Origin of the sequence: Streptomyces sp. NPDC048436 (genome assembly GCF_043200355.1) — a bacterium.
Lineage (GTDB): Bacteria > Actinomycetota > Actinomycetes > Streptomycetales > Streptomycetaceae > Streptomyces.
In genome coordinates, this window is the sequence record NZ_JBICXP010000003.1 from 317,019 (window position 1) to 428,103 (window position 111,085).

111 protein-coding genes (2 of these 111 only partly in view) are annotated in these 111,085 nt (G+C 70.3%); 58 read left to right on the top strand and 53 right to left on the bottom strand.

Annotated elements, in window-relative coordinates; translation table 11 throughout:
* The 7 genes from ACGFX9_RS12395 to ACGFX9_RS12425 form a co-directional block, all read left to right on the top strand.
* Window positions 1-194 carry the 3' portion of a helix-turn-helix domain-containing protein gene (locus ACGFX9_RS12395; protein WP_393469083.1) on the top strand. The gene continues 175 nt to the left of window position 1, outside the view, so the window shows 194 of its 369 coding nt (coding positions 176-369); its start codon lies off the left edge, out of view; the stop codon is at window positions 192-194.
* Between the two features lie 169 nt (window positions 195-363).
* Window positions 364-876 carry a 2-oxo-4-hydroxy-4-carboxy-5-ureidoimidazoline decarboxylase gene (uraD, locus tag ACGFX9_RS12400; protein WP_393469086.1) on the top strand — a complete coding sequence of 171 codons (513 nt, stop codon included), beginning with the start codon at window positions 364-366 and terminating at the stop codon, window positions 874-876.
* Complete coding sequence (uraH, locus tag ACGFX9_RS12405; protein WP_393469089.1) at window positions 876-1,283, top strand: hydroxyisourate hydrolase; 408 nt, start codon at window positions 876-878, stop codon at window positions 1,281-1,283. Before uraD ends, uraH begins: the two co-directional genes overlap by 1 nt.
* A 5-nt stretch (window positions 1,284-1,288) precedes the next feature.
* Window positions 1,289-2,212, top strand: a complete 924-nt coding sequence (gene pucL, locus ACGFX9_RS12410; RefSeq protein ID WP_393469093.1) for a factor-independent urate hydroxylase — start codon at window positions 1,289-1,291, stop codon at window positions 2,210-2,212.
* A 67-nt stretch (window positions 2,213-2,279) separates the two neighbouring features.
* The gene (locus ACGFX9_RS12415) at window positions 2,280-3,692 is read left to right on the top strand and encodes a nucleobase:cation symporter-2 family protein (RefSeq protein ID WP_393469096.1); all 1,413 of its coding nucleotides are present in this window, start codon (window positions 2,280-2,282) and stop codon (window positions 3,690-3,692) included.
* A 48-nt stretch (window positions 3,693-3,740) separates the two neighbouring features.
* Window positions 3,741-5,129, top strand: coding sequence for an 8-oxoguanine deaminase (locus tag ACGFX9_RS12420; protein ID WP_393469099.1), 1,389 nt, complete (start codon window positions 3,741-3,743; stop codon window positions 5,127-5,129).
* A gap of 362 nt (window positions 5,130-5,491) precedes the next feature.
* Complete coding sequence (locus ACGFX9_RS12425; RefSeq protein ID WP_393470430.1) at window positions 5,492-6,850, top strand: nucleobase:cation symporter-2 family protein; 1,359 nt, start codon at window positions 5,492-5,494, stop codon at window positions 6,848-6,850.
* Between the two features lie 88 nt (window positions 6,851-6,938).
* On the opposite strand, the gene ACGFX9_RS12430 is transcribed toward ACGFX9_RS12425, so the two are convergent.
* The 3 genes from ACGFX9_RS12430 to ACGFX9_RS12440 form a co-directional block, all read right to left on the bottom strand.
* Entirely contained in the window at window positions 6,939-7,583 is a 645-nt protein-coding gene (locus tag ACGFX9_RS12430; protein ID WP_393469102.1) for a LysE family translocator, read from the bottom strand.
* Window positions 7,584-7,676: 93 nt separating this feature from the next.
* The gene (locus ACGFX9_RS12435; RefSeq protein WP_393470433.1) at window positions 7,677-8,492 is read right to left on the bottom strand and encodes a chitosanase; all 816 of its coding nucleotides are present in this window, start codon (window positions 8,490-8,492) and stop codon (window positions 7,677-7,679) included.
* Between the two features lie 182 nt (window positions 8,493-8,674).
* Window positions 8,675-10,888, bottom strand: a complete 2,214-nt coding sequence (locus ACGFX9_RS12440) for an alpha-N-acetylglucosaminidase (RefSeq protein WP_393469105.1) — start codon at window positions 10,886-10,888, stop codon at window positions 8,675-8,677.
* 169 nt (window positions 10,889-11,057) lie between these two features.
* Between ACGFX9_RS12440 and ACGFX9_RS12445 the strand changes: the two genes are divergently transcribed.
* A complete protein-coding gene (locus ACGFX9_RS12445) occupies window positions 11,058-11,411 on the top strand; it encodes a winged helix-turn-helix transcriptional regulator (protein ID WP_393469107.1) in 354 nt (117 codons plus the stop codon).
* On the opposite strand, the gene ACGFX9_RS12450 is transcribed toward ACGFX9_RS12445, so the two are convergent.
* Window positions 11,380-11,769, bottom strand: a complete 390-nt coding sequence (locus ACGFX9_RS12450) for a hypothetical protein (RefSeq protein ID WP_393469110.1) — start codon at window positions 11,767-11,769, stop codon at window positions 11,380-11,382. The genes ACGFX9_RS12445 and ACGFX9_RS12450 overlap by 32 nt on opposite strands.
* Window positions 11,770-12,031: 262 nt before the next feature.
* Here ACGFX9_RS12450 and ACGFX9_RS12455 point away from each other — a divergent pair, with 262 nt between their 5' ends.
* Window positions 12,032-13,900 carry an alpha-L-fucosidase gene (locus ACGFX9_RS12455; RefSeq protein ID WP_393469113.1) on the top strand — a complete coding sequence of 623 codons (1,869 nt, stop codon included), beginning with the start codon at window positions 12,032-12,034 and terminating at the stop codon, window positions 13,898-13,900.
* A gap of 3 nt (window positions 13,901-13,903) precedes the next feature.
* Here ACGFX9_RS12455 and ACGFX9_RS12460 read toward each other — a convergent pair whose 3' ends face one another.
* Window positions 13,904-14,152, bottom strand: coding sequence for a DUF397 domain-containing protein (locus tag ACGFX9_RS12460; RefSeq protein ID WP_393469116.1), 249 nt, complete (start codon window positions 14,150-14,152; stop codon window positions 13,904-13,906).
* Window positions 14,149-14,982: a helix-turn-helix domain-containing protein gene (locus ACGFX9_RS12465; RefSeq protein ID WP_393469119.1), complete on the bottom strand. Its 834-nt coding sequence runs from the start codon at window positions 14,980-14,982 to the stop codon at window positions 14,149-14,151. Before ACGFX9_RS12465 ends, ACGFX9_RS12460 begins: the two co-directional genes overlap by 4 nt.
* Before the next feature lie 156 nt (window positions 14,983-15,138).
* Here ACGFX9_RS12465 and ACGFX9_RS12470 point away from each other — a divergent pair, with 156 nt between their 5' ends.
* Window positions 15,139-15,573 (top strand): ATP-binding protein, encoded by a 435-nt coding sequence (locus ACGFX9_RS12470; RefSeq protein ID WP_393469122.1) that lies wholly within the window; start codon window positions 15,139-15,141, stop codon window positions 15,571-15,573.
* On the opposite strand, the gene ACGFX9_RS12475 is transcribed toward ACGFX9_RS12470, so the two are convergent.
* Window positions 15,554-16,078, bottom strand: a complete 525-nt coding sequence (locus ACGFX9_RS12475; protein ID WP_393469125.1) for a PadR family transcriptional regulator — start codon at window positions 16,076-16,078, stop codon at window positions 15,554-15,556. The two genes, ACGFX9_RS12470 and ACGFX9_RS12475, sit on opposite strands and share 20 nt — an antisense overlap.
* Before the next feature lie 101 nt (window positions 16,079-16,179).
* Between ACGFX9_RS12475 and ACGFX9_RS12480 the strand changes: the two genes are divergently transcribed.
* Window positions 16,180-17,607 carry an MATE family efflux transporter gene (locus ACGFX9_RS12480; protein WP_393469128.1) on the top strand — a complete coding sequence of 476 codons (1,428 nt, stop codon included), beginning with the start codon at window positions 16,180-16,182 and terminating at the stop codon, window positions 17,605-17,607.
* Here ACGFX9_RS12480 and ACGFX9_RS12485 read toward each other — a convergent pair.
* Both ACGFX9_RS12485 and ACGFX9_RS12490 read right to left on the bottom strand, forming a co-directional pair.
* The gene (locus tag ACGFX9_RS12485) at window positions 17,582-18,526 is read right to left on the bottom strand and encodes a hypothetical protein (RefSeq protein WP_393469131.1); all 945 of its coding nucleotides are present in this window, start codon (window positions 18,524-18,526) and stop codon (window positions 17,582-17,584) included. The two genes, ACGFX9_RS12480 and ACGFX9_RS12485, sit on opposite strands and share 26 nt — an antisense overlap.
* Before the next feature lie 39 nt (window positions 18,527-18,565).
* Window positions 18,566-20,095, bottom strand: coding sequence for an MFS transporter (locus tag ACGFX9_RS12490; protein ID WP_393469134.1), 1,530 nt, complete (start codon window positions 20,093-20,095; stop codon window positions 18,566-18,568).
* A gap of 75 nt (window positions 20,096-20,170) precedes the next feature.
* Here ACGFX9_RS12490 and ACGFX9_RS12495 point away from each other — a divergent pair, with 75 nt between their 5' ends.
* Entirely contained in the window at window positions 20,171-20,566 is a 396-nt protein-coding gene (locus ACGFX9_RS12495) for a winged helix-turn-helix transcriptional regulator (protein WP_393469137.1), read from the top strand.
* A 50-nt stretch (window positions 20,567-20,616) separates the two neighbouring features.
* Here ACGFX9_RS12495 and ACGFX9_RS12500 read toward each other — a convergent pair whose 3' ends face one another.
* From ACGFX9_RS12500 to ACGFX9_RS12525, 6 genes are all read right to left on the bottom strand, one after another.
* Window positions 20,617-21,429 (bottom strand): SAM-dependent methyltransferase, encoded by an 813-nt coding sequence (locus ACGFX9_RS12500; RefSeq protein ID WP_393469140.1) that lies wholly within the window; start codon window positions 21,427-21,429, stop codon window positions 20,617-20,619.
* A 135-nt stretch (window positions 21,430-21,564) separates the two neighbouring features.
* A complete protein-coding gene (locus ACGFX9_RS12505; protein WP_393469143.1) occupies window positions 21,565-21,987 on the bottom strand; it encodes an acyl-CoA thioesterase in 423 nt (140 codons plus the stop codon).
* A 61-nt stretch (window positions 21,988-22,048) separates the two neighbouring features.
* Window positions 22,049-22,693, bottom strand: a complete 645-nt coding sequence (locus tag ACGFX9_RS12510) for a hypothetical protein (protein ID WP_393469146.1) — start codon at window positions 22,691-22,693, stop codon at window positions 22,049-22,051.
* A gap of 98 nt (window positions 22,694-22,791) precedes the next feature.
* Window positions 22,792-23,697, bottom strand: a complete 906-nt coding sequence (locus ACGFX9_RS12515; RefSeq protein WP_393469149.1) for a TIGR03619 family F420-dependent LLM class oxidoreductase — start codon at window positions 23,695-23,697, stop codon at window positions 22,792-22,794.
* 134 nt (window positions 23,698-23,831) lie between these two features.
* Window positions 23,832-24,416 carry a TerD family protein gene (locus ACGFX9_RS12520; protein WP_393469151.1) on the bottom strand — a complete coding sequence of 195 codons (585 nt, stop codon included), beginning with the start codon at window positions 24,414-24,416 and terminating at the stop codon, window positions 23,832-23,834.
* Between the two features lie 105 nt (window positions 24,417-24,521).
* A complete protein-coding gene (locus ACGFX9_RS12525; protein WP_393469154.1) occupies window positions 24,522-25,115 on the bottom strand; it encodes a histidine phosphatase family protein in 594 nt (197 codons plus the stop codon).
* Window positions 25,116-25,257: 142 nt separating this feature from the next.
* Between ACGFX9_RS12525 and ACGFX9_RS12530 the strand changes: the two genes are divergently transcribed.
* Window positions 25,258-25,902 carry a dihydrofolate reductase family protein gene (locus ACGFX9_RS12530; RefSeq protein ID WP_393469157.1) on the top strand — a complete coding sequence of 215 codons (645 nt, stop codon included), beginning with the start codon at window positions 25,258-25,260 and terminating at the stop codon, window positions 25,900-25,902.
* 72 nt (window positions 25,903-25,974) lie between these two features.
* On the opposite strand, the gene ACGFX9_RS12535 is transcribed toward ACGFX9_RS12530, so the two are convergent.
* The 5 genes from ACGFX9_RS12535 to ACGFX9_RS12555 all read right to left on the bottom strand — a co-directional run bounded on the left by ACGFX9_RS12535 (window position 25,975) and on the right by ACGFX9_RS12555 (window position 31,289).
* Window positions 25,975-26,775 carry a hypothetical protein gene (locus ACGFX9_RS12535; RefSeq protein ID WP_393469160.1) on the bottom strand — a complete coding sequence of 267 codons (801 nt, stop codon included), beginning with the start codon at window positions 26,773-26,775 and terminating at the stop codon, window positions 25,975-25,977.
* Window positions 26,775-28,082 carry a VWA domain-containing protein gene (locus ACGFX9_RS12540; protein ID WP_393469163.1) on the bottom strand — a complete coding sequence of 436 codons (1,308 nt, stop codon included), beginning with the start codon at window positions 28,080-28,082 and terminating at the stop codon, window positions 26,775-26,777. The genes ACGFX9_RS12535 and ACGFX9_RS12540 overlap by 1 nt, the downstream gene beginning before the upstream one ends.
* Window positions 28,083-28,180: 98 nt before the next feature.
* Window positions 28,181-29,410: an FAD-dependent monooxygenase gene (locus ACGFX9_RS12545; RefSeq protein ID WP_393470436.1), complete on the bottom strand. Its 1,230-nt coding sequence runs from the start codon at window positions 29,408-29,410 to the stop codon at window positions 28,181-28,183.
* A gap of 35 nt (window positions 29,411-29,445) precedes the next feature.
* Complete coding sequence (locus tag ACGFX9_RS12550; RefSeq protein ID WP_393469166.1) at window positions 29,446-30,054, bottom strand: peptidase; 609 nt, start codon at window positions 30,052-30,054, stop codon at window positions 29,446-29,448.
* Window positions 30,055-30,077: 23 nt separating this feature from the next.
* Window positions 30,078-31,289 (bottom strand): pyridoxal phosphate-dependent aminotransferase, encoded by a 1,212-nt coding sequence (locus ACGFX9_RS12555; protein ID WP_393469169.1) that lies wholly within the window; start codon window positions 31,287-31,289, stop codon window positions 30,078-30,080.
* A gap of 93 nt (window positions 31,290-31,382) precedes the next feature.
* Between ACGFX9_RS12555 and ACGFX9_RS12560 the strand changes: the two genes are divergently transcribed.
* The 3 genes from ACGFX9_RS12560 to ACGFX9_RS12570 all read left to right on the top strand — a co-directional run bounded on the left by ACGFX9_RS12560 (window position 31,383) and on the right by ACGFX9_RS12570 (window position 33,477).
* Window positions 31,383-32,027: a winged helix-turn-helix transcriptional regulator gene (locus tag ACGFX9_RS12560; RefSeq protein WP_393470439.1), complete on the top strand. Its 645-nt coding sequence runs from the start codon at window positions 31,383-31,385 to the stop codon at window positions 32,025-32,027.
* Between the two features lie 104 nt (window positions 32,028-32,131).
* A complete protein-coding gene (locus ACGFX9_RS12565) occupies window positions 32,132-32,497 on the top strand; it encodes a hypothetical protein (RefSeq protein ID WP_393469172.1) in 366 nt (121 codons plus the stop codon).
* Window positions 32,498-32,571: 74 nt separating this feature from the next.
* A complete protein-coding gene (locus tag ACGFX9_RS12570; protein ID WP_393469175.1) occupies window positions 32,572-33,477 on the top strand; it encodes a HipA family kinase in 906 nt (301 codons plus the stop codon).
* A 123-nt stretch (window positions 33,478-33,600) separates the two neighbouring features.
* Here ACGFX9_RS12570 and aceB read toward each other — a convergent pair whose 3' ends face one another.
* Window positions 33,601-35,220 (bottom strand): malate synthase A, encoded by a 1,620-nt coding sequence (gene aceB / locus ACGFX9_RS12575; RefSeq protein WP_393469178.1) that lies wholly within the window; start codon window positions 35,218-35,220, stop codon window positions 33,601-33,603.
* Window positions 35,221-35,446: 226 nt separating this feature from the next.
* Window positions 35,447-36,040 (bottom strand): NTP transferase domain-containing protein, encoded by a 594-nt coding sequence (locus ACGFX9_RS12580; protein ID WP_393469181.1) that lies wholly within the window; start codon window positions 36,038-36,040, stop codon window positions 35,447-35,449.
* 242 nt (window positions 36,041-36,282) lie between these two features.
* Between ACGFX9_RS12580 and ACGFX9_RS12585 the strand changes: the two genes are divergently transcribed.
* On the top strand, window positions 36,283-36,591 hold the full coding sequence (locus ACGFX9_RS12585; protein ID WP_393469183.1) for a DUF5955 family protein: 309 nt from the start codon (window positions 36,283-36,285) through the stop codon (window positions 36,589-36,591).
* A gap of 97 nt (window positions 36,592-36,688) precedes the next feature.
* Here ACGFX9_RS12585 and ACGFX9_RS12590 read toward each other — a convergent pair whose 3' ends face one another.
* Together ACGFX9_RS12590 and ACGFX9_RS12595 are read right to left on the bottom strand one after the other, a co-directional pair.
* Window positions 36,689-37,393, bottom strand: a complete 705-nt coding sequence (locus ACGFX9_RS12590) for an ABC transporter ATP-binding protein (RefSeq protein ID WP_393469186.1) — start codon at window positions 37,391-37,393, stop codon at window positions 36,689-36,691.
* Window positions 37,390-38,475, bottom strand: a complete 1,086-nt coding sequence (locus tag ACGFX9_RS12595) for an ABC transporter permease (protein ID WP_393469188.1) — start codon at window positions 38,473-38,475, stop codon at window positions 37,390-37,392. The genes ACGFX9_RS12590 and ACGFX9_RS12595 overlap by 4 nt, the downstream gene beginning before the upstream one ends.
* Window positions 38,476-38,631: 156 nt before the next feature.
* Here ACGFX9_RS12595 and ACGFX9_RS12600 point away from each other — a divergent pair, with 156 nt between their 5' ends.
* A complete protein-coding gene (locus ACGFX9_RS12600; RefSeq protein ID WP_393470442.1) occupies window positions 38,632-39,882 on the top strand; it encodes a sensor histidine kinase in 1,251 nt (416 codons plus the stop codon).
* Window positions 39,879-40,532: a response regulator gene (locus ACGFX9_RS12605; protein WP_393469191.1), complete on the top strand. Its 654-nt coding sequence runs from the start codon at window positions 39,879-39,881 to the stop codon at window positions 40,530-40,532. The genes ACGFX9_RS12600 and ACGFX9_RS12605 overlap by 4 nt, the downstream gene beginning before the upstream one ends.
* Before the next feature lie 30 nt (window positions 40,533-40,562).
* Here ACGFX9_RS12605 and ACGFX9_RS12610 read toward each other — a convergent pair whose 3' ends face one another.
* Window positions 40,563-41,786 carry a low temperature requirement protein A gene (locus ACGFX9_RS12610; RefSeq protein ID WP_393470445.1) on the bottom strand — a complete coding sequence of 408 codons (1,224 nt, stop codon included), beginning with the start codon at window positions 41,784-41,786 and terminating at the stop codon, window positions 40,563-40,565.
* A gap of 194 nt (window positions 41,787-41,980) precedes the next feature.
* The gene (locus ACGFX9_RS12615; RefSeq protein WP_363308903.1) at window positions 41,981-42,796 is read right to left on the bottom strand and encodes an IclR family transcriptional regulator; all 816 of its coding nucleotides are present in this window, start codon (window positions 42,794-42,796) and stop codon (window positions 41,981-41,983) included.
* Window positions 42,797-43,180: 384 nt separating this feature from the next.
* On the opposite strand from ACGFX9_RS12615, the gene allB reads away from it, so the two are divergent.
* Together allB and alc are read left to right on the top strand one after the other, a co-directional pair.
* A complete protein-coding gene (gene allB, locus ACGFX9_RS12620) occupies window positions 43,181-44,515 on the top strand; it encodes an allantoinase AllB (RefSeq protein ID WP_393469194.1) in 1,335 nt (444 codons plus the stop codon).
* Window positions 44,516-44,520: 5 nt separating this feature from the next.
* Window positions 44,521-45,651, top strand: coding sequence for an allantoicase (gene alc, locus ACGFX9_RS12625; RefSeq protein ID WP_393469197.1), 1,131 nt, complete (start codon window positions 44,521-44,523; stop codon window positions 45,649-45,651).
* A 69-nt stretch (window positions 45,652-45,720) separates the two neighbouring features.
* Here alc and ACGFX9_RS12630 read toward each other — a convergent pair whose 3' ends face one another.
* Window positions 45,721-46,461, bottom strand: a complete 741-nt coding sequence (locus tag ACGFX9_RS12630) for an SDR family NAD(P)-dependent oxidoreductase (protein WP_393469200.1) — start codon at window positions 46,459-46,461, stop codon at window positions 45,721-45,723.
* A gap of 268 nt (window positions 46,462-46,729) precedes the next feature.
* Here ACGFX9_RS12630 and ACGFX9_RS12635 point away from each other — a divergent pair, with 268 nt between their 5' ends.
* From ACGFX9_RS12635 to ACGFX9_RS12645, 3 genes are all read left to right on the top strand, one after another.
* A complete protein-coding gene (locus tag ACGFX9_RS12635) occupies window positions 46,730-47,635 on the top strand; it encodes a DMT family transporter (RefSeq protein ID WP_393469204.1) in 906 nt (301 codons plus the stop codon).
* A 33-nt stretch (window positions 47,636-47,668) separates the two neighbouring features.
* Window positions 47,669-48,073 carry a hypothetical protein gene (locus ACGFX9_RS12640; protein ID WP_393469207.1) on the top strand — a complete coding sequence of 135 codons (405 nt, stop codon included), beginning with the start codon at window positions 47,669-47,671 and terminating at the stop codon, window positions 48,071-48,073.
* A gap of 64 nt (window positions 48,074-48,137) precedes the next feature.
* The gene (locus ACGFX9_RS12645) at window positions 48,138-48,557 is read left to right on the top strand and encodes a ribonuclease domain-containing protein (protein ID WP_393469210.1); all 420 of its coding nucleotides are present in this window, start codon (window positions 48,138-48,140) and stop codon (window positions 48,555-48,557) included.
* A 9-nt stretch (window positions 48,558-48,566) separates the two neighbouring features.
* Here the strand turns inward: ACGFX9_RS12645 and ACGFX9_RS12650 are convergent, their stop codons facing one another.
* On the bottom strand, window positions 48,567-48,791 hold the full coding sequence (locus tag ACGFX9_RS12650) for a hypothetical protein (RefSeq protein ID WP_393469213.1): 225 nt from the start codon (window positions 48,789-48,791) through the stop codon (window positions 48,567-48,569).
* Between the two features lie 159 nt (window positions 48,792-48,950).
* Here ACGFX9_RS12650 and ACGFX9_RS12655 point away from each other — a divergent pair, with 159 nt between their 5' ends.
* Both ACGFX9_RS12655 and ACGFX9_RS12660 read left to right on the top strand, forming a co-directional pair.
* A complete protein-coding gene (locus tag ACGFX9_RS12655) occupies window positions 48,951-50,198 on the top strand; it encodes a sensor histidine kinase (RefSeq protein ID WP_393469216.1) in 1,248 nt (415 codons plus the stop codon).
* Window positions 50,199-50,250: 52 nt separating this feature from the next.
* A complete protein-coding gene (locus ACGFX9_RS12660; RefSeq protein WP_393469219.1) occupies window positions 50,251-50,922 on the top strand; it encodes a response regulator in 672 nt (223 codons plus the stop codon).
* A 39-nt stretch (window positions 50,923-50,961) separates the two neighbouring features.
* On the opposite strand, the gene ACGFX9_RS12665 is transcribed toward ACGFX9_RS12660, so the two are convergent.
* Window positions 50,962-52,038, bottom strand: coding sequence for a Gfo/Idh/MocA family oxidoreductase (locus ACGFX9_RS12665; RefSeq protein WP_393469222.1), 1,077 nt, complete (start codon window positions 52,036-52,038; stop codon window positions 50,962-50,964).
* A 128-nt stretch (window positions 52,039-52,166) separates the two neighbouring features.
* On the opposite strand from ACGFX9_RS12665, the gene ACGFX9_RS12670 reads away from it, so the two are divergent.
* The 7 genes from ACGFX9_RS12670 to ACGFX9_RS12700 all read left to right on the top strand — a co-directional run bounded on the left by ACGFX9_RS12670 (window position 52,167) and on the right by ACGFX9_RS12700 (window position 59,029).
* Window positions 52,167-52,916: a GntR family transcriptional regulator gene (locus tag ACGFX9_RS12670; protein ID WP_393470448.1), complete on the top strand. Its 750-nt coding sequence runs from the start codon at window positions 52,167-52,169 to the stop codon at window positions 52,914-52,916.
* A 166-nt stretch (window positions 52,917-53,082) separates the two neighbouring features.
* Complete coding sequence (locus ACGFX9_RS12675; RefSeq protein ID WP_393469225.1) at window positions 53,083-54,075, top strand: sugar ABC transporter substrate-binding protein; 993 nt, start codon at window positions 53,083-53,085, stop codon at window positions 54,073-54,075.
* 94 nt (window positions 54,076-54,169) lie between these two features.
* Complete coding sequence (locus ACGFX9_RS12680) at window positions 54,170-55,189, top strand: sugar ABC transporter substrate-binding protein (protein WP_393469228.1); 1,020 nt, start codon at window positions 54,170-54,172, stop codon at window positions 55,187-55,189.
* Window positions 55,186-56,247, top strand: coding sequence for an ABC transporter permease (locus tag ACGFX9_RS12685; protein WP_393469231.1), 1,062 nt, complete (start codon window positions 55,186-55,188; stop codon window positions 56,245-56,247). Before ACGFX9_RS12680 ends, ACGFX9_RS12685 begins: the two co-directional genes overlap by 4 nt.
* Window positions 56,244-57,065 (top strand): ATP-binding cassette domain-containing protein, encoded by an 822-nt coding sequence (locus tag ACGFX9_RS12690; RefSeq protein WP_393469234.1) that lies wholly within the window; start codon window positions 56,244-56,246, stop codon window positions 57,063-57,065. Before ACGFX9_RS12685 ends, ACGFX9_RS12690 begins: the two co-directional genes overlap by 4 nt.
* A 172-nt stretch (window positions 57,066-57,237) precedes the next feature.
* Entirely contained in the window at window positions 57,238-58,395 is a 1,158-nt protein-coding gene (locus tag ACGFX9_RS12695) for an ROK family glucokinase (RefSeq protein WP_393469236.1), read from the top strand.
* Window positions 58,396-58,399: 4 nt separating this feature from the next.
* On the top strand, window positions 58,400-59,029 hold the full coding sequence (locus ACGFX9_RS12700) for a sugar kinase (RefSeq protein ID WP_393469239.1): 630 nt from the start codon (window positions 58,400-58,402) through the stop codon (window positions 59,027-59,029).
* A gap of 74 nt (window positions 59,030-59,103) precedes the next feature.
* On the opposite strand, the gene ACGFX9_RS12705 is transcribed toward ACGFX9_RS12700, so the two are convergent.
* On the bottom strand, window positions 59,104-60,042 hold the full coding sequence (locus ACGFX9_RS12705; RefSeq protein ID WP_393469242.1) for an ornithine cyclodeaminase family protein: 939 nt from the start codon (window positions 60,040-60,042) through the stop codon (window positions 59,104-59,106).
* Window positions 60,043-60,223: 181 nt separating this feature from the next.
* On the opposite strand from ACGFX9_RS12705, the gene pcaC reads away from it, so the two are divergent.
* From pcaC to ACGFX9_RS12720, 3 genes are all read left to right on the top strand, one after another.
* Complete coding sequence (gene pcaC / locus ACGFX9_RS12710) at window positions 60,224-61,549, top strand: 4-carboxymuconolactone decarboxylase (protein WP_393469245.1); 1,326 nt, start codon at window positions 60,224-60,226, stop codon at window positions 61,547-61,549.
* Between the two features lie 33 nt (window positions 61,550-61,582).
* Window positions 61,583-62,215, top strand: a complete 633-nt coding sequence (locus ACGFX9_RS12715) for an MBL fold metallo-hydrolase (protein WP_393470452.1) — start codon at window positions 61,583-61,585, stop codon at window positions 62,213-62,215.
* A 75-nt stretch (window positions 62,216-62,290) separates the two neighbouring features.
* On the top strand, window positions 62,291-63,070 hold the full coding sequence (locus tag ACGFX9_RS12720) for an exodeoxyribonuclease III (RefSeq protein ID WP_393469249.1): 780 nt from the start codon (window positions 62,291-62,293) through the stop codon (window positions 63,068-63,070).
* Between the two features lie 15 nt (window positions 63,071-63,085).
* Here the strand turns inward: ACGFX9_RS12720 and ACGFX9_RS12725 are convergent, their stop codons facing one another.
* The 11 genes from ACGFX9_RS12725 to ACGFX9_RS12775 form a co-directional block, all read right to left on the bottom strand.
* Window positions 63,086-64,867, bottom strand: a complete 1,782-nt coding sequence (locus ACGFX9_RS12725) for an SGNH/GDSL hydrolase family protein (RefSeq protein WP_393469253.1) — start codon at window positions 64,865-64,867, stop codon at window positions 63,086-63,088.
* A 126-nt stretch (window positions 64,868-64,993) separates the two neighbouring features.
* Window positions 64,994-65,875 (bottom strand): M23 family metallopeptidase, encoded by an 882-nt coding sequence (locus tag ACGFX9_RS12730; RefSeq protein WP_393469256.1) that lies wholly within the window; start codon window positions 65,873-65,875, stop codon window positions 64,994-64,996.
* Window positions 65,872-67,329 carry a phytoene desaturase family protein gene (locus ACGFX9_RS12735; RefSeq protein WP_393469259.1) on the bottom strand — a complete coding sequence of 486 codons (1,458 nt, stop codon included), beginning with the start codon at window positions 67,327-67,329 and terminating at the stop codon, window positions 65,872-65,874. Before ACGFX9_RS12735 ends, ACGFX9_RS12730 begins: the two co-directional genes overlap by 4 nt.
* Entirely contained in the window at window positions 67,329-69,062 is a 1,734-nt protein-coding gene (locus tag ACGFX9_RS12740) for an ABC transporter ATP-binding protein (RefSeq protein ID WP_393469262.1), read from the bottom strand. Before ACGFX9_RS12740 ends, ACGFX9_RS12735 begins: the two co-directional genes overlap by 1 nt.
* On the bottom strand, window positions 69,059-69,238 hold the full coding sequence (locus ACGFX9_RS12745) for a hypothetical protein (protein ID WP_393469266.1): 180 nt from the start codon (window positions 69,236-69,238) through the stop codon (window positions 69,059-69,061). Before ACGFX9_RS12745 ends, ACGFX9_RS12740 begins: the two co-directional genes overlap by 4 nt.
* Before the next feature lie 58 nt (window positions 69,239-69,296).
* Window positions 69,297-70,058, bottom strand: a complete 762-nt coding sequence (locus tag ACGFX9_RS12750) for a class I SAM-dependent DNA methyltransferase (protein WP_393469269.1) — start codon at window positions 70,056-70,058, stop codon at window positions 69,297-69,299.
* Window positions 70,059-70,115: 57 nt separating this feature from the next.
* The gene (locus tag ACGFX9_RS12755) at window positions 70,116-70,940 is read right to left on the bottom strand and encodes a nuclear transport factor 2 family protein (protein WP_393469272.1); all 825 of its coding nucleotides are present in this window, start codon (window positions 70,938-70,940) and stop codon (window positions 70,116-70,118) included.
* Window positions 70,937-71,539: a hypothetical protein gene (locus ACGFX9_RS12760; protein ID WP_393469275.1), complete on the bottom strand. Its 603-nt coding sequence runs from the start codon at window positions 71,537-71,539 to the stop codon at window positions 70,937-70,939. The genes ACGFX9_RS12755 and ACGFX9_RS12760 overlap by 4 nt, the downstream gene beginning before the upstream one ends.
* Entirely contained in the window at window positions 71,536-73,281 is a 1,746-nt protein-coding gene (locus ACGFX9_RS12765) for an alpha/beta fold hydrolase (RefSeq protein WP_393469278.1), read from the bottom strand. The genes ACGFX9_RS12760 and ACGFX9_RS12765 overlap by 4 nt, the downstream gene beginning before the upstream one ends.
* A gap of 301 nt (window positions 73,282-73,582) precedes the next feature.
* Entirely contained in the window at window positions 73,583-73,786 is a 204-nt protein-coding gene (locus ACGFX9_RS12770) for a hypothetical protein (protein ID WP_393469281.1), read from the bottom strand.
* Window positions 73,787-73,832: 46 nt separating this feature from the next.
* Window positions 73,833-74,024 carry a hypothetical protein gene (locus tag ACGFX9_RS12775; RefSeq protein WP_393469284.1) on the bottom strand — a complete coding sequence of 64 codons (192 nt, stop codon included), beginning with the start codon at window positions 74,022-74,024 and terminating at the stop codon, window positions 73,833-73,835.
* Window positions 74,025-74,627: 603 nt separating this feature from the next.
* Between ACGFX9_RS12775 and ACGFX9_RS12780 the strand changes: the two genes are divergently transcribed.
* The 5 genes from ACGFX9_RS12780 to ACGFX9_RS12800 all read left to right on the top strand — a co-directional run bounded on the left by ACGFX9_RS12780 (window position 74,628) and on the right by ACGFX9_RS12800 (window position 78,411).
* Window positions 74,628-75,071 (top strand): DUF6278 family protein, encoded by a 444-nt coding sequence (locus ACGFX9_RS12780; protein WP_393469287.1) that lies wholly within the window; start codon window positions 74,628-74,630, stop codon window positions 75,069-75,071.
* Between the two features lie 155 nt (window positions 75,072-75,226).
* Entirely contained in the window at window positions 75,227-75,970 is a 744-nt protein-coding gene (locus ACGFX9_RS12785) for an amino acid ABC transporter ATP-binding protein (RefSeq protein WP_393470455.1), read from the top strand.
* A gap of 15 nt (window positions 75,971-75,985) precedes the next feature.
* Window positions 75,986-76,891: a glutamate ABC transporter substrate-binding protein gene (locus ACGFX9_RS12790; RefSeq protein WP_393470460.1), complete on the top strand. Its 906-nt coding sequence runs from the start codon at window positions 75,986-75,988 to the stop codon at window positions 76,889-76,891.
* A 9-nt stretch (window positions 76,892-76,900) separates the two neighbouring features.
* On the top strand, window positions 76,901-77,545 hold the full coding sequence (locus ACGFX9_RS12795; protein WP_393469290.1) for an amino acid ABC transporter permease: 645 nt from the start codon (window positions 76,901-76,903) through the stop codon (window positions 77,543-77,545).
* Window positions 77,542-78,411, top strand: a complete 870-nt coding sequence (locus ACGFX9_RS12800) for an amino acid ABC transporter permease (protein ID WP_393469294.1) — start codon at window positions 77,542-77,544, stop codon at window positions 78,409-78,411. Before ACGFX9_RS12795 ends, ACGFX9_RS12800 begins: the two co-directional genes overlap by 4 nt.
* Window positions 78,412-78,448: 37 nt before the next feature.
* Here ACGFX9_RS12800 and ACGFX9_RS12805 read toward each other — a convergent pair whose 3' ends face one another.
* The 3 genes from ACGFX9_RS12805 to ACGFX9_RS12815 all read right to left on the bottom strand — a co-directional run bounded on the left by ACGFX9_RS12805 (window position 78,449) and on the right by ACGFX9_RS12815 (window position 82,289).
* The gene (locus tag ACGFX9_RS12805; protein ID WP_393469298.1) at window positions 78,449-80,044 is read right to left on the bottom strand and encodes a CocE/NonD family hydrolase; all 1,596 of its coding nucleotides are present in this window, start codon (window positions 80,042-80,044) and stop codon (window positions 78,449-78,451) included.
* A 141-nt stretch (window positions 80,045-80,185) separates the two neighbouring features.
* Window positions 80,186-81,385: an Ig-like domain-containing protein gene (locus tag ACGFX9_RS12810; protein ID WP_393469301.1), complete on the bottom strand. Its 1,200-nt coding sequence runs from the start codon at window positions 81,383-81,385 to the stop codon at window positions 80,186-80,188.
* Window positions 81,386-81,530: 145 nt separating this feature from the next.
* Window positions 81,531-82,289 (bottom strand): hypothetical protein, encoded by a 759-nt coding sequence (locus ACGFX9_RS12815; protein ID WP_393469303.1) that lies wholly within the window; start codon window positions 82,287-82,289, stop codon window positions 81,531-81,533.
* Window positions 82,290-82,393: 104 nt separating this feature from the next.
* Between ACGFX9_RS12815 and ggt the strand changes: the two genes are divergently transcribed.
* A complete protein-coding gene (ggt, locus tag ACGFX9_RS12820) occupies window positions 82,394-84,205 on the top strand; it encodes a gamma-glutamyltransferase (RefSeq protein WP_393469306.1) in 1,812 nt (603 codons plus the stop codon).
* A 122-nt stretch (window positions 84,206-84,327) separates the two neighbouring features.
* Here the strand turns inward: ggt and map are convergent, their stop codons facing one another.
* The gene (gene map / locus ACGFX9_RS12825; protein WP_393469308.1) at window positions 84,328-85,095 is read right to left on the bottom strand and encodes a type I methionyl aminopeptidase; all 768 of its coding nucleotides are present in this window, start codon (window positions 85,093-85,095) and stop codon (window positions 84,328-84,330) included.
* A gap of 50 nt (window positions 85,096-85,145) precedes the next feature.
* On the opposite strand from map, the gene ACGFX9_RS12830 reads away from it, so the two are divergent.
* Window positions 85,146-85,406, top strand: a complete 261-nt coding sequence (locus tag ACGFX9_RS12830) for a helix-turn-helix domain-containing protein (protein ID WP_393469311.1) — start codon at window positions 85,146-85,148, stop codon at window positions 85,404-85,406.
* Between the two features lie 27 nt (window positions 85,407-85,433).
* Here ACGFX9_RS12830 and ACGFX9_RS12835 read toward each other — a convergent pair whose 3' ends face one another.
* Window positions 85,434-86,288 carry an NAD(P)H-binding protein gene (locus tag ACGFX9_RS12835; RefSeq protein WP_393469314.1) on the bottom strand — a complete coding sequence of 285 codons (855 nt, stop codon included), beginning with the start codon at window positions 86,286-86,288 and terminating at the stop codon, window positions 85,434-85,436.
* Entirely contained in the window at window positions 86,285-86,764 is a 480-nt protein-coding gene (locus tag ACGFX9_RS12840; protein ID WP_393469317.1) for a nuclear transport factor 2 family protein, read from the bottom strand. The genes ACGFX9_RS12835 and ACGFX9_RS12840 overlap by 4 nt, the downstream gene beginning before the upstream one ends.
* Before the next feature lie 82 nt (window positions 86,765-86,846).
* Here ACGFX9_RS12840 and ACGFX9_RS12845 point away from each other — a divergent pair, with 82 nt between their 5' ends.
* The 7 genes from ACGFX9_RS12845 (at window position 86,847) to ACGFX9_RS12875 (ending at window position 94,723) form a co-directional block, all read left to right on the top strand.
* Window positions 86,847-87,476, top strand: a complete 630-nt coding sequence (locus tag ACGFX9_RS12845) for a TetR/AcrR family transcriptional regulator (RefSeq protein WP_393469320.1) — start codon at window positions 86,847-86,849, stop codon at window positions 87,474-87,476.
* A gap of 107 nt (window positions 87,477-87,583) precedes the next feature.
* The gene (locus ACGFX9_RS12850; protein WP_393469322.1) at window positions 87,584-89,140 is read left to right on the top strand and encodes a hypothetical protein; all 1,557 of its coding nucleotides are present in this window, start codon (window positions 87,584-87,586) and stop codon (window positions 89,138-89,140) included.
* A gap of 175 nt (window positions 89,141-89,315) precedes the next feature.
* Window positions 89,316-90,158, top strand: coding sequence for a nitrilase-related carbon-nitrogen hydrolase (locus ACGFX9_RS12855; protein ID WP_393469325.1), 843 nt, complete (start codon window positions 89,316-89,318; stop codon window positions 90,156-90,158).
* Window positions 90,155-91,438 carry an aspartate aminotransferase family protein gene (locus tag ACGFX9_RS12860; RefSeq protein WP_393469328.1) on the top strand — a complete coding sequence of 428 codons (1,284 nt, stop codon included), beginning with the start codon at window positions 90,155-90,157 and terminating at the stop codon, window positions 91,436-91,438. The genes ACGFX9_RS12855 and ACGFX9_RS12860 overlap by 4 nt, the downstream gene beginning before the upstream one ends.
* A 59-nt stretch (window positions 91,439-91,497) precedes the next feature.
* The gene (gene hydA, locus ACGFX9_RS12865; protein ID WP_393469331.1) at window positions 91,498-92,889 is read left to right on the top strand and encodes a dihydropyrimidinase; all 1,392 of its coding nucleotides are present in this window, start codon (window positions 91,498-91,500) and stop codon (window positions 92,887-92,889) included.
* 40 nt (window positions 92,890-92,929) lie between these two features.
* Window positions 92,930-93,952, top strand: a complete 1,023-nt coding sequence (locus tag ACGFX9_RS12870; RefSeq protein ID WP_393469334.1) for a TIGR03842 family LLM class F420-dependent oxidoreductase — start codon at window positions 92,930-92,932, stop codon at window positions 93,950-93,952.
* A gap of 48 nt (window positions 93,953-94,000) precedes the next feature.
* On the top strand, window positions 94,001-94,723 hold the full coding sequence (locus ACGFX9_RS12875) for a DUF4232 domain-containing protein (RefSeq protein ID WP_393469337.1): 723 nt from the start codon (window positions 94,001-94,003) through the stop codon (window positions 94,721-94,723).
* On the opposite strand, the gene ACGFX9_RS12880 is transcribed toward ACGFX9_RS12875, so the two are convergent.
* Window positions 94,689-95,744, bottom strand: coding sequence for a lipoate--protein ligase family protein (locus ACGFX9_RS12880; protein ID WP_393469341.1), 1,056 nt, complete (start codon window positions 95,742-95,744; stop codon window positions 94,689-94,691). The two genes, ACGFX9_RS12875 and ACGFX9_RS12880, sit on opposite strands and share 35 nt — an antisense overlap.
* Before the next feature lie 92 nt (window positions 95,745-95,836).
* Between ACGFX9_RS12880 and ACGFX9_RS12885 the strand changes: the two genes are divergently transcribed.
* Together ACGFX9_RS12885 and ACGFX9_RS12890 are read left to right on the top strand one after the other, a co-directional pair.
* Entirely contained in the window at window positions 95,837-97,294 is a 1,458-nt protein-coding gene (locus ACGFX9_RS12885; RefSeq protein ID WP_393469343.1) for a basic amino acid/polyamine antiporter, read from the top strand.
* Window positions 97,295-97,339: 45 nt separating this feature from the next.
* Entirely contained in the window at window positions 97,340-98,602 is a 1,263-nt protein-coding gene (locus ACGFX9_RS12890; protein ID WP_393469346.1) for an arginine deiminase, read from the top strand.
* A 19-nt stretch (window positions 98,603-98,621) separates the two neighbouring features.
* Here ACGFX9_RS12890 and ACGFX9_RS12895 read toward each other — a convergent pair whose 3' ends face one another.
* The 3 genes from ACGFX9_RS12895 to ACGFX9_RS12905 all read right to left on the bottom strand — a co-directional run bounded on the left by ACGFX9_RS12895 (window position 98,622) and on the right by ACGFX9_RS12905 (window position 101,343).
* Window positions 98,622-99,278 (bottom strand): hypothetical protein, encoded by a 657-nt coding sequence (locus ACGFX9_RS12895; RefSeq protein WP_393469349.1) that lies wholly within the window; start codon window positions 99,276-99,278, stop codon window positions 98,622-98,624.
* A gap of 58 nt (window positions 99,279-99,336) precedes the next feature.
* Window positions 99,337-100,431, bottom strand: coding sequence for a chemotaxis protein (locus tag ACGFX9_RS12900; protein ID WP_393469352.1), 1,095 nt, complete (start codon window positions 100,429-100,431; stop codon window positions 99,337-99,339).
* A gap of 162 nt (window positions 100,432-100,593) precedes the next feature.
* Window positions 100,594-101,343, bottom strand: coding sequence for a CPBP family intramembrane glutamic endopeptidase (locus tag ACGFX9_RS12905; protein ID WP_393469355.1), 750 nt, complete (start codon window positions 101,341-101,343; stop codon window positions 100,594-100,596).
* Between the two features lie 297 nt (window positions 101,344-101,640).
* Here ACGFX9_RS12905 and ACGFX9_RS12910 point away from each other — a divergent pair, with 297 nt between their 5' ends.
* The 5 genes from ACGFX9_RS12910 (at window position 101,641) to ACGFX9_RS12930 (ending at window position 108,311) form a co-directional block, all read left to right on the top strand.
* Complete coding sequence (locus tag ACGFX9_RS12910) at window positions 101,641-103,362, top strand: alpha/beta hydrolase (RefSeq protein ID WP_393470463.1); 1,722 nt, start codon at window positions 101,641-101,643, stop codon at window positions 103,360-103,362.
* Window positions 103,363-103,504: 142 nt separating this feature from the next.
* Entirely contained in the window at window positions 103,505-104,335 is an 831-nt protein-coding gene (locus ACGFX9_RS12915; protein WP_393469358.1) for an inositol monophosphatase family protein, read from the top strand.
* Window positions 104,336-104,457: 122 nt separating this feature from the next.
* Window positions 104,458-105,876, top strand: a complete 1,419-nt coding sequence (locus tag ACGFX9_RS12920) for a phytoene desaturase family protein (RefSeq protein WP_393469361.1) — start codon at window positions 104,458-104,460, stop codon at window positions 105,874-105,876.
* Window positions 105,877-106,275: 399 nt separating this feature from the next.
* On the top strand, window positions 106,276-107,745 hold the full coding sequence (locus tag ACGFX9_RS12925; protein WP_393470466.1) for an AlkA N-terminal domain-containing protein: 1,470 nt from the start codon (window positions 106,276-106,278) through the stop codon (window positions 107,743-107,745).
* A 50-nt stretch (window positions 107,746-107,795) separates the two neighbouring features.
* Window positions 107,796-108,311 (top strand): methylated-DNA--[protein]-cysteine S-methyltransferase, encoded by a 516-nt coding sequence (locus ACGFX9_RS12930; protein WP_393469364.1) that lies wholly within the window; start codon window positions 107,796-107,798, stop codon window positions 108,309-108,311.
* Between the two features lie 25 nt (window positions 108,312-108,336).
* Here the strand turns inward: ACGFX9_RS12930 and ACGFX9_RS12935 are convergent, their stop codons facing one another.
* Together ACGFX9_RS12935 and ACGFX9_RS12940 are read right to left on the bottom strand one after the other, a co-directional pair.
* On the bottom strand, window positions 108,337-108,828 hold the full coding sequence (locus tag ACGFX9_RS12935; protein WP_393469367.1) for an NUDIX domain-containing protein: 492 nt from the start codon (window positions 108,826-108,828) through the stop codon (window positions 108,337-108,339).
* Window positions 108,829-108,845: 17 nt separating this feature from the next.
* The gene (locus ACGFX9_RS12940; RefSeq protein ID WP_393469370.1) at window positions 108,846-109,913 is read right to left on the bottom strand and encodes an ADP-ribosylglycohydrolase family protein; all 1,068 of its coding nucleotides are present in this window, start codon (window positions 109,911-109,913) and stop codon (window positions 108,846-108,848) included.
* Between the two features lie 388 nt (window positions 109,914-110,301).
* On the opposite strand from ACGFX9_RS12940, the gene ACGFX9_RS12945 reads away from it, so the two are divergent.
* Window positions 110,302-111,085 carry the 5' portion of a glycerate kinase gene (locus ACGFX9_RS12945; RefSeq protein ID WP_393469373.1) on the top strand. 404 nt of this gene lie beyond the right edge of the window, so the window shows 784 of its 1,188 coding nt (coding positions 1-784); the start codon lies at window positions 110,302-110,304; the stop codon falls past the right edge of the window.

Genomic DNA, 111,085 nt, shown 5'->3' on the forward strand with positions numbered 1-111,085 from the left:
ATCACATCCTGCTGGCCCTTGAGCGCAAGCGCGGTGTGCCCCTGTCCGAGCTGGACCGCAAGGCCAAGCAGGAGGTCGTACGGATACTTGAGGCGCGAGGCGCCTTCGCCGTGCGGCATGGTGTGGAGACGGTCGCCGGCGCGCTCGGCGTATCGCGCTTCACCGTCTACAACTATCTCAACCGCTCCACTTGATCTTGCCTGACCTCGCCTGATCTCCAGGTCAGCGCCCCGTGGGAGGCCGTCGTCCGTTAACCGGGCGGCGGTCTTTTGTTACCCGAAGTTTTCAACAAAGTGTTGACGTGGTGTTTCGGCTGGCGTTAGCTATCGGCAGCCCGATCAGCACAAGGCCACGGAGGTACCCGTGACGTCGAGTACGACCCTGGGCCTCGCCCGGTTCAACGCGGCAACGGAGTCCGCGGCCACCGCCGCGCTCCACGAGGCCTGCGCCTCATCGGCGTGGGGGAGCAAGATTCTCGCCCAGCGCCCCTTCTCCACCGTCGAAGCCCTCTTCGCCGCAAGTGACGCCGCCACGGCCGAACTGACCGACGAGGATCTGGCCGAGGCGATGGCGGGGCACCCGCCGATCGGCCGCCCGAAGCCCGGGGATCCCACGTCGTCACGCGAACAGCGCGGCATGGCGGGGGCGTCCGAGGAGCTCAAGGCCGAGATGCTCGAACTGAACCTGGCCTACCAGGAGAAGTTCGGTCATGTCTTTCTGATCTGCGCCACCGGGGCGACCGGTGAGCAGATGCGCGATGCGGTCAAGACCCGGATCGGCAACACCGCCGAGCAGGAGCGCGGAAACGTGCGCACCGAACTCGGGAAGATCAACCGAATCCGGCTGACCCGTCTCGTGGAAGAGGACAAGGACTGATGAGCACTGACACCACCGCCTCGGTGTCCACGCACATCCTGGACACCAGCATCGGCCGCCCCGCCGAGGGCGTCGCCATCTCGCTCACGGCCCGCGGTGGCCGTGACGCCGAGTGGGTGGCGCTCGGCGGCTCCGCGACCGACGCGGACGGGCGCTGCAAGGACCTGCCGGCGCTGCCGGAAGGCACCACACACGTACGGCTCGACTTCGAGGTCGAGGCGTACTTCTCCAAAAACCAGCACAGCGACAAGAAGCAAGCCGAGGCGCAGCAGGACGCCCCCCGCGTAAGGGACAGCGGTGCGTTCTTCCCGGAGGTGGCGATCACTTTCGCCGTCAACCCGGGCGAGCACTATCACGTACCGCTGCTGCTCAACCCGTTCGGCTACTCCGTTTACCGAGGGAGCTAGCAGACATGCCCACGATTCTCGGCCAGAACCAGTACGGCAAAGCAGAGAACCGCGTCGTCAAGATCACGCGGGACGGCGACACGCACCACATCAAGGACCTGAACGTCTCGGTCGCCCTCTCCGGCGACATGGACGACGTCCACTACTCCGGCTCGAACGCGAACGTCCTGCCGACGGACACCACCAAGAACACGGTGTTCGCGTTCGCCAAGGAGCACGGCATCGAGTCCGCCGAGCAGTTCGGCATCCACCTGGCCCGCCACTTCGTGACGTCCCAGGAGCCGATCAAGGTCGCGCGGATCCGCATCCAGGAGTACACCTGGGAGCGCATCGCGACCTCGGACAACAACTCGAAGTTCATCGGCTCGGACGAGGTCAACCACTCCTTCGCCCGCAAGGGCCAGGAGCTGCGCACCACGCAGATCACCTTCGACGGTGAGAACTGGGAGATCATCTCCGGGCTCAAGGACCTCACGGTCATGAACTCCACCAACTCGGAGTTCTGGGGCTACGTCAAGGACAAGTACACGACGCTGAAGGAGGCGTACGACCGCATCCTGTGCACCGACGTCTCCGCCGCCTGGCGTTACAACTGGACCAGCGACGCGGACCGGATGCCCAACTGGGAGAAGTCGTACGCGCAGGCCAAGAAGCACATCCTGCAAGCCTTCGCCGAGACGTACTCCCTCTCGCTGCAGCAGACCCTCTACCAAATGGGTTCGCGCGTCATCAACAGCCGGAGCGAGATCGACGAGATCCGCTTCTCGCTGCCGAACAACCACCACTTCCTGGTGGACCTCGAGCCCTTCGGGCTGAAGAACGACAACGAGGTCTACTTCGCGGCGGACCGCCCCTACGGCCTGATCGAGGCCACGGTTCTCAGGGACGGGGTCCAGCCGAAGATCCCGGTCGACATGACCAACCTCTGATACGGGACGCGTGCCCCCGCCCGTCCGCAGCGGACGGGGGCGCGCCACACCGGAGGGAACAGCAGCAATGGCACAGCCTGCATCGGGGCCGGCGAAAGGCCCGTGTTCCACCCCATCGGACATAGCCGACGGCGACCCAACTGCCGCCTGCCATCCGGTGGATGAGAAGCTTCACCCCTCGCGGCTCGTCCCCGCCGCGCTCCAGCACATCGCAGCCATGTACGCGGGAGTCGTCACCCCACCGCTGATCATCGGCCAGGCCGTAGGCCTGGACACGGTCGCGCAGACCCGACTCATCGCCGCGAGCCTGCTGATCGCCGGACTCGCCACGATCCTCCAGACGCTCGGCGTCAAGGGCTTCGTCGGCAACCGGCTCCCCTTCGTGAACGCCGCCTCGTCCGCGGGCATCGCACCCATCCTCGCCATCGCCGAGAACAGCGCCACAGGCCATCAACTCCCCGCCATCTACGGCGCGGTGATGGTCGCGGGTGTCTTCTGTCTCGCGGTCGGCCCCTTCTTCGGGCGCCTCCTCCGCTTCTTCCCGCCGCTCGTCACCGGCGTCGTCATCACCCTCATCGGTGTGACGCTCATGCCCGTGCCGGTCACCTGGGCGCAGGGCGGCGACAAGACGGCAGCCGACTTCGGCGCGATGAAGTACCTGGCGCTCGCCGCCTTCACACTCGTCGTGATCCTCATCTTCCAGCGCTTCGGGCGCGGCTTCCTCAAGCAAGTCGCCCTGCTGCTCGGCCTGTTCGTCGGAACGCTCGCCGCGATCCCGTTCGGTATGGCCGACTTCGGCGCCATCAAGTCCGCGCCGGTGGCGGCACTCCCGACGCCGTTCGCCTTCGGCGCCCCGGAGTTCCAGCCCGCCGCGATCCTCTCGCTCTGCATCGTGATGCTGGTCCTGATGACCGAGTCGTCGGCCGGCATGCTCGCCCTCGGCGAGATCTGCGAGCGCAAGAGCGACGGCAGGACCATCACCCGCGGTCTGCGCACGGACGGCATCGCCACACTCATCGGCCCCGTCTTCGGCGGCTTCCCGACCTCCGCCTTCGCGCAGAACGTCGGCGTCGTCTCGCTGACCCGGGTCCGCAGCCGCTACGTCGTGGCCGTCGCGGGCGGCGCCCTCATCGTGCTCGGCACCTTCCCGATGCTCGGCGCGGTCGTCAGCCTCGTACCGATGCCGGTCCTCGGCGGCGCGGGCATCGTCCTCTTCGGCTCCATCGCGGTCAGCGGCATCCGTACGCTCTCCGAGGCGGGCCTGGACGACAGCTCCAACATCATCCTGGTGGCCGTCGCGCTCGGAGCGGGCATCATCCCGCTCGCCGCGCCCACCTTCTACGCCGAATTCCCGGCCTGGGCGCAGACCGTCCTCGGCTCCGGAATCAGTGCGGGAGCGCTGACCGCGGTCCTGCTCAACCTGTTCTTCAACCATCTCGGCACCCGCAGCCCCGCGGCCGCGGCACTCAAATCTTCCTAGGGTCATGCCGTGCCCACATCGCCACTCACCACAGAAGGAAGAAGCACCATGGCAGCACCGGCAGACCTGCAGCGCATCGTCATCGAGAACTGTGCCATCGCGACCGTCGACGCCGACGACACCGAGTACGCGTCGGGATACGTCGTCGTCGCGGGGAACAAGATCGAGTCCATCGGCGCGGGAAAGGCCCCCGAGGGCCTGGAAAACGTCGTACGCCGTGTGGACGGGACCGGTCACCTCGTGACCCCCGGCCTGGTCAACACGCACCACCACTTCTACCAGTGGATCACCCGCGGCCTGGCCACCGACCACAACCTCTTCAACTGGCTGACGGCGCTGTACCCGACGTGGGCCCGCATCGACGAGCAGATGGTGAAGGCGGCGGCCCAGGGCTCGCTCGGCATGATGGCCCGCGGCGGTGTCACCACCGCGATGGACCACCACTACGTCTTCCCGAAGAACTCCGGTGACCTGTCCGGCGCCATCATCGGCGCTGCCAGCGACATGGGCGTGCGCTTCACCCTCGCCCGCGGCTCCATGGACCGCAGCAAGAAGGACGGCGGCCTGCCGCCGGACTTCGCCGTCGAGACCCTCGAAGGCGCGCTCGCCGCGACCGCCGAGACCGTCGACAAGCACCACGACGCCTCCTTCGACGCGATGACGCAGGTCGCCGTCGCCCCCTGCTCCCCGTTCTCGGTCTCCACCGAACTCATGAAGCAGGGCGCCGAGTTGGCGCGCGCCAAGGGCGTACGACTGCACACCCACGGCAGCGAGACCGTGGAGGAGGAGCAGTTCTGCAAGGAACTGTTCGGCATGGGCCCCACCGACTACTTCGAGTCGACCGGCTGGCTCGGTGACGACGTGTGGATGGCGCACTGCGTCCACATGAACGACTCCGACATCGCGGCATTCGCCCGCACCGGTACGGGAGTTGCGCACTGCCCGTCCTCCAACGCACGTCTGGCGGCAGGCATCGCCCGCGTACCGGACATGCTGAAGGCCGGTGTCCCGGTCGGCCTCGGCGTCGACGGCACCGCCTCCAACGAGTCCGGCGAACTCCACACCGAGCTGCGCAACGCGCTCCTCATCAACCGCCTCGGCGCACACCGCGAGGCCGCCCTGAACGCCCGCCAGGCCCTGCGCCTCGGCACGTTCGGCGGCGCCCAAGTCCTGGGCCGCTCCACACAGATCGGCTCCCTCGAGGCCGGCAAGCTCGCCGACCTCGTCCTCTGGAAGATCGACGGCATCGGGCACTCCTCGATCGCCGACCCGGTGACCGCCATCGTCTTCGGCGCGGCGGCCCCGGTCACGCTCTCCCTCGTCAACGGCAAGCCGGTCGTCGAGAACGGCCGTCTCCTGCACGTCGACGAGGACGCCATCGCCCGCTCCGCACGGGACGAGGCGCAGCGCCTCGCGCGGATCGCCGCGGAGGCCTGACCCAAGAACTCCGGTCAGGGGGGACGGCCCCTGACCGGACTTGAGCAGCCGAGCGGGCTGCTCAAGTGCCGCCCCGGAACGTGGCCCAAAGCTTCACGTTCCCGGGGCGGTCAGTACTACCTGGGCGCACCACCCACAACTTCATACCGAGCAAGCCCTTGCACCACGCACCACCTCCCAGAAGCGAAAAGTGCCGGCAGAGCCCGCCGTACTGGAAAACAACCGGAGGAGCCACAGTGGCCACTCAGCCCAGGTTCACCAAGCAAGGCACCACCCCAGACCCATCCGAAGCCGACGGCGAAAGCGCCATATCCGGCGCGAGCGCAGTACATCCCGTCGACCAGAAGCTCCCCCCGCTCAAGATGGCGACCACCGGCCTCCAGCACGTGGCGGCCATGTACGCGGGCGTCGTCGCCCCACCGCTCATCGTCGGCGCGGCGATAGGCCTCTCCGCGAAGGAACTCACCTTCCTGACCGGCGCCTGTCTGTTCACCGCGGGCCTCGCCACGTTCCTCCAGACCCTCGGCGTCTGGAAGATCGGCGCCCGACTCCCCTTCGTCAACGGCGTCACCTTCGCCGGTGTCGCCCCCATGCTCGCGGTCGTCGACTCGACCAAGGACAAGGACGACGCGCTTCCGATCATCTTCGGCGCGGTGATCGTCGCCGGTGTGCTCGGCTTCATCGCGGCACCGTTCTTCTCCAAGCTGGTCCGCTTCTTCCCGCCGGTGGTGACGGGCACGGTCATCACCCTCATCGGCATCTCGCTGATGCCCGTGGCCTTCGGCTGGGCGCAGGGACCTGTGCCGGGCGCGGATGACTACGGCTCGATGAAGAACCTCGGACTCGCGGGCCTCACCCTCGTCATAGTCCTGCTCCTCCGCCGCTTCACCACCGGCTTCGTCAAGCAGATCGCCGTACTGCTCGGCCTTGTCGTCGGCACGGTCATCGCGATCCCGTTCGGCGTCACGGACTTCAGCCCGATCGGGGACGCGGACATCGTCGGCTTCCCGACACCGTTCCACTTCGGCGCCCCGCAGTTCGCGGCGGCGGCGATCGTCTCCCTCTGCGTCGTCATGGTGGTCTCGATGACGGAGTCCACGGCCGACATGCTCGCCCTCGGCGAGATCGTCGACCGCCCCGCCGACGAGAAGACCATCGCCGCGGGTCTGCGCGCCGACACCCTCGGCTCGGCGATCAGCCCGCTCTTCAACGGTTTCATGTGCAGCGCCTTCGCACAGAACATCGGCCTCGTCGCGATGACGAAGATCCGCAGCCGGTACGTCGTCGCCGCGGGCGGCGGCTTCCTGGTCCTGATGGGCCTGTGCCCGATGGCCGCCTCGCTCATCGCCGTCGTACCGCGTCCGGTGCTCGGCGGCGCGGGTGTCGTCCTCTTCGGTTCGGTCGCGGCGAGCGGCATCCAGACCCTGGTCAAGGCGAACCTGGAGCGGGACAACAACGTCCTGATCGTGGCCGTCTCGCTGGCGGTGGGCCTCATCCCCATCGCGGCGCCGGAGTTCTACCACGCATTCCCGGAGACCGCGAAGATCATCCTCGACTCGGGCATCTCCACGGGCTGCGTCGCGGCGGTCGTGCTCAACCTCGTCTTCAACCACATCGGCAAGCGCGGTGAGGACGACGACGTGACCAACCCGATGGAGCCCGGGGGAGAGATCGCTGAACAGAGGGTGCACGAAGGGTCTTCGGTGGCGGGCGCCCACTGACTCCCCTCCGCACCCCCAACTGCAGGAAAGTTCCACTTTCGGCCCCTCCAAGGGGCCGAAAGTGGAACTTTCCTGCAACTCGGAAGGCTCACGCGGCAGCCGTAGGCGCCCGGTCCGTCGCGAGCTTGATGGCCAAGGCGCCGAGCACCGTGCCCATCACGTACCGCTGGACGCGGAGCCACGTCGGGCGGCCCGCCAGGAAGAGTGCGATGGTGCCCGCGGCCATGACGATGGCGAGGTTCACGCCGAGGCTGATCGCTATCTGTACGCCGCCAAGGACGAAGCCCTGGAGGAGCGTGTGGCCCGCGGCCGGGTCGATGAACTGCGGGATCAGGGAGATGTACATGATGGCGACCTTCGGGTTCAGAAGGTTGGTGAGGAGCCCCATGGAGAACAGCCGCCGCGGGGAGTCCGGCGCCAGCTCCTGCTGGGTGAAGACCGAGGTGCCGCCCGGCTTCAGCGCCTTCCACGCCAGCCACCCCAAGTAGCCAGCTCCCGCCAGCTTCACGGCCAGGTACAGCTCCGGCACCGCGAGGAAGATGAGGGAGAGGCCGAGGTTCGCCGCCGTGAGGTAGACGAGGAAGCCGACGGCGACCCCGGCCAGGGAGACGGTTCCGGCCCGGCGGCCCTGGGTGATGCTCCGGGAGACGAGGTACATCATGTTGGGGCCGGGCGTGAGCACCATGCCGAAGGAGACCACTGTGACGCCGAGGAGCGCGTTCGTTCCGATCATTCGACAAGGATCGGACGTCGGCGCCCCTCCGCACCAGCGATGATTCCTTCACCTATCGCGTAAGAGTTGCTACATCCCGGGGGATCTGGTGGCTCAGTCGATCCGGTACGGGTCCCCGTAGACCTTCCACTCCAGCGGAGTCCGCAGGTCCAGGTTGCCCTTCCTCAGGAACACCCGCTGGGCCGTGTCGACCCGGCTGGTGTCCTCGTGCGCCTCCTCCTGCTTCATCGCCCAGACCCGCGCGTCCAGGAAGGCGTCGAGGTAGTCCGTCTCGTCGCCGCCCTGGGACGGCGGCTTCGCCGAATTCAGGGCGCGCTTGCGGATGTTGCGGAAGCTGGTGTCGTCGCCGCCGTTGCCGTGCATGACGATCGCGTCGTAGTACGCGAACTGCCCGAGGACGCCGATGCCGTCCGCCTTGCCCTGCTTGACGGCGGGGTTGAAGTAGACGCGGTCACGCTCGTCGTTCTGCGCCTTCTGGAACTCCGGGTCCTGGGCGGCCTTCTCCCAGTCGCCCTGGTACGTCGGGTCGAGACCGTCGTGTGAGTCGGTGCCGTCCACCTCGCGCAGCGCGGGCAGATACTTGGCGAGGACGTTGTTCGGCTTGCGGTCGGTGTAGAGCTCGACGAGGTCGAGCATGTCGCCGGTGCCGGAACAGAAGCCGATGATCCCGGCCGTGTAGCCGCGGCCGTCGTCGATGTCCTCGCAGTAGCGGTAGTACTTCTTCCAGTTCAGGCTCGAGTTCTCCGCGCTGCACACGAGCTTCATGGCGATCTCCTTCTTCGCCGGGTCGTCGAGCCCGCCCGCCTTGCCGGTGGGAGCGGCGCCCGCCGTCTGGGAGGCGATCACCGGGCCCGCCACGAGAGCGGCGCCCATGAAGGCGAGGAGCGTGCGGCGTGAGGTGGGGTGCATACGGGGCGCCGGGGCGCGATGGGGGGTGGGCACGGGACCTCCAAGTGGGGGGAGTTCGTCGTTCCGAAGGGTGTTCCGCTGTTCCACGTACTGTTAGGAAGGTTTCCTACCAGAGATTCGGAGTGACGTATACCCGTCAAGTGGCGGTCAGTTGGGGGCGCCGGAGGCCGCGTGCCCGCCGGTCAGCGCTTCCCGATCAGCCGTTCGCGCACCTGAACAGCGACTTTGTACGTGTCTCCGGTCGGGTGGGTGGCCAGTGGCCCCGGGTCACGAATCCAACCGTCTTCGAGGGCGAACCAGTCGATGGCCTTCGGCGCCCGGTCTTCGTCGAGCGCCGACCGCAGCTCCTTGAAGTACGTTTCCCAGCGCAGCCGGTAGAGCCCGCCGACGAGCCCCGCCCACTCCCGGTTGGCGTAGTCACGCAGCCCCGCGTCCGCCCCGGAACGCGTGCCCCACACGGTGAGCAGCGACAGCTGGTCGTACGCGAGCCTCTCCCGTTCCGTCGCGTCGGCTCCCCACGCGCGGGCGTCGGCGACCCAACGCCCCAGCAGGTGACGGGAGTCGGTGGACATCAGCGTGTCGAGGAGGTCCATGTGGCCGAGCCAGTCGCGGGTCAGGCGGTCGAAGTCCCCGGTGTTCTTGGCGTCGTACGCCTGCTTGATCTGGGGGAGGAGGGCGCGGCTGCGGTTGGAGAGTGCCTGACGGGCCACGTCCAGTACGTCACGGCGGTACGCGGAGGAGTCGCGCAACTGGCGGCGTACAGAGAGGAGTTCGGTGAAAGCGGGCTCGAAGTCCGCGGGGCTGTAGCGCATCGCCTTCGGCGACCACGCTGCCGCCGACTTCGCCGAGAGGCTCGGCCGCGCGCCGAAGAGGCCGTCCGCGCCCTCGGCCCACTCGTCGGCGCGGGTCGTGCCGTACGCGGTGCGGCGCAGGACGTCCCACGCGGCGGCCGCGTGCGGATCGGCCCCGCCGTAGCGGGACTCGGACCACTCGCCGAACCAGGCGGTGAGGTCCAAGTCGCCAGCGCGCCAAGCCAGTTCGGAGAACAGCTCGAAGGCGGCGGGGTTGTTGTCTGCCGCTTCCGGCATGAGGGAGATGCCGCGCAGCATGCTGCCGTCCTTGGTGCGCCACTTCTCGTAGAGCTCGGCCCAGTCGGGCGTGTTGGCGCCGAGCGTCGTGTGACCGCCGAAGTTCCAGATCGAGCCGAAGGTGTACGGGGTCGCGTTCCAGTCGGACTCCCGGTCGGTGATCTTCGGGAAGCGGTCGGAGAGACCGTCGACCACCAGCATCCTGGACTTGTCGACGGCGTCGACGATGGCCTTCGGGGGGTTGCTCTGCCAGCCGAGGATCACCCAGGTCGCCCCGGGGTGTGCGGTCTGGAGCGCCTTCTCGACCGCCTTCGCCGCCTCGCCGACGGGCACGTCACCCGGCTTTCCGCCCTCGTGCAGGAGGTCCATCTTGAACATCGTCGACGGCCCGAACAGCTCCGTCTGGGCGCGGTAGAACGCGGACGCCGCCCGCCCGAAGTGATCGGTGCGCGGGTCGAGCCAGTCCGGCCTGGTGAACCCCACCCAGTCGCCCTGCGGCACGGTTCTCGCGCCGGGATTCTTCCCGGTGAAGCCGGGCGGCACCGTGCCGAAGTAGCCGGGGAAGACCGGCGTCATGCCCAGCTCACGCAGCCGGTCCGCGATGCGGCGCCCCAATGCGGCGCGGCAGTCGAGGAGTTGGCGCGAGACGGGGTAGGGAAACGCGGACATGTTCTGGAGCAGCCACCATGGCTGGTGCGCCGGGGCCGGGATCCACTCGCGCAGTTCCTGGTCGGAGTAGCCGAACTCCTGGAACACCCGGTGGTAGAGCGCGTCCGCGCCGACGTACACGAGCACCTCGTTGTAGCCGTGCAGGGCGAGGACGTCGAGTTCGCGCTCCCAGTACGACCAGTCGTGGTACGCCCCCGTGTAACCGTCGTTCGTGTCGTTCAGGACGAAGCGGTGCGGGGTGTTGGCGCGGCCCGTCAGGGGTTTCGCGAGCCCCGGCAGCCGGTCCGGGAGGTCGGTCCGGCTGCCCGCCCAGGTGATGTTGGCGTGGGCGGCGTGCTTCAAGTAGTGGCGCAGGGCGGTTAGTTGTACGGCCGGTGTGGAGGCAGTGATGGTGATGTCCCCTCGCCGGCCGGACACCCGGAAGGTGTCATCGGCGGGCGCGGTCGCGGGTGCGGGCGCGGGCGGGGTGGTGAACGTGAGCTGCTTCCAGTGGCGGGGGAGCAGACGCCGGGCGGCCTCGGCGGCCGGTGAGCGATGAGCGGGGGTCGGGGTGCCGTCGGCGGAGGCTCCGGAGCAGGCGACGGCGGCGCCGGTCGTTCCGGCGACGGCGGTGAGGAAGGTGCGGCGGGCCAGGGGCATGCGAGGGATACCCTCCCGGGTTCGGCGGTGCGCGGCGGGGCTGACGGCGCACCACGATGAGGGGGCCGCCGACCGCGGTCAAGGTGCCGTCGCGCGTCCGCCGCAGCCCGACGCCCGCGCACCGGTTCGATAGCCGAACCACCTCGCCCCCCGGTGCTACCGTCTGCGGATGACCGCACCGCTGCCCGGCCGCCCGACCCCCGCCTCCACCACCGGCCGCCCCCTGATGGCCGCGCTCGACCTGTTCGGGCGGCGCTGGAGCCTGCGGATCGTGTGGGAGCTGCGGGCAGGGCCGCTCGGATTCCGGGCGCTGCGGCAGCAGTGCGACGCGATGTCCTCCAGTGTGCTGCGCCAGCGCCTGACCGAGCTGCTCGAAGCGCGGCTCGTGCACCAACTGCCGGACAGCGCCTACGCGTTGACCGCCCTCGGCCGCGAGGCCCACCAAGCCCTGCTTCCCCTGGACGGCTGGGCCCGGCGCTGGGCGACGGAGGTCAGCGCGAACTCGGCAGCGGATCGGCCGTGAGGGCGTCGCGCATGAGGGACACGGCCGTCCGCAGCGTACTGAGCGGACGGAGCAGCAAGGTGGCCTCCCTCAACTTCCCCTGGTCGTCGACCTCCTGCACGAACGCGCCGTAGACGGTCTCGCCCCCCACGCTGCCGTGGAAGGTCGTCACGCTGTGCCGCCCGTCGTCGTCCTCGGTGAACCCCCGCACCGGTTCGATGGCGGTCAGACACTGCCCGATCTTCGAGAACAGGTGCGCCACGTCGTCCCGCCCGCTGTAGTCGGCGACAGGGCTGTGGAAGACGGCGTCCGGTGCGAGCGCGAGCCGGGTCTTGTCGGGGGCGCCGGGTGCGAGCAGGTCACGTACATCGAGGCTCATCGGTGTCGGTCCTCCTGAGGTCAGGCTGAACGCCAAGCGATTCGAAGTGATTCGATTTCCGAAGCATAGCGGCGGGCGGGCGCCGCGGTAAGTCCATGAGGTCACCCTCGGAAGTCCAGACGGGTGGCCGACGCCAATTCATCGGAGCGATGGCAGGCCTAAAAGCCAACATCGACCCTATCGCCGTCAGTTGGACGCATTGACATCCGATGTATTCGACCCTACGTTCCCGAGCGACCCGTCAATCTCAGGGAGCCGCCCCATGCGCACACAGCTCAGTCGCACCCGGCGAAGAGTCGCCGGGATCGCCCTGTTCCTAGCGTCGGCCCTCGGCGCGACCGCCGTCCCCACGGCGGTCGCGGCGCCCACGGAGCCACCGGCCGCGACAACCCCCACGACCGAGGCCCCCGCAGCCACCGGCCCCGGAACCGACCACGCCACCGACGACCCCTTCACCGCCGACCGCACCAACTGGTTCCGGCAGGACCGCTTCGGCATGTTCATCCACTTCGGCGCGTACTCCAACCTGGAGGGCGAGTACAAGAAGCCCGACGGCACCGTCTGCAAGGACGCCGAGTGGATCCAGCGCCAGTGCGACATACCGAAGGCCGAGTACGAGAAGCAGGCCGCGACCTTCAACCCGGCCGACTTCGACGCCAAAGCCGTGGTCAAGGCCGCCAAGGACGCGGGCATGCGCTACATCGTCATCACCTCGAAGCACCACGAGGGGTACGCGATGTGGCCCACGAAGGTCAACGACTGGAACCTGCGCGACCACTCGTCCTTCGACAAGAACCGCGACATCCTCGCCGAACTGAAGAAGGCGTCCGACGACGCGGGCATCAAGCTGGGCTTCTACTACTCGATCTGGGACTGGCACGACCCGGACTTCCCCGACCCGGCCACCTTCCCCAAGTACGAGAAGCGGATGCGCGCCCAGCTCAAGGAGCTGGTCGACAACTACGACCCGGCACTCCTCTGGTTCGACGGCGAGTGGGACACGGACAAGCCCAACAACCCCTGGACGGCGAAGGACGGCGAGAAGCTGGAGGCCTACCTCCGCGACCTCGACCCGGACCTGATCATCAACAACCGCGTCGGCAAGCGCCGCGTCGTCGACGGTGACTACGGAACCCCCGAGCAGGAGATCCCCGGCGCCCCCGTCGACGGCCAGCTCTGGGAATCCTGCATGACCCTCAACGACCACTGGGGCTTCGCCCGTTACGACACCCACTGGAAGTCGTCCGCCACCCTGGTCCGCAACCTCCTCTCCACGACATCGCGCAGCGGCAACTACCTCCTGAACGTCGGCCCCGACGCCCGTGGCCGCGTCCCCCAGCCGTCCGTCGACCGCCTGAAGCAGATGGGCGACTGGCTGCGTACGTCGGGCCAGGGCAACGCGGTCTTCGGTGCCCGCTACGGCGGCCTCGTCGAGGAACCGTCCTGGGGCTCGGTCAGCCGCAAGGGCGACAAGCTCTACGCGGCGGTCACCCAGTGGCCGGCGTCCGGCGCCGCCCTGCACCTGAAGGCGCGTACGGACTTCAAGGTCACGTCGGCACGGGTACTCGGCAGCGACCAGCAGGTGGCCGTCACCAAGTCCGGCGACGGCTACGACGTCACCCCGTCCGGCGCCGCGACCAACGACACCGCCACGGTCATCGAGCTGAAGGTCGACCCGGGCCCCACGGCCCGCCCCGGCAAGGGCAAGGGCCTGAAGCAGGAGATCTTCGACAACGCGGGCCTGACCGGCACCCCGAAGATCACCCGCACCGACCCTTCCGTCAACCACGCCTGGAAGTACGAGGGTTCACCGGCCGCCAGCATCCCCTCCGACAAGTTCAGCGTCCGCTGGAGCGGCAAGCTGGAGCCGCGCCGCTCGGAGACGTACACGTTGACGACCGTCTCGGACGACATGGCGCGGGTGTGGATCGACGGCAAGCTGGTCATCGACTCGTGGTCGCCCCATGAGCCGAAGATCGACAAGGCGCAGGTGAAACTGACGGCGGGCACGCGGCACGCCGTCAGGATCGACTACGCCGAGAACACGGGCGAGGCCCACATGAAACTGCTGTGGTCGAGCCCCGGCCAGGAACAGCAGATCATCCCTGCCTCGCAGTTGTACGCGCGCTGACGGTCAGCCCTGGGCCTGGGCGTAGGACACGAACTCCGCCCAGGCGCGGGGCTCCAGGGCGAGTTGGGGTCCTGCGGGGTTCTTTGAGTCGCGTACGTGGATGGTGGTGGGGCAGGGAGCGATTTCCAGGCAGTCGCCTGAACTGCCGCTGCTGTAGCTGGACTTGCGCCAGTCGAGGGCGACTTCCACGCAGTCTCCGCTGGAGTCGCCGCTGTAACTGCTCTTGAACCAGGCCAGTTCCGTCGTGCTCATAGCGCTCCTCGCAGTCGCTCCAGCAGGCCCATGGATTCTTCGGGGCGGAGGGCCTGCGATCGCAGTCTCGCATATCGGGTCTGGAGGGTGCTGATCACTTTCGGGTCGGTGACGAACTGGCCGTTCTCCTGCCCCTCGCAGTAGCCGTACCACCTGTTTTCCGGCGTCTCCAGGAGCTGGATCGGCCCGTTCATCCCTGCATGTACGCCCTGCGCCAACGGCATGATCTGCAAATCGATGTTCCGGGGCGCGGTGATCTCCAGTACGTGATCGATGAGCTCGCGCGTGACCTCTGCCCCGCCGGTGCGCCGCAGGAAGATGTGCTCGTCGATGATGAAGCTGTACGCGGTGTTCGGCCGTTCCCGCAGCAATGTCTGGCGTTGCATGCGGGCAGCCACCTGGTTCTCCAGGGCCTCGTCCGACAGTGGCGGGACCCTGGCGTCGAACAGCGTCCGCGCGTAGGCCTCCGTCTGCAACAGGCCTGGCGTCAGTCGGGATTCGTACGTGTAGAGGCAGGTCGCCTCCTGCTCCAGCTTGGCCCACAGCCTGAACCACGAGGCGATGCCCGGCTGGCGCGAAAGTTGGTTCGCGGTCACCCGCAGCGTGCCGAAGGCGTCGAGTGCCGCCTCGCACTGGTCGACGAACCTTGGCGGCGGATATCTCCTGCCCTGTTCGACCGAGGCGAGGAAGTGTGTGGAGTAGCCGATCTCGGGGGCGAGCGCCTCCTGTGTTCTCCCTGCCCGCTTGCGGAAGCACTTCAGGACTGCCCCGAAAGCCTTGAGCCCCTCGGACGGTTCGGGCTCACTGCTGCCCGACGTACTTGACGACATCACGGGTCACCTCTGACGCTTGATTGCTGATCCCCGCCAACGCGCCCATGGTTACGGACAGCTACTCGTACCGTCCACCCTCCGCGCTCGTACAATTACGGACCGTACGAGTTGCGCGCCTGGTGTACGAGTTGCCGTCCCGCCACCGTTGGCGTCATGCCGACCGAAGCCCAACCCGCCACCCCCCTGCGGGAATTCACCCAGCGCCTCAGTTCGACGCCCCGGGGCGCCCGCCTCGCACGCAGGCTGACCAGGTATCACCTGGACGGCTGGGGCATCCCGTACGACAGTGAGCTCTCCGACTCCGTCGAGGCCATCGTCGCCGAGCTCGCGGCGAACGCCGTGACCCACGGTCGCGTACCCGGCCGTGACTTCGAGCTGCGCCTGACGTGCCACGCGCACACGCTCCGTGTCGAGGTCTCCGACACCCTGGCCGAGCGCAGACCACCGCAGGAGCCCGAACGTCCGGCTCCCGAAGGGGAGTCGGGGCGGGGCCTCGTGATCGTGGCGGCCCTGGCCAAGGAGTGGGGTGTGGTCGGGCGGGAGGTAGGAAAGACGGTGTGGGCCGAGGTCACTGCTCCAGGGCGCTGATCGCCTCGGTCAGCCACTTCTTCTCCTCGGTGCCGGTGGCGCGGGCGATCCGCAGCATGCCTTGGCGGAAGAGATCGGGAGCTTCCTCCGCCGTCACCGGCTTCCCGTCGCGGTAGAAGAAGCTCGCCGGGGTGTTGAGGAAGGCCTGGCGGCGGCGGAGTACGGCGGCCTGCTCGGCGGTGTCGGGGAGGTGCCGCAGGAAGGCGAGCAGGGTGAAGAAGCGCTGGCCATCGGTGATGTCGGCGTCCTTGGGCTCCCGTAGCCGGGTGAACAGGTCCTCGCGCCCCGCCTCGGTGAGGGAGAGGATGCGGCGCGGCGCGGCGCTCTTGCCCGGCTCGGTGCGCTGCTCGATGAGGCCCGCCTTCACCAGGCGGGTGATTGCCGGGTAGAGCGCGCCGTCGCTCACCGGGCGGATGTGGCCGCTGAGGCCCTGGATGCGGGACTTGAGTTCGTAGCCGTGCAGGGGTTCCTCGCGGAGGAACCCGAGGATCGACAGCTCCAGCATGCGGCGGGCCACCTTCCGTTCTGCGCTCTTGTCCACCCTATGCGGTTGATGCTATCTCTTTCCGCTGTACCTCGAAACGAGGTACAGCGGATGGGGGATGCATGACAGGCATGGCGACGGCACCACCGGTGGACCACAGGCGGCGGCTGGTCTCGCTCGCTTACCCCGTCTACTTCGAGCTGCTCGCGGGGGTCACGGCCGGGATCATCAACATGGTCTGGGTGGCCAGGCTCGGCGGTGACGCGGTCGCCGCGGTGGCCGTCGCCACGAACGTCGAGAACGTGCTGCTCGGCGTCATCCTCATGGCCGGATCCGGTACGACGGTCCTGGTCGCGCGGGCCAGGGGAGCGGGCGACCGGGCGGCGGCACGGTCCGCCGTGCGCGGCGGCTGGGCGCTGTGGGCGCTGATCACTCCGGTCGTGGCCTTCGGCGGATACGCGTGCCGGGAGCCGCTGGCCCGACTGGTGCTCGGCGGAGGAGGGGGAGGGAGCGGCGAGGCGCTCGCCCTCACGACCGGCTACTTCGCGATCGCGCTGCCGGGGATGGCCGTGTACTTCGCCACGAACGTCGTCGACGGAAACCTCAAGGGTGCGGGCGACACCCGTACGCCGATGCGGCTGGCCCTGCTGGCCAACGGCCTGATCCTCGTACTCGATCCGCTGCTCATCCTGGGGTTCGGGCTCGGCGTGCGTGGGGCGGCGATCGCCACGGTTCTCGGCCGGACGGCGGCGCTGATCTGCGGTTTCGTGGCGCTGTGCCGCCAGGGGCGCGAGAGGCCCCGGGTGGCCCGCGACTGGCCCCGGGCGGCCCGCGCCGGGCAGGTCACACGCCGGGCGAAACTTCTGGCCGCCGACGCTCGCCGGACGGCGGCGACGGGGCTGCCGATGTCCGCCGACTTCGTGCTCCGCATGACAGGCACCCTCGCGCTGGTCGCGGTCGTCGCCAGGATCGGCGTCGAGGAGGTCGCCGCGTACGGCATCGCGACCAAGGCCATGTACCTGGCGACGATGGCCTTCTACTCCGTCCGTCAGGCCGCCGCGATCCACACCGCCCACCTGCTGGGCTCGGGACGCGACGAGCGGCGGGCCATCGGGAGGCAGGCGCTGCTCGTCGCCGGAACCCTGGGCCTGGTGGCCGCGCTGCTGCTGCTCGCCGCCGGTCCATGGATCATGCGGGGCTTCGGCGCCGAGGGCGAGGTGGCCGGGGCGGGGGCGCTCTACCTGCGGTGCCTGGGCCCGTACTTGATGCTGCTCGCCTGCTTCATCGCGCTGGGCGGAGTGTTCGAGGGCAGCGGCGGAAGCCCGCTCCTTGCCCGCATCACGGCGGGCGGGGTAACGGTCCAACTGGCCCTTGCCTACGCCCTGTTGGACTTCGGGCTACCCGGCGTCTGCCTGGCCATGGCGGCGTCCATGGCCCTGCAGTGCGGGGTGGTGGCCTGGCTCCACCGGCGTACGGGGCGCGTGGCTCCGGTGCGCCGGAAGCGGCGGACGGACGGAGCGGGGGTCAGTCGCACAGGCGGCTCGTGGTGACGGCGCCGCCCGCGTTCTCGTCGTCGGTGCCGAGCGCCGCGCTGCCGGAGGTGGAGCCGGGGACGCAGTGCAGGGCCTCGATCTTGCGTCCCTTGAACTTCTTCAGAAGCTCGGGAGACTTGTCGAGCGTGAGCCGCACCTTGCCCGCGGAGGAGACGGTCAGCTCGCCCGCGTCGGTCACTGCCGAGTTGAACGGCCCGTCGTCACCGGCGTCGGACGCCGAACTGACGAGAAGACGCCCTGACTTGGTCACGTCGATGTCCGAGGCATGGCGAACGTCCCCGCCCGGATACGACGCACGGAACGTCGCCTTCCGCACCGCGCCGAACTGCGACTCGCCGTACGAAGTGATCGAGAACGGCGCCGCGTACAGCGTCGCCGGGCGGTTCGCTCCCGCACCCCGGTCCGCCCAGACCGCGGCCGTCTTCCCGTTCCGCGAGGTGAGCGCGAAGCTCTCGAAGTTGTCGCCCGTGCCGATGGCGGGCAGCGGGGCTATGTCCAGGACCCGCACGGACTCCCCGGAGTTGCCCAGCTTGAGGTGATAGGCGAGGCCACGGCTCGCCACGGCCACGTACTCACCGGACGTCCCCGGCACCGCGTCGATCGCTTCGAGGTCGATCGGCTCGGCGCCGCCCTGCCAGGTGACCGGCGAGACCACGGCGCTCCTGCCGGGGCGGTAGGTGACCTGGGCGATGCGGTTCTCGCCGGGCTTCTTGTTGTCGCGTACGACGAGGGCGCTGAGGCCGTGGCCGGAACGGGAGGTGACTGCCAGCCCGCTGACCCCGGACGTGATGTCGTCCCCGACCTGCTCCCACTGGCCGCTCGTCCGCGGCTGAGCGGTGGACGACGGCCCGGTGCCGAGCACCAAGGCAACTCCCATGCCGAGGGCGGCACTCGCGGTCACAACGGTCTTCCGCATAGTCAGGGACCTTTCGCTCGATGTGCGACGCGCATAGATTCACGACTGGCCGGACCGTAGTGGCCTGGCCGGCCGCGGGGCAAGCGCGCGGTGCTCCCGAGCGGCGGTGGTCGCGGCGGTCGCGGCGGCACCGGCGGCGGGCTCGCGCTTCGGGCGGAGCACCGTCGCGGCCAGGGCCAGGCCCGCCGCGGCGATGCCCGTGGCCACCCAGAAGGCGAGGCGGTAGCCGTCCGCCGTGGCCGCGACGGTCTGCTCGCCGTCCGCGAGCAGACCTTCCGTGCGGCTCGCGGCGAGGGTGGTCAGGATGGCGAGGCCCAGTGAACCGCCCACCACCTGCGTGGTGTTGAAGAGCCCGGAGGCCAGACCCGTGTCCTCCTCGCGCGCCCCGGACATCGCGAGCCCGGTCACGGCGGGCATGGCCGCGGCGAACCCGGCGCCGAGCAGCAGCATCGCGGGCAGTACGTCGATGACGTACGAACCGTCGGCGGGCAGGCGGCCGAGCAGCGCGAGCCCGGCCGTGATGAGGACCAGGCCGCCGAGGACGGAGCGGTAGGGGCCGAAGCGGCCGATCACCTTGGCGGACAGGCCCAGCATCAGGACGCCGATGGCGATCGGCGCGGGCAGGAACGCGAAGCCCGTCTTCAACTCGCCGTAGCCGAGCACCCGTTGGAAGTAGAGGGCGCCGATGTACTGGAAGCCGAACATCCCGGCGATCATCAGGATCTGCACCGCGTTGGCGCCGGTCAGGACGCGGGAGCGGAAGAGGCGCAGGCGCAGGAGGGGGCGGGCCGTGCGGGACTGGCGTACGGCGAAGGCCGCGTACAGGGACAGGGAGAGCGCGGCGAGCGCGAGGGTGACGGGAGTGCCGTGCTCGGCGGAGCTGACGATCGTGTAGACGGTGAGCATGAGCGCGCCGGTGATGAGCGCGGCGCCCGGGTAGTCGGCGCCGCCCGCCAGGCCCGTGCCGCGGTCGTTCGCCAGGACGCGCAGGGCGGCGACGAGCGCGATGACCCCGATCGGCAGGTTGATCAGGAAGATCCAGTGCCAGTTGAGGGTCTCGGTGAGCGCGCCGCCCAGGAACGTGCCGATAGCACCGCCCGCCGCGCCGACCGCGCTGAACACCGCGATGGCCTTGGCCTGTTCGCGCGGCTCGGGGAAGAGCGCCACCAGCATGCCGAGCACGACGGCCGAGGTCATCGCCCCGCCGACCCCCTGCACGGCGCGCGCCGCGATCAACAGGCCCTGGTCGGATGCCACTCCGCACAGCACGGACGCCGCGGTGAACACGGCCAGGCCCCACACGAACATGCGCTTACGGCCGATGAGATCGCCGAGTCGGCCCGCCAGCAGGAGCAGACCGCCGAAGGCGATGAGGTAGGCGTTCACGACCCAGGCCAGACCCGGTGCCGAGAAGCCGAGATCGCTCTGGATGGCCGGCATCGCGACGGTCACGATGTTGCCGTCGATGACCGTCATCAGCAGGCCCGAGGAGAGAACGGCCAGCGATGCCCATCGGGAGCGTGGTGAGGTGACAGTGGCGTTGGCCTCGGACACGGTGAAAACCTCCATGAACTGCATAGGTGCACGACTTGTAACGGGCTTCATCGTGCGTGACCATGGAGGCCGCGATAAGGAGGCACTTTCATGTCCCAAGGGAACACCGGTGTTACCTCCCAGGTGGTGAACGCGCAGGCGTGCCCCGTCCGGGAAGTTCTTGACAGGGTGGTGGGAAAATGGAGCGTCCCGATCCTGGTCGCCGCGGCCCACGGGCCCATCCGCTTCACGGAGTTGGAGCGCAGCATCGACGGCATCAGCCGCCGCATGCTGACACTGACGCTGCGGAACCTGGAGCGTGACGGCCTGCTCGCCCGGACGGTTCACCCGACGGTGCCGCCGAAGGTGGAGTATGAACTGACGCCGGTCGCCCAGGAGCTGCACGGCACGCTGCTGACCCTGACGGGGTGGGCGGAGCGGCACCGGGTGACGATCGCGCAGTCGCGGGCCGACTATGACGAGCAGCGGGGGCTGGTGGACGCGTAACCCACGCTTGACCCCCGCCGCTCGGTGAGCGGGCTGCCGGGTGCGCGGGGCTACGGCTTGCGGGCCACCGCTCCGTACGCGTCGACCGGCGTCGTGTCCTCGGACTCCGGGCGCCACCGGGTGACTTGGGAGACGCCGGGCTCCACCAGCTCCAGGCCGTCGAAGAAGCCGCCGATCTCCTCGACACCTCGTACGTGATAGGGGATCGCGCCGCTCTTGTTGTACTCGTTCGACGCCGCGATCATGCCCTCGCTGGTGGCGGTGCTGTCGCTGATCACCAGATAACTCCCGGACGGCAGACCCGCCATGAGCCGGGACACCAGCTCGCGTGCCTGCTCGTAATCGGCAACGTGACCAAGGGTGTTGAGGATCATCAGGGCGACCGGCCGGGTGAGGTCCAGGGACGCGCCCGCCGCCTGAAGGATCGCCTCCGGCTCGTAGAGATTCGCGTCGATGTACGCGGTCTCGCCCTCGGGCGTGCTGGTGAGCAGGGCGCGGGCGTGGGCCAGGACGAGCGGGTCGTTGTCGACGTACACGATGCGCGCGTCCGGGGCCACGCGCTGGGCGACCTCGTGCGTGTTGTCGGCGGTCGGCAGGCCCGTGCCGATGTCGAGGAACTGGCGGATGCCCTGCTCCGTCGCCAGATGGCGCACCGCGCGGCCGAGGAAGTGCCGGCTCAGGCGGGCCACGTCGACCAGGCCGGGGTGGATCTCCTTGATGTGGTCGCCGAGTTCGCGGTCCTTCTCGTAATTGTCCTTGCCGCCCACGAAGTAATTCCAGAAGCGCGCGGAGTGCGGTGTGCTGGTGTCGATACGCGCGCGTATGTCCGCGGCGGCGTCGGCTTGGGGGTTGCTGTCCGACACGGGGCCTCCTGGGTGGGATGATCGGGCGTGCTTGGTACTTGAAAGAACGATCACCCGCCAATCTAGTTCCCGAGGCCGGGACAGGGGGCCCAACTCCCCTATCCGCGACGGCTGGTCGGCCAGTGGCCGTGCCGGTCAGAGGCCGATCACGCCCGGGTCGTCGGCCAGCGCCCTGAAGTACTCGCGCGGGTCCGCCACCATCTGCCGCGCCTTGAGGTCGAGCAGGCCGCCGATGCCGGTCAGGGTGGCGGCCTCGGTGCCGTCCGCCTTGCGGATGCTCTGCTCGATGCGGAACGTCTTGCGCTCGCCCCATACGAACTCACAGGTCACCTCGACCTCGTCGCCCGCCCGCAGCTCGCTGTAGTAACGGATGGTGTTCTCCAGGGCGACCGGGCCCACGCCCTTGCCCAGGAGATCGGCCTGGTCGATGCCCGCCGCGCGCAGGACCGACCAGCGGGCGTGCTCGGCGTACTGCAAGTACACGGCCTGATTGAGGTGACCCTGCGAGTCCGTCTCGTACCCACGGACACTCATGCTCACGGAAAACGGCTCCGCCACGACATTCCCTTCAACGGTTCATTCATCGGAACAACTTCAAGGCAGCAACTGGCGTGGGATGTCAGCGCATTCCGCCCCTCGGGGGTGAGGCGAGCAGATAGCGCGGGCCGTTCGCCCGCTCGGCGTGCTCGCTGACCTGCCACCCCGCCGCCTCCAGCGCCGCCGCGCAGGCCGCCAGCCTCTCCCGCACCCCCTCGCGTACGACGACGGCCTCGGGCTGCGGGGTCTCGCCCACGCGATAGCCGTCAGGCCCCGGCGGGCACCCCGCGGCTTCCAGGGCGAGGGCCGCGGCCTGCACCAGATGCGTCCGCTCCCAGGCGCAGGGGCGGTCCCGCGCCCCCTCCGGGTTGGTCATGCGGCGCATCTCCAGGAGGCCCTCCCAGGCGCTGCGCACCTCACGGGCGCGGGCGGGACCGTCCGAACCCGGGGGTGGTGTGGCCTCGGCGCCGGTGCGGGCGGCGAAGAGGCCGGTGGGAGCGGGGGCGGGAGTCTCCTCGGCGGCGGGCTGGCTCCCGGCGCCGCCGTGCTCCCGTATCCGGTGGCCTGTGGGTGTCAGGAAATAGGCGTGCGGTGGCCGGGGGTGCCGGAAGGCGAGGCGGTGCCGCACGAGCGCCGACAGCTGCGCCTCGCTCCCGGTCAGCCGTCCGGTGGCGGGGTCCGCGGCCTCGATGACGCGCAGCTGAGCGGCCGTCGGAGGCTTGGCCATGAGTCCACCTCTTCTCCCAGGTTCTGTTCCCTGGTTCCGATAGTGCCTCCTGCCACTGACAACGGCCGCCGGACCTCAGGTGTCCGCGCCCCGCCGGGTCAGCGAACTGTTCCCGTGGCGAGGTCGACCACCCTCTCGGCGATGAGGTCGAGCACACGCCGGTCGTCGTCGGCGGTGCCGCGCTCGCCGGGCGTGCCGGGGTAGGTGTCGAGGAGGACGTCCGTGGCGCCGAGTTCCGCGAGCGTCTCCAGGTCGGCGCGGAGCTGGTCGGGGCTGCCGTGGCCGAGGGGGCGCTCCGCGGTGTCCGGCTGCGGGGCGAGCCGGATCTGAAGGCGCGGCACGAGGTCCGGCGCGGGGCGCCCGGCGGCTTCGGCCTCCGCCGCGATCCGGGGCAGGGCGGTCCGCAGGGCTTCGAGCGTCGGCATGAACGGGTGCCAGCCCTCACCGAGGCGGGCCGCGCGGCGCTGGGCGGCGGGGGAGTTGCCGCCGACCCAGACGGGCAGGGTGGCCGCGGGAGCCGGGGCGGTGTAAATGCCCTCGTAGGAGACGTAGCGCCCCTCGAAGGAGGTCGTCTCCTCGGTCCAGGCGGCGCGGATCGCCGCGAGGTACTCGTCGGTGATGGCACCACGCTCGTCGAACGGCACACCCAGCGCCTCGTACTCGGCACGGGACCAGCCGACACCGGCGCCGAGGATGAAACCGGCGTCGTTGAGCTGGTCGATGTTGGCGGCGAGTCGGGCGGTCTGGAGGGGGTGGCGGTACGGGATGACGGTGATGGTGGTGCCGAGGCGAAGGCCTGGGACGCGTGCCGCGAGGTGTGCGGCGAGGAGGAACTGGTCGTAGAACGGGGCCGGATAGACCGTGTGCACGTCAGGGGTGACGGCTATGTGGTCGGAGATCATCACCGACCCGAACCCGAGGTCACGCGCGTCGGTCGCCTGCCGGACGAGGGAGTCGGGGGTGGTGCCGGAGCCGAAGTTGAGGAGATTCACGCCGTATCGCATGACGCCAAGTCTTGATGATCTTGGGTCCACGTGTCGAACCGGGGTCCGGGGCGTGGCGCAGGCCGGGCCGGCCGGGAGCTCCCGGCCGGCCCGTACTTCCCCGAGCTTCCCCTCGTACTTCCCCCGAGGATCCGCTACTTGCTCATGGCGAACCGCATCAGCGCCTGCTCGTCGCCCTGCTTGATCTTCCCGGTCTCGTTGATGACCTGGAGCTTCCAGGCGGAACCTTCCCGGACCGCCTTGGCCACGGCGCAGCCGTTGTCGTTGGTCAGCAGGCTCGGCCAGATGTCGGCGACCTGCGAGGTGCTGCCGCCCGTCGCGTCGTACACCTTGAAGCTGATGTTCCGCGCGTTCTGGAAGGCGCTGCGCTTCTTGTACGCGGCGGCCACGAACACGATGGACGTGATGTTGTCCGGTACGCGCTCGAACTCGACGGTCACCGTCTCGTCGTCGCCTTCGCCCTTGCCGGTCTGGTTGTCCCCGCTGTGCACAAGCGAGCCGTTGCCCAGCGGGTCGAGCGAGTCGAGACCGGCGAGGCGCACCGGGTCCGCCCCCGCCATCGCGATGGCGATCAGGTCGAGGTCGGTGCCGGCCTTCTGGCGGAGCTTGCCGAGGACACCGCCGCTGCTGCCGACGGTGGGGTCCCAGGAGACACCTATGGACAGACGGGTGACTCCGCCCAGATCCGCCGGTCCGTCTTCCTTCTTGAGCGTGATCATTCGCGATCCTTTTTGATGGTGAGACTGCTATATGAGACAGAGTGTGCCTGGCTCACTCGCTACTCAGCCACCATGGGAGGCGTTGGCCCCCACCTTTTCGGGGATTCACGGACGGACGTTCCAGCTCGCGAGGACCGGACGCCCGTGCTCGGTGCTGAGCCGGCTGACCGTCCCCGTCGCCAGCTGGAACAAGGCCCCGCCCGTCACCGGCAGTCCGAGGCGCCGTGCCGTGAGCACCCGCAGGAAGTGGGAGTGCGCGAAGAGCAGCACGCTGCCCTCGTAGTTGGCGAGGGCCGCGTCGACCTTGGCGAGCATCCGGTCGGCACGCTCTCCGACCTGCTCCGGGCTCTCACCGGGGTGCTCCGCGGGGCCGGCGGCCACGCCGTCCGTGAACAGGAACCAGTCGGGGCGGGTGCGGTGGATCTCCACCGTCGTGACGCCTTCGTACGCTCCGTAGTCCCACTCGCTCAGATCGGCGTCGACCCGGGCGTCCGCGAACCCCGCGAGCCTGGCCGTGTCCCGGGACCGCTCCCGGGGACTCGTGAAGGCAGCCCCGACCCGGAACCTCTTGAGCAGCGGCGCGAGACCGAGCGCCTGGTCCCGGCCGTTCTCGGTGAGGGGAATGTCCGTCCAGCTGGTGTGCTGACCCGTGAGAGCCCACTGGGTCTCACCGTGCCGGACGAGGAGCAGGTCACCCATGGCGCAAGGACTCCTGAACGCTGTAGAAGGTTTTCAGACAGTGCCCACGCTATGCCCGCGGCGATTAGTTTGCCCGACCCGCCCGGTCCAACTGTGATCGACGAGACGTATCGACGAGATATCGAGATATGAGGAGAGCCGCATGGATCAGCTGCTGAGAGTCCAGAACTTCACCGTCTCGCAGGACGGGTACGGTGCAGGCGAGCCCCAGACCCTTGAACGGCCGTTCGGTCATGCAGACCCCGGGGAGATGTTCGCCTGGTGCGGCGCGACGGCGAGCTGGCTCATGCGCACCGAGCCCGGCGGCAGCCGGGGCATCGACGACTACTTCATGCGCGACTACGCCCACAACATCGGCGCGGAGATCATGGGCCGCAACAAGTTCGGGCCCCAGCGCGGGCCGTGGGAGAACCACGACTGGCGCGGCTGGTGGGGCGACGAGCCGCCGTTCCACACCCCGGTGTTCGTCATGACCCACCACAAGCGTCCTTCGTACACCCTCTCCGACACCACCTTCCACTTCGTCGACGGCGACCCGGCCACCGTCCTCGAACAGGCGAAGGAAGCGGCACAGGGCAAGGACGTCCGGCTCGGCGGCGGGGCCACCACCATCCGGGAGTTCCTCGACGCCGACCTCGTCGACACCCTGCATGTGGCGGTCTTGGGGGTGAAGCTCGGGTCCGGCGCACGCCTCTGGGAGTCGCCGGACGAGCTGCGCGACCGCTTCCACCTCGATGTCGTGCCCAGCCCCAGTGGAGTGACGCACCACCTGTTCTGGCGGAAGTGAGTCAAGGGCCCCGGTGGCGGCCGGATCAAAGATTATGGTCCGGCCACCACCGGGGCCTTGGGCGTCTGAGGGTCAGCCCCCCGCAGGCACCCGTGACGGCCGACCGGAGCCGCGCGTCAGGCAGTAGCCCCCGATGCCCGCGAGCGCCCCGAGCACACCGCCGCCCGCGGTCCACAGCCAGCGCGACGACCACCAGCCGGACGCCCAGCCGTCCTCGGGCTCACTGGACGCCGCCGCCATCTTCGTGCCGATACCCGGCACCAGCGGCTCCGCTAGCGCGCCGTCCACCGCCTGCGCGCCGCCCGCGTCGGTCGACGTGACCTTCGTCGCGGCCCGCATCGGCAGGCCCAGATCGTCCGCCTTGAGGCCGGTGACCGTCAGGCGTACGTAGTACGTGCCGGGCAGCGGGTCGTTGGCCCACGGCTCGGAAAAGGCGCGCACGGTGCGCAGCGTGCAGGACAGCTCGACCGTGGCGGCGTCCTGCACGGCCGTCTTCGTCTGCGCGCCGAACCGGCACGCCTGGCGGCGCCGCAGCCCGTCGTACACATCGACCTGCCAGGTGGAATCGCCGTGCCGGGCGGCGGCATCGGGCAGCTTCACCGTGGCGTGCACGGTGGGGCGCTGCCCGGTGTCCGCGGGGAACGACCAGTACAGGTAGTCGCCGGTGGACGCCTCGGCCGTGGCCTCCTGGTCCGGCCGGATCGTGGTCGCCGTGCGGAAGGACGTACCCGCCTCGGTCGGCGCGGCGGCCTCGTCGTCACCGTCGGAACTGTCCGAGCCGTCGGCGTACGCCGCCCCGGCCGTCCCGGCGAGGGCGAGCAGCGCCGCACCGGCAAGCACTCCGGCCCTGCTGAACACACGTGTCGTACGCATCAGTTGGTCCTCCAGACCGCGAAGCGCCAGCGGGAGACCCAGCCCCAGACCAGACCGGCGATGAAGCCGGCGAGGATCAGTGTGCCGAGCAGCCACCAGCCGTTGCCCAGGCCGAACGACGCCACGTCAGAGGCCTCGTCGGGCGCGTCCACCAGGTCGACGGACAGCTCGACGGGCAGACCCGGAGTCGTCTTCACGGAGGAAGGCGCCGAGAAGGAGTTGCTGACCCGCAGACACACGGTCTCGGCGGCAGGCTCGCCCTCGTCACCCCCGTCGCCCTCGTCGTCGTCCGACTCCGCCTTCGGGTAGCGCAGCCCGGTCGAGATCACGTCCGTACGCCCGTCACCCGCCTCCGCACCCCGCACGATCTCGCGTCCGTGCGCGGTCGAGGCGCGCAGCAGTACGCCGTAGTCCTGGTCGACCGCGCGGTCGGCGGCGACGCTCACCGAAGCGCGCAGCTCCTGACCGGGCTTGACGTCGACGCGGTACCAGCGGTGCTCGCCGAACTTCTCGCGGTCGGTGTAGACGCCCGCGTTCAGCTGCGGCGCCTCGGAGCACTGCGCCGCGCCCTTCGCGGCGACCGGAGTGGCGACGGGGTCCGCCGCGCGGTCCACCAACTGCTTGACGCGGCCGGAGAGTTCATCGGTGTGCCGCACCGACGTGTACGTACCGCCGGTGGCCTCGGCGATGCAGCTCAGCTGGTCGCGGGTCTTGGCGTCCGGCACAAGGCCGAGTGTGTCGACCGTGAGGTGGATTCCCTCGGCGGCGATCTTGCGGGCCACCTCGCAGGGGTCGAGCGGCTGGCAGGTGTCCTCGCCGTCGGAGATGAGGACGATGCGGCGGCTGCGCTCGGCCTCGTCGTCCTTGAGGTCGTCGGCGGCCTTCAGGAGCGTGGGGCCGATCGGCGTCCAGCCGGTCGGCGCCAGTGTGGCCACCGCGGTCTTCGCGTCGGTGCGCCCGGCGCGGTCGAGCTCCGCGACCGGGTAGAGGAGCTCGGTGTCCTTGCAGCCCGTCTTGCGGTCGTCGCCGTGGTAGTTGGCGCCCAACGTCCGTATGCCGAGCTGGACTTCGTCCGGCGTGGCGTCGAGAACCTCGTTGAACGCCTGCTTCGCCGCCGCCATCCGGGACTTGCCGTCGATGTCGCGGGCCCGCATGGACCCGGAGACGTCCAGTACCAGCTCGACCTTGGGGGAGGGCCGTGCCGGGGCTTCTTCGTCGGCGGTGGCGGGGGCCGCCGTGCCGAGCCCGGCGGTCAAGGCGGCGAGCAGGGCGATGGCCCCGGCCGCCAGCCGATTTCTTGTGATCATCGCCGGATCTTATTGATCTTGGCGTGCATACCCAAACCGGCAGGTGGGTATCAGCCTTCACCGCCTGCCCCGGCCCCCACCCGAGCCCCCCCCGGGGCTCACCGCCTCAGCGCACGCCCCCCGAACGCCCCGCCCCCGTCGGCCTCCTTCCACCACGTCTCCAGTGCCGTCTGGTCCATCGACCGCCACGGCGGTGTCTCCTCGACGAGCGCGTGCCCGAGGCGCCGCCCCAGATCGACCATCGCGCCCCCGGTCACGGTGCGGTCGGTGTCGTACGTGTCCAGCGCGTCCGGCCAGGTCGTGGCCGTGGCGAAGGCGGACTCCAGGACCGTCGCGTCCTGCAGCGCCTTGACCGCCCCGGCCCCGGTGTGGGGCCGGGCGACGGTGGCCGCGTCGCCCATGAGGAGCACGCGGTCGAGGGTGTAGCGGGGAGCAGTGAAGTCGTACATCGGCTGGAGGAAGAGCTCATCGGGAGTGGTCGTACGGACGAGGTCGCCCCAGTATGGCGGCAGCAACTCATCGCACACGTGCGTGAGATGAGAGGCGAGGGCCTCCGTGAGGCCGCCCGGTGGCAGGCTGGTCGGGGCGGTGAGCCGCAGATCGAGGCCGAGCCCCAGGTCGAGGCCGGGCGGCGGCGCCGTGTAGAGGACCCAGTTGACGCGGTGACCGCCGGTCCCGTCCGGGATGCGGTAGACGATGAGATGGCCGCCGGGGAAGACGGCGTACACGCAGTCCTCCTCGGCCCACAGCTCCGGATCCGGAAGCCGGTCGGCGGGGAAGGCGCCCCGCCAGGCGAGATAACCGGCGTACGCGGGACGCACGGAGTCGAACGCCGCCGCCCGCACCACGGAGCGGTATCCGTCGGCGCCGATCACGAGGTCCACGCGCTCGGTTCCATCGGCGGTGTCCAGCTCGGCGCCCTCGCGGCCAAGGCGCACCGACTCCACCGCGACACCCGACCGGAAGGCCACGGCCTCCGGCACGCGGCGGCGCAACTCGCGCCACAGAGGGCCCCAGTTGTACGTACGGAAAGGGAACGGCATCTCCCCGATCTCGTACCCCAGCGGCCCGGAGGCCGCCGCCCCGTCCCGTACGTACCAGCGCCGCCGCTCCAGCTGGACCCACGGCATGTCCGCGTCCAGATAGCCGGCGGAATCCAGCTCCGCGTAACGGGAGTTGTGCACCGCGAGCCCGACACCGCGGTCCGCGAGATGACCCGCGGCCCGCTCATACACCGTGATCTCATCGGCGCCGCCGCGGTAAGCGGCGAGTGCGGCGGCGCATCCTGCGATGCTCCCGCCCACGATCGCGACCTTGCCTCCACGCATCATCGCGCCATCCTGGCAGCAAGGATGACCCTCTGTCAGCGCAGGGACACCCCGCGTCCGGCGAAGAACGGTTCAAAGGCCGAAAGTGACAGGTCAGCGGTCCGGGACCGCGCGTCGATGCCCGAGGGGTTGTGCAGATGCAGACCGCCGTCCGGGGTGCGCCCCGTGACCAGTACCAAATGGCCGCCCCTGCCGGGCGATCGCCGGTGCGGGCGGCGGATCTCGTAGTGGACGGAGACCATGACGGAACGGCCCGCGTCGAGCAGGCCGAGGACCTCCTCCACCGTGAGATGCCGGTGCACCTCGGCGTCGAGCTCGTGCACGTCACGTACGTACTCCGCGAACGGGGCGTAGATCAGCCCGCGGATCGTGCCGTCGCCGTCCTCGGTGTACGCGCCGTACTTCAGCGCCCCGTCCCGCAGCTCGAAGAGCGAGGGCGCGGACGGGCCGAGCGCCATCCGCAGGCAGGTCAGGCCGCACAGATGGCCGCACCAGCGCGCGTAGTCGTCGAGTGTCGTGGCGCCCGACTCCGCCCAGGCCGGGTCGGCCGCCCGGTCGAGATCCCCGTACACGATCCGCTCGACGAGGTCGGGCGAGGCGAACTGGGTGAGGGAAGGGACCTGGCAGGTGGAGCAGTAAGACACGCGACCCCCGTCGTCATGCGGCACTACTGGCGGTATCCGCTGAGGAAGCGGCCGATGCGGCTGATTGCCGCGTCGAGGTCGTCAGCGTAAGGGAGCGTCAGGATGCGGAAGTGGTCGGGACGCGGCCAGTTGAAGCCCGTGCCCTGGACGACCTGGATCTTCTCCTGGAGGAGCAGGTCCAGGACGAACTTCTCGTCGTCGTGGATGGCGTGGACCTTGGGGTCCAGACGCGCGAAGGCGTAGAGCGCGCCCTTGGGCTTCACGCACGAGACCCCGGGGATCTCGTTCAGCTTCCGCCACGCCATGTCGCGCTGCTCGTACAGCCTGCCGCCGGGAGCGGTGAGCTCCCGGATGGACTGCCGGCCGCCGAGCGCGGCCTGGATGGCGTACTGCGCGGGGGCGTTGGGGCACAGCCGCATGGAGGCGAGCATGGTCAGCCCCTCCAGGTAGCTCTTCGCGTGCTGCCGCGGGCCCGTGACGACCAGCCAGCCCGAGCGGAAGCCCGCCACGCGGTACGTCTTGGAGAGCCCGCAGAAGGTCAGGACGACGAGGTCGGGGGCGAGGGAGGCGACGCTGTGGTGCACGGCGTCGTCGTACAGGATCTGGTCGTAGATCTCGTCGGCGAAGACCATCAGACCGTGGCGGCGCGCGAGGTCGAGGATGCCCTCAAGGATCTCCTTCGGATACACCGCGCCCGTCGGGTTGTTCGGGTTGATGATCACGACGGCCTTCGTACGGTCCGTGATCTTCGACGCCATGTCGTCCAGGTCCGGATACCAGTCCGCGGACTCGTCGCACGTGTAGTGGACGGCCTTACCCCCGGAGAGGGTCGTCACGGCGGTCCACAGCGGGAAGTCCGGGGCGGGGATGAGGACTTCGTCGCCGTCCTCCAGGAGGGCCTGGACGGCCATGGTGACCAGCTCGGAGACGCCGTTGCCGAGGAAGACGTCGTCCACGGAGACCTCGTCGAGGCCGAGCGCCTGGTAGCGCTGGGCGACGGCGCGCCGGGCCGAGAGGATGCCGCGTGAGTCCGTGTAGCCGTGCGCCTGGGGGAGCATCCGGATCATGTCCTGGACGATCTCCTCGGGCGCCTCGAAGCCGAAGAGCGCGGGGTTGCCGGTGTTCAGGCGCAGGACGCTGTGGCCCGCCTCCTCCAGGGCGTTGGCGTGCTCGATGACCGGGCCCCGGATCTCGTAACAGACCTCGCTGAGCTTGCTGGACTGCCGGAACTCCATGCGCTGTGCCTCCCGTGACGTGAGTTACTTGGTTTTACCAAGCGGGAGCTTGGAAAGTCCAACAACTTCCATAGACTGTGCCGCATGGGTCACATGTCACCTGCCGCCAGGTCCCGCCGAAGCTATGACCAGTACTGCGCAGCCGCCCGCGCCCTCGACGCCGTGGGCGACCGCTGGACCCTGCTGATCGTCCGCGAGCTCCTGGCCGGACCGCGCCGCTACACCGACCTGCACGCCGATCTGCCCGGCGTCAGCACGGACGTCCTGGCGTCCCGGCTCAAGGACATGGAGCGCGAGGGCCTGACGACGCGCCGCCGCCTTCCCGCGCCCTCGGCGGCGTACGTCTATGAACTGACCGCGCGGGGCCGCGAGTTGCTGCCGGTGCTCCAGGCGCTCGCCACCTGGGGCGCGCCCGCCCTGAAGGAGCGCAGGCCCACGGACGCGGTCCGCGCGCACTGGTTCGCGCTTCCGCTGCTGCGGTCCCTTTCGGGGCTTGCCGCCGAAGGCGTGGTGCAAGTCAGCCTGGACGAGGGCGAGTTCCATGTACGGGTCGGGGGCGGGGGAGAGCCCTGCGGCGACGGCCCGGCGCTCGCGGAGCCGGACGCCCGTCTGGTCCTCGATGCCGAGACGTGCGTGGAGGTGAGCCGGGGCGTGCTGACCGTGGGGGACGGGGTGCGGGCCGGACGCATCGGGCTCTCGGGCGAGGGAGTCCTCGCGAAGGCGCTGCGGGAGTCCTGAGGACGCCGTCGCACGGGTGCCGTTGCAGGCCCCATCCGGGGGGTTCAAGCTGGGAGTGCGGGGGTTTCTTCCCTGGACCCTGGCGGTCCCGGGCTGGAGGAGTCATGACGGCGAAGAAGCGGGAAGACGCGCCGGTCGAGATCGAGGGCGACGGCGTGGAGATGCGCCTGAGCGAGATCGGCGGCGACCTGTCGGTGGCGTTCATACGGTTCGCCAAGGGCATAGACATGGCACCCGCCCTGAAAGGCCTGCCGGACGACCGGTGCCAGTGCCCCCACTGGGGCTATCTGCTCAAGGGCAGGCTGAAGATGAGCACGGCACACGGAGACGAGATCTACGAGGCCGGGCAGGCGTACTACTGGGCGCCGGGTCACGCACCCGAGGCGCTGGAGGACTGTGAATACATCGACTTCTCGCCCACGGAGAAGTTCCGCGTGGTGCTCGACCACGTGAAGGCGCAGCGGGGCTGACGGGGCTCCCCGGCCGGCGCGCCCGCTGACTATGCTCGCTTCATGCCGGACGAAGAAACGCGGGGCCTCGAAGAATGCTGAGAAGGGTCACCGCCACCCGTTACGTCGAGCCGCTGCGGACCGGCGGCTCCGTGCCCGGCGTCGTCGAGGCCGATGATCTGGGGACGTACGTCGTCAAGTTCACCGGGTCGGCCCAGGGCCGCAAGGCGCTGGTCGCCGAGATCATCGTCGGCGAACTGGCGCGCCGTCTCGGCCTGCGCTTCCCCGAGTTGGTCCTGGTCCACTTCGACCCGGCGGTCGCGGCGGACGAGCCGCACCAGGAGGTCCGGGACCTGCTGCACGCGAGCGCCGGACTCAACCTGGGCATGGACCTCCTGCCGGGGGCCGTGGACTTCACCCCGGAGGCGCTGGACGTGGACCCGCTGGAGGCGGGCAAGGTGGTGTGGCTCGACGCCCTCACCGCGAACGTGGACCGCACGGTGCACAGTTCGAACCTGATGGTCTGGCCCACGTTCGGCATCCAGCGGCCGAGGCTGTGGCTGATCGACCACGGGGCGGCGCTCGTCTTCCACCACCGGTGGGGCGCTTCCGCACCCGACAAGGCGTACGACTTCCGGCATCACGCTCTCGGGGGGTACGGCCCCGACACGGCCGCGGCCGACGCGGAACTGGCGCCGCTTGTCACGGAGTCCGTGCTCCGCGAGATTGTCGGTCTTGTGCCTGACGCGTGGCTGGCATCCGAGCCGGGGTTCTCGTCCCCAGCGGAGGTGCGAGAGGCGTACGTCGCCTTTCTGCTGGCGCGTGTCCGTTCCTCCGCAGCCTGGCTGCCTACGGATTTCCCCGGCCGGGGAGAGCTTGCCGCTGCTGATGCGCTGCGCGCCGCGAGGACCGAGCGGGGGCGCCCGGCCTGGCTGAAGCGGGTCCCGGACCTGCATGGGAAGCCTGCAGCGGAGCAGGATTGGTCGCGGCACATCGGGTAGCCGCGGGTCCGTCGTGGCTGGTCGCGCAGTTCCCCGCGCCCCTGAGGGGCCCCTGACGGGGCCACGACTGAGCCCCCGGCGCTGTGCGGTGCCGGGGGCCTGGTCGTGAACCGCGTACGGGAATCAGCGCAGCTGCTCGTATGCCGGGAGCGTCAGGAAGTCCGCGTAGTCCGCGTCCAGGGAGACCTGGAGGAGGAGGTCGTGGGCCTGCTGCCACTTGCCGGCCGCGAAGGCCTCCTCGCCGATCTCGGCGCGGATGGCGGCCAGTTCACCGGCGGCCACCTCACGGGCGAGCTCGGCGGTGGCGGTCTTGCCGTTCTCGAAGACGACGCCCGCGTTGATCCACTGCCAGATCTGCGAGCGCGAGATCTCGGCGGTGGCCGCGTCCTCCATGAGGTTGAAGATGGCGACGGCACCGAGGCCGCGCAGCCAGGCCTCGATGTAACGGATGCCGACCTGGACGGCGTTGACCAGGCCGTCGTACGTGGGCTTCGCGTCGAGGGAGTCGATGGCGATCAGGTCGCCGGGCGAGACCTTGACGTCCTCGCGCAGGCGGTCCTTCTGGTTCGGCTTCTCGCCGAGCACCGCGTCGAAGGACTTCATGGCGATCGGGACCAGGTCCGGGTGCGCCACCCACGAGCCGTCGAAGCCGTCGCCGGCCTCACGGTCCTTGTCGTTCTTGACCTTCTCGAAGGCGACCTTGTTGACCTCCGCGTCCTTGCGGGACGGGATGAACGCGGCCATGCCGCCGATCGCGTGCGCGCCGCGCTTGTGGCAGGTGCGGACGAGGAGTTCGGTGTACGCCCGCATGAAGGGGGCGGTCATCGTCACCAGGTTGCGGTCCGGCAGGACGAACTTCGAGCCGCCGTCACGGAAGTTCTTGACGATGGAGAAGAGGTAGTCCCAGCGTCCCGCGTTCAGGCCCGACGCGTGGTCGCGCAGCTCGTAGAGGATCTCCTCCATCTCGTACGCGGCCGTGATCGTCTCGATGAGGACCGTGGCGCGGACGGTGCCCTGCGGGACGCCGACGTAGTCCTGGGCGAAGACGAAGATGTCGTTCCAGAGGCGGGCCTCCAGGTACGACTCCGTCTTCGGGAGGTAGAAGTACGGGCCCTTGCCGAGCTCGATCAGGCGCTTGGCGTTGTGGAAGAAGTACAGGCCGAAGTCGACGAGCGCGCCCGGGATCGGCGTGCCCTCGAACTGCAGGTGGCGCTCGTCCAGGTGCCAGCCGCGCGGGCGCATCACGACGGTGGCGAGCTCGCCCGCGTCCTTGAGGGCGTACGACTTGCCGGTGCGGTCGTCCGTGAAGTCGACGCGGCGCTCGTAGGCGTCGGTGAGGTTGAGCTGGCCCAGGATCACGTTCTCCCAGGTGGGCGCGGAGGCGTCCTCGAAGTCCGCGAGCCAGACCTTGGCGCCCGAGTTCAGGGCGTTGATGGTCATCTTCCGGTCGGTCGGGCCGGTGATCTCGACGCGGCGGTCGTTCAGGGCCGCCGGGGCCGGTGCCACCTTCCAGGAGTCGTCCGCGCGGATGGCCGCGGTCTCGGGAAGGAAGTCGAGCGTGGAGGTGCGGGCGATCTCGGCGCGGCGCTCGGCGCGGCGGCTGAGGAGCTCGTCACGGCGGGGCGTGAAGAGCCGGTGCAGCTCGGCCACAAAGGCGAGGGCCGCGTCGGTGAGGACCTCCTCCTGCCGCGGCAGAGGCTCCGCGTCGACGATGGCCAGCGGGGACTGCGCTGGTGCGGACATGAGCTGTCACTTCCTTCAGCGAGCTTCACAGGTGGTGCCGTGGTGGCCGCCGGGCAGTCGCAGTGACACTCAGTGCCACAGGAGCCGAGATACGGCCGTGGGCCCCACTTGAGGGAACGGGTGCTTCTGAACAGTGGATACTAGTTTCCTCATAGTGGAAGTTCAATCGTCTGTTGATGTCGAGATTCTCTTCATCGACAGAACGTGTCGCTGAGTGCCACGCCCGTCACTCAAGGTGGACCAGGTCGGCGGGCGTATCGATGTCGTATGCACGGGCCACGTCCCCGCACTCGACGAGCGTGATCTCCTCGGCGTGTTCCTTCAGATAGGCGCGCGCCCCGCGGTCACCGACCGCGCTCGCCGCGATGCCCGCCCAGTGGTCCGCGCCGAAGAGGACGGGGTGGCCGCGCTCTCCTTCGTACGCGGCTGCCGCGAGGGTGTCGGGCGAGCGGTAGGCGGCGTACACGCGGGCCATGGCGGCGGGCCCGATCCCCGGCTGATCGACGAGCGAGACGAGGGTGGCGTCCGCCTCGGTGGTATGGAGGGAGGCGATCCCGGCCCGCAGCGACGAACCCATCCCCTCCTCCCAGTCCGGGTTGTCGATCAGTACGCAGCCGGGGAGCGAGGCCTTCTCGCGTACGGCATCGGCGTCCGCCCCCAGGACCACGTGCACGCGCGTGCAGCCGCCCTCGCGCAGGACGCGGACCGCGTGTTCCACCAGGGGCCGCCCGTGGTGGTCGAGGAGCGCCTTCGGCCGGCCGCCGAGGCGTCGGCCGCCGCCCGCGGCGAGGAGAAGTCCGGCGATCATCGGTTTCGTCATGCTTCCTGCATACCGCACCGGCGAGTCCGTCGGACTTTCAACAACTGAGGCGGTGTCTTCCGGCCAGAAAGTGGCGCGTCCCGGTTCCTGTGGCGTTTACTGACCCGCGTCCCCCTGGTGTCTGACCAACGCCGCGCGGGGCCGACTGGAACCGCAAGAACCGCAGAAACTGCACGAACTGCACGAACTGCACGAGAACATCCGCACGACGTCGTGCGAGGGGGAGAGCTGTGTTGCGGAGCATGGGGCAGAGACAAGTGACCGGCAGCGATGAGGATCCGCGCGTCGCGGAGTTGCGCACCGCGGTGTCGCGACTGCGCCGTGAGCTGGCCGCGCACCCGGCGGAGTTCCCCGACCGGGGCATCGCCGAGGACGAACTGGCGGCGCTGGCCGCGATGGCACTGAGCGGCGCCCCTGAGGTGCCCCGGCTGCGGCGGTCGCTGCTGCTCGTCGCGGGCGCGATCGGGTCGGTCAGCGCCCTGGCCATGGGGTTGGCGGCGGTCCGCAGCGCGGTGGAGCTCTTCGGCGAGCCGGGCGGCTCGCGCTACTGAGGGCCCTGCTCGCCGCGGTACTGCTGGAGGTATTCGTCGACTCGGTCGGCGACCCGGAGTGGCGCGAGCTCGCGCAGCGGGGGTACGCCGCCGGGCGTCAGGCCGCCCAGTGGCTCGCGTCCCCCACCCTCCCGTCCACCAACTCCACCACCCGGTCGGCGACAGCCAGCCGCGCCCGGTCATGTGTGACCAGGACCGTCGCCGTGCCCCACTCCTTCGTGAGCCTCCCGAGCAGCTCCATCACCCGCGCCCCGCGCTCATGATCCAGCGCACTGGTCGGCTCATCCACCAGCAGCACCGCGGGTGCGTTCATCAGCGCCCGTGCGATGCCGACCCGTTGGCGCTGGCCGCCGGAGAGCTGGTGCGGGCGCCGGTGTGCGAGTTCAGCGATGCCTACGGTGTGCAGCAACTCCCGCGCCCGCTCCCGCACTTCGGCCTTGCGCCGCCTGCGTCCTTGCCTGGCTCCGTCCAGGCGCGCCATCAGCTCCACCTGCTCCAGCGCCGTCAGGGACGCCAGCAGATTCGGCTGCTGGAAGACGATCCCCATCCGCCCGCGCCGAAGCTCCGCCCGCTCGGCGGCCGACAGCGACCCCGTCTCCGTACCGCCGACCACCACCCGCCCCCGGTCGGGAGTCACCAGCGTGGCCGCCACCGCGAGCAGGCTGGACTTCCCGGAGCCGGAGGGGCCGACGACCGCGGTGAGTGTCCCCGCGGGGACGTCGAGTCCGACTCCGTCGAGCGCCGTGAGCCGCCCCTCCCCGTCGGCGTACGTCAGGGTGATGTCTTCGAGGGACAGACTCATCGGGCACTTCCCAGCGCGGTCAGCGGGTCGACGGAAGTGATCCGCCGGACGGACAGGCCCGCGCCGAGCGCCCCGAGAGCGATCAGCACGGCGGCGGGCCACAGGATGGTCCGCGGTTCGAGTACGAAGGGGACGTCGCCGCCGCTGATGACGGAACCGGCCGCGGCGGCGATCCCTGTCCCCAGGGCCGTCCCCGCGGCGAGCATCAGCACCGCCTGCCCCAGCGCGTCCCGCAGGAGATAGGGCGTGGACGCGCCGAGCGCCTTCAGGACCGCGATGTCGCCGGCTCGCTGGATCGTCCACACGGTGAAGAACGCCCCTATGACCAGGGCGGAGATGACGAAGAGGAAACCGCGCATGAGCTGCAGCGAGCCGTTCTCCGCCTGGTAGGAGCCGAGGGCGGTGAGCGCGCCGTCCAGGGTCCTGGACTCCGTGCCCGCCGCCTTGTCGCCCGCGCCGATGTCGGCCCCGGCATCGGTCCGCAGCGCGATGACCGTGGCCTGCTCGGCCGTCGACGTACCCCGGTGACCGAGCGCCTGCCAGTCGTCGAGCGCCGTCCAGACGACGGGCGTGTGGCTGTACGAGGCGTCCGACGCGACCCGCGCCACACTCTCCTCGACCCGGCTCCCGCCCAGCCGCACCGTGTCCCCGGGGCCGGCGCCCAGGTCCGCCGCTGCCTTCTCGGAGAGCACGACCTCGCCCGGCGCGACGCCGGACGGCGCGATCCCGGCGTCCGGCTCGACCCCGAAGGCGGACACGGCGGCCGAGCGGTCACCGGAGGTGGCGTTGAGGGTGCTGATGCCGATGGGTTCGGCGGACCGTACGCCGGGGCGGGCCGCCCAGGTCTCCCAGGCGCGTCGGTCCACCTGGGAGTTGGTGAAGGAGACGGACTGGCCGCCGGGTGGCGCGGCGAAGGCGAGGCGGTCGGCCGGGAGGCCGGTGATGGCGGAGGTGTTCTCCTTGGCGAGCCCGGCGGTGAGACCGGAAAGCAGCCCCACGAGCAGAGTGATGAGCACGACGACGGCTCCCATCAGGGCGAACCGCCCTTTGGCGAACCGAAGGTCTCTCCATGCGACGAACATGCCCCCACCCTGCGTCGGCGCAGGGCTGCACGGCATCGCGCCACAGCACGCTTCACCCGAATCGAAGGGGGGAGCGCGTGATCAACCTTTCGGTTGACGGGACGCGGGGTCGCTGCGCATACGCTGGAAGATCCGATGAAGACCTTCGCAGCTCCGATGAACCGCTCCGGCGAGACCCCCACCGGCAAGACCCCCATCGAGCCCCCGCCCCGGACCACCCCCGTCGCCCTCGCCCTGCGGCTCTGTCTGCACGCGCTGCTCGCCGGGCTGCTCGTGCTCGCCGCGGTGCGGGCCGTCGCCGACGGCGGGTCGCGCGGTGGTTCTGTCGTGGCGGCCGTGGTCGCCATGGGAGGCGTCTACGCGGGCGGCACGCTCAGCCCGGCCGTGGCCCGCTCGCGGCGCGCGGCGGCCGTGTGGCTCGCGGTGCTCGGAGCCTGCTGGATCGTCCTGCTCGTGCTGTCGCCGGACGGGCTGTGGGCCGCCTTCCCCCTGTACTTCCTGCAACTGCATCTGCTGCCGGTGCGCTGGGCCCTGCCCGCCGTGGCCCTCACCGCAGCTGCCGCCATCGCCAGTTTCCTGCTGCACGGCTCTCCCGTCTCGCCCGGCAGCTTCATCGGACCGCTGCTCGGCGCGGCCGTGGCGGTCGCCACCGTCCTTGGGTACGAGGCGCTGTACCGGGAGAGCGAACGGCGCCGCGAGCTGATCGACGAGCTGATGGCCACGCGGGCCGAGCTCGCCGCCGCCGAGCGGACCGCCGGGACACTCGCCGAGCGCGAGCGCCTCGCCCGCGAGATCCACGACACGCTCGCCCAGGGCCTCTCCTCCATCCAGCTCCTGCTGCGCGCCGCGCAACGCGCACTGCCCGCCGGGTCGCCCGCCGCCCCGCACATCGAGCAGGCCCGCGCCGCAGCGCAGGACAACCTCGCGGAGGCGCGGCGGTTCGTCCGTGCCCTGAGCCCGCCCGACCTGGAGCGCGGCTCGCTGGCCGGAGCGCTCGAGCGGCTCTCCGCGTCCGCACCGCCCGGCTCGGACGGCTCGCACGTCGACGTCCAGTTCACGGTGAGCGGCACCCCCGCCGAACTCCCCACCCCGTACGAGGTCGCCTTGCTCCGCACAGCCCAGTCCGCCCTGGCCAACACGTTCCAGCACGCGGGCGCGGGGCGCGCGGAGATCACGCTCAGCTTCATGGACACGTCCGTGTCCTTGGACGTCGTCGACGACGGGCGCGGCTTCGACCCCGCGTCGGCGCCCCGCGGCGGGGACGGGGACGGGGACGGCGGGTTCGGGCTGCCCGCGATGCGGGCGCGGGCCCGGTCCCTTGGCGGGACGCTGAGCGTGGAGTCGGCGCCGGGACAGGGCACTGCCGTCGCGGTCACGCTGCCGCTTCCGACGGGCGCCGCGCTGTGAGCGCCGCCGCGCCCGCCCCCATCCGGCTGCTCCTCGCCGACGACCACCCCGTGGTGCGCGCCGGGCTGCGGGCCGTGCTCGACACCGAGCCCGACTTCGCCGTCGTGGCGGAGGCGGCGACGGCCGAGGCGGCGGTCTCGCTCGCCGCGGAGGGCGGTTTCGACGTCGTACTGATGGATCTGCAGTTCGGTGCGGGGATGCACGGCGCGCAGGCCACGGCGGCGATCACCGCGGCGGAGGGGGCGCCGCGTGTGCTCGTCCTGACGACGTACGACACCGACGCGGACATCCTCGCGGCGGTCGAGGCGGGGGCGGCGGGCTACCTCCTGAAGGACGCGCCTCCGGAGGAGCTGGCGGCGGCGGTGCGGACCGCCGCCGCGGGCAGGTCCGCGCTCGCCCCGGCCATCGCGCACCGGCTGATGGACCGCATGCGGGCGCCCGGGGAGGCGCTGACGGGGCGGGAGTTGGAGGTGCTCAGACTGGTCCGGGAGGGCCTTTCCAACCTGCAGATCAGCAAGCGGCTCTTCCTGAGCCAGGCCACCGTGAAGTCCCATCTGGTGCACATCTACGCGAAGTTGGGCGTCGATTCGCGCACGGCGGCGGTGGCGGTGGCGACGGCGCGGGGGCTGATCCGAGGCGGCGCGGGATAAGGGCCCGTCCCGGACGTCGGCACCGTCGTGTCAGTGATCCCGCGTGGCGATGCCGTCCAGCATCTGCTGTTGGTGCCGGTGGCCGATCGTCTCGTAGCCGATCACGGTGACGAAGGGGGCGAGCATGACGATGAGCAGGCACACGGCGATCGCGACACCGGCCGCGGACAGCAGGACCGCCGCGGCGAGCACGGCGAGCGTGAGGCCGATGAGCAGGAGGTGGAAGCGGTCCGCGGTGGAGAGCAGCAGGGTGTGCAGGAGATAGACCATCAGCAGGTAGAGGCCGACGGGGAGGGCAAGGGACAGGACGACGGCTGCGTCGCCGATCTTCGTGTGGTGCTCCAGGCGCAGGCCTGCCACGTGTAGTCCGGCGCCCGCTCCGGCGATGCCGATGTAGAGGGGGATGTGTCCGTAGCCGAAGAGGTATCCGCGGTTGCGGCGGTGGGTGAGGATGTCGCCGAAGGGGGTGGTGAAGTACACCCACCACATGCCGAAGGTCAGGCCGACTCCGGCCACGACGATGGCGACGGCGTTCGCGCCCCACCGCGTTCCGTCCGCGCCGCCCAGGAGTTCGCCGGACGAGGCGATGGTGCCGACGACCCCTTCGCCGAGGGTGATGATGGCGAACAGGCCGTAGCGCTCGGCGACATGGTGGGGATGCCAGGGAGTCCCTCCCGCGCCGCCCTGGGTGAGGAGCGGCAGTGCCAGTTCCAGCACCCCGAGCACGACGAACGCGGCCAGTACGGCGGCGAGCGGCAGCTCGGTGAAAGCGACGACGATCCATCCGGCCTGGGCGATCATGGTCCAGCGGATGTTGGCCGTCCCGACCTTGCGGAAGGGCGGAGACTCCCGGCCGGCGCGCCACCACTGCGCCACCATCGCGATCCGCATCACGACGTATCCGATCACCATCGCCCGCAGTTCGAGGTGGTCGCCCTCTTCGAGGGAGTGGAACATCGCGGGGAGGCCGAGGGAGAACACGACGACGCCGATCATCTGGAGCATCGTCAGGGCGCGGTAGAGCCAGTCGTCGGTGGCGAAGGCGGAGGCGAACCAGCTGAAGCTGATCCAGGCGACGCTGATGGCGAACATCGCGAGGACGAACGCGGTGATCGCCTGGATGGCGTGGCCTTCGGCGAGCATCTCGGCGAACTGGGATGCCGCGGTGCCGACCGCGACCACAAAGGTCAGGTCGAACAGCAGCTCCAGCGGCGAGGAGACCCGGCCGTGTTCCTCCGGGTCACGGCCGGTCATCGGTACCAGGCGGTGCGACAGTCCGCTCCCGCCGGCGGCGCTGGTTGCTTGGGAGTCACTCATGCGCCGCATGATGCCCGATGCGGCAGCACTGACCGGCGGGCGCCGCGCGGTCTCCGGCCCGTCGTGGGGCTCCCCCTGCTCTTTGAGAGCCTGGGGGAGTTCGAGGACGAACTCGGGGCTACCCGGCGGGACTAAGCCGCAGGACCCGAACTGGCCAGCGCCGCGGAGAGCTCCACCGCCACCTCCTGCAGCACCGGCACGATCTTCTCCACCGCCGCCTCCGTCACGCGGCCCGCCGGTCCTGAGATCGAGATGGCAGCCGCCGTGGGGGAGTTGGGGACCGACACCGCGAGGCAGCGCACCCCGATCTCCTGTTCGTTGTCGTCGACCGCGTAGCCCGCGCCGCGGACCACTTCCAGCGCGTCGAGGAAACCCTCGGGCGTGGTGATCGTCTTCTCGGTGGCGGCGGGCATCCCGGTGCGCGCGAGCAGCGCCCGTACCTCCTCCGGAGGAGTGTGGGCGAGCAGTGCCTTGCCGACGCCCGTGGAGTGGGGCAGCACCCGGCGGCCCACCTCGGTGAACATCCGCATGGAGTGCTTGGACGGCACCTGCGCCACGTACACGATCTCGTCGCCGTCGAGCAGCGCCATGTTCGCCGTCTCGCCGGTCTCCTCGACCAGGCGGGCGAGGTAGGGGCGGGCCCAGGTGCCGAGGAGGCGTGAGGCCGACTCGCCGAGGCGGATCAGGCGCGGGCCCAGCGAGTAGCGGCGGTTGGGCTGCTGGCGTACGTAGCCGCAGGCGACCAGCGTGCGCATCAGACGGTGGATCGTGGGCAGCGGAAGGCCGCTGCTGGCGGAGAGCTCGCTCAGGCCGACCTCGCCTCCCGCGTCCGCCATCCGTTCGAGGAGGTCGAAGGCGCGCTCAAGGGACTGGACACCACCGCTGGCAGCGGGCGGCTTGGAGGCGGCGACTTCGGTGAAGGCGTCGCTGGCGCTTGACGTCGGCACGGCGCAGTCCTTTCGGGGCTGACGGGCAAGGCAGCAGCCTACCGGGCGGTTCCCGCGAGGACCCTTGACCGTCCTGGCGTCTTCGCCGGTCAGGGCCCGCTCCCAGGACGGTCAGGGAGGCTTTGTCCGCTTCTTCGCGGGCACGCCCGGTGATCGTTCGACGGTCCGCTTGTGCGTAGCTACGTTCTGTTGTGCGGAATTCTAATTCCACTTTGTGGAAACGTCCAGGGCGCTGCGGGTGACCTCTTGACGGCTCGGGATCGGACGTGAAGACTCATTCAACAGAACGTTGAATTCCGTTTAGCGGAATCGAATGGTCTGTGTAGCGGAAAAGAACGAACGAACAGCGAAGAAACGCAACAGCGAAGAGAGGGCGTTGAGGACGTGGACGTAGAACTGGTGCTGCGCTCGACTCGCGTGATCACCCCGCAGGGCACCCGCCCCGCGACAGTCACGGTCTCCGGCGGGAAGATCGCGGCCGTGCTCGCGTACGACGCCGACGTACCGGCAGGAGCCCGCATCGAGGACTTCGGAGACGACGTCGTGCTGCCCGGCATCGTCGACACGCACGTCCATGTGAACGACCCGGGCCGCGCCGAGTGGGAGGGCTTCTGGACCGCCACGCGCGCCGCGGCGGCCGGTGGCATCACCACCCTCGTCGACATGCCGCTCAACTCCCTGCCGCCGACCACGACGGTCGGCAACCTGCGCACGAAGCAGGACGTCGCCCGCACCAAGGCGCACATCGACGTCGGCTTCTGGGGCGGCGCCCTGCCCGACAACGTCGGCGACCTCAAGGCCCTCCACGACGCCGGTGTCTACGGCTTCAAGTGCTTCCTCTCGCCCTCCGGCGTCGAAGAGTTCCCCGAGCTGAACCATGAGCAGCTGACCGCCTCCATGGCGGAGATCGCCGGATTCGGCGGCCTGCTCATCGTGCACGCCGAGGACCCGCACGAGCTGGACGCCGCCCCGCACAAGAGCGGCCCCAAGTACGCGGACTACCTGGACACCCGCCCCCGCGTCTCCGAGGACGTCGCGATCGAGGGGCTCATCGGACTCGCCAAGCGGCTCGGCGCCCGTGTCCACGTACTGCACCTGTCGTCGTCGGACGCGCTGCCCCTGATCGCCGCCGCCAAGCGCGACGGCGTCAAGCTCACCGTCGAGACCTGCCCGCACTACCTCACGCTCACCGCGGAGGAAGTCCCGGACGGCGCGAGCGAGTTCAAGTGCTGCCCGCCCATCCGTGAGGCAGCCAACCAGGACCTGCTCTGGGCCGCGCTCGCCGACGGCACCATCGACTGCGTGGTGACGGACCACTCGCCGTCCACCGCCGACCTCAAGACCGACGACTTCGCGACCGCGTGGGGCGGCATCTCAGGCCTCCAGCTCAGCCTCCCCGCGATCTGGACCGAGGCACGCAAGCGCGGCCACAGCCTCGACGACGTGGTGCGCTGGATGTCCACGCGCACCGCCGAACTGGCCGGACTCGGCCAGAAGGGCGCCATCGAGGCAGGACGCGACGCCGACTTCGCGGTCCTCGCGCCCGACGAGACCTTCACCGTGGACCCCGCGGAGCTGCAGCACCGGAACCGAGTCACGGCGTACGCGGGCAAGACCCTGTGCGGCGTCGTGAAGTCCACCTGGCTGCGCGGCGAACGCATTCTGCACGGCGGCGAGTTCAGCGAACCCGCAGGCCGACTTCTTGAAAGGAAGAACTGATCACCGTGACGGCGCAGCGCATACCCTCTTTGGCTGTCTTCACCGGCGACGCGAGCCCCTACGGCGGCGGCGACCCCTACGCGGACTACCGCACCGCCGACTTCCCCTTCACCCAGTACGCCAACCTCGCCGACCGGCAGCTGGGCGCCGGCGTGATCGCCGCCAACGACGAGTTCTTCGCGATGCGCGAGAACCTCCTCCTCGCGCACCCGGCCGTCTTCGACCCGGAGCACTTCGGGCACAAGGGCAAGGTCATGGACGGCTGGGAGACCCGCCGCCGCCGTGGTGTGTCCGCCGAGCAGCCCTGGCCGACCGCCGACGACCACGACTGGGCGCTGGTACGCCTCGGTGCGCCCGGCGTCGTACGCGGCATCGTCATCGACACCGCCCACTTCCGCGGCAACTACCCGCAGGCCGTCTCCGTCGAGGGCGCGAACGTCGAGGGTTCGCCGACCCCCGAGGAACTCCTCGCGGACGACGTGAAGTGGACGACTCTCGTACCCCGCACGGCGGTCGGCGGCCACGCGGCCAACGGCTTCGCCGTCGACGTCGAGCAGCGCTTCACGCACCTGCGCGTCAACCAGCACCCGGACGGCGGCATCGCGCGCCTCCGCGTGTACGGCGAGGTCGTCGCGGACCCCAAGTGGCTCGCCGCGCTCGGCACGTTCGACGTGCTCGCCCTGGAGAACGGCGGTCAGGTCGAGGACGCCTCCGACCGCTTCTACTCCCCGGCCACCAACACCATCCAGCCGGGCCGCTCCCGCAAGATGGACGACGGCTGGGAGACCCGCCGCCGCCGCGACAACGGCAACGACTGGATCCGCTACCAGCTGGTCGCCCAGTCCGAGATCCGCACCGTCGAGATCGACACCGCGTACCTCAAGGGCAACTCGGCCGGCTGGGCGTCGCTCTCCGTCCGTGACGGCGAGGAAGGCGAATGGGTCGAGGCGCTGCCCCGCACCCGCCTGCAGCCCGACACCAACCACCGCTTCGTCCTGGACACCCCGGTCGTCGGCACGCACGTACGCGTCGACATCTTCCCGGACGGCGGCATCTCGCGCCTGCACCTCTTCGGCTCGCTGACCGAGGCGGGACAGAGCCGCCTGACGGCACGTCACCAGGAGCTCGGCGGCTGATCCGCGCCCACCGAGGACATGGGGCGCACCGGGTGGAAAGACCCGGTGCGCCCCATATTCGTATGGTGCTTACGCGGTGTACCCGCCGTCGACCACGAGCTCCGCGCCCGTGATGAACGCGGCGTCCTCCGATGCGAGATAGGCGACGAGCGAGGCCACCTCGTCCGCGGAGCCGAAGCGGGCGAGCGCCGTCCCCGCCTTCTGGGGCTCGGCGAACGGCCCGTCGGCCGGGTTCATGTCCGTGTCGATCGCGCCCGGGTGCACCACGTTCACGGTGATCCCGCGCCCGGCGAGCTCCCGCGCCAGGGGCTTGGTCATGCCGGTGAGCGCCGCCTTGCTCATCGCGTACAGCGTTCCGCCGCCGCCACCGGAGTACTGGGTGAGCGCCGAACCGGTGGAGATGATGCGGCCTCCGTCGGCCAGCCTTCCGGCCGCGGCCTGCGAGGCCAGGAAGACCGAACGTACGTTGATGTCGAGCACCCGGTCGACGTCCGAGAGCGCCAAGTCCCCGATGGGGCCGAGGACTCCGATGCCCGCGTTGTTCACCAGGATGTCCAGGCGGCCCAGATCGTCCGCCGCCCGCTCCACCGCGCCCGCGGCGTCCCCGGGGTCCGCGGCGTTGGCCTTGATGGCGAACCCGCGCCGCCCCGCCGACTCGATCTTGGCGACCACGTCGAGAGCCGCGGCCTCCTCCTTGACGTACGTGATCGCGACATCCGCACCCAACTGAGCGAGCCGCAGGGCGATCGCCGCGCCCATGCCGCGGCTGCCGCCGGTGACGAGAGCGGTCTTGCCGGTGAGAGAAGACATTTCTTGAACCTCATTCGCGTGGTTATGTTGCGTAATGCGTGAGAAGTGCTTGTGGGTTCAATAAAAGCGGGCGGCGGGCGCCGGGGCTGGCGGGAAATGGACACCGCTCTCCGGGGGCGGGCATCGGCTCCCGGCCGCCACCCCGGCCCGCACCGTGAGACGGCCGCGACCGTCCCTTCCCGGCGCGATCCGTGCCGGATACGGTGATCGACCCACGTGAGAGCCGCCGAAGTCTCCACACCGCCGCATCCGTTGGAGACCGCGCCCCGTGACGACGCTCGCCACCCCAGCCACGCCCGCGGCACGCCGCGCCTGGCTCACCGACCTGCCCGTCCTGCTCGTGGCCGTGGTCTGGGGGGCCAGCTACCTGGCGGCCAAGGGCATCACCACGACGCACACGGTCATCGCCGTCCTGGTGCTGCGGTTCGCCGTCGTGCTGCCCGCGCTCGTGGTGGCCGGCCTTCGCGGCCTGCGCGCGCTGACAGGGGCGCAGTGGCGCGGGGCAGCCGTGCTCGGGCTGATCCTGAGCGGGATCTTCCTCCTGGAGACGTACGGGGTCGTCCACACCTCGGCGACCAACGCGGGCCTCATCATCAGCCTCACCATGATCTTCACGCCGCTCGCCGAGGCCGCCGTGACGCGGAAGAGGCCGCCGGGTGCGTTCCTCGCGGCGGCCGGGCTCTCCGTGCTCGGCGTGGTCCTGCTGACCCAGGGCGGCGGCTTCACGCGGCCCTCGCTCGGGGACGGCCTGATCCTGCTCGCGGCGCTCGCACGCACGGTGCACGTCCTTGCGATGTCGCGCATCAAGGCCGTGCAGGACGCTGACGCGCTCCCGCTCACGACCGTCCAACTGGGGTCCGCGGTAGCCGTGTTCGCGGTTCTCGCCGCCGCCGGCACGGGGGAGACTCCCTGGTCTGTCGCCGCCGACTTCGGTGCGCGCGAGTGGGCAGGGCTGCTCTTCCTCTCCGTGTTCTGCACGCTGCTCGCCTTCTTCGTCCAGATGTGGGCGGTGCGCGAAACGTCCCCGTCACGGGTGAGTCTGCTGCTCGGCACGGAACCGCTGTGGGCGGCGGCGGTGGGGATCGCGCTGGGCGGCGAACGGCTGGGAGTGGTGGGTCTGGTGGGGGGTGTGCTGGTTCTGGTGGGGACCAGTTGGGGGCGCGGGGCGCGGTGATACCTTCCGTGGTCGATCAACGAGGGGGAGCCCATGAATGAGTACTTCGAGCAGGACTTCGGCACGAGCGCGTCGAAGCGCCGCGCGTGGGGCGGCGTGCTGTTCGCCGCGGCGGGCGTCATCTGGGTCGTGCTCGCCTGGCAGCTGATGGTGCCGTTCAGCGACGGGGACGACGGCTCCTCCAGCAGCCGCAAGTGCCAGTCGGTGCTCTTCTACGAGGGGGACGCGCCCACGTGGCAGGACGCCACGTGGGACGACTGCCGCGCGCAGCGCCGGTGGCCCGAGATGCTGGGCTGGCTGGGGCTTTCTGTGCCGCTGTCGGTCGTGGGCGTGGCGCTCTACACCAGCGGGTCCACCAGCCTGCGGATGCGGGAGTACATGGCGGAGCATCGCCTGGCGGCGGAGAAGAAGGCTCGCGCGGCGGCCAAGGAAGGTTAACTCCCGGAAAATTCACCGCACTTGGCGTTGACACGCCAACCTCTACGCGCGTCACACTGGTCCCATGCGAATCCCCCCACGAATCGTCAGCGTCACCGCTCTGGCCGCCGCCCTGCTCATCGGCGGCCCCGTCGCCGCCTCCGCGAGCGCGGCGGCCCCGGCTCCCGCCCCCGCGTCGACGGCGTACTCCGTCGCGGCAGTCGGCGACATCTGCTACTCCGCGCTGCCCGCCCAGGCGCACGACACCCTGGACCTGATCAAGGCGGGCGGCCCCTACCCGTATCCGCAGGACGGCACCGTCTTCCAGAACAGGGAAAGCGTGCTGCCCTCGCAGAGCTCCGGCTACTACCACGAGTACACCGTGGTCACCCCCGGCTCACCGGACCGCGGCGCGCGCCGCATCGTGACCGGTGAGGAGAACCAGGAGGACTACTACACCGCCGACCACTACGAGTCCTTCGACCTGGTCGACCACTCCTGCTGACGCACGGTTTCAGCGGGTCCAGCGGGGCTTTTTGGCCTTCCGGCTCCCGGCGGCGGCGAACAGCGCGAACGCGAGCACGACCAGCGTGACGCCCGCGTAGACCTCGTAGCCGTCGAGGAACCCGATCCGCCGCACGATGCCCCAGCCGCTCAGCCGGCCGGTCAGTTCGTGCACCAGGGTGGCCACACCCTGGATCAGGAGAAGGACGCCGAAGGCCTCAAGTACCTGCTTCATACCGAAGAGCCTCGCCCCATGGACCCCCCACGCACATCGGCCACGGGGCGAGGCCTCTTCCTCCCTGCCCCCTCCCAAAGTCTGCGGAGGCGCGACTTTGGTAGACGATCATGTCCGCGGCGCGACCGAAGCCCCGTACAGTGCGTAGATTTGTCGACCATGAGCGGCAACGAGCCTCCGTCGGCACCTCTGGCAAAGCGACCATGGGCCCTGCCGTCGGCCATCGCCGCCGAGTTCGACCCGGACCGGGCGGCCGGGCGGCGCGCGCCCCGGCGGACCGTGCGCGACTGGCTCGTCGACTTCGCCTGCTTCTTCGTGGCCGTCGTCATCGGCATGGTGGGCGCCGAGACGGTGGGCGACAACCCGAACGTGTCGCCGGGCTTCGCGGAATTCGACCAGGTGATCGGGGCGCTCGCGTGCGCGGCCGTCTGGCTGCGCAGGCGCTGGCCGGTGGGCCTCGCCATCGCCATGGTGCCGGTGGGCGTCGTCTCCGAGACCGCGGGAGGCGCGGCGGCGGTGGCGCTGTTCACCCTCGCCGTACACCGTCCCTTCCGGTACGTCGGCTGGATCGGCGGCCTCTCGATCATCGTGCTGCCGTTCGTCTACTGGCTGCGGCCCGACCCCGACCTCTCCTACCTCGTCTCCGTCGTCCTCAGCGGGCTGCTCAGCGCCGCCGTCATCGGCTGGGGCATGTTCGTCCGCTCACGGCGCCATCTCCTGCTGAGCCTGCGCGACCGCGCGATCCGCGCAGAGAACGAGGCCGCGCTGCGCGCCGAGAAGGCCCAGCGCCTGGCCCGCGAGGACATCGCCCGCGAGATGCACGACGTGCTCGCGCACCGCCTCACCCTCCTCAGCGTGCACGCGGGCGCCCTGGAGTTCCGCCCCGACGCCCCCCGCGACGAGATCGCCCGCGCCTCCGGCGTCATCCGGGAGAGCGCGCACGAAGCGCTCCAGGACCTGCGCCAGGTGATCGGCGTGCTGCGCGGCGGCGACGGCGAGGCATCCGGCCGCCCGCAGCCGACTCTCGCCGCCCTGGAGACCCTGGTCGCCGAGTCACGGGACGCGGACATGAAGGTCGCGCTCGACCAGCGCGTGAACGACACCGAGGCGGTGCCCGCGGCGATCGGCCGCACCGCCTACCGCATCGCCCAGGAAGGCCTGACCAACGCCCGCAAACACGCCCCCGGCGCCGAGGTGACCGTCGTCGTCTCCGGGCAGCCCGGCGACGGCCTGTCCGTGGTCGTACGCAATCCGGCGCCCCCCGGCGATGTGCCGCACGTGCAGGGCTCGGGCCAGGGCCTGATCGGCCTCACCGAGCGGGCCACGCTGGCCGGCGGACGGCTGCGGCACGGTGCGTCTGCGGACGGGGGGTTCGAGGTCAGCGCCTGGCTGCCGTGGGTGCGCTGACGGCTCGTACGCACCCGGCGCGGACGACTTGCCGCCGGATACGGTAGGCCGCATGAACCCCATCAAGCTGCTGCTCGTCGACGACGACCCGCTGGTCCGCGCGGGCCTGTCGTTCATGATGGGCGGCGCGGACGACATCGAGATCGTGGGTGAGGCGGCCGACGGCACGCAGGTCGCCGGGCTCGTCGCCGAACTGCGCCCCGACGTCGTCCTGATGGACATCCGCATGCCCACGATGGACGGTCTCGCGGCGACGGAGGCCCTGCGGGGGCGCCCCGACGCGCCCGAGGTCATCGTCCTCACGACGTTCCACGCCGACGAACAGGTGCTGCGGGCCCTGCGGGCCGGGGCGGCCGGATTCGTGCTCAAGGACACCCCGCCCGCCGAGATCGTCGCGGCGGTGAGGGCGGTGGCGGCGGGGGAGCCGGTGCTCTCCCCGACAGTGACGCAGCAGTTGATCACGCGGGTGACGGGGGTGGACCCGCAACAGGGGCGCAGGCAAAGGGCGTTGGAGCGCCTCGCGCTCCTCGGGGAACGGGAGCGCGAGGTGGCGGTCGCGGTGGGGCGCGGCGCGTCGAACGCGGACATCGCGGCGCAGCTCTACTTGAGCGTGGCCACGGTGAAGGCGCACGTCTCACGGGTCCTGACGAAGCTGGACCTCAACAACCGGGTGCAGATCGCCCTGTTGGCGCACGACGCGGGCTTTCTCGACGAGGTGGAGTAGCCCCTCCGTAACCCTCCGGGCGGCCGAACGCCGGGGGCCTCAACCCCCGTCGACCTCCGAGAGACGCACCGCCCGCCGCTCCCGCCGCGACAGTTCGCACGCCTCCGCGATCCGCAGCGCCGCAAGCGCCTCCCGCCCGTCGCACGGATTGGCCCGCTCTCCCCGTACGACATCGATGAACGCGGCCAGCTCCGCCTCGTACGCGGGAGTGAACCTCTCCAGGAAGCCCGGCCAGGGCTTCTCGGGCGGCGGGGGTCCCGCCGGTTCCACGGAGGACAGGGGCGTGCGGTCGTCGAGGCCGACCGCGATCTGGTCGTCCTCTCCGGCCAGTTCCATCCGCACGTCGTAGCCCGCGCCGTTGCACCGCGTGGCCGTCGCCGTGGCGAGCGTGCCGTCGTCGAGGGTGAGGACCGCCGCGGCCGTGTCCACGTCGTCCGCCTCGCGAAACATCGCGGGCCCGGCGTCCGACCCGGTCGCGTACACCTCCGTCACCTCACGGCCCGTCACCCACCGCAGCATGTCGAAGTCGTGGACCAGGCAGTCGCGGTAGAGGCCACCGGAGAGCGGGAGGTACGCGGCCGGCGGCGGCGCCGGGTCGGCGGTGATCGCCCGGACCGTGTGCAGCCGCCCGAGCCGCCCCGACCGCACGGCCTCGCGCGCCGCCACGTACCCGGCGTCGAACCGCCGCTGGAAGCCGAGTTGGAGCACCGTGCCGGCGGACTCGACCTCCCGGAGCGCGGCGAGGGTGCCGGGCAGGTCGAGGGCGATGGGCTTCTCGCAGAAGACCGGAAGCCCGGCCCGCGCCGCTCGGCCGATCAGCTCGGCGTGCGCGGAGGTCGCCGCGGTGATGACGACGGCGTCCACGGGCCCCGTCCGTCCGCCCCCGGACCGGCCGCCACCCGTGCCACTCCCCGTGAAGCCACCCCCCGTGAAGCCGCCGCCCGTGAAGACGTCGTCCACCGAAGGCACCGAAGCCGCCCCGATCCGCGCCGCGAGCTTGGCCGCACGCCCGGCGTCGGCGTCGGCCACGACCAGGGAATCCACCTCGGGATGCCGCTGAAGAGCCATGGAGTGAAATGTGCCGATACGGCCCGTTCCGATCAGTCCGATGCGCATGGTCCCCAGCCTCGCCACGCCTCGCGATCCTGTCAATCCTTTGTCCGGACAACAGAACTTCAGAACTTCCCGTCATCATTCCCTGCGACTACGCTCACCCCGTGCCCAAATCAGCCGCCAGACCAGTCGTGGACCCGACCGTCTCCCTCCAGCTCGGCGTCGACCGCAGCAGCCCGGTCCCGCTGTACTTCCAGCTGTCCCAGCAGCTGGAGGCGGCGATCGAGCGCGGTGCCCTGACGCCCGGCACCCTGCTCGGCAACGAGATCGAGCTGGCCGGGCGGCTCGGTCTTTCCCGGCCCACCGTCCGCCAGGCAATCCAGTCGCTCGTCGACAAGGGGCTGCTCGTGCGCCGCAGGGGCGTCGGCACCCAGGTCGTGCACAGCCAGGTCAAGCGCCCGCTGGAACTCAGCAGCCTCTACGACGACCTGGAAGCCGCCGGGCAACGACCCCAGACCCGCGTCCTGCGCAACACCGTCGAGCCCGCCTCCGCCGAGGTCGCGGCCAGGCTCGGCGTCGCGGAGGGCGAGGAGGTGCACCTGGTCGAGCGGCTCCGGCTTGCCCACGGGGAGCCCATGGCGTGCCTGCGCAATCACATCCCGGCAGGGCTCCTCGCCCTCGACACCGCGCCCCTCGAAGCCACCGGCCTCTACCGTCTGATGCGGGCCGCGGGCATCACCCTGCACAGCGCCCGCCAGTCCGTGGGCGCCCGCGCCGCCACCGCGGAGGAGGGCCGGCAGCTCGGCGAGGCCGCCGGGGCCCCGCTGCTCACGATGCAGCGCACGACCTTCGACGACACGGGCCGCGCGGTCGAGTTCGGCTCGCACATCTACCGGGCCGCGCGCTACTCCTTCGAGTTCCAGCTCCTCGTACGGCCGTAGGCAGGGCTGTAGGTAGGGCTGTAGGCGCCTTCGCGAACAGCACCGTAGATACCAACTCACCAACGGTCGTCAGAATGTTCTGACAAAGTCATTGACGCTGCCGCGCCCCCGCCGCTAGAACTCCTCCAGCCGCACTCCGGCGGCCGGGAGAAGAGGTGGTCCCACCATGCGCACAGCTCGCACGGCAACGGCCCTCATAGCCGTCATCGCGCTCGCCGCCGGCTGCAGCGGATCCGGCGGCAAGGACGACGAGGACAAGTCGGGCGGCGGTGGGGGAGGCGGCAAGGGCGTCGACACGCCCCGCCTCAAGATCGCGATGGTCACGCACTCCGGAGAGGGCGACACCTTCTGGGACATCGTCCAGAGCGGCGCCAAGCAGGCGGCCCGCAAGGACAACGTCGACTTCCTCTACTCCAACGACAAGGAGGCCAAGGGGCAGGCCGAACTGGTCCAGTCGGCGATCGACAAGCACGTCGACGGCATCGTCGTCACCCTGGCCAAGCCCGAGGCGATGAAGACGGTCCTCGGCAAGGCCGAAGCCGCCGGGATCCCGGTCGTCACGATCAACTCCGGCGGCGAGTTCTCCGCCGACTTCGGCGCCCTGAGCCACATCGGGCAGGACGAGTCCGTGGCGGGCGAGGCCGTCGGCGAGGAGCTGGCGAAGCGCGGCAAGAAGAAGGTGCTCTGCGTCATCCACGAACAGGGCAACGTCTCGCTGGAACAGCGCTGCGCCGGCGTGAAGAAGACCTTCAAGGGCTCCGTCGAGAACCTCAACGTCGAGGGCACCAACGCGCCGGGCGCCCAGTCCTCCATCAGTGCGAAACTCCAGGCGACCAAGGACATCGACGCGGTGGTCACTCTCGGCGCGCCCATCGCCGCCCTCTCGGTGAAGGCCAAGGAGGACGCGAAGAGCGACGCCGAGGTCGCCACCTTCGACCTCAACGCCGAGGTCGTCAAGCGCCTCAAGGCCAAGGAGGTCGGCTTCGCCGTCGACCAGCAGCCCTACCTCCAGGGCTACCTCGCCATCGACGAACTGTGGCTCTACAAGACCAACGCGAACGTCCTGGGCGGCGGCAAGCCGGTCCTCACAGGACCCGCGATCGTCACCGAGAAGGACGTGCCGAAGCTCGAGAAGTACACCGCCCGCGGCACCCGATGAACACATGCGTGATCCGCGTGGACGATACTTGGGCGGCTGGGGCCGGGGATCCGGACCGGCCTCCCGAGGAGCAGAGCAAGAAGGGCACGGCGTCGTGGCAAGGGTTCAGACAGGGGTACGCGCGGTGGGTGCCGTACTGGTCACGGTGCTCGCGGTGACCGCGGGACTGACCGGATGCAGCAGCACCGGCGGCAAGCGCGCGGAAGACGCGCGCAAGGCGGCGACGGCGCAGGGCAGGGCCGCGGTGAACACGCCGCGCTGGACGTTCGGGATGGTGACCCACTCCGGCGACGGCGACACGTTCTGGGACATCGTCCAGAGCGGCGCCGAGCAGGCCGCCCGCAAGGACAACATCAAGTTCCTCTACTCCCACAATGCCGAGGCCCAGCAGCAGGCCCAGCTCGTGGACTCGTACGTCGACAAGAAGGTCGACGGCATCATCGTCAGCCTCGCCAAGCCCGACGCGATGAAGGGCGCCCTCGCCCGCGCCAAGAAGGCCGGCATCCCGGTGATCACCGTGAACTCCGGCTCCGCGGAGTCCAAGGCGTTCGGCGCGCTCACCCACATCGGCCAGGACGAGACGATCGCGGGCGAGGCAGTCGGCGACGAGCTCAACAAGCGCGGCAAGAAGAAGGCGCTCTGCATCCTGCACGAGCAGGGCAACGTCGGCCACGAGCAGCGCTGCGACGGCGCCAAGAAGACCTTCAAGGGCAAGATGCAGAACCTCTACGTCACCGGCACCAACATGCCCGACGTGCAGTCCTCCATCGAGGCCCGCCTCCAGTCCGACCACGACACCGACTCGGTCGTCACGCTCGGCGCGCCCTTCGCGGACACCGCCGTGAAGGCCGCGGACAGCGCGGGCAGCAAGGCCGAGGTCGACACCTTCGACCTGAACGAGAAGGTCGCGGCAGGCCTGAAGTCGGGAGATCTCGGCTTCGCCGTCGACCAGCAGCCCTACCTCCAGGGGTACGAGGCCGTGGACCTGCTCTGGCTCTACAAGTACAACGCCGATGTGCTCGGCGGCGGCAAGCCGGTCCTCACCGGACCGCAGATCGTCACCAAGGATCAGGCCGCCGAGCTGGAGGATTACGCGAAGCGAGGGACCCGATGACAGCCACAGCCCCGGCGCCCGCCCCCTCCGGGAGCACCAAGACGGACGAGCGCCTCCTGAAGACCTCGCCGCTGAAGAAGCTGATGGGCCGCCCCGAGCTCGGCTCGGTCGTCGGCGCCATCGCCGTCTTCATCTTCTTCGCTATCGCCGCGGACAGCTTCCTCCAGGCCAACAGCCTCGCCACGGTGCTCTACGCGGCGTCGACGCTCGGCATCATGGCCGTGCCGGTGGCCCTGCTGATGATCGGCGGAGAGTTCGACCTATCGGCGGGCGTCATGGTGACGACCTCCGCGCTGATCTCGTCGATGTTCAGCTACCAGATGACGGCGAACGTCTGGGTCGGCGTGCTCGTCTCGCTGGTCGTCACTCTCGCGATCGGCGTCTTCAACGGCGTGATGCTGACACGCACCGACCCGCCGAGCTTCATCATCACGCTCGGTACGTTCCTGATGCTGACCGGCATGAACCTCGGCTTCACCAAGCTGATCAGCGACACGGTCTCCACGAAGTCGATCGCCGACATGGAGGGCTTCGCCTCCGCCAAGGACGTCTTCGCCTCGACGATCACCATCGGCGGCGTCGACTTCAAGATCACGATCGTCTGGTGGCTCGCCCTCATCGTGGTCGCCACCTGGATCCTGCTGCGCACCCGCGTCGGCAACTGGATTTTCGCGGTCGGCGGCGGCGAGGACGCGGCCCGCGCGGTCGGCGTCCCGGTCGCCCTGACCAAGATCGGCCTCTACATGGGCGTCGCCTTCGGCGCCTGGGTCTCCGGCCAGCACCTGCTCTTCTCGTACGACGTCGTCCAGTCGGGCGAGGGCGTCGGCAACGAACTGATCTACATCATCGCGGCCGTCATCGGCGGCTGTCTGATCACCGGCGGATACGGCTCCGCGGTCGGCGCGGCCGTGGGCGCGCTGATCTTCGGCATGGTCAGCAAGGGCATCGTGTTCGCCGAGTGGAACCCGGACTGGTTCAAGTTCTTCCTCGGAGTGATGCTGCTCCTGGCGACCCTGCTCAACCACTGGGTCCGCAAGCGCGCGGAGGCGACGAAGTGACCACCGACACGACCGAAGTCACCGACGCGGTGCCGGCACCGGACCGCACCCCGCTCGTCGAGCTCGACGACGTCAGTAAGTACTACGGCAACATCCGCGCCCTCGAAGGCGTCTCCCTGGAGGTCCACGCGGGCGAGATCTCCTGCGTCCTCGGCGACAACGGCGCCGGCAAGTCGACCCTCATCAAGATCATCGCGGGTCTGCACCGGCACGACGCCGGAACCTTCCGGATCGAGGGCGAGGACGCGAAGCTCAGCACGCCGCGTGACGCCCTGAACCACGGCATCGCCACGGTCTACCAGGACCTCGCCGTGGTCCCGCTGATGCCGGTCTGGCGGAACTTCTTCCTCGGCTCCGAGCCGACGAAGGGCGTGGGCCCCTTCAAGCGCCTGGACGTCGACCTCATGCGCGAGACGACCCGCGCGGAGCTGCTGCGCATGGGCATCGACCTGCGCGACGTCGACCAGCCGATCGGCACCCTTTCGGGCGGCGAGCGCCAGTGCGTGGCGATCGCGCGGGCCGTCTACTTCGGCGCGAAGGTCCTCGTCCTCGACGAGCCGACCGCGGCGCTCGGCGTGAAGCAGTCCGGTGTCGTCCTCAAGTACGTCGCGGCGGCGCGGGACCAGGGCCTGGGCGTGGTCCTGATCACGCACAACCCCCACCACGCCTACCTGGTCGGCAACCGCTTCGTCCTCCTCAAGCGCGGCGCCATGTTCGGCAGCTACGCCCGCGACGAGATCACCCTCGACGAACTGACCCGCCAGATGGCGGGCGGCAACGAACTGGACGACCTGCGTCACGAGCTGGAGAAGCGCTGAGCAAGGCCCCGCCAGGGGCGCGGGGCTCCGCCGCGAGGGGCCCCGTCAGGGGCGCGGGGAACTGCGCGACAAGCCACAGCGGGCCCGCACTTTGTAGACAACCGGCGGGAGCGAGACCGAGCCCCGGGACACCGGTGAGCCCCAGCGGCAGCGGAATGGCAGAATCGCCGCAATGAGCACCTACCGCGACCTCGCGCACCGCGGCTCCGCCCGAGCCACCGTCCTGCGTACCGTGGGCACGCGGGAGCGCCGATCCCATCTGACGGCGCCCCGCGTCCCCACCGTCGGCATCGACATCGGCGGCACGAAGGTGATGGCGGGAGTCGTCGACGCCGACGGCAACATCCTGGAGACGCTCCGCACGGAGACCCCGGACAAGTCCAAGAGCCCCAAGGTCGTCGAGGACACCATCGTCGAGCTGGTCCTCGACCTCTCCGACCGGCACGACGTGCACGCGGTGGGCATCGGCGCCGCGGGCTGGGTCGACGCGGACCGCAACCGCGTCCTGTTCGCCCCGCACCTGTCCTGGCGCAACGAACCCCTGCGTGACCGCATCTCGGGCCGCCTCGCCGTCCCCGTACTCGTCGACAACGACGCGAACACGGCGGCGTGGGCGGAGTGGCGCTTCGGCGCGGCCCGTGGCGAGGACCACCTGGTCATGATCACGCTCGGTACCGGCATCGGCGGCGCGATCCTGGAGGACGGCCAGGTCAAGCGCGGCAAGTTCGGCGTGGCCGGGGAGTTCGGCCATATGCAGGTCGTGCCCGGCGGCCACCGCTGCCCGTGCGGCAACCGCGGTTGCTGGGAGCAGTACAGCTCGGGCAACGCGCTGGTCAGGGAGGCCCGCGAGCTCGCCGCGGCCGACTCCCCGGTGGCGTACGGGATCATCGAGCGGGTCAAGGGCAACATCCCCGACATCACGGGCCCCCTGATCACGGAGCTGGCCCGGGACGGCGACGCGATGTGCATCGAGCTGCTCCAGGACATCGGCCAGTGGCTCGGTGTGGGCATCGCGAACCTCGCGGCGGCCCTCGACCCGTCCTGCTTCGTGATCGGCGGCGGCGTCAGCGCGGCCGACGACCTCCTCATCGGCCCGGCCCGCGACGCCTTCCGCCGCCAGCTGACGGGCCGCGGCTACCGCCCCGAAGCCCGCATCGCCCGCGCCCAACTGGGCCCCGAGGCAGGCATGGTGGGCGCCGCCGACCTGGCCCGCCTGGTGGCCCGCCGCTTCCGGCGGGCGAACCGTCGCCGGGTGGAGCGCTACGAACGCTACGAGCGTTTCGCGGAGGCGCGCCGCTCCAACAACCGCACTTCTCAGGGAACCCAGTAATCAGATGACCGTGCCCCGCCAACCTTCCCCCCCGGACTCCCCAGACCCCTCTGGTTCCTCCGGCTCCTCGGGCTCCTCCGGCTCCTCGGGCGAAGGCCGACGCCCCCCTGAGAACCACCGCCACATGATCCGCCGCCGCTGGCTGACGGCGACGATCATCGTGCTCCTGATCGGCGTCCCGGCCGGCTACCTGGTGATCTCCGCGAACCAGAGCCGCAACAGCGGCCGCGACAAGGAGGACAAGTACTCCGCGACCGGCCTCACCGCGGGCTGGCCCTCACGGGTGCAGCGCCGCCTCTACGACGTGCCGATCCCGCCGTACTCAAGGGAAGTCGCGTACTACGAGACGAACAACTGGCGCACCAGCCGCCTGTACGCCCAGTTCCTGACGAGCAACAAGGGCCTGGACAAGTTCCTCAAGAAGATCGGCACGAGCACCAAGACGCTCAAGAAGAACGACATCACGATCAGCAAGCGCGACCGCAAGGTGGTCGGCTGGGAGTTCACGGACCCGGGCCCCTGGCTCGGCCTCACCCATGTGCAGAAGGACCCGGTACCAACCCTGGACGTAGTGGTGAACCGGGCCAATCCGCAGCACCCGATGGTGTACGTGGTGTCGACGACGACTCCGTAACTGGCCTCCCTCACCGGCGAGTTGAGTGGGCCACGGGACGACGGCGCGAATCTTGGCCGACGGAGGAGCCTGGGTCAGCCGAGGCGCGTCCACGCCTCGTACACCGCCGCCCCCACCCCCAGGTCCTCCCAAGCCATCCCCGCCGACTTGAACAACCGGGGCCGGTCGTCGGGGACCGGGACCTCGCCTCGTACCAACTCACCCAGCGTCCGCAGCCGCTCCACGGCGAAGGCGCCCGCGTCCGCCGCCAGCACGATGTCCCCGCACTCCCGCAGCGCCACCTCCCGGGACTCCGCCACCACCAGGCCGCGGCCCAGCAGCCCCTCGTCCACCTCGCGCGCGTCCACCTCGTGCGAGCCGACCGCCGCTACCGTCGCGTGGGCAGGGAGCATCGTGCTGTCGAACAGCGGCTCGCGGGCCGTCGTGCAGCAGCAGACCACGTCGGCCGTCGCGACGTCCGCCGGGGTCGCGGGCGCCGCCGAGAGGCCCGTCGCGCGGCAGCGGTCGACGAACGCCGCCACCTTCTCCGGGGTGCGTGCCACCACGTCCACGTGTTCCAGGGCCGGCCGCACCGCGCGTACCGCCTCGACGTGGCCCCAGGCCTGGGGGCCGGTGCCGAAGACCAGCAGACGGCGCGTGTCCGGCACGGCCAGGTGCCGGATCGCTGCCCCCGATACCGCGGGCGTACGCAGTGACGTCAGCGCGATGCCGTCCAGCAGGGCCAGGGGCCTGTGGGTCGCGCCGTCCAGGAGGAGGTACAGGCCCTGGATGCGGGGGAGGTCGCGGGCCGCGTTCCCGGGGGTGACCGTGGCGATCTTCACCCCGGTGTACGACGTCGTCGAGGACGGCATCAGCAGAAGCTGGCCGCCCGGTACGTCCACGACCCCCCGCGGCGGTTCCGCCTCCGGGTCCAGGCCCGACCGCAGTACGGACTCCACCGCCTCGATCGCCGTGGACATGGGGACGAGCCGGGCCATAGCCTCGGCGTCGATGTAGGGCGGAGCCTCGCTCATGCGTGGTTCCCTTCGGGCTGGGCTCGCTTCGGGTCACGTTCATGATCAACCCGGCGGCGGAACTCGTCCACCGGTGGTGAGTTGACAGGGCCCGTGCCGCCGGGCCCGGATGTGAAGGATCTGCGTTCGGCGGCCCATGCATGGGGAGGTCTGGCCACTCTCCCGACCCCCTCCAGTGCGAATGTGTGCGATATGGGAGCGTGAGCGGGTGAGCCAGAAGACTAATGAGACCCTGCAATACCGCTTTGACGGACCGGAGGACGCCCCGGTCCTCATCCTGGGCCCCTCCCTCGGCACCACATGGCACATGTGGGACCGGCAGGTGCCCGAGCTGGTCAAGCAGTGGAGGGTGTTCCGCTTCGACATGCCCGGGCACGGCGGCGCCCCGGCGCATCCCTGCGGCTCCGTCGGCGAGCTCTCGCAGCGGCTTCTCGCCACGCTCGACGAGGTCGGCGTGCACCGCTTCGGGTACGCGGGCTGTGCCTTCGGCGGCGCCATCGGTGCCGAGCTCGCCCTGCGGTATCCGCAGCGCGTCGCCTCGCTCGCGCTGATATCCGCCTCGCCGCGCTTCGGCAGCGCCGACGAGTTCCGCCAGCGCGGTGTCATCGTGCGGAGCAACGGTCTCGACCCCATCGCGCGTACCTCCCCCGAGCGCTGGTTCACACCCGGCTTCGCCGCCGCGCAGCCCGCCATCACCGACTGGGCCGTACAGATGGTGCGCACCACCGACCCGGGCTGCTACATCGCCGCCTGCGAGGCGCTCGCCGCCTTCGACGTGCGGGCCGAGCTGGGGCGCATCGGCGTACCGACCCTCGTCCTGGTCGGGTCGGAGGACCAGGTCACCGGACCCGGCGAGGCCCGCACCCTCGTCGCGGGCATACCGGACGCGCGCCTCGCCGTCGTGCCTGGCGCCTCCCACCTCGCCCCCGTCGAGCAGCCCGCCGCCGTCACCGACCTTCTCGTACGCCACTTCTCCACCGCCTGGCCGCTCGCCACCGACGCCACCGGGTCCCACGCGGCGATCAGCGCACCCCCGGTCAAGCCGGTGATCGCCCCGACGCCGCCCGTCTTCCCGGTCGCCGAGATAGCGCCCATGGAGCAGCCCGAAGCAGTGGGCGGCGGTCGCCCCGACCCGTACGAAGCGGGCATCAAGGTCCGCCGCGAGGTGCTCGGCGACGCACACGTGGACCGTGCGCTCGCCGCGGCCGACGACTTCTCCACGGACTTCCAGGAGCTCATCACCCGCTACGCCTGGGGCGAGGTCTGGAACCGCCCCGGCCTGGACCGGCGCTCCCGCAGCTGCGTCACCCTCACCGCCCTCGTCGCCGGCGGCCACCTCGACGAACTGACCTTCCACATCCGCGCCGCCCTGCGCAACGGCCTCACCCCGCAGGAGATCAAGGAAGTGCTGCTCCAGGCCGCCGTCTACTGCGGTGTACCCGCGGCGAACTCCGCGTTCAAGGTCGCCCAGGCCGTGATCCGTGAGGAAACCACGCCGCAGGAGTAGCAGGATGGGGGGATGACGACCGACGCGAAGCGCATCAAGCTCACGAAGAAGTCCCACGCCTGCGTCCGCCTGGAGCGGGGCGGGCGCAGTCTCGTCATCGACCCGGGCACCTTCAGTGAAGAGGACGCGGCGGTCGGCGCCGACGCGATCCTCGTCACGCACGAGCACCCCGACCACTTCGACGAGGACCGGCTGCGGGCCGGCATGGAGGCCAACCCCGGCGCCGAGATCTGGACCCTGCGCTCCGTCGCGGAGAAGATCTCGGCGGCCTTCCCTGGCCGGGTGCACACCGTCGGGCACGGCGACACCTTCACGGCCGCAGGCTTCGACGTACAGGTGCACGGCGAGCTGCACGCGGTGATCCACCCGGACATCCCGCGCATCACCAACGTCGGCTATCTCGTGGACGGTTCGGTCTTCCACCCGGGCGACGCGTTGACCGTCCCCGAGCAGCCGGTGGAGACGCTGATGCTGCCGGTGATGGCGCCCTGGAGCAAGATCTCCGAGGTCATCGAGTACGTGCGCGAGGTCAAGCCGCAGCGTGCCTACGACATCCACGACGCGCTGCTCACGGACCTCGCCCGGCCGATCTACGACTCCCAGATCGGCGCACTCGGCGGCGCGGAGCACCTGCGTCTGACGCCGGGGGAGTCCGCCGAACTCTGACCGGCCGAACTCTGACCGGCCGGACTCTGACCGGCCGAACCATGACTGTCAGTGGCGCCCGGTAGGTTGTGAAGCATGCGCATTGCCACCTGGAACGTGAACTCGATCACCGCTCGGCTGCCGAGGCTGCTCGCCTGGCTGGAGTCCAGCGGTACGGATGTGCTGTGCATCCAGGAGACCAAGACCACGGCGGAGGCCTTCCCCGCCGACGTGCTGCGTGAGCTCGGTTACGAGTCGGCGGTGAACGCCTCGGGCCGGTGGAACGGCGTGGCGCTGGTCTCCCGCGTCGGCCTCGACGACGTGGCACTCGGCCTGCCCGGCGGGCCTGACTACGAAGGCGTCCAGGAGCCGCGCGCGATCTCGGCGACCTGCGGCCCGGCCCGCCTCTGGTCGGTGTACGTGCCGAACGGCCGCGAGGTGGAGCACGCGCACTACGCGTACAAGCTCCAGTGGTTCGAGGCCCTGAAGACCGCGGTCGCCGCCGACGCGGCCGAGACGCGGCCCTTCGCCGTCCTGGGCGATTTCAACGTGGCGCCCACCGACGATGACGTATGGGACCCCGCCCTCTTCGTAGGGGCCACGCACGTCAGCCCCGGCGAGCGCGCGGCCCTCGCGGCCCTGCGGGAGGCCGGGCTCTCGGACGTCGTCCCGCGGCCCCTGAAGTACGACCACCCCTTCACGTACTGGGACTACCGACAGCTCGGGTTCCCCAAGAACCGGGGCATGCGCATCGACCTGGTGTACGGGAACGAGACGTTCGCCAAGGCGGTCACGGACTCGTACGTGGACCGCGAGGAGCGCAAGGGCAAGGGCGCGTCCGATCACGCGCCGGTCGTGGTGGACCTGGACGTGTGAGGAAGCCCGGCTGCCCTACGGCACCAGCTCCCGCAGATCCACGGACTCCGCCATCGCCGCGAGCCCCGCGTCCCCCGGATGCAGGTGGTCACCGCTGTCGTACGCGGCCAGGATCCGCGCCGGACGCGACGGGTCCCGTAGCACCGCGTCGAAGTCGAGCACGGCGTCGAAGTCACCGCCCTCGCGGATGTACGTGTTGACGGCCACCCGCTGGGCATCGGCCGCCGCCGTGCACAGGGACTCGCCTTCGCACGGCGCGATCGTCGCCGCGAGCACCCGCAGGCCCCGCGCGTGCGCCCGTTCGGCGATCTCCCGCAGCCCCGCGGTCACCTGGTCCGCCGACGCACCCCAGCGGACGTCGTTGACGCCTTCGAAGACGACGACCGTACGGGCCGAGGTCTGGGCGAAGACGTCGCGGTCCAGGCGGTGCAGCGCGCTCACGCCACCCGTGTCCGTCGAGACACCGTCGCCGGGATAGCGGTCCGCGACCACGCGGTTCGCCGAGATCCCCTGGTTCAGCACTCCAAAGCGCGGGACGTCGTCCTGCTGGAGCAGCCGCGTCGCCAGGACGTTGGGCCAGCGGTGATTGGCGTCCTGCGTCGACTTCACGCCGTCGGTGATGGAGTCGCCGAGCAGCACCACCGAACCGGGCCCGCCGCCCACGTCGACGCCCGTGAGCAGTGGCCAGGTCGTGATCGTCGACGTGTACGCCGCCGGTGAGCCGTCCGCAGCGTGGTCGCCGGGGCCGCTCACGTACGAGCGCTGGATGGCCTGGCTGTGCACGGGCGCGGTCGTCACCGTCTCCGGGAGGTGGAAGCTCACCAGGAGATTCGTGTCCTGCGGTACGTCGAAGTCGAGCGGGTCACTGAGCGCCTGGGCGCCCGCGGGGACCTGGGTTCCGCTCTTGCCCCGGAACGACAGCGGCACCGGCTCACCCCGCGCCCCCGCCCCGGACTCCTGCACCGCCACAGTGGCACTCCCGATCCGCACCGGAGCCGAGGCGAAGGTGTTGTCGAGCCGGATCCGCACCCGCGGCCCGCCCGTGCTCGTGTGGACGACGAGCCGCACGGTCCGGTCGGCCCAGGGACCCACCGCCGTGTAACCGGCGGTCGACGCCGACCAGCTGCCCGTCCACCCCTTCGTGATCTGCCGTACAGAGAGGGAGAAGACGTGCAGATCCGGGCCGCCCGGGTCCTTCGGCAGGGTCACCGAGGCGATCTCGCGCCCACGCGCCACCGGCACGGTCACCACGTACAGCCGTGATCTCTCGGCGAGTTGGCCGCCCGGAGTGTTCACATGCGGCAGCGCGACCGCCTTCGTGGCGAGCGGGCCCGAGCGCCAGTCCGGCGCCGTCAGGCGGTACGTGCCGCGCGAGCCGTCCCGGTAGCGCACCGTCCCCGTGCCGCTCGCCTCGCCGCCCGTGCCCGCCACCAGGAAGGCGAGGGCGTCACCGCGCCCGCGCAACCGCACCGGCTGCCCGTCGGCGCGGACGTTGTCGGCCTCGCCCGCGTGGGCGCGGGGCCATGTCAGCCGTGCCCCGTCCACGGCGAGCGAACGGCCCGGAGTCCAGCCCGCCGCGTCGAGGTCCCGCGCCGAGAGCGAGCCGCCCGAGCCGTCGAAGTCCGCGTCGCCGGGCCGCGCGTCGTCGCTGACCGCCCTGTTGTCGAAGAGCCGCTCCAGGGGGAGCGGCTCCGGTCCGTGCGGCGCGGACTGCGCCGTCGCCACGGGGGCCAGGCCCGTGAGTACGGCCAGCGTGGCGAGCCCTCCCCCTACACGTGTCCATGTACGTCGACGCACACCAGACCCCTCCCACTAGCGACACTGACGTGATGACAGGTGCGCCATGAAGCTAAGGAGACGCCAGAGGCACGTCAATGAGCCGCGCGTGAATACGGCCTCAACTCGACGTGGCGACGAGACGGTTCAGCTGAGCGGCCGAGCGGCCGGACGCGGGGCACGGACCGGGACGAAGTGGGTGGAGTCCTCGGGCACACCGATGTGCTCCACCCCGTCGTCGTCGCGGTAGTGCCACGCGAACGGCACGCCGCGCGCCGTCATCACGTCGGGCCCGTCCATGAGCTGGAAGTGCAGATGAGGATCGGACGAGTTGCCGGAGTTCCCGCAGGCGGCGATCTCCTGACCGGCCGTCACCCTCTCGCCTACCGCGACCCGCAGCGAGCCGCGCCGCAGATGCGCGAAGGCCGCGTACACGCCGTCGCCGATGTCGATGACGACGTGGTTGCCCATCAGATGGCGCGGCCAGCCAAGACTGCGTACGAAGCCCTCCAGATAGAGGAAGAGGAAAGCCGGGAGCGACATACGTGACATGTGGTCCCGCTGCCGGTTCGCGGTCGCGACGACGACCCCGTCGGCAGGGGCGAGGAGCGGCACACCGAAGGACGGGTAGACGCGGGGCCTGCGGCCCAGCGGCCAGAGCCACCGGAACGGCGGCGCCTGCGGCACACCGCCCGCGCCGTCTCCCTCTCCCTCTCCCTCGCCTTCGCGCGGCACGTACTTCAGGTCGATGGCATACGTCTGCGCATGGCTGTGCGTATGGCTAGGAACCTTCGTGGCGGGCCCGTTGAGCGCCATCCAGCGCCCGGCGGTGGGGGCGAGGACGGGCACAGGAGTGCGGTCGAGGGGCGGGCGCTGGGTGCGGATCAGCGTCACGCGCATGATCTGCCCGACGACGACCAGGGCCACCCCGGTGTACCAGAGCGGGCCGAGCCCCTCCGTGTTCACCAGGATGCAGACGATTCCGGCGGCGAATACCAGGCCATAGCGCTTCCACAGCGTCACGATCATGTGCGTGTCTCCACAGAGGGGGTCAGTTCGGGCGGTGTCCGTACCCCGAACCGGCGGCGGAGCGCGGAACGGGCCGCGAGATATCCGCACATGCCGTGCACCGAAGGGCCGGGGGGAGTGGCCGCCGAGCACAGATACACGCCGGGCAGCGGCGTGGTGTACGGGTCGAGGCGTGCCGTGGGGCGCGCCAGTGTCTGACGCAGGGTGAGGGCTCCGGCAGAGATGTCCCCGCCCACGTAGTTCGGGTTGTACGCCGCGTACTGGGCGGCCGAGCGGCCACGGGATGCGATGACCGTGTCGGTGAACCCGGGGGCGTACTCCTCGATCCTGCGGCGGATCAGGTCGACGGGATCGCGGGTGTCGCCGTTCGGGACGTGCGCATAAGCCCACACGGGGCGTCTGCCGCCGACGGCGCGGGACGGATCGGTCACGGCCGGGTCGACGACCAGGACGAACGGGTCGGGGACGCGCCGGCCCGCGGCGGTCGCCGTCTCCTGCCGGGCGATGTCGGCGTGGGTGCCGCCGAGATGCACCGTCCCGGCCTGCCCCACCAGCGGGTTGGCCCAGGGGATGGGCCCACTGACGAGGAAGTCGGCCTTCGCCGCGCCTGGCCCGTAGCGGTAGCGGCGCAGGGCCCGGCGGTAGCGGTCGGGCAGCCGCCGGCCCGCGATGGTGAGGAACTCGGCGGGGCCGACGTCGAGCAGGATCAGCGGTACGTTGCCGAGTTCGGCCAGGTCGCGGATGCGCCGCCCCGTGTGGAGGACGCCGCCGTGCGCCGTGATGTCGGCCGCCAGGGCGTCGGCGATGCGGGCGCTGCCGCCCTCGGGCAGTGGCCAGCCGCTGCTGTGGGCGGTGTGGGCCAGGAGCATCGCGACCGCCGCCGATGCCAGGGACGGCAGCTTGCCGACCGCGTGCGAGGCAACGCCGGTCAGCAGCGCCCGCGCCGCCTCGGTGGTGAAGGGCGTACGAGATGTGGCGTGGGCGAGGACGCGGGGCGCGAGCAGGAGTGCCGTGGCCGGGTCGAGGGGCGGGCGGCGCAGATCGGAGAGGAAGAGGTCGACCACGCGGGAGGAGCGGGCGGCGAGCGGCCCCATCAGGCGGGCCCAGCGCGGTCCGTCGGCGCCGAGCCCCTCTGCGGTCCTGCCGAGGTCGCGCCAGGCAGCCGCCGCCCGGCCGCCGGGCAGCGGATGCGCGTACGGCATGGCGGGCTGCAGCAGCCGAACGCCGCGCGCCGGCAGGTCGAACGCGCGGAAGAACGGCGACGCGGCGGCCATCGGGTGGACGGCCGAGCAGATGTCGTGCTCCACCTCGCTGTCGAAGAGCGACTCCGTGCGCAGTCCGCCGCCGATGGTCTCCGCCTGCTCGTACAGGGCGACCTTGAGCCCAGCCCTGGCGAGCGTGACCGCGGCGGCGAGCCCGTTCGGCCCGGTTCCCACGATGGCGGCGTCCGTCATCAGGCGGCTCCCAGGGGCGCCAACTGCTGGCTTGCCAGGCGCCGGTAGGTGGTGTCGGCGGCCATCAGCTCCGTGTGGCTGCCGCGGGCCCGCAGCCTGCCGTCCTCGATGAGGAGGATGTGGTCGGCGCCCATGGTGGTGGAGATGCGGTGCGCGATGGTGAGCACCTGGCAGTGGGCGCCGATGGTGGTGAGCGCGGAGCGCAGCGCCGTCTCGGAGTCGGAGTCGAGGTTGGAGGTGGCCTCGTCCAGGAGCAGGACCGCGGGCCGGGTCAGCAGCGCACGCGCGATGGCGAGGCGCTGACGCTGACCGCCGGAGAGTCCGGCGCCGCCCTCGCCGAGCCGGGTGTCGAGGCCGTCCGGCAGGGCGTCCACGACCTGGGTGAGGTGCGCGGCGGCCACGGCGTCGGCGATCTCGGCCGGGGTGGCGTCGGGCCGGGCGTAGACGAGGTTCTCGCGGACCGTGCCCCGCATCAGCGGGGAGTCCTGCTCGACCAGGCCGATGCGGGAGCGCAGTTCGTCGAGCGGCAGGCGCGCGGTGTCGGCACCGGAGACCCGGATCGTGCCCTGATCGGGGCTGTAGAAGCGCTCGATGAGCTGGAACAGGGTCGACTTGCCCGCGCCGGAAGGGCCGACGATCGCGGTGACCCCGGTGGCGGGCAGGGCGAACGACACCCCGTCGAGGGCGCGGGCCCCGCCTTCGGAGTAGCCGAAGCCGACGTTCTCGAACTCGACGGCGGGAGCGGTGTCCGGTCCCGCGGTGGCTCCGATGGCTCCGGTCACCTCAGTGCCCCCGGCCGTCTCCTGCTCGACGGTCGCGAGGTCCTTGACGCGGTCGATGGCGGCCCGGCCCTGCTGGAACTCCCCGATGGACATGAAGAGCATCACCAGCGGCGACACGAGATAGAAGAGGTACATGATGAACGAGGTGAGGTCCTCGGGCTTCATGGCCCCCGTCGCGGTGCGGGCCATGCCCCAGGCGATCACCACAGCGAGCGACACCTGCGTACCGACGTTCATGGCGGGCATCAGCATCGCCGAGAGGCGGGTCACGCGGATGCCGCTGGCCCGCGCGGACCGGGCGAGAGTGTCGATGCGCTCGGCCTCGCGCTCCTCGGCGCGCGACGCCTTGACCGTGGTCAGCGCGCCGAGCACGCGCAGGAGTCCGGAGCCGTAGTCGCTGGTGTCCTCGCGGTTCTGCACCGCCGCCTTGCGGACCGCGCGGGCCAGGAACAGCGCGAGCGTGGACGCGACGCCGAGACAGCCCGCGGTGACCAGGAGCATCTGCCAGTCGAGCCACGCCATGACGGCGATGCAGCCGACCGTGGTGAACCCCGCGGTGATCATCTGGGCGACGGACGAGGACAGGGCGATGCGGGCGATCGAGGTGTCGGAGACGGTGCGCGTGAACACATCGCCGTGCTCCAGCTTGTTGAACGCCCGTATCTGCGAGTGAAGTAGACGCCCCGTCAGGGTCGAGCGCATGTCGAGGACGATGTTCTCGCCCGCGCGGCCGATCAGATAGAAGTGGGCGGCGGCGAGCACCGCGTCCGCGACGAACAGCGCGGCGATGGACAGGATCGGCCAGGTCACCGACTCGTCCGCGGCGACCGCTTCGATCAGGTCGCCGATGAGGAGGGGCTGGACGAGGGTGGCCGCGGTGCCCCCGAGGCCGAGGAAGATGCCTACGGCGAGCAGCACCCGGTGGCGCCGGACGATCGCGGAAAGGTTCACGACGTGCCCTGACCGCAGGCGATCGCGAAGATCACCGCGACGCTCGCGCCGAAGACGATGCCCTTGGCCAAGGCCTGTCGGGTGAACCGGCCGTTCTCACGGAACACCGCCGACATGCCCGGCGCGGCGAAGACGAACGCGACGGCGAACCACACCGCACGGCTTGCTGTCATCATTGGCCCCTCCTCTGTGCTGATCGCCGACTCATGGCTGTTCGCCGACTCCGGCGGTGACTCATGCGTTCTTCGTGTACGTGGTGAGGAACATCGGATACTGCTCGGTGTAGGGCGCCAACTCCCACCCCGCGTAACGCCCTTCGGGGTTCAGACCGGCCGTGACGGCGTACGCGTCGACCTCGTCGGGCGTGGTGAGCCGCGCCAGTTCGCTGCCCACGCGGCTCGTCCCGTCGGCCTCGTACCAGATGTGCGAGCACTGCCACATCTCGCCGCCCGGACCCAGCGTGGAGTGGGTCTGCAGGCCCGTGCCCGGCTCCGGGTAGGGCGTGAAGAGGGTCGTGCGCGCCTGGCCTTCGTGCAGCGCCTCCACGGCGGGCCGGTTGCCGGTCTCCACGACCAACCGCCCGCCGGGGGCCAGGAGTTCGGCGGCGCGGTGCACGGCCGCCTGCTGGTCCTCGGCGCTCAGCAGCATCGACAGCGTGCCGCAGACGATGTACACGAGACCGTACGTACGCGTGTCGGTGTACGTACGGATGTCCGCGTGGACGGCGGTGATGCCCTCGTTCCCCGGCGCCTCGGCCAGCTGGGCGAGCATCTCCGGGGACGAGTCGACCCCGGTGACCGGTCCGGTCCTCGCCGAGAGCGGGATGGCGATGCGTCCGGTGCCGACCCCGAACTCCAGGGTGCCCGCGGCCGGTTCGGGGTGCAGCCGGGCCAGGACGTCCGCGGTGGCCACGGCGTCGGCTCCCTTGGGGAAGATCCGGTCGTACCAGGCCGCGAACTGCGTGCCGTAACCGATGTCATCAACTGCGCTGGTCATACGAGGTGTCACTTCCCCCTGGGGCGTGCGTACTTGGACGGTGTGGTCGAGCGGCGGTCAGGTGGGCCAGTAGCCGCTCTTGGTCTGCATCACGGAACGGAGCAGCCGTACGCGGCCGTCGTCGGCGAACTCGCCGAAGGTGAAGACCTCCATCTCACCCGCCCGCCGGCCCCGGTCCGATGGCACCATGGAGTAGCGGGCGGCGAACCGCTTTCCCTGCCGCACCGACGCGTGGATCTCCAGGTCGTAGACGGGGCCCTTCTCGCGGGCCACCGCGAGGGACTGCAGGACCGCGGGGCGCTGCATCGACGCACCGTTGATGTACTGGACGGCGTCCGGGGTGTGGAACCGGTCGAAGGCCTCGTCAAGGGGCACGGCCGGGTCGTTGGTGAGGTGCGCGAACGTCGTCAGATAGAGCTCGGGGTCCGCCGCCGCGCCGGGCGGAGCGGTGGCGACGGAACGGGCGTCGGCGTCCCAGCTCTCGCTGTCGGCGCCGCCCCAGCCGTACGTCGACCGGGCGGTGGTGACCGTGGACGCGACACGTCCGTCGTCGGCGAGGTCGGCGAAGATCACGACCTCGGTGTTGTGCCGGACCTGCATCAGCAGGACCTTGCTGATCGTGTACCGGGCGGCGGCGCGGCGGCCGTCCACCACGGCCTCGTGGATCCACAGTTCGTACGGCGACTGGTCCGCCCGCCACTGCGACAGGCTCTTCAGGGCGGCCGCGCGGTCGCGCTCCTTCCGGTTGACCACATGGGTCGCGTCCGGGACGTGATAGCGGTCCCAGACGTCCTCAAGGCTCTGCCGGGGATCGAAGGAGTCCGCCGTGTAGGACCGCAGATAGCCGACGAAGTCCTCGGCGGGGGTGAGGGGGGTGGTCATGCTTTCTCCATCACGAGTTCTGGATGCGACAGATGCGGCCTGCCCGGGTGCATCGGGGTGTAGGGGGAGATGAACAGGGGTTCGGGGTCCTCGCTGGTGTCGTGTCCTGCGGCGCGCACCACGGCGAACTGGAAGCCTTTGACGTCTTCGTCGCCCTGCCGGTCGTGGATCGTCCTGCGGATGAACTCGGCGAGGACCCGGTAGGAGGACGTCTTCTGGACCTCTGTGGCGCCGCCCCGCGCGGCCTGCTGGAGGATGGCGGTGCACAGGTCGAACACCGACTTCTCCGGGCGGCGGGTGGCGAACCAGAACGCCTGGTACATCCGCCGGGGTTCGATCATCTCGATCTCGCTCCACTCGGAGGTCTCGCCCGTGCGGCCGAGGGTCCGGTAGACGTAGTGGAAGTCGTGGGTCGCCGGGTTCGGGGCGAAGAACTTCCAGTTCGGGATGAACGCGAAGAGGTCCTTGGCGCGGGCCCGGTCGAACGCCGGGTGCGGGTGCTGCGCGGCCACGGTCGCCACCAGCATGCCCGCGCCGACCAGCCGCGTCAGGGAGCCGGGGCCCGTGAAGGTGTCCTTGAGGAGAGCTGCCGGATTCACTTCCCCGCTCCTTGCTCGTCGTGCTCACTGCTGGTGCTTGTACAGGTGCCGTCGCCGGTGGCGGAGTTCAGGAAGTCGGCCATGAACCCGGCCGCCTTCTGCGCGAACAGCGCGTTGGTCAGCAGGGAGTCGTGATCGGCCCCCTCCACCACCTTGACATCCCCCTGCCGGTGGGCCCTGGCCAGCTCGTTGTAGAGCAGGAGCTGCTCGGGGTCCTGGTCGACGGTCTGCTGCGCGGCGATGATCAGCGCGGGCGCCGCGACCTGTTCGATCTCACCGGTGAAGGCCCTGAAGTCCGCCTCGACCGCCTGCCATTCACGCTTTCCCGCCTTCCACAGCCGGGCATCGGTGTACTGGGCGAACACCTTGTCGCGGTAGTTATCCGGCAGCTTGTCCAGCCACCCGGGGCGGCTCATCAGGATGCCGGTGCCCAGGGCCAGATAGCGCGAGGCGTGCGTGATGGTGTCCCTCAGGTCCTTCGCGCCGTCGCTCTGCCGCTCCGAACGCTGCAGCTCGGCGGGGTGCGACGGATCCAGGTAGACGAGACCGGCGACGCGGTCCGGCAGCCGCGCCGACACCCTGCGGATCAGCTCGCCGCCGAGGGAGTGGCCGACCAGGACCGCCTTGCGGTGCGCGGGGACCGTCGCGCGGATCAGGTCCTCCAGGTCATCGACCGACTCGTCCAGTGTGAAGGGAGCGGTGCTGCGCCGGTGGCTTCCGGCGTAACCGGCGCGTGCGTACGACACCACCGCGTGGTCCGAGTCGTTCACGAACCGCTCGGTGATCCAGGCGAAGTGCTCCGAGGTCGAGGTGAGCCCTGCGCAGAAGACCAGGACCGGGGCGTTTGTGTCGTCGTCCCTGCCCCCGGTCTCGTACATGAGCTCGTTGCCGTGCCGGGTGACGAACTTCCGTGACGTGGGCCAGCCTTCGAGCACCATGGCGCGGCGCTGCGCCGCGACGGCGCCGGCGGCGGCGATGCCCGCGGCAAGCAGCAGTGCCGCCGCTTTCACCGCACGGTCGTCGCGCCCGGCGACCGCCGGGTGGGTCTTCGGCGTCGTGGTGTAGGCGACCGTCGGGTGCATGGCGGGGAAGGCGGTCATGAAACGCCCGAGGCCCATGACGAAGCCGTTGGCCACATGGAAGCTGCCGGCCGCGGCCAGCATCGGCCGGGTCAGTCTGCCTCCGGCGAGATACACGACAGGGAAGAGGCACTCCATCGCGAGCACGCTGTGCTGCACGTACTTCGAGGTCCTGGGGTAGCGCTGCGTCAGGCGATAGGCGCCCTCGAATCCGTAGGTACGGGTGCGCATGACGCCGGGAAGTGCCGAGCCCTCGCGCCATTTCTCGCCCAGGAGCTTCACCCAGCCGGAGGCGGCGTACGAGAGGTTCGCCTGCATCGCCACATACCAGAGCAGCGCGTCCTGAGTTTGCTGACTTTTCGTCAGGCGGGCGAAGCCGGTGGCGGTGTGTACGAGATTCGCCACTTGGTCCGAACCATCAGTGCCATAGCGGTGTCTCGCCTGCAGCAGCGATGTCGCTCCGGTGAGAAAGAGACTTCCCGCTCCGCGCCATCTGCTGTCGCCCGGCAAGAGGAGGCCGATGCTCACCGCCGCGCGGGCCGTGTGCAGCGCCACGGTCACTTTCTTTCCGCTGACGGCTTCGGTGATTTTACGGATGGCCAGGTTCTTGGATTCCGGCGACTCCTTCATGATTTCCCAGTCGTTCAGACCGCCGGGATCCATCTGCTTGTGCTGGTGCAGATATTCAAGAGAGGAGGAAAGGGTGGTGAGTGCGGAAAGTCGCTCGGAAAGCCCCAGGGCCCTGTTCCGGGATATCGGCACCGGAGAGAATAGCGTCGAGGTGAGCCTTTTTAGACGTCTCACAGATGATTCCTAACGGCTGAACCAGGGGGTGAGCTAATATGGGAAAGCTGTCGGGCCGCGATTGCGGCGCGGCCCGACAGCTCGTCAGACGCTCGCAGATGTCACTCTTCGAGCAGCTTCAGAGGCCCGCGTTCGTCACAGGGACCGCTGACGGTGTTCTCTACTTGCCGCCGCCGGCCGCACGGCCCAGCTCATAGGCGCCGACCACGGCCGCGCCTGCCGCGAGGCCGCCGCCCGCGTACGGGGTGGCGACGAGAACCGCGGGGGTGAAGGCGACGGGCATGGTGCGGGTGATCCGGTTGCCCGCGCCCTCGGACAGCGTCGGCGCCGTGATCGAGCGCACGCTTTCGATGATCTGAGTCATATCGATCTCCTTCGCGAAGATGATTCGGGATGCCTTTGTGGCGGCCTTAGTTGACGACGCGTCCGGCGACGTAGGCGCCCACCGGGATGGTGAAGGCGACGATGCCGGCCGTGATCTTGGCGGTGACGGGTATCGCAACGGCCGGGGTGGCCATGACGGGCATTCCGTCGTTCTTCGTCAGGCCGTCCTCAAGGGTGCCCAGCTTCTGCTCATTCATAAAGGCGGCGATCTTGGCCATGAATCCAGTCCTCCTGTGTCGGTTTCCGATTCCGCTGTGGGACGTCGAAAGAAACTCAGGAGATGTTCGAATGGGCCGCCCATGAAATGGCGCGGCTTGGCAGAGCGACCCAGTGGGTGCTCGAATGCCGAAAATCCCCCGAATTTATTGTGCAGCGGTTGCTCGCCGACGGTCAATCGACTTCCCCTTGCGGGCACCACTATATGGAGATCGGCGGGTACCAAATCAAGCTCGGGTTGTGTGATACACGTCACAAAGAAGGAATAGGGGTAAGGGAACTAAAAGCGATCGGGCTACGACGCCTTGCCTGCGAGTTGACCCCTGCATTACCCGCACATTACCCGCTGACCAGGGAGGATGACAGAAAGCGGAGCAGTGTGTTCCGAATGGGTTCGATGGCTGAAAGCGGGCGAAGTGGGCAGGGAGAGGTGTGCGGGAGCGGTACGGGATGACCTGCGCGGGTTGCGGGGCGCCGCCTTGACGGGTGGGTGCGGCGCTCACTCCCCGCGTGGCGCGATTTCGGATGATTCCGTAATGAACGTACGCAAGATAGATTCGACGACTCTGGGGGCTCAGAGTGCCGGGGGCGAGGAGGGACCGATCGTGAACATTCCGTTCTTGGACAGGTGGCGCAGGCGCCATGACGAGGAGCCCGAAGTGCGAGGGCTCGCCGCGGCCTTCGAGGACAATCCGCAGGGCGTGGCCGAACTCCTCGCCGAATGCGAGCTGCTGCGTTCCCAGGCCGCCACCGCCGGGCTCGAACTCGACGACTCCCCGGCCTCGTTGACCGCGCTCGACCAGCTCCTGCCGCGCTGGCGCGACGACCCGGAGCTGCTGCCGTGGCTCGGCAACGACGCGGGCCTGTACCTGGGTTCGGTCGTCGTCCGTACGGTGCGGGGCGCCGCCTGGCATGTCTGGCCCGGCGGCAGCCCCGTCGTGCGGCTCGCATCGGGGCGCGAGATCCAGGTGGTGGAGGCGGGGCTCGACTGGGCGGTGCAGGGCGCCCCTGAGCTGTCCCAGGTCTATGCGGAGGCGTCCGAGACGTAGCGCGAACGCGCGGGGAGCCCGGCCCACGGAGTGGCGCGCGGGATGACGTAACTGCAAATATGGTTAATGCCCATAAGTGCGTGTCGTCCAGTAAGTCCCGTTTTCGCGTGGATAGTTTGCGCGGACCGACACCGCTGAGAGTGGGCAGGGCAGGGATGGCCGTCGATCCGCTGATCGAGCTGCGTGATGTGAACAAGTACTACGGCGAGTTGCATGTCCTCCAGGACATCAACCTCACCGTCGGCAAGGGGGAGGTGGTCGTGGTCATCGGCCCGTCAGGGTCGGGGAAATCCACACTCTGCAGGACGATCAACCGCCTGGAGACGATCCAGTCGGGATCCATCGCACTGGACGGACAGCCACTGCCCGCGGAGGGCAAGGCCCTCGCCACGCTCCGGGCGGACGTGGGCATGGTGTTCCAGTCCTTCAACCTCTTCGCGCACAAGACAGTGCTGCAGAACGTCTCCCTCGCGCAGGTCAAGGTCCGCGGCCGCAAGAAGGAAGAGGCCGCGCAGCGCTCCCGGGAACTCCTCGAACGCGTGGGCCTCTCCAGCCAGGCCGACAAGTACCCGGCGCAGCTCTCGGGCGGCCAGCAGCAGCGCGTGGCCATCGCACGCGCGCTCGCCATGCACCCCAAGGTGATGCTCTTCGACGAGCCGACATCGGCCCTCGACCCCGAGATGATCACCGAGGTCCTGGAAGTCATGCAGCAGCTCGCCCGCGACGGCATGACCATGGTCGTCGTCACCCACGAGATGGGCTTCGCCCGCTCCGCCGCCAACCGCGTCGTCTTCATGGACGCAGGACGCATCGTCGAGGACCGGACCCCCGAGGACTTCTTCAGCAACCCGGAGAGCGACCGGGCCAAGGACTTCCTCTCCAAGATCCTCAAGCACTGACGGGGGCCGGCCATGATGCGTACGACACGTCTGCTCGCGGCGCTCCTCCTCGCCGCCTGCGCCGCGAGTGCCTGCGGCAAGGAGGGCAGCCCCCCGGTGAAGGGGCCACAGCCCGACGAACTTCCCAAGTACCAGGTGGCGACGGGATTCACGCTGCCCGCCTCCGGCACCTGGAAGAAGGCGAAACGGCGCGGCCACCTCGTCGTCGGCGCCAAGGAGGACCAGCCGTTCCTCGGCGAGAAGAACCCCGCGACAGGGACGTACTCCGGATTCGACATCGAGATCGCCAAGATGGTCGCTGCCTCCCTCGGCTTCGACCCCAAGGCCATCTCCTTCAGGACGATCGCGTCGGCGAACCGCGAGACCGCCCTGCAGAACGGGCAGATCGACTACTACGTAGGCACCTACACCATCAACGACCTCCGCAAGAAGCTCGTCGGCTTCGGCGGCCCCTACTACATGGCGGGACAGGGCCTGCTCGTGCGCTCCGACGAGGACGACATCAACGGGCCCCGGGACCTGGACGGCAAACGGGTCTGCTCGGCGGCGGGATCGACCCCCTACCAGCGCATCCAGAAGGACTACCCCAAGGCGACGCTCATCGCGTACGACACGTACTCGGTCTGCGTCGACAACCTGCTGACCTATCAGGTCGACGCCGTCACCACCGACGACGCGATCCTCATCGGGTACGCGGCCAAGGTGCCCGACGAGCTCAAGGTGGTCGGCAAGCCGTTCTCCGAGGAGCCCTACGGCATCGGCGTCCCCAAGGGCGACAACGCCCTGCGGTTCGCCGTCGACGACGCGCTCGCCGCGCGGGAGAAGAACGGCGACTGGAAGAAGGCCTACGACGCCACCCTCGGCCTCTCCGGGGTCCCGGCGCCGAAGCCGCCCGCCATCGACCGCTATCCGGCGAGCTGAGGAGGCGTCGTGGACGTACTGACAGAGAACTTCTCCACCTTCGGCAAGGGGTTCATCGGCACCGTCGAACTCACCGTCTACGCCTCCATCCTGGCGCTCGTGCTCGGCTTCCTGATGGCGTCGTTCCGGGTGGCGCCCGTCGGGTCCTTCCGGGCGTTCGGCACCGCCTGGGTGACGGTCCTGCGCAACACCCCGCTCACGCTGCTCTTCTTCGCGGTGCTGCTCGGGCTCCCGCGCTTCGGACTCGTCCTGCCCTTCAAGGTGTTCGCCGTCCTCGCGCTCGGCTGCTACACCTCCGCCTTCATCTGCGAGGCGCTGCGCTCGGGCATCAACACCGTCCACAGAGGGCAGGGCGAGGCGGCCCGCAGCCTGGGGATGACCTTCGGGCAGACGCTGTCCATGGTCGTGCTCCCGCAGGCCTTCCGGTCCGTCATCGCGCCGGTCGGCTCCAACCTCATCGCCCTCGCCAAGAACTCGGCGATCGCGGGCGCGTTCAGCGTCACCGAACTGCTCGGCACGTACAAGACGCTCAGTGAGCTCGGCTACAACATCATCTGGACGTTCGTCTGGATCGCCGTCGGCTACCTGATCATCACCCTCGCCATCAGCGCCGTCTTCAATGTCCTCGAGAAGCGCTGGGGAGTCGCCCGATGAAAGCCCTCTCCCACGAATCCACCGCCCTCTACGACGTACCGGGCCCCAACACCGAGCGCAGGCACAGGCTCTACGGGCTGCTCTCCACTCTCGTACTCCTCGCCCTCGTCGGCTGGCTCCTCTACCTGCTCTTCGACACCGACCAGTTCACCGCCACCAAGTGGACGCCCTTCGAGTACAAGGGCATCCAGGAACTCCTGCTGAGAGGCCTGGGGAACACCCTCAAGGCCTTCGCCATCTCCGCGGTGCTCGCGCTGGTGCTCGGCGGGCTGCTAGCCATGGGGCGGCTCTCCGACCACCGCCCGGTGCGCTGGGTGGCCACGCTCCTCGTGGAGTTCTTCCGCGCGATGCCGGTCCTTGTGATGATCTTCTTCGTCTTCGTGGCGCTGAAGGTCCAGCCGCTGCCCGCCCTGGTCGCCGGGCTCACGCTCTACAACGGCTCCGTGCTCGCGGAGGTCTTCCGCTCGGGCGTCAACTCCGTGGAGCGCGGCCAGCGGGAGGCGGCGTACGCGCTCGGGATGCGCAAGACGCAGGTGATGGCGCACGTCCTCGTACCGCAGGCCGTGCGCGCCATGTTGCCCGCCATCATCAGCCAGTTGGTGGTGGCCCTGAAGGACACGTCGCTCGGCTTTCTGATCACCTATGAGGAGTTCCTCCACGCCGGGAAGCTGATCGCGTCGAACCTCGACTACGATCTACCTTTCATCCCCGTGGTTCTGGTGATCTCGCCGATCTACATCGGGATGTGCATGCTGCTCTCGTGGTTCGCCCAGTGGGTGTCCAGACGACAGCGGCGCAATCCCAAGACCGAGGCCGCGGAAGTGGCGCCGGCCGAACCAGGGACGCTGCTGCCAGGTCCGCAGTAGCTAAAGGGGCCAAAGCCCACCCGGCAGCAGCCGGTGATCACTGTTCGCGCAGCGGGACCGACACGTACGACGGGTCGTCCGCGGGCGAGGAGAAGGTCAGCTGCGCGCCGGACGGGTTGTGCTCGATGTAGAGCGGGTCGACCGTGTCGACCACCAGGGCGAGCTTGTGTCCTGCCGGTACGTCGTAGGCCGTGGAGAACAACTCCAGGTCCACGCCGAACGGCCGGCCGGGAGTCTTGCCGTGGAAGGTGTACGGCGCGTTGCTGACCAGCTTGCCGAGGCCGAGCGGGCCCACGTCGTAGAGGTACGCGACGAGGGTGCCGCTCTCCTTGGTACTGGTGAGCGTGGTGTGCAGCTTGGCCGTCCCGCGCACCCGCTGGGCGGTGTCGTACTTCTGGGACTGCCAGACGCCCGCGTAACGCCGTGGAAGCAGCGGCATCGACGCCATGGGCGGGATCTTCAGGAACTGGTCGAGGGCGTTCGAGAGCATCACGATGCCGCCGTTGGCGCCCGAGTCGACGTTCGCGCGGATCGTGGTGGAGCCCGCGAGGTCGATCTTCTTCTTCGTGGCGCCGACGGACTTCCAGTCGGGGTAGCCCTCGTAGCCGCCCGTCGAACGGGACTTGAGCTGGACGGGCTGCTCGCCGTCGATGCCGTTCTTCTCGCCCTTGAGGTAGCGGTCGAACCAGCGCTGGGTCGAGGTCCAGGTGTCGTTGGGCAGCCCGAGCAGGCCGGTCGCCTCGGCCGTGGCGTGGTCTCCCGGACGGAACTCCAGACGCTTGGGGCCCTTCAACTGCCCGAAGAACTTGGCGTATTGGTTGGGCGGGAAGATCGTGTCGCCCCAGGCGTTGCCCATCATGATGGCCGCGCCGTTCTTGTTGATCTGGTCGACGTAGGTCGCGGGAGAGCGCTTCGCGCCCCACGCGATCATCTCGTCCTCCTTGTCCAGGTTGGAGGCGAGGAAGTCCTTGAGGGTCTGCTGGAGTTCGGGGCTCGGCCGGCCCGTGAGGACACCGGCGCCCCCGAGCAGCCCGGCCGCCTGGAAGTGCTGGGTGCGACCGCTGTAGATGGACTCGATCAGATCGCCCCAGCCGCTCAGCGCGGCCACGGCCTTGATCCGCTTGTCGTGCCCGGCGGCGAGCAGACTGATGCCCGCGCCGTACGAGACGCCGCCCATGCCGATCTTGTCCGGATCGGCGGGGGTGTTCTCCAGGGTCCAGTCGATGACCTTGGAGGCGTCCGCGATGTCCTCGGGGCCGCCGGTCTCTATCTCGCCGCCGGACTGCCAGAAGCCGCGCGAGTTGTAACTGACGACGACGTAGCCGGAGTTGGCGAGCTTCTGGGCCTGCGCGACGTACTCGATCTGTGGCATGGCCCAGCTGGTGGGCAGCACGATCGTGGGGTACTTGACGCCTGCCTTCGCGCCCCCCGGGGTGAAGACGTTGGCCTTGAGGATCGTGCCGCCGTCGCCGGGTATGTCGACGAAGCGCACGTCCGTGGAGCTCGCCGCCTGCGGGGCGGATGCCGGGGCGGCCTCGGCCGCCGGTGCGAGCCCGAAGGCCGCTCCGGCGACGAGGGTCGCGGACACGGCGCCCACGGTGGTCGTACGCAGCGCCTTGCGCGGTTGTCCCACGGGTCACTCCTTACTCGTGCAAGCAAAGTGACCCGACGGTAACCTCGGGGGCTTACCGGCGGTAACCCGTCGGTAAGTTACGCACCGGTAACGATTGTTGAGCTGTGTACGTGTCGGTCCGCTGTCAGCTCTGTCCGCTGTTCAGCTCAGCGCGCTCTTCGTCTGCCAGTTGGCCCAGGAGAGGTTCCACTCGCCGTAGCCGTTGCCCGGGTCCGGGACGCCCTTCGAGCCGCTGCCGGAGACCTCGAAGGGGTCGCCGATCCGGACCTGGCCGTAGAGCCAGGAGGCGTCGCCGTCGCTCATGCCGATACAGCCCGAGCTGTGGTTGGTGTTGCCGAAGTACGAGGCGTTCCAGGGGGCCGCGTGCGCGTACATGCCCGACCAGGTCAGACGCATGGAGTCGTCGACCATCTTGTCGTAGGCGTCACCGAGGCCCACCGTCTCGGAGCGCATGTTGATCGTGCCCTCCTTGGCCATCAGGACGGACGTGCCGCCCCATGACGCCTTGTCGCCGCCAGGGGTGCCCGCCGACATCGGGACGGTCTTGACGCTGCGGCCGTCGCGTACGAGCGTCGCCTGCTTGCTGTCGAGGTCGACCTTGACCTTCTGGTTCTCGCCGACCGTGAAGCCGGTGACGTAGTCACGGACGAACCAGCCGCCGCCCGTGCCCGAGTCGACGCCGCTGAGCCGGGCGTCGAGCTTCACCTTCGTGCCGGACTTCCAGTACTCCTTGGGGCGCCAGTCGACGCGGTCCTTGCCGTCGTAGTTCTTGATCCAGCCCCAGGATCCGGCGGTGCCGTTCGACGTCCTCACCTTCAGGTGCTTCTCGACCGCGGCCTTGTTCTTCACCGGGTGGTCGAAGACGACGGAGAGGGGCTGGGCGACACCGACCGTGGAGTCCTTGCCGGGCGTCAGGCTCAGCTTGTTCACCTTCTCCGGGGCCGCCGTTCTGAAGGAGGTCCGCGCGCTGCCGCCGTCGTCCGTCGTCGCCTCGACCTTGTACGAGGTGCCGGGCGCCGCCTTGCGGTCCGAGGTCCAGGAGGTGCCGTTCGCGGCGACCTTCCCGGTGAGCTTCGTGCCCTCGGCGTCGGCGACCGTGACCTTCTTCAGCCTTCCGTCGGCCAGGGTCACCTTGACCGGAGAGCCCGCCTTGGCCTGCTTGCCATGGAGGTTGACGGATATGTCCGGCTTGTTCGCCTCTGTGTCGGCGGAGGCGGGGGTGCTGCCCGAACACGCGGTCAGCGCGGTGGCCAGTGCCGCCAGGCCCGCGGCCGTGACCGCGGCCCCGGTGCGGCGGGGGCGTATCGGGCGTCGGCGACTCGTCGAGCTCGGGAGCCTCAAGGGAACGTACCTCCGTGCGAATGTGGAACTGCACGGAGAGAGGGGCAAAGGTCCCGGTGGGTTGCCTCTTGCCCCGAATTGCCGAATAGGTCACAGAGGCCGGATGTGCGCCTGGCGCGGGCGCCGACGCCGGGTGGTCGGGCGCCTACTTCGCGCGATGCGAGGCGCGCGGCGGCGCGATCGCGGGAGCCGGGGCCTGGGCGGCGCGGGTGACGTCACCGACGAGCTCGACAACGTCGGCGCCGTACGCCTGGGAGTTGACGACCTTCAGGAGCAGTACGAAGGAGTTGGCGCCGTGCTTGCGGGCAAGGCGCTCGTGGTTGCGGGCGAGATAGCGGGTGGCCGCCTGGTTGGTGATCGCCCGCTGGCCGCAGAAGACGAAGACGGGTCTCGCCTCCCGGTCCTGCCCCGCGGTGAGCCGTGCGAGGATCACGTACTCCGAGATGCCGCCCTCCATGCGGTACCGCTCGCTGCCGATCTGGAAGGCGCCCCGGTCGGGGCCCGGCTCCGGCTCGGTGTTGACGCGGATGCCTGGCAGCAGGGAGTGCATGTGCGCGGCCATGCGGCGGTTCGCCGTGGGGGAGCCGACGCAGAACTCCGTGCGCTCGCCGAAGCTCTGCTGGACGGCGTCGTGCGCGATGAGCTGGGCGTGCGCCCCGCAGTCCTTGATCAGCGCCGCGAGTTCGAGCAGGGCGAACACGTCATGGCGTACGACGGTGAGCTCGGGGCCGCCCGCCTCGCGGTTCACCACGAGCAGCGACTCGGAGTTGTCGGGAAGCCCGAAGAAGGCCTGCTTGCGGCGGAGCCTCCGCCGCCAGAGGTAGGAACGGGCGAGCCAGCCCAGCACGGCGGCGAGACCGGCCGCGATCAGGCCGAGGACGATATTGCGCACGTCTTCAGTCATGGGGGCGCATGCTAGCGGGCTCTAGGACCGGTGTTCGACGCGGTCCTGACGTGGCGGGGGAGTCGAAGTTACGCTGCGCGGACGGTTGTTGACTGGAGGTACGGATGCGTCGTGCTGTCGTACGGAATCTGACGCTATTGGCGGTCGGAGGGGTATTGGTGTCGGTGGGTGCCGCCGCGCCTCCTTCGTCTCCGGGCTCGGCTGAACCGGCCTCGCCGTCCGCGGGGAAAGTGCCGGTGGCCGTCGGCTACGGCGGTGCCGTCTCCAGCGTCGACGCTGACGCGTCGGCCGCCGGGATCGAGGTCCTGAGGAAGGGCGGCAACGCGGTGGACGCGGCGGTCGCCACGGCGGCGGCCCTCGGCGTCACCGAGCCCTACTCGGCGGGTGTCGGAGGCGGCGGCTACTTCGTCCACTACGACGCGAAGAGCCGCAAGGTGAGCACCATCGACGGCCGCGAGACGGCCCCGCGGACCGCCGACTCCGGCCTCTTCCTGGAGAACGGCAAACCGCTCCCCTTCGCCGACGCGGTCACCAGCGGCCTGGGCGTCGGCACGCCCGGCACCCCCGCGACCTGGCAGTCCGCGCTCGACGCGTGGGGCAGCAAGCGGCTCGGTACGCTCCTGAAGCCCGCCGAGCGGCTCGCGCGCGACGGGTTCACGGTGGACGGGACGTTCCGTTCGCAGACCGAGTCGAACCAGAAGCGGTTCGCGGACTTCCCGGACACGGCGAAGCTGTTCCTGCCGGGTGGTGCGCTGCCGGTGGTCGGCTCGACGTTCAAGAACCCCGATCTTGCCCGTACGTACGAGGAGTTGGGCCGCAAGGGTGTCGGGGCGATGTACCGGGGCGGCATCGGCAAGGACGTCGTACGCACCGTGAACAAGCCGCCCGTGGACCCGGCGTCGGGGCGGGTGGCCCGGCGCGGCGACCTCTCCGCGAAGGACCTGAAGGCCTACGCGGTGAAGCGGCAGGCGCCGACGAAGACCTCCTACCGAGGGCTCGACGTCTACTCCATGGCGCCCTCGTCGTCCGGCGGCACGACCGTCGGCGAGGCCCTCAACATCCTGGAGAGGACGGACCTGTCCAAGGCGTCCAAGGCGAAGTATCTGCACCGGTACATCGAGGCCAGCCGCGTCGCCTTCGCCGACCGCGGGCGATGGGTGGGGGACCCCGCCTTCGAGGACGTACCGACGAAGGAGCTGCTCTCGCAGCGGTTCGCCGACTCGCGGGAGTGCCTGATCCGGGACGACGCGGTCCTGAAGAGCCCGCTCGCGCCCGGGAATCCGCGGGATCCGGCCGACTGCAGGACCGGTGACAAGGCCGCCCCGACCACGTACGAGGGGGAGAACACGACGCACCTCACGGCTGCCGACAAGTGGGGCAACGTCGTCGCCTACACCCTCACCATCGAGTCGACGGGCGGCAGCGGGATCACCGTGCCCGGTCGCGGGTTCCTGCTCAACAACGAACTGACCGACTTCTCCTTCGCACCGGCCGACCCGGCCGTGCACGACCCGAACCTGCCGGGGCCGGGTAAGCGGCCCCGGTCATCGATCGCGCCGACGATCGTCCTGAAGGACGGAGAGCCGGTGGTCGCGCTCGGGTCGCCCGGCGGAGCGACGATCATCACCACGGTGCTGCAGACCCTCACCGGGTTCGTCGACCGGGGCCTGCCGCTCGTCGACGCGATCGCCGCGCCCCGCGCGAGTCAGCGCAACGCCGCGCAGACCGAGCTGGAGCCGGGGCTCTGGGAGAGTCCGGTGCGGGCCGATCTTGAGGCGATCGGGCACTCCTTCAAGCAGAACCCGGAGATCGGGGCGGCGACGGGCGTGCAGCGGCTGCCGGGCGGGAAGTGGCTGGCAGCGGCGGAGACGGTACGTCGTGGTGGCGGGTCGGCGATGGTGGTGCGGCCCGGCTGAGGCGGGCCGGGCGGCCGGGCGGGTTGGCATGCCCGCCCGGCGGCTCGTGCATCCATCCGGCGCGTGGATTCCGATGCGAATACAGCGGGATGCGAAGTGCGGCGGGAGTTGCCAAGGCGGCGTCAGAGCGCGGTGAGGATGCGCGGGCCGTCGTCCGTGATCGCCACCGTGTGCTCCGCGTGGGCGGCGCGGCTGCCGTCGTTCGTGCGCAGCGTCCAGCCGTCCGGTGCCGGGTGGTAGTGATCGATGCCGCCGGCGATCACCATCGGCTCGATGGCCAGGGCCATGCCGTGCCGCAGGGGCATGCCGCGGCAAGGACGCCCTTCGTTCGGGACGCCCGGGTCCTCGTGCATACGGCGGCCGATGCCGTGGCCGCCGAAGTCTTCCGGAATGCCGTAACCCGCGTCCCTGCACACCACGCCGATGGCGTGCGCGATGTCGCCGATGCGGTTGCCGACGACGGCCGCGGCGATGCCTGCCGCCAGGGCGCGCTCGGCGGTCTCGATGAGGCGTACGTCGTCGGGGCGGGCCGTCCCGACGGTGAAGCTGATCGCCGAGTCGCCGACCCAGCCGCCCAGTTCGGCGCCGAAGTCGGCGGAGACCAGGTCGCCGTCCCGCAGGCGGTACCCGTCCGGGATGCCGTGCACGATCGCGTCGTTCACGGACACGCAGAGGACCGCGGGGAAGGGCGTGGGGGCGAAGGAGGGGCGGTAGCCGAGGAAGGGCGACGTCGCGCCCGCGTCCCGCAACACGGCGTGCGCCACTACGTCCAGTTCGAGCAGCGAGACCCCCACGCCCGCCGCCTCCCGCACCGCCGTGAGGGCTTGGGCGACGATCCGGCCCGCTTCGCGCATCGCTTCGATAGATGAGTCCGTCTTGATTTCCACCATGGCAATTACTATACCGGTATGAGAATGGTGCCAGGGGGTAGGGTGGACGCATGGTACGGACTCCCCTGACCCCCGAAGAGCATGAACGCGGCGAGCGGCTCGGCATGCTGCTGCGTGCGGCGCGCGGCGAGCGGAGCATGGTGGAGGTGGCCGCGAGCGCCGGTCTCTCCGCGGAGACGCTCCGCAAGATCGAGACGGGGCGGGCGCCGACGCCCGCGTTCTTCACCGTGTCGGCGCTGGCGGTGACGCTGGGCCTCTCGCTGGACGAGGTGGCTCAGGCGTGCGCGCTGGTGCCGCTCGCGCCTGCCTGAGGTCGCGCGGGCCTGCGGCGCCTGCTGTTACCGGGAGTGGGCCCACTCGGTCGCGTGCGCGGCGGCGAAATCCGCGAAGCCGCGTGCCGGGCGGCCGGTGATCCGCTCCACGGCGGGGTCCACGCGGTCCTCGGAGCCGTGCGCGATGCGGTCGTCCATGGCGGCCAGCATGTGCGCGAACTCCTCGGGCATCCCGGTGGCGGCGAGCCGCTCGCCGAAGCGCGCCACGGAGACGGGGCGATGGCGGATCTCGCGCCGCGCGACCCGCGAGACCGTCTTGGCGATGTCGTCGTAGCCGAGTGCTTCCGGGCCCGTGATCAAGTGCGCCGCGTTGTGCGGCCGTTCGTCCGTCAGGGCGTGTACGGCGACCGCGGCGATGTCACCCGCGTCGACGAACGCCACTCGCCCGTGCCCGGTGGCCGTGACGATCTCATCGGCGGCCCGGATGCTCTCGACGTGGAGATGACCCGGCGTGACGAAGTTCTGCATGAACCAGGAGGGGCGCAACACCGCCCATTCCGGCGCCAGTTGACGCAGCGCCCGGTGGACCTCGCCGACGCCGGGGTCACCTTCGGAGATGGCGGAGGAACTCAGCAGTACGAAGCGGCGTACGCCCGCGTCCAGGGCTCGTTCCAGGAACGGCACCATCAGGCGGGCCGGGTCGGGGTCGCCGATGGGCGGTACGAGGTAGACGGCGCCCGCGTCGGCCAGGGCGGGGCCGTGGGAGGTGGGGTCGGCCCAGTCGAAGCGGACTTGGCGGGTGTCGTCAGGTGCGGGGGTGCGAGTGCCGACGCTCACAGATGTGCCCCGGTCGGCCAGTGCGGTCGCCACGCGGCGGCCCGTGGTGCCGGTGCCGCCGGTGATGAGGAAGCGCGCGGTCATCGGGCTCCTCCGGTGGTGGTGGCGTCGGTGGTGGCGTCGGTGGTGGGTCCGCCGACTGGGATGCCGCCGTCGAAGGCGTCGGCGGCCAACGCGCCGTTCCAGTAGTCGCGGAAGCGCGTGATCCGTCCGTCGTGGACGGTGACGACCTGGATGTACGGCATGTCGAAGGGGCGCCCGGTGGCGACCGCCCGGCCGGTGCCGCGCAGCTCCACGATGATCGTTTCCGGGTCGTCGGTGCGGTGGACGGTCACGTCCTGAAAGCTCCGCAGGTCGATGTGGTCGGGGTAGTCGGCCATGTAGGCGCGCACGGCGTCGCGGCCGTCGAGCCGGTGCGGGGCGCCGGGCACGGCGAACGGGAACTCGAAGACGCCGTCCGGGGCCCAGAGCGCGACCCAGCCGTTCATGTCCTTGGCGAGGAGGAGGTCGAGGGAGCGGGTGAAGACTTCGGTGGGTGTGTCAGTCGTGGGGTGCGTCATGCCTTCGACGTTAACCTGACCCCGGGTCCGTTTACAAGTACCGGACCCGGGGTCGACTTATGCTGGGTGTGTACGTGTGCAGATGCGCACGCCCGTCCGGCCCGTCCGAGGAGGAACCATCACCGCCCGCAAAGAGAGAGCCGACTCCGTCCGTAACAGGGCCGCGCTGCTGACCGCCGCGGCCCGGCTGTTCCAGGACGCCGCCGACCCCGACAGCGTCAAGATGGCCGACATCGCCCAGGCCGCGGGGGCCGGCAAAGGCACGGTCTTCCGGCACTTCTCCGACCGCGTCGGCCTGGTCAGGGCGCTGGTGGTCGAGGAGACGCGGCAGTTGCGCGAGCAAGTCGTCGACGGGCCGCCGCCGCTGGGCCCCGGCACGCCGGTGGCCGAGCGGCTGCCCGCGCTCATGGCGGCACTTCTCGACCTCAAGCTGAACCAGCGGGCGCTCATGCTCGCCCTGGAGCGGGCCGGCGCGGGCAGTCCCTACCTCAACCCGGCCTACGATCTGTGGCACTCCGAAGTCGCCGGGATGCTGGCCGGCGCACACGGAAGCGACGACGCCGACTACCTCGCGCACGCCCTGCTCGCCGCCGTCCGCAGTGACCTCGTCGAGCATCTGACCAGCCAGGGCGCATCCCCCGCCCAACTGCACGCGGGCCTGCGGCGGCTCTGTGCTTCCGTGCTGGATCACAGCGCCGACGGCGAGGCGTGAGGAGCTGCGGGCCGGCCGGAAAACTGCGTGTAGCCGTCCCGTAACACGTCTGGTGTTATCTTCCGGACCGGGAATACTCCAGGCTCCATGGGGCGGTGCTGGCTCGGATGGCAGTTGGACAACTCCCGGACCACGTCCGGGAGTTCGCGAGGTACCTGAGGGACCTCCTGGTGCGGCTCGATCAGGGCGCCGGGTGGTGCGGTGTGTTCTGGTCCCGTGACCCCGAGGGGATGCGGGCCTGCCTGGACGGCGCGGAAGTGCCCCCCTGGGACGTGGTGGAGGCGCTGCTGCACGATCTGGCCACGGGGTACGGGGCGCAGGCCGCCGAGCGGGAGACGGAGCGGGCGCGGGCGCTGCACGGTGCCTCGCTGGCCGCGTACGACGCGCGGCCCGGTGGCCGCGGGCTGCTGGGCGAGCGCCTCGACATGATGCTCACGGAGCAGCGGTACGCGGTGGAACGGCAGGCGGAACTGGGCCGTTCGCTGGCGGACGCGGTCATGCCGGACGAGGTGGAGCGGATCAACCGTGACCTGGCCTGGGTGCGCGACGACCACGAGCGGGCGACCGCACGGTGCGCGGAACTCCGGGAGCGTATAGAGCAGTTGGAACAGGCGGGGCGCCCGCAGTGGGTCGACTTCGGGACCCCGGTGACGGACGACTTCGTGGATCCGCCGCAGGGGGATTGGGATTCCGCAGGGCGTGGCGGGCAGGGGGCGGGCGTCTTCGACCCCCGACCGGCGGGCGGTTTCGGGGCCTCGTCGGCTGACGGCTTCGGCGCCTCGTCGGCTGACGGTTACGGTGCCCAGCCGCCGGTCGGCCCCGGAGTCGACACCTTTGACGCCCCGGTCGCCCCGCCCCAGGAAGAGCGTGACGCCGAGCCACGCCTGCCCAGGCAAGGCGGCCGCAAGTCGCGCGACACCCCCCGCCGCTCACGCCGCCCCCGTGGCCCCCGCGGTGCCCGTTTCGCCGGGCTTGATGACGACGCGGCCGAGCCCCTCGTCGTACCCGGGGCAGCCGAGCAGCCGCCCGGAGGGAACCGCCCCCGCGGCGCGCGGTACGCACACTCCGGCGGCGAAGCAGCTCACCGCACCCCTGACCAGACCCGCGGCGCGGAAGGCGCGGAAGGCGCGGACGCCGAAGCCGGGCAAGCCACCGCCGAAGCCGTCGCCGCCCTCGTCCGGCTCCGCGGTGAAGGCCGCAGCGGCGAGGCGCACGGCGTACTCGTCGAGGCTGCGTGCTGGCCCGCGGCGCGCCTCCCGGAGTTCGCCGGAGAGCTGCACCGCGCGGGCCTCGGCGCCGACTGGTCCACGCTGCTCTGGGAAGCCGCGTCGCTGCCGCCCGACCGGCTCGTCGCGCTGGCCGACGCCCTCGCCGGGGCCGGCCGCGCCGACGACTGCCGGAAGCTGCTGCGGCAGGGCGTGGCACGGCCCGCCCCGGAGATCGCCGAATCGGTGCTCGCGCTGATCGACGCGGGCCGCGAGCGCGAGGCCCGCGCCCTGCTCGACGCCTATCTCCGCGTCCGTACCCCCGAGGACGCGGCCGGCTGCGCGCACACCGACCCCTACCGCTTCATCCCGCTGCTGCTCCAGGCCGCCCAAGGGGTGTCGGACGAGTGCCACTGGGATCTCGTGCACGCGCTGCGCGTCGCCGGATTCAGTGCCTGATTGTTCCAAGGCCTGACATGCCCGATTCGCGTCCGCTTGGGTGCGAAACATGATCGACTCCGCCGGTTAACGGCGATGGTCTTGCCCAGCCCGCCGACGAGGCTTACGTTTTCCTGTCTACGCATCAAGTCTACGGGCGTAGAGGCTCTCTGACGTCCCGTCGAAGGAGCAGCTCATGGCCAACGTCGTACGCGCCGCACTGGTCCAGGCGACCTGGACAGGCGACACCGAATCCATGATCGTCAAGCACGAGGAGCACGCCCGCGAGGCGGCCCGCCAGGGTGCGAAGATCATCGGGTTCCAGGAGGTGTTCAACGCCCCCTATTTCTGCCAGGTGCAGGAGCCCGAGCATTACCGGTGGGCCGAGCCGGTGCCGGACGGACCCACCGTCACGCGGATGCGCGAGCTGGCCCGTGAGACCGGCATGGTCATCGTCGTCCCGGTCTTCGAGATCGAGCAGTCGGGCTTCTACTTCAACACCGCGGCCGTGATCGACTCCGACGGCTCATACCTCGGAAAGTACCGCAAACACCACATCCCCCAGGTCAAGGGCTTCTGGGAGAAGTACTACTTCAAGCCGGGCAACGCGGGCTGGCCGGTCTTCGACACCTCGGTCGGCAAGGTCGGCGTATATATCTGCTACGACCGGCACTTCCCCGAAGGGTGGCGCCAACTCGGCCTGAACGGCGCCCAGATCGTCTACAACCCCTCCGCCACCTCCCGCGGCCTCTCCGCCCATCTCTGGCAGCTGGAACAGCCCGCGGCGGCCGTCGCCAACGAGTACTTCATCGCGGCGATCAACCGCGTCGGCGTCGAGGAGTACGGCGACAACGACTTCTACGGCACGTCGTACTTCGTCGACCCCCGAGGGCAGTTCGTCGGCGAGACCGCGAGCGACAAGGGCGAGGAACTCGTCGTCAGGGACCTGGACTTGGGGCTCATCGAGGAAGTACGCCAGCAGTGGGCGTTCTACCGGGACCGCCGCCCCGACGCGTACGAAGGACTGGTACAGCCGTGAGTGACCTGCACACCCGCCACAAGGCCGTCCTGCCCGAGTGGCTCGCGCTCTACTATGCCGACCCGCTGGAGATCACCCACGGGGAGGGCCGCCACGTCTGGGCCGCGGACGGCACGCGGTACCTCGACTTCTTCGGCGGCATCCTCACCACCATGACCGCCCACGCGCTGCCCGAGGTCACCAAGGCGGTCAGTGAGCAGGCCGGGCGGATCATCCACTCGTCCACGCTCTATCTCAACCGGCCGATGATCGACCTCGCCGAGCGGGTCGCGGGCCTCTCCGGCATCCCGGACGCCCGCGTCTTCTTCACCACATCGGGGACCGAGGCCAACGACACGGCCCTGCTCCTGGCCACCGCGTACCGTCGCTCGAACCAGATCCTGGCGATGCGCAACAGCTACCACGGCCGTTCCTTCACGGCCGTCGGCATCACCGGCAACAACTCCTGGTCGCCGACCAGCCTTTCACCGCTCCAGACGCTGTACGTCCACGGGGGCGTCCGCAGCCGGGGACCGTACGCGGAGCTGAGCGACGCCGAGTTCATCAAGGCCTGCGTCGCCGACCTGAAGGACATGCTCGGGCAGGCGCGCGGGGGAGCGGCGGCGCTGATCGCCGAGCCCATCCAGGGCGTCGGCGGCTTCACCTCTCCTCCGGACGGGCTTTACGCCGCCTTCCGCGAGGTCCTGCGGGAGCACGGCATCCTGTGGATCTCGGACGAGGTGCAGACCGGCTGGGGGCGGACCGGCGACCACTTCTGGGGCTGGCAGGCGCATGCCGCGAGCGGCCCGCCGGACATCCTCACCTTCGCCAAGGGCATCGGCAACGGCATGTCCATCGGCGGTGTCGTGGCGAGCGCCGAGGTGATGAACTCCCTTGACTCCAACTCCATTTCGACGTTCGGCGGCTCACCGGTCACCATGGCGGCCGGCCTCGCCAACCTCACGTATCTCCTGGAACACGACCTCCAGGGCAACGCGCGGCGCGTCGGCGGTCTGCTCATCGAGCGGGTGCGCGCCATCTGTGCCCAGCTGCCCGTCGTACGCGAAGTGCGCGGCCGGGGTCTGATGATCGGCATCGAACTGGTCGACCCCGAGACGGGCGAGGCCCATCCGCGTGCCGCCGCCGCGGTGCTCGAAGCGGCCCGCGACGGCGGGCTCCTGATCGGCAAGGGCGGCGGCCACGACACCAGCGTCCTGCGCATCGCCCCGCCGCTCTCGCTGACCGTCGCGGAGGCGGAAGAAGGGGCGTCGATCCTCGAACGGGCCCTGCGAAGCGTCTAAGTCCCATCCGACAACCAGGCCGGGGCCGCAGCGGGCCCGGCGCAGGGGAGATGCGAAGGATGACCCGCACGCTGATCACCGGTGGTCTCGTCATCACGGCCGCCGAGGAGATCCACGCAGACGTACTGATCGAGGACGGCCGCATCGCCGCCCTCGCTTCCCCCGGCACCCAGGAGTGGGCCGCGGACCGCGTCATCGACGCCTCCCAGAAGTACGTGATCCCGGGAGGCGTCGACGCGCACACGCACATGGAGCTGCCGTTCGGCGGCACCTTCGCCTCCGACTCCTTCGAGACCGGCACGCGGGCCGCGGCCTGGGGCGGCACGACGACCATCGTGGACTTCGCCGTGCAGACCCAGGGCCACGCGCTGCGCGCGGGGCTCGACGCGTGGTACGCGAAGGCGGACGGCAAGTGCGCCATCGACTACGGCTTCCACATGATCCTCTCGGACGTCAACGACGCGTCGCTGAAGGAGATGGACCTTCTCGTCGAGGAGGGAATCAGCTCGTTCAAGCTCTTCACCGCGTATCCGGGGGTCTTCTACAGCGACGATGGTCAGATCCTGCGCGCCATGCAGAAGGCGTCCGTCAACGGCGGCCTGATCATGATGCACGCGGAGAACGGGCTCGCCATCGATGTCCTGGTCCAGCAGGCCCTCGCCCGAGGCGAGACCGACCCCCGCCACCACGGAGAGGTGCGCAAGGCGCTCCTCGAGGCGGAGGCGACGCACCGGGTGATCAAGCTCGCCCAGGTGGCGGGCGCGCCGGTGTACGTGGTGCACGTCTCGGCGCGGGAAGCGCTCGCCGAGCTGACCAGGGCCCGCGACGAGGGGCTGCCGGTCTTCGGCGAGACCTGCCCGCAGTATCTGTTCCTGTCCACGGACAACCTCGCGGAGCCGGACTTCGAAGGCGCGAAGTACGTGTGCTCAACTCCCCTGCGTCCCAAGGAACATCAGGAGGCCCTGTGGCGAGGGCTGCGCACGAACGACCTCCAGGTGGTCTCCACCGACCACTGCCCCTTCTGTTTCGTGGGCCAGAAGGAGCTGGGCCGCGGGGACTTCTCCAAGATCCCCAACGGCCTTCCCGGCGTCGAGAACCGCATGGACCTCCTCCACCAGGCCGTCGTGGACGGACGCATCACCCGCCGCCGCTGGATCGAGATCGCCTGCGCCGCCCCGGCCCGCATGTTCGGTCTGTACGGCAAGAAGGGCACCATCGCGCCGGGTTCGGACGCCGACGTCGTCATCTACGACCCGGCCGCCGAGCAGGTCATGTCCGCCGAGACCCACCACATGAACGTCGACTACTCCGCGTACGAGGGCAAACGCGTCACCGGACAGGTCGAGACCGTCCTGTCCCGCGGTGAACTCGTCATCGACCAGCGGAAGTTCACCGGCCGGGCGGGGCACGGCTCGTACGTCCCGCGTGGCATCACCCAGTACGTCGGCTGACAGACGGCCCATCGAGCACGTCGGCAAGGAGACCCGCATCATGGACTTCGGACTCGTCCTGCAGACCGATCCGCCGGCCGCTCAGGTCATCAGCCTCATGAAGCGCGCCGAACGCAACGGCTTCCGCTACGGCTGGACCTTCGACTCGGCCGTGCTGTGGCAGGAGCCCTTCGTCATCTACAGCCAGATCCTGGCCAACACCGACCGGCTGATCGTCGGCCCGATGGTCACCAACCCGGGCACCCGCACCTGGGAGGTGACGGCCTCGACGTTCGCCACCCTCAACGACATGTTCGGCAACCGCACCGTGTGCGGCATCGGCCGCGGCGACAGCGCGATGCGGGTGGCGGGCCGCGCCCCGAACACCCTGGCGCGGATCAGCGAGGCCATGAAGGTCATCCGGGCCCTGGCCTCGGGTCAGGAGGCGGACCTGGGCGGGGGCACCACCGTCAAGTTCCCCTGGATCAAGCCCGACGCGCACCTGCCGGTCTGGATGGCCGCGTACGGGCCCAAGGCCCTGAAGATGGCGGGCGAGGAGGCCGACGGGTTCATCCTCCAGCTCGCCGACCCGTATCTGACCCAGACGATGGTGAAGGCGGTCCGTGACGCGGCTGCCTCGGCGGGCCGCGACCCGGCGGCCGTGACGATCTGCGTGGCGGCGCCGGCCTACCTCACAGAGGACGACTCACCGGCCGCGCTCGCCCACGCCCGTGAGCAGTGCCGATGGTTCGGCGGAATGGTCGGCAACCACGTGGCCGACCTGGTGGCGAAGTACGGGGAGCACTCGGATCTGGTCCCCGAGGCACTCACCGAGTACATCAAGTCGCGCGAGGGCTACGACTACTCCCACCACGGGCGTGCCGACAACCCCGACACCGCGTTCGTCCCCGACGACATCGTGGACCGCTTCTGCGTCATCGGAACGAAGGACCAACACATCGCCAAACTGCGGCAGTTGAAGGAGCTCGGCGTCGACCAGTTCGCGGTCTACGCGATGCACGACGCCCGCGAGAGCGTGATCGACGGCTACGGCTCCATGGTGGTTCCCGCGCTGCGGGAGTGAGGGAACGCGGCCCGTCGCCCGTATCCCGGGCCATGGCATGATCTGCGCGTGACCGGCATACCGTTCAGACGCGTCGCTGTCCTCTCGGCCGTGGTGCTCCTTGCCGCCGGATGCGGACTCTCGGAGGAGTTGGAGCGGGAGAAGGATCCCGGGCGTACGGCGTCTGCCGACGGGGGTTCGTCCGCGGCCACGGACGCTCCGTCCGACCCGGGCTTGTCCGCCGCGCCGCCATCGGGGATTCCGGTGCAGACGGGTCCCCCTGTGGTGCCCGACGCGCCGTCGGCCTCCTGCCCCGCGTCCGGCGTGAGCATCCGGTCGGGGATGGTCGACGCCGCCATGGGGCTGCGGGCGATGGGCGTGACCCTGACCAACTGCGGCAAGCGCACCTACCGGCTGAACGGCTACCCGAAGCTGCGGGTCCTCGACGAGCATCGCGAACCCCTCGACGTACAGATCCTCGAAGGGCCGAAGCCCGTCACCCTGATGGACGACCCCGGCCCGCACCCCGTCGCGCTCAAGCCCGGCGAGGTTGCCCAGACGGTGCTCGTCTGGCGCAACACCGTCACGGACACGACGACGACCGCCGTCAGCGGCACCTACCTGGAGGTCACGCCGAAGCCGGGCACCCGCCCCGGGACCGTGACCCCGGAGGGGCGGATCGACCTCGGCAACACCGGCCGCATCGGCACGACGGCCTGGCAGAAGAGCCCGGCCGACGACGCCGACCCGTCCAGGCCTACGGCACCCGCGCCGTCCACTCCGGCGAGCTGAACTTCGTCCGGGCCAGCTCCTCGGCCCTGGCCATCTCCTCGTCGGTGACCTTGCCCTCCGTCAGGCCGTACCGCGCGCGGAAGGAGTCGAGCATCCGCTCGATCACGGCCTCGCGGGGAAGACCGGTCTGGCGGCGCAGCGGGTCCACCCGCTTCCTCGCGCTCCTCGTACCCTTGTCCGAGAGCTTCTCGCGGCCGATGCGGAGCACCTCGACCATCTTCTCCGCGTCGATGTCGTACGACATCGTCACGTGGTGCAGGACGGCGCCGTGCCCGCCGGCCACCCGCTTCTGGGCGGCGCCCGCGACCTTCCCGGCGTCGGTGGCGATGTCGTTGAGCGGCTGGTACCAGGCCTTGATGCCCATGTCGCCGAGCGCGCCGAGGACCCAGTCGTCCAGATAGGCGTAACTGTCGGCGAAGGACAGGCCCTGGACGAGGGAGTCCGGCACCGAGAGCGAGTACGTGATGGCGTTGCCCGGCTCGCAGAACATCGCGCCGCCGCCGCTGATCCGGCGCACCACCTCGATGCCGTGCCGCTCGGCGGCCTCCGGTTCGACCTCGTTGCGCAGCGACTGAAAGCTGCCGATGACGACCGCGGGGGACGCCCACTCCCAGACGCGCAGTGTCGGCGGGCGGCGCCCGGCGGCGACCTCGTCGGTGAGCACCTCGTCAAGGGCCATGAGCAGGGCGGGGGACTGCGGGGCGGCATGGATCAGCTGCCAGTCGTAGTCCGTCCAGTCCGTGGCGTGCGCGAGGGCCCGGCGCACCGCGACACCCGCGCCCTCCGACGTGAGCCCGTACATCACCGTGCCCTCGGGGAGCGCCGCGTCGATGCGGGCCGCGAGGCCCGCCGCGTCGGTGTCGGCCGGCGCGCCCTCCAGGGCGTGGCTCAGGACGTCGAACGCCTCGTCAGGTTCGAGGAAGAAATCCCCGGCGACACGCACATGCCGCAGCACGCCGTCCTCGACGTCCAGGTCCACGACGACGAGCTTGCCGCCGGGAACCTTGTACTCACCGTGCACTGTGCTCCCTCCGGGTGCTTTTCATATCAGGACAACTCGGCCCACTAGGGATAGATTCCCGCAGAGGTCGGTCAACCGACGACGAGGAATCCATGAGCCACGCTGAGACGAGCGACCAAGCCACCGCCGGCGCCCCGCCTGCGGCCAAACTGACGCTCATGACGCTGACGATGATGGTCGTCGGCTCCATGGTCGGCGCGGGTGTGTTCTCGCTGCCACGGCGGTTCGCGGAGGAGACCGGTGTCGCGGGCGCGCTCATCGCCTGGGCGATCGCCGGTACGGGCATGCTGATGCTCGCGTTCGTCTTCCAGGCCCTCGCCGTCCGCAGGCCGGACCTCGACGCCGGTGTCTACGCCTACGCGAAGGCCGGTTTCGGCGAGTACCTCGGCTTCTTCTCCGCCTTCGGATACTGGGCCAGCGCGTGCGTCGGCAACGTCACCTACTGGGTGCTCATCATGTCGACCGTAGGGGCCATCTGGCCGAGCCTCGGCGACGGCGACACCCTGCTCGCCGTCGTCCTCTCCTCGGCCGGACTGTGGGCGTTCTTCCTCCTCATCCGGCGGGGGGTCAAGGAAGCGGCGGCGATCAACAGGATCGTGACCGTCGCCAAGATCGTCCCCATCGTCGTCTTCGTGATCCTCGCCCTCTTCTTCTTCAAGGCGTCCGTCTTCGCCGAAAACTTCGGTGGCGCCGACTACGCCGGATCACTCTTCAACCAGGTACGCGGCACCATGCTGGCCACGGTCTTCGTCTTCCTCGGCGTCGAGGGCGCCAGCGTCTACTCCCGGCACGCCAAGCGCCGCGAGGACGTCGGCCGCGCCACGATCCTCGGCTTCCTCAGCGTCTTCGCCGTCTTCGCCTCCGTCACCATCGTCTCGTACGGCATCATGCCGATGGCCGAGATCGCCGAGCTGCGCCAGCCCTCCATGGCGGGGGTCCTGGAGGAGGCCGTCGGCACCTGGGGGAAGGTCTTCGTCAGCGTCGGACTCATCGTCTCCGTCCTCGGCGCCTACCTCGCCTGGACGCTGATGGCCGCGGAAGTGCTCTTCGTCGCCGCCAAGGACGACGACATGCCCCGCTTCCTGCAGCGGGCCACCTCCGAGGACGTACCGGTCCCCGCACTCCTGATGACCACCGCCCTGAGCCAGGTCGTCCTCGTCGTCACGATGTTCTCCGACGACGCGTTCAACTTCGCCCTCGACCTCACCAGCGCGCTCAGCCTCATCCCGTTCCTGCTCGCCGCGGGCTTCGCCGTCAAGATCGGCCTCGGGCGGGACAGTGCGGAGGTGGCCGGGCAGAGCACCCGCCGGGAGCTGGTGATCGCGGTGATCGCCACGCTGTACATGGCGTTCCTGCTGTACGCCGCCGGGCTCAAGTTCGTCCTGGTCTCCTTCATCCTCTACGCCCCCGCGACCCTGCTGTTCATCAAGGCCCGGCGGGAACAGAACCGGCGCCTGTTCTCCCCCCGCGAGGCCGTCATCTGTGCCGTCTCGATCGCGGGCGCCGTCGTGGGCGTGATCGCCCTCGCGGTGGGCTGGATCGAACTCTGACCGGCTCCCCACCGACCTCTGTCGCCACCGACCGAAAGGCGCGCTGTGACCAGCCAAGACACCACCGCCACGCCGGACTTCGGCGTCCACTCCGAAGTCGGCAGGCTGCGCAAGGTACTGGTCTGCGCGCCCGGCCTCGCGCACCGCAGGCTGACCCCCACCAACGCGGACGACCTGCTGTTCGACGACGTCATGTGGGTGGAGAACGCCCAGCGCGACCACGCCGACTTCGTCATCAAGCTCCAGCAGCGCGGCGTCGAGGTCGTCGAACTGCACGACCTGCTCGCCCAGACCATGGCGATCCCCGAGGCGAAGTCCTGGCTCCTCGAACGGAAGATCACCGCGAACCAGGTCGGCCTCGGACTCATCGACGACACCCGCGCCTTCCTGGAGACGCTGGAGCCACGGCAGTTGGCCGCGTACCTCATCGGCGGTCTGGCCACCGCGGATCTGCCGGACGAGTTCCGCTCCGGGTACGTCTCACTCGTACGCGAATCCACCGGCGTACGCGAATACCTCATGCCGCCGCTGCCGAACACCCTCTACACCCGCGACACGACGTGCTGGCTGTACGGAGGCGTCACCCTCAACCCGCTGTACTGGCCCGCCCGGCACGACGAGACGCTCCTGATGAAGGCCGTCTACCGCTTCCACCCCGACTTCACCGGCGCCACGGTGTGGTGGGGCGATCCCGAACTCGACTGGGGGCAGGCCACGTTCGAGGGCGGCGACATCATGCCCGTCGGCAACGGTGTCGTCCTGATGGGCATGAGCGAGCGCACCTCGCGCCAGGCCATCACGCAGGTCGCCTCGTCGCTGTTCAAGAACGGCGCGGCCGAGCAGGTCATCGTCGCCGGTATGCCCAAGCTGCGGGCCGCGATGCACCTCGACACCGTCTTCACCTTCGCCGACCGTGACATCGTCACGCTCTACCCGAAGATCATGGACGCCGTGCACTCCTTCACGCTGCGCCCCGGCGACAAGGCGCAGGGCGTCGACATCACCGATGAGGGCTCGCGCGCCTTCGTCGACGTGGTCAGCAGGGCGCTCGGCCTGCCCGGGCTGCGCGTGATCGAGACCGGCGGGGACGTCTACGCCTCCGAGCGCCAGCAGTGGGACAGCGGCAACAACGCCGTCGCCCTGGAGCCGGGCGTGGTCTTCACGTACGACCGCAACACCCAGACCAACACGCTGCTGCGCAAGGCGGGTGTCGAGGTCATCACCATCGTCGGCGCCGAACTCGGCCGGGGTCGCGGCGGCGGGCACTGCATGACGTGCCCGCTGCTGCGCGACCCCGTGGACTTCTGACCCTCCGCCTCGAGCGGGCTCAGTAGCGCTGGGCCTTGACCAGCTTCGCGGAGAGCTTCGGCTCCGGGGGCTCGTGGCTGATGGCGTACCGCTGGGCCCGCTTGCCCGGTTCGAGGTCCTGGGTGCCGACGTAGCGGGTCTCCACGGTCTTGCCCGAGTCGTCGACGAAGTCGACCCGCACGGCGAAGTCGGCCTTCTTGTCGGTCCGGTTGGTGAACGTCACCACGGAGGCGAGCACTCCGCCGGTCTCCGAGCGCGGCTTGCCCGTCATGGAGACGTCGGACATCGCGTTGCCGCGCCCGTCGACATCCTTCAGGGCGTCCTTGGCGGCCTGGTTGGCCCGCTCCGTGTCGGCGGACACGGACGCCTCGAACTCGTCCGCGCGCTCCGACGCGGACTCCTTGGCCGCGGATGCCGACGCGTGCGCGGACTCGGCGGCCTCCGATGCCTGCGACTTCAGGGGGGACGCGGTCTTCTCCGAGAAGGCCGACGAGTCGGGCGCCGTCGGCCGCTTGGTGACCGTACGGCTGCTCTCGCCGGAGGGGGCGTCGTCGTCGGTGCCGCACGAGACGAGCGCGGCGGCGCCCGTCAGCGTGGCGGCGAGTGTGAGGGCGACGGATGCTTTCGCGCCGAGGCGGCGGGGGCGCCGTGGGCCGCGGGGCGGCGTGGGGTTCATTCGGAACGGTCCTTTCCCTGCTGGTGTTCTTGTGTCCTGTGTCTGCCGGTGGCCGGTGTCAGTACCGCAGGGCGCAGGCGATCCGGCCCCGGCCGGTGAGCGTGCCTTCCGGTACGAAGTGGACCTGCGCGCCGGTGTCCAGGGCCCGTTCGACGATGTCGTCGACCACGTCGTCCACCGCGTCGAGGTCGTCGGTGTCGGCCGGCACCAGATGGCCGCCGTCGTCGCGCACGGTGGCCTGGTAGGTCTCCTCCACGGCGAGGAGGCGGACCCGGTCGGTCGTCACGTTCTGCCAGACCTCGTCGAGCCCCGCGGCGTACTGGTGCCTGCCCTGGGCGGCATCCAACTCGTGGAGTACGGAGTCGAGTTCGGCCTTCTTCCGGGCGGCGATCAGGGGGCGCAGCGCCTGCCGCACCGCCTCCGCCGGGGCGTGCGCGAGGCCGCCGTGCGGCACCCGGGTGGCCTCCTTGGTGACCGCGCCGGCGCCGTCGAGGAGGGAGAGCGCCGCGGCCTCGCCTGTCACGAACACCGGGCGCGGATGGGAGCGGAGCACACCGGCCGCCGCCTGGTCCGCCTCGCGCAGGAACTTACGGGTCTGCTCGTCGCGGTAGGTGCTCGGCAGATCGCCGATCCGCTCCTTGCGCTCCGCGTCCGGGTCCTCCAGGCTCCGGGTCAGCGGGAACCCGTCCGCCTTGTGCTCGGAGATCCGCTCGGCGGAGCCGCTCCACAGCGTGACGCGGTCGGCCGAGACCGCGAGGACCCAGTACGCGCGCTCGGCGGCCCTGGCCGCGACGACGTTGCGGGTGAGGAAGGTGTCCGAGAGCACCACGCGCGCGGGCACCGTCCTGGCCAGCGACCACACCTGGTGCTCGCCGGGCGCGGCGAAGACGGCGAGCCCGTCCTCGGCGTGCACGAGGTCGATGTCGGCCAGCGCCCGGTCCAGCCGCGCGGCCACCTCGATCCGCTGCTCCCTCGGTACGGCCGGGTCGGTCTTCAGGCGCTCCTTGGCCTCGGCGACCAGGTTGCGCAGCCGCACCGGATCCTGGGCGTTGTCCGGCTCCCTGCGGTGCGTCGGCAGCAGGACGGTGACGGCGGGGTAGGGGCGCGGCTGACGCAGCCCGGCGAGTGCGGCCGGGGTGAGGGAGGGATGCATGGCGGGGTCCCTTTCCGGGCGGGGTGGCACCTGAGGGCGTCCGGGGGCCTTGCTTCCAGGGTCTTAAGTCATGCAATGCACCATATGCCCGTTCCTGGGTCGGGGCATTTCACCTCCCCGCCCTCATCTGCTTCCCCTCCGCCTCACCCGCTCCCCTCCGCCTCACCTCAGTAGAAAGCCGAACACGTACCCGAGGGCATTGGTGGCCCAGTGCAGCCCCATGGGCGCCAGCAGGCTTCCGCTGCGGCGGCGTAGTTCGCAGAAGAGGCAGCCCGCGAGCGCGGTGAAGAGGACGGCCCCGGCGTCGACGACGATCACAGCGAACACCGAGTGCCCGAGTGCGCCACCGAGCACCGGCTTGGCATCGGCGAGACCCAGTGACGGCAGGATGTGCCAGAGGCCGAAGAGCCCGGACGAGACCAGGGTCGCGCTCACGGGCCCACGGGAGCGCAGGAGCAGACCGAACAGGACACCGCGGAAGGCCACTTCCTCCAGCAGTACGGTGCCGAAGGGAACCGTGACCAGCACGCGCAGGGCGACCTCACCGCCGCTGAGCCCGCTCTGCCGCTGGTCCTCGAACAGGCCGCGGGTGACCGGCAGCGCGGCCCCCAGGGCGTACACCGCGGCGACCGCGCCGATCAGGGCCAGTGCCCACCACAGGCCCCGCAGGAGTGTGCCGGGCGCGAGGCCCACGTCGGCCCACCGCCCGCCGGACCAGTACACGATCGCCGACAGCACCGCCGTGGCCAGCAGCGAGACGGCGAGGCTCCAGCCCTGGACCCACCGGTTGTTCGCGAGGTTGGTCAGCACGAGGACGGCGACGGTGACCGTGACGGCGGTGGCTGTCCCGACCGGGCGCCGCAGGGGCCTCGCGCGCCGGGGGTACCGCGAGGAGTGGCGTCGAGCGTGCACAACGCCCATCGTGCGCGGACGCTCATCGCCCGGCGACCGGAAGCCCCCGTGACAGAGGTACGGCGGCAGCCGCCTCGACGCCGGAACGGTCGACCGGCGCGACGTGGTGTGCTTCATGCGGTTTGCGAGGTATGGGCGGCCGGGTGAGCATGAGGTGGCGGCGCGTGCCGGACCTTGGAGCTGAGGCAGTTGGCGAACGGCATTCCCGGGCGAGGCGGGGAGACGGACGACGCGCCCGACGGAGCTCCCCCGTGGCCGCGGGCTGCCCGGCGCGCCGTACGGCGCACGGCCCGGCGCATCGGGCGGCGCATCGGCGCGATCGCCAGGAAGCCGTACTGGGAACGCCCCGACAGCGCCCAACTCGTCCGGCGCTGGCCGGACTTCACGGCGGTCTGCTTCGGGACCGTCTTCTTCTGGCTCTCCCTCACACCCTCGCTCGTGCCCCGCCCCTGGCTGCTGCAAGGCCTCGTCGGCGGGATCACCGCGGCCATCGGTTACGGACTCGGCTCGTGCGTGAGTACCGTGGTGCGCGCGCTGTCGCGGTGGCGGCCGGGGGAGAGGACGCGGGCGCACCTCTGGCAGGCGTACTGGGTCCTCGGCCTCGTCCTCAGCGTCTGGCTCATCACCCTGAGCGACCACGCCCAGCGCCGGCTGCGCGAGCTCCAGGGCCTGCCGCCGTCGACGGCCTGGCACACACCGGTCATCATCCTGGTCGCCGTCCTGCTCGGGGCCCTGTTCCTGCTGGCTGCGCGCGGCATCCGCCTCGGATCGCGTACGTTGATCCGCGCCCTGCACCGGCTCGTGCCGCTGCCCGTCGCCATCGGCCTGGGACTCGCGCTCAGCGCGCTGATCGTCACGATCGGGCTGCGCGACGTCGTCTTCCAGCGCGGCGTCATCGACCTCGCCGACCGGATCGCGTACGCGACGAACGGCGGCACCCGGGAAGGCGTCCACCAGCCGACGTCCCCGCTGGTGTCCGGCGGGCCCGGCTCCCTCCTGAGCTGGCAGGACCTCGGATTCCAGGGCCGCAACTTCGCGGGCTCCACGCCGACCGAGCAGCAGATCAGCGCGTACACGGGCAGGCCCGCGAAAGATCCCGTGCGCGTGTACGTCAGCACGTCGGCGCCGGAGGTCTTCGGCAGCGGCGACCCCTTCGCGGCCAAGGCCCGGCTCGCCGTGGACGAGCTGGAGCGGACCGGCGCCTTCGACCGCGACGTGCTCGCCATCGCCGGGACCACCGGGACCGGCTGGGTCAACGCCGACATCAGCGAACCCCTGGAGTACATGCACGACGGCGACACCGCCATCGTCGCCGTCCAGTACTCCTACCTGCCCAGCTGGGTCTCCTTCCTCGTCGACAAGGAGCGCGCGGGGCAGGCCACACGGGAGCTGGTCCAGGCGGTCCTCGCGAAATGGTCCGCCCTGCCCGAGGACGACCGGCCCAGGCTCGTCGTCACGGGGGAGAGCCTGGGCGGCTTCGCGATCGAATCGTCGTTCGACGGCGTGGACGACCTCCTGGCCAAGGCGGACGGAGCGCTCCTCGTCGGCACCCCCAACTTCGCGCCGATGTCCCAGGAGATCCGCGACCACCGGGACGCCGGAAGCCCCGTGTGGCGCCCGCTGTACAACGGCGGCAGGAACGTACGGTTCGCGCAGTTCCCGGAGGCGGACCTGAAGCGCCCGGCGGCGGCCTGGGAGCACCCGCGGGTCGTCTATCTGCAGAACGCGTCCGATCCGGTCGTCTGGTGGTCGAGCGACCTGTTCCTGCACCGCCCGCAGTGGCTCGACCAGCCCCTCGGCCCGGACATCACCCCGGCCATCCGGTGGTTCCCCGTCGTCACCTTCTGGCAGACCTCGGTCGACATGGCGGTGTCGTACGGGGTCGAGGCCCCGCACGGCCACCGGTACGGGACCGCTCCGGTGGACGGGTGGGCGGCGATCGTCCCCCCGGAGGGATGGACCGCGGGGGACACGGCGCGGCTGCGGGAGCACATGGAGGGGCGGGAGTCGCCCTACTGACCGGGCCGGAGAGGGGAATTCCCGGGTTGCGTGGGTTACCTGGATTACACCGGTTACGTGGGTTACATGGGATTCATCTCGAATCCATGTCCCGTACCTCTGACCCGTACGGATTGTCAGTCCGGCGTGCTCTCATGGATACATGATCGAAGTGATCGAAGACTTTCTCGTACGCGGCGTTTCCGACGTCGAAGAAGCACTCCGCAAGGCCGCGGCCACCGAGGTCATGCCGCGGTTCCGGCAGCTCGCCGAGGACGACGTCGTGCAGAAGAGCGGGCCGCACGACCTCGTGACGGTGGCCGACCGGCTCGCCGAGGAACAGCTGACGGCGGCGCTCACCGCGCTGCTCCCGGGCTCCGTCGTCGTGGGTGAGGAAGCCGTGCACGCGGACCCCTCGACGTACGAGGCGATACGGGGCGACGCGCCGGTGTGGATCGTGGACCCGGTCGACGGGACGCGGCAGTTCGTCCACGGCGACCCCGGGTTCTGCATGCTGATCGCGCTGGCGTGGCGCCAAGAGGTGCTCGCCTCCTGGACGTATGCCCCGGCGCTGGACGAGATGGCCGTCGCGGTGCGCGGCAAGGGCGCCTGGCTCGACGGGGAGCGGCTGGTGGCCGGTTCACCGGGGGAGGTGCTCGAGGTGGCGACCTCACACCCGGACTACACCACCCCCGAGCAGAAGCGCGCCCTCCTGGGGCTGCGCGTCGAGGGGGTGGCGCCGCGGCCCTGCGGTTCCGCGGGCCTTGAGTATCTGGCCATAGCCAGGGGGGAGTTGGACGCGGTCGCGTTCTCCTGGGAGCTCGCCTGGGACCACGCCGCCGGTCTCCTGTTGGTGGCCGAGGCCGGGGGCGGCGATCTCACCGTCGCCGGGGAGCCCTTCCGGATAGAGGGCGGGAACGCGCTGCCCTTCACGGCAGGGCGGGACGCCGCCACGGTCGACCGGGTGGTGGGGCTGCTGTCGGACGCGGCCTGATCCGCAGGGCGCCGCGCGGCCCGGGGAGACCGACGCCCGGAGGGCACCCGCGCCCACGTCGCCGTCGGTGGCCCGGCCTATCCTGGGCGGCAGAGGCCATCGGCTGACAAAGGAGTCCGAAGGTGCCGTCGATGCTTGATGCCGTCATCGTGGGGGCGGGACCGAACGGTCTGACCGCTGCCGCCGAGCTGGCCCGCCGCGGCTTCTCGGTGGCCGTCTTCGAAGCCAAGGGCGCCGTGGGCGGAGGCGCGCGGACGGAAGAGCTGACCCTTCCCGGATTCCGGCACGATCCCTGCTCCGCGGCGCACCCGCTGGGCATCAACTCGCCCGTGTTCAGGACCATGCCCCTCGACCGGTACGGACTTGAGTGGCTGCAGCCGCAGCTGCCCATGGCCCACCCCTTCCCGGACGGCAGCGCCGCCGTGCTCGCCCGTTCCGTCGGCGAGACCGCCGCGTCGTTCGGGCCGCGTGACGCGGGGACGTACCGAAGACTCGTCGAGCCCTTCCTCCCCAAGTGGGACACGCTCCTGCGGGACTTCATGTCGCTGCCGTCCACGGCCCTGCCGCGGGACCCCGTGACCCTCGCGCGCTTCGGCCTCGCCGGACTGCCACCCTCCACCTGGCTGCTGCGGCGCTTCCGCGACGACCGGGCCCGCGCCCTGTTCGCCGGGCTCGTCGCGCATGTCATCGCCCCGCTCGGCGGGGTCGCCACCAGCGCGGTCGGCATGGTCTTCGCGCTGGCCGCGCACGCCCGCGGCTGGCCGGTCGCGCGGGGCGGCTCGCAGTCGATCTCCGACGCCCTTGCCGCGTATCTGAAGGACCTCGGCGGCGCCGTCCACACGGACTACGAGGTCAAGCGGCTCGATGACCTGCCGCCCGCCCGCGCGTACATCTTCGACACGTCACCCACCGCGCTCGCGCGGATCGCGGGGCTCGGGCGGAGTTACGAGCGCTATCGCTACGGCGCGAGTGTGTTCAAGATCGATTACGCCCTTGACGGGCCTGTCCCGTGGACGGCGAAGGAGGCGCGGGCGGCGGGGACCGTGCAGGTCGGGGGCAGCAGTGCGGAGATCGGGGCCGCGCTGCGGGCCGCTTCGCGGGAGAACCGGGCGCCGGATCCACCGTTCCTGATCACTGTGCAGCCCAGCCTCGTCGACCCCTCGCGCGCGCCTGCGGGCAAGCAGGTCTTCTGGGCGTACGGCCATGTTCCCAACGGCTGGCAGGGGGATCTCACCGACGCGATCGAGCGGCAGATCGAGCGGTTCGCCCCCGGGTTCCGGGACCGGGTGCTTGCCCGCGCCACCGCGGGGCCGGCCGCGATGGCTGCGCGTAACGCCAACTACGTGGGCGGTGACATCGCCTGCGGCGCGGCGAGCGGGCTCCAACTCCTGCTCCGCCCCAAGCTTTCCCTGTTCCCCTACAACACCGCGCACCCGGCGGTATACCTCTGCTCCTCCGCGACGCCGCCGGGTCCCGGGGTGCACGGAATGTCGGGACACAACGCGGCGAAGGCGGTGTGGCGCCACCTCCGCGAGTCCTAGGCGGGAGCCGGGGCGTGGCTCTCAAGGCCTCCGCTCCACTAACCGCCCCCGGCGATTCCCCCGCCGAACAAGCCTTTCCCGCCCACCCGCCCGATCACCCCGCATCCACCCTCACCGAACGGACCTTTCCCGCCCACCCGCCCGATTGCCCCGCAGCGCCCCCCCGGTTGCAGTCGGCGACGCTCGCGAGGGGACGTGTCGGTATGTCTGCCCGGAGCACAGCGCGGCCCCGCCCCACAGACGGACAGGCCCCCCGGAGACCCGCACCGCCGCCCCGCCCCCAAGACGGACCGGCACAGCACCCCGCTCCACCACCATGTCGGATTCTCGCCAGCCACCCCACCCCGCATCCCCGATCCTTGAGCTATGCCCACCACCCCGCCACCGCCGCCGCAGGCCATGCACACCGACGCCGAACGCTGCATCCGTGCCGTGCAGTCGAAGGACGCCCGCTTCGACGGATGGTTCTACACCGCGGTTCTCACCACCCGCATCTACTGCCGCCCCAGCTGCCCCGTAGTCCCCCCGAAGCCCGAGAACATGAGCTTCTACCCGAGCGCAGCGGCCTGTCAGCAGGAAGGGTTCCGGGCCTGCAAGCGGTGCCGGCCGGACAGCAGTCCTGGCTCGCCCGAGTGGAATCAGCGCGCCGACCTCGTGGCCCGAGCGATGCGCCTCATCGGCGACGGTGTCGTGGACCGCGACGGAGTCCCCGGCCTCGCCACCCGCCTCGGCTACAGCACCCGCCAAGTGGAGCGGCAGCTCCTCGCCGAGCTGGGCGCAGGTCCCCTCGCCCTGGCCAGGGCCCAGCGCGCCCAGACCGCCCGCCTCCTCATCGAGACGACGCCCCTGCCCATGGCGGACATCGCCTTCGCCGCCGGGTTCGCCTCCATCCGTACCTTCAACGACACCGTCCGCGAAGTCTTCGCGCTGGCCCCCGGCGAACTGCGGGACCGCGCTCCGAAGCTCCCCGGAACGTCCGCCCCCGGCGCCCTCTCGCTGCGCCTCCCCTTCCGCACCCCGCTCAACCCCGACAACCTCTTCGGCCACCTCATCGCCACCGCCGTACCCGGAGTCGAGGAGTGGCGCGACGGCGCCTACCGCCGCACGCTCCGCCTCCCCTACGGCCACGGAGTCGTCGCCCTCACCCCCGCCCCGGACCACGTCGCCTGCCGCCTCAGCCTCACCGACATGCGCGACCTCACGATCGCCATCAGCCGTTGCCGCCGCATGCTCGACCTGGACGCGGACCCGGTCGCGGTGGACGCCCAGCTGAGCGCCGACCCACTGCTCGCGCCCCTGGTGGCCAAGGCGCCGGGACGCCGGGTGCCGCGCACCGTCGACGAGGCGGAGTTCGCCGTACGCGCGGTACTGGGCCAGCAGGTCTCCACCGCCGCCGCCCGCACCCACGCCGCCCGCCTGGTCGCCGCGCACGGCGAACCGGTGGACGACCCCGAGGGCGGCCTCACCCACCTCTTCCCGGCCCCCGAAGCGCTCGCCGCGCTCGACCCGGAGGCACTGGCCCTGCCGCGCAGCCGTCGCACCACCCTGACCACGCTCGTACGCCATCTCGCCGACGGATCACTTCAGTTGGGCGTGGAGAGCGGCTGGGAGGAGGCCCGCGCCCGCCTCACCGAACTGCCCGGCTTCGGACCCTGGACGGTCGAGGTGATCGCCATGCGGGCGCTCGGCGACCCCGACGCGTTCCTCCCCACCGACCTCGGGATCCGGCGCGCGGCACAAGAGCTGGGCCTGCCGCACACCCCGGCGGCGCTGACCGGGCGCTCCGCTGCCTGGCGCCCCTGGCGGGCCTACGCGGTGCAGTACTTGTGGGCCACGGACGACCACCCCATCAACCGCATCCCCGGATGACCAGCAACCCCCGACAACGCCTCCGACAACACCTCCGCCAAAGGATCCCCATGAACGGCCACCGCCGACACACCCTCATCGACAGCCCCTACGGCCCCCTCACCCTCGTGGCCACCGAAGGCACCCTCAGCGGCCTCTACATGACCGAGCAGCGCCACCGCCCGCCCGAGGAGAGCTTCGGCGACCGTGACGCCGGGCCGTTCGGCGAGACGATCAGCCAGCTGGAGGCGTACTTCGCGGGCGAGTTGACGGAGTTCGACCTGCCGATGCGCCTCGACGGCACGCCGTTCCAGCGCACCGTCTGGCAGCAGCTCCGGCTGATCCCGTACGGGGAGACGCGCACGTACGGCCAACTCGCCGACGCGCTGGGCAAACCCAACGCCTCACGCGCCGTGGGCCTGGCCAACGGCAAGAACCCGATCGGGGTGATCGTCCCCTGCCACCGCGTCATCGGCACCGGCGGCTCGCTGACCGGCTACGGCGGCGGGCTCGACCGCAAGCAGCGGCTGCTGGCCTTCGAAGGCGCTGTTCCGGCCCCCGCGGTCACCGGCGACAGACTTTTCTGACCACCGCCGCCCCCCAGCACATCAGTCACCCCACCCGCACCCCGTTCTCCAACTCCACCGCGCCCGTCCCCGACGACAACGCATCGAGCCCCGCACGCACCCGCAATCCCAGCTCGCCCGGCAGGAACTCCGGAAGGTCGCCGGGGGCCACCAGACGCCAGGAGAGCAACTCCTCCTCCTGGAGCCGGATCGACTTCAGCTGGTCTTCGCCGAGCACCCCACCGTCGTACAGATAGGCGACCAGCGGCGGCCGTGACACACCCGGCACCCAGTCCACCACCAGCAACGCGCCCAGCTCGACGTCGAGGCCGATCTCCTCGGCCGTCTCACGCCGTGCGCCCTGGCGCGGTGTCTCCCCCTGGTCCGACTCCACGGTCCCGCCGGGCAGCGCCCATCCCTCGCGGTAGTTGGGCTCGACGAGCAGCACGCGCCCCTCGGAGTCCCGGAAGAGCGCGGCGGCACCGGCGATGATGCGGGGGAGGCCCGCGATGTACGTGGCGTAGTCCTGAAAGGTCATGCGGAAAGGGTAGACAGCTATGCGGAAAGGGTGGACAGCTCCACGGTCCGGGCCGCGAGTTCACTGATCCGGGCGCCGTCGAACCCGAACACCGCACTGCGCACCCGGTCTTCGAGGGGATCCCGCCACTGCGCGGGGATGGCCTTGGCCCCGCAGAGCACGCCCGCGACGGACCCGGCGGTCGCGCCGTTCGAGTCCGTGTCGAGGCCGCCGCGCACCGTGAGGGTGATGGTGCGGGTGAAGTCGCCCTCGCCGTACAGGAGTCCGGCGGTCAGCACGGCGGAGTTCGGCACGGTGTGGATCCAGCCGAGCCCGGTGGTCTCCGCCTCGGCCGTGGCCAGGGTCTCCTCCCAGCTGAGCCCGGCATCGTGGAGCGAGACGACGCGCCGCACCGTACGGGCGAGCCTGCTGCTCGACGGGATCACGCCGAACGCCGTGTCGAGCGCGGCGCGCGGCGTGGCCGCGGTGAACGCGGCGGCGACGAGCGCCGCCGCCCACATCGATCCGTAGACGCCGTTGCCGGTGTGTGAGAGCACGGCGTCACGGCGGGCGAGTGCGGCGGCGCGGCGCGGGGCGCCGGGACTGGCCCAGCCGAAGATGTCGGCGCGGATGAGGGCGCCGATCCACTCCTGGTGGGGGTTTTCGTACGTGGCGGTGAGCGGCGGCTTGAGGCCGTTGGCGAGATTCCGGTACGCGGCGCGCTCGGCGGTGAACGTCTGCCCGTAGGGGAGACGCAGCAGCCACAGCTCACCGACCTGCTCGGTGCTGAACGCGAACCCGTGGGTCTCCAGAAGATGCAGACCGAGGATCGCGTAGTCGATGTCGTCGTCACGGCAGCTGCCGTGCACTCCGCCGCGTACACACTGCTGCCACTCGGGCCTCAGCTGGAACTCCTCGACCCAGGAAGGAGGTTCGGGCAGATAATCGGCGAGCGGGAGCGCGTCCGCCTGGCGCAGATAGCGCTCGATGCGCTCGCGCGTCCAGTAGTCGCCCCGCTCGATGGGCTTGCCGAGCATGTTGCCGGCGATCCGCCCGATCCAGCCGCCGAGGACGCGGTCGGCGAGTTCCGTATGCACTGGGCTCATGCTTCCGGTTTACCGAATTCAAGGCTTTTAAGCGCGGTCAACGCCATCTCTTCGCCGCGGAGCATGAGAAGTTTGTCGTGTTTTCGGCGAAGAGGCGAAAACGCGACGGGCGCAGAGCGAAGAGCGTGACGCGAGGGAGGGTCGGGAGTGTCACGCGTGCCAGGAGTGCCAGGAGTGCCACGGGCGTGGCTCACGCGGCGGGCCCCGGCTGATCGATCATTTTTGGGTGTACTGGGCCCATCTATAGCGCCACAAACGATGACATATAGCCCAGAAGATCCGCCGTCACGTGAGGTCGGCCATGGGCAGGCACCCCCTCCTGCGGTTATGGTCGCAGCGGCGCGACTGCCTTGACGCGAGCAAGGCCCGGAAAGCAAGGGGATCCAAGGTGGCGGACGCTTCCGAGACGGCGGGGAATGTGCGGCGGGCGCGGGATGTGCCGCACTCCCGGCACGTACTCATCGCCGCGGACAAGTTCAAGGGCTCACTCACGGCCGTGCAGGTCGCTGAGCGGGTGACGGCCGGGCTCCGCCGCGTCGCCCCTCAGGTGGAGGTCGAGGCCCTGCCGGTGGCCGACGGCGGCGACGGCACGGTCGCCGCGGCGGTCGCGGCCGGTTTCGAGCGTCGCGAGGTGCGGGTGACGGGACCGCTCGGCGACGAGGTCACCGCGGCGTACGCGCTGCGGGACGGGACCGCGGTGGTGGAGATGGCGGAGGCTTCCGGCCTCCAGCTGCTGCCCGACGGCGTCTTCGCGCCCCTCACGTCCACGACGTACGGATCCGGGGAACTGCTGCGCGCCGCGCTCGACGCGGGTGCGCGCACGATCGTCTTCGGCGTCGGCGGCAGCGCCACGACGGACGGCGGAGCCGGGATGCTTGCCGCCCTCGGCGCGGTGTTCCTTGACGCGGACGGCGCACCGGTCAAGCCGGGCGGCGGCCCGCTCGCCTCGCTCGCGACGGCGGACCTTTCCGGGATCGACGCGCGGTTCGCGGACGTCGACCTGGTCCTTGCCAGCGACGTCGACAACCCGCTGACCGGCCCGAAGGGCGCTCCCGCCGTGTACGGGCCGCAGAAGGGGGCGAGCCCGCAGGACGTGGCCGAGCTGGACGCCGCGCTCGCGCACTTCGCCCAGGTGCTCTCCGATTCGGTGGGCTCTTCCGCCGCCGCGTACG

Coding starts and splice junctions, on each gene's coding strand:
- ACGFX9_RS12835 (WP_393469314.1), bottom strand. CDS start 86,288: ATGACCGCGCGCTTCCTCATCACCGGCGGCACCGGCACCACGGGCCGC.
- ACGFX9_RS12700 (WP_393469239.1), top strand. CDS start 58,400: ATGACCGTGCCCCGCCAACCTTCCCCCCCGGACTCCCCAGACCCCTCT.
- map (WP_393469308.1), bottom strand. CDS start 85,095: ATGGTGGAAATCAAGACGGACTCATCTATCGAAGCGATGCGCGAAGCG.
- ACGFX9_RS12455 (WP_393469113.1), top strand. CDS start 12,032: ATGCGCACACAGCTCAGTCGCACCCGGCGAAGAGTCGCCGGGATCGCC.
- ACGFX9_RS12750 (WP_393469269.1), bottom strand. CDS start 70,058: ATGACCAGCGCAGTTGATGACATCGGTTACGGCACGCAGTTCGCGGCC.
- ACGFX9_RS12940 (WP_393469370.1), bottom strand. CDS start 109,913: ATGAGCCCAGTGCATACGGAACTCGCCGACCGCGTCCTCGGCGGCTGG.
- ACGFX9_RS12840 (WP_393469317.1), bottom strand. CDS start 86,764: ATGACGCACCCCACGACTGACACACCCACCGAAGTCTTCACCCGCTCC.
- ACGFX9_RS12585 (WP_393469183.1), top strand. CDS start 36,283: ATGGGGCAGAGACAAGTGACCGGCAGCGATGAGGATCCGCGCGTCGCG.
- ACGFX9_RS12870 (WP_393469334.1), top strand. CDS start 92,930: ATGGACTTCGGACTCGTCCTGCAGACCGATCCGCCGGCCGCTCAGGTC.
- hydA (WP_393469331.1), top strand. CDS start 91,498: ATGACCCGCACGCTGATCACCGGTGGTCTCGTCATCACGGCCGCCGAG.
- ACGFX9_RS12930 (WP_393469364.1), top strand. CDS start 107,796: ATGAACGGCCACCGCCGACACACCCTCATCGACAGCCCCTACGGCCCC.
- ACGFX9_RS12435 (WP_393470433.1), bottom strand. CDS start 8,492: ATGCACCCCACCTCACGCCGCACGCTCCTCGCCTTCATGGGCGCCGCT.
- ACGFX9_RS12895 (WP_393469349.1), bottom strand. CDS start 99,278: ATGAACCCCACGCCGCCCCGCGGCCCACGGCGCCCCCGCCGCCTCGGC.
- ACGFX9_RS12915 (WP_393469358.1), top strand. CDS start 103,505: ATGATCGAAGTGATCGAAGACTTTCTCGTACGCGGCGTTTCCGACGTC.
- ACGFX9_RS12480 (WP_393469128.1), top strand. CDS start 16,180: ATGACAGGCATGGCGACGGCACCACCGGTGGACCACAGGCGGCGGCTG.
- ACGFX9_RS12545 (WP_393470436.1), bottom strand. CDS start 29,410: ATGCGTGGAGGCAAGGTCGCGATCGTGGGCGGGAGCATCGCAGGATGC.
- uraH (WP_393469089.1), top strand. CDS start 876: ATGAGCACTGACACCACCGCCTCGGTGTCCACGCACATCCTGGACACC.
- ACGFX9_RS12925 (WP_393470466.1), top strand. CDS start 106,276: ATGCACACCGACGCCGAACGCTGCATCCGTGCCGTGCAGTCGAAGGAC.
- ACGFX9_RS12420 (WP_393469099.1), top strand. CDS start 3,741: ATGGCAGCACCGGCAGACCTGCAGCGCATCGTCATCGAGAACTGTGCC.
- ACGFX9_RS12465 (WP_393469119.1), bottom strand. CDS start 14,982: ATGTCGTCAAGTACGTCGGGCAGCAGTGAGCCCGAACCGTCCGAGGGG.
- ACGFX9_RS12510 (WP_393469146.1), bottom strand. CDS start 22,693: ATGGCCAAGCCTCCGACGGCCGCTCAGCTGCGCGTCATCGAGGCCGCG.
- ACGFX9_RS12660 (WP_393469219.1), top strand. CDS start 50,251: ATGAACCCCATCAAGCTGCTGCTCGTCGACGACGACCCGCTGGTCCGC.
- ACGFX9_RS12655 (WP_393469216.1), top strand. CDS start 48,951: ATGAGCGGCAACGAGCCTCCGTCGGCACCTCTGGCAAAGCGACCATGG.
- ACGFX9_RS12650 (WP_393469213.1), bottom strand. CDS start 48,791: ATGAAGCAGGTACTTGAGGCCTTCGGCGTCCTTCTCCTGATCCAGGGT.
- ACGFX9_RS12470 (WP_393469122.1), top strand. CDS start 15,139: ATGCCGACCGAAGCCCAACCCGCCACCCCCCTGCGGGAATTCACCCAG.
- ACGFX9_RS12555 (WP_393469169.1), bottom strand. CDS start 31,289: ATGGAGTTCCGGCAGTCCAGCAAGCTCAGCGAGGTCTGTTACGAGATC.
- ACGFX9_RS12815 (WP_393469303.1), bottom strand. CDS start 82,289: ATGACTGAAGACGTGCGCAATATCGTCCTCGGCCTGATCGCGGCCGGT.
- ACGFX9_RS12735 (WP_393469259.1), bottom strand. CDS start 67,329: ATGACGGACGCCGCCATCGTGGGAACCGGGCCGAACGGGCTCGCCGCC.
- ACGFX9_RS12685 (WP_393469231.1), top strand. CDS start 55,186: ATGACAGCCACAGCCCCGGCGCCCGCCCCCTCCGGGAGCACCAAGACG.
- ACGFX9_RS12720 (WP_393469249.1), top strand. CDS start 62,291: ATGCGCATTGCCACCTGGAACGTGAACTCGATCACCGCTCGGCTGCCG.
- ACGFX9_RS12640 (WP_393469207.1), top strand. CDS start 47,669: ATGAATGAGTACTTCGAGCAGGACTTCGGCACGAGCGCGTCGAAGCGC.
- ACGFX9_RS12560 (WP_393470439.1), top strand. CDS start 31,383: ATGTCACCTGCCGCCAGGTCCCGCCGAAGCTATGACCAGTACTGCGCA.
- ACGFX9_RS12485 (WP_393469131.1), bottom strand. CDS start 18,526: ATGCGGAAGACCGTTGTGACCGCGAGTGCCGCCCTCGGCATGGGAGTT.
- ACGFX9_RS12745 (WP_393469266.1), bottom strand. CDS start 69,238: ATGATGACAGCAAGCCGTGCGGTGTGGTTCGCCGTCGCGTTCGTCTTC.
- ACGFX9_RS12460 (WP_393469116.1), bottom strand. CDS start 14,152: ATGAGCACGACGGAACTGGCCTGGTTCAAGAGCAGTTACAGCGGCGAC.
- ACGFX9_RS12445 (WP_393469107.1), top strand. CDS start 11,058: ATGACCGCACCGCTGCCCGGCCGCCCGACCCCCGCCTCCACCACCGGC.
- ACGFX9_RS12695 (WP_393469236.1), top strand. CDS start 57,238: ATGAGCACCTACCGCGACCTCGCGCACCGCGGCTCCGCCCGAGCCACC.
- ACGFX9_RS12490 (WP_393469134.1), bottom strand. CDS start 20,095: ATGGAGGTTTTCACCGTGTCCGAGGCCAACGCCACTGTCACCTCACCA.
- aceB (WP_393469178.1), bottom strand. CDS start 35,220: ATGTCCGCACCAGCGCAGTCCCCGCTGGCCATCGTCGACGCGGAGCCT.
- ACGFX9_RS12675 (WP_393469225.1), top strand. CDS start 53,083: ATGCGCACAGCTCGCACGGCAACGGCCCTCATAGCCGTCATCGCGCTC.
- ACGFX9_RS12570 (WP_393469175.1), top strand. CDS start 32,572: ATGCTGAGAAGGGTCACCGCCACCCGTTACGTCGAGCCGCTGCGGACC.
- ACGFX9_RS12770 (WP_393469281.1), bottom strand. CDS start 73,786: ATGACTCAGATCATCGAAAGCGTGCGCTCGATCACGGCGCCGACGCTG.
- ACGFX9_RS12440 (WP_393469105.1), bottom strand. CDS start 10,888: ATGCCCCTGGCCCGCCGCACCTTCCTCACCGCCGTCGCCGGAACGACC.
- pcaC (WP_393469245.1), top strand. CDS start 60,224: ATGTGTGCGATATGGGAGCGTGAGCGGGTGAGCCAGAAGACTAATGAG.
- ACGFX9_RS12755 (WP_393469272.1), bottom strand. CDS start 70,940: ATGACCACCCCCCTCACCCCCGCCGAGGACTTCGTCGGCTATCTGCGG.
- ACGFX9_RS12830 (WP_393469311.1), top strand. CDS start 85,146: ATGGTACGGACTCCCCTGACCCCCGAAGAGCATGAACGCGGCGAGCGG.
- ACGFX9_RS12425 (WP_393470430.1), top strand. CDS start 5,492: ATGGCGACCACCGGCCTCCAGCACGTGGCGGCCATGTACGCGGGCGTC.
- ACGFX9_RS12730 (WP_393469256.1), bottom strand. CDS start 65,875: ATGATCGTGACGCTGTGGAAGCGCTATGGCCTGGTATTCGCCGCCGGA.
- ACGFX9_RS12885 (WP_393469343.1), top strand. CDS start 95,837: ATGAGCCACGCTGAGACGAGCGACCAAGCCACCGCCGGCGCCCCGCCT.
- ACGFX9_RS12790 (WP_393470460.1), top strand. CDS start 75,986: ATGCGTACGACACGTCTGCTCGCGGCGCTCCTCCTCGCCGCCTGCGCC.
- ACGFX9_RS12765 (WP_393469278.1), bottom strand. CDS start 73,281: ATGGATCCCGGCGGTCTGAACGACTGGGAAATCATGAAGGAGTCGCCG.
- ACGFX9_RS12850 (WP_393469322.1), top strand. CDS start 87,584: ATGGCAGTTGGACAACTCCCGGACCACGTCCGGGAGTTCGCGAGGTAC.
- ACGFX9_RS12475 (WP_393469125.1), bottom strand. CDS start 16,078: ATGCTGGAGCTGTCGATCCTCGGGTTCCTCCGCGAGGAACCCCTGCAC.
- ACGFX9_RS12645 (WP_393469210.1), top strand. CDS start 48,138: ATGCGAATCCCCCCACGAATCGTCAGCGTCACCGCTCTGGCCGCCGCC.
- ACGFX9_RS12800 (WP_393469294.1), top strand. CDS start 77,542: ATGAAAGCCCTCTCCCACGAATCCACCGCCCTCTACGACGTACCGGGC.
- ACGFX9_RS12540 (WP_393469163.1), bottom strand. CDS start 28,082: ATGATCACAAGAAATCGGCTGGCGGCCGGGGCCATCGCCCTGCTCGCC.
- ACGFX9_RS12580 (WP_393469181.1), bottom strand. CDS start 36,040: ATGACGAAACCGATGATCGCCGGACTTCTCCTCGCCGCGGGCGGCGGC.
- ggt (WP_393469306.1), top strand. CDS start 82,394: ATGCGTCGTGCTGTCGTACGGAATCTGACGCTATTGGCGGTCGGAGGG.
- ACGFX9_RS12535 (WP_393469160.1), bottom strand. CDS start 26,775: ATGCGTACGACACGTGTGTTCAGCAGGGCCGGAGTGCTTGCCGGTGCG.
- ACGFX9_RS12415 (WP_393469096.1), top strand. CDS start 2,280: ATGGCACAGCCTGCATCGGGGCCGGCGAAAGGCCCGTGTTCCACCCCA.
- ACGFX9_RS12785 (WP_393470455.1), top strand. CDS start 75,227: ATGGCCGTCGATCCGCTGATCGAGCTGCGTGATGTGAACAAGTACTAC.
- ACGFX9_RS12600 (WP_393470442.1), top strand. CDS start 38,632: ATGAACCGCTCCGGCGAGACCCCCACCGGCAAGACCCCCATCGAGCCC.
- ACGFX9_RS12595 (WP_393469188.1), bottom strand. CDS start 38,475: ATGTTCGTCGCATGGAGAGACCTTCGGTTCGCCAAAGGGCGGTTCGCC.
- ACGFX9_RS12855 (WP_393469325.1), top strand. CDS start 89,316: ATGGCCAACGTCGTACGCGCCGCACTGGTCCAGGCGACCTGGACAGGC.
- ACGFX9_RS12530 (WP_393469157.1), top strand. CDS start 25,258: ATGGATCAGCTGCTGAGAGTCCAGAACTTCACCGTCTCGCAGGACGGG.
- ACGFX9_RS12665 (WP_393469222.1), bottom strand. CDS start 52,038: ATGCGCATCGGACTGATCGGAACGGGCCGTATCGGCACATTTCACTCC.
- ACGFX9_RS12630 (WP_393469200.1), bottom strand. CDS start 46,461: ATGTCTTCTCTCACCGGCAAGACCGCTCTCGTCACCGGCGGCAGCCGC.
- ACGFX9_RS12450 (WP_393469110.1), bottom strand. CDS start 11,769: ATGAGCCTCGATGTACGTGACCTGCTCGCACCCGGCGCCCCCGACAAG.
- ACGFX9_RS12775 (WP_393469284.1), bottom strand. CDS start 74,024: ATGGCCAAGATCGCCGCCTTTATGAATGAGCAGAAGCTGGGCACCCTT.
- ACGFX9_RS12705 (WP_393469242.1), bottom strand. CDS start 60,042: ATGAGCGAGGCTCCGCCCTACATCGACGCCGAGGCTATGGCCCGGCTC.
- ACGFX9_RS12590 (WP_393469186.1), bottom strand. CDS start 37,393: ATGAGTCTGTCCCTCGAAGACATCACCCTGACGTACGCCGACGGGGAG.
- ACGFX9_RS12525 (WP_393469154.1), bottom strand. CDS start 25,115: ATGGGTGACCTGCTCCTCGTCCGGCACGGTGAGACCCAGTGGGCTCTC.
- pucL (WP_393469093.1), top strand. CDS start 1,289: ATGCCCACGATTCTCGGCCAGAACCAGTACGGCAAAGCAGAGAACCGC.
- ACGFX9_RS12495 (WP_393469137.1), top strand. CDS start 20,171: ATGTCCCAAGGGAACACCGGTGTTACCTCCCAGGTGGTGAACGCGCAG.
- ACGFX9_RS12520 (WP_393469151.1), bottom strand. CDS start 24,416: ATGATCACGCTCAAGAAGGAAGACGGACCGGCGGATCTGGGCGGAGTC.
- ACGFX9_RS12565 (WP_393469172.1), top strand. CDS start 32,132: ATGACGGCGAAGAAGCGGGAAGACGCGCCGGTCGAGATCGAGGGCGAC.
- ACGFX9_RS12845 (WP_393469320.1), top strand. CDS start 86,847: ATGCGCACGCCCGTCCGGCCCGTCCGAGGAGGAACCATCACCGCCCGC.
- ACGFX9_RS12900 (WP_393469352.1), bottom strand. CDS start 100,431: ATGCATCCCTCCCTCACCCCGGCCGCACTCGCCGGGCTGCGTCAGCCG.
- ACGFX9_RS12935 (WP_393469367.1), bottom strand. CDS start 108,828: ATGACCTTTCAGGACTACGCCACGTACATCGCGGGCCTCCCCCGCATC.
- ACGFX9_RS12515 (WP_393469149.1), bottom strand. CDS start 23,697: ATGCGATACGGCGTGAATCTCCTCAACTTCGGCTCCGGCACCACCCCC.
- ACGFX9_RS12430 (WP_393469102.1), bottom strand. CDS start 7,583: ATGATCGGAACGAACGCGCTCCTCGGCGTCACAGTGGTCTCCTTCGGC.
- ACGFX9_RS12610 (WP_393470445.1), bottom strand. CDS start 41,786: ATGACCGGCCGTGACCCGGAGGAACACGGCCGGGTCTCCTCGCCGCTG.